The sequence below is a fragment of the Thioalkalivibrio thiocyanodenitrificans ARhD 1 genome (assembly GCF_000378965.1).
In the GTDB taxonomy this organism is placed as follows: Bacteria; Pseudomonadota; Gammaproteobacteria; order Ectothiorhodospirales; family Ectothiorhodospiraceae; genus Thioalkalivibrio_A; species Thioalkalivibrio_A thiocyanodenitrificans.
In genome coordinates, this window is record NZ_KB900536.1 from 2,619,022 (window position 1) to 2,734,364 (window position 115,343).

The 115,343-nt window shown below is 66.3% G+C and carries 97 protein-coding genes (2 of these 97 only partly in view); 67 read left to right on the top strand and 30 right to left on the bottom strand.

What is annotated here, in order from left to right; all coding sequences use genetic code 11:
- From THITHI_RS0112465 to THITHI_RS0112485, 5 genes are all read left to right on the top strand, one after another.
- A protein-coding gene (locus tag THITHI_RS0112465) for a competence/damage-inducible protein A (RefSeq protein WP_018233437.1) crosses the window boundary here: on the top strand, nt 1-604 show its 3' portion. Its footprint begins 170 nt before the window's first position; only the last 604 of its 774 coding nucleotides appear in the window; its start codon lies beyond the left edge, outside the window; its stop codon occupies nt 602-604.
- Nucleotides 605-682: 78 nt separating this feature from the next.
- A complete protein-coding gene (locus tag THITHI_RS0112470) occupies nt 683-1,171 on the top strand; it encodes a hypothetical protein (RefSeq protein WP_018233438.1) in 489 nt (162 codons plus the stop codon).
- Nucleotides 1,172-1,250: 79 nt separating this feature from the next.
- On the top strand, nt 1,251-2,822 hold the full coding sequence (locus tag THITHI_RS0112475) for a thioredoxin family protein (RefSeq protein WP_018233439.1): 1,572 nt from the start codon (nt 1,251-1,253) through the stop codon (nt 2,820-2,822).
- The gene (locus THITHI_RS0112480) at nt 2,815-3,180 is read left to right on the top strand and encodes a GIY-YIG nuclease family protein (RefSeq protein ID WP_198005606.1); all 366 of its coding nucleotides are present in this window, start codon (nt 2,815-2,817) and stop codon (nt 3,178-3,180) included. The genes THITHI_RS0112475 and THITHI_RS0112480 overlap by 8 nt, the downstream gene beginning before the upstream one ends.
- A 406-nt stretch (nt 3,181-3,586) precedes the next feature.
- Nucleotides 3,587-4,582: an IS110 family RNA-guided transposase gene (locus THITHI_RS0112485; protein ID WP_018232516.1), complete on the top strand. Its 996-nt coding sequence runs from the start codon at nt 3,587-3,589 to the stop codon at nt 4,580-4,582.
- Between the two features lie 412 nt (nt 4,583-4,994).
- Here THITHI_RS0112485 and ggt read toward each other — a convergent pair whose 3' ends face one another.
- The 4 genes from ggt to THITHI_RS0112505 form a co-directional block, all read right to left on the bottom strand.
- On the bottom strand, nt 4,995-6,638 hold the full coding sequence (ggt, locus tag THITHI_RS0112490) for a gamma-glutamyltransferase (protein ID WP_018233441.1): 1,644 nt from the start codon (nt 6,636-6,638) through the stop codon (nt 4,995-4,997).
- Between the two features lie 116 nt (nt 6,639-6,754).
- On the bottom strand, nt 6,755-7,009 hold the full coding sequence (locus THITHI_RS0112495) for a YfhL family 4Fe-4S dicluster ferredoxin (RefSeq protein ID WP_018233442.1): 255 nt from the start codon (nt 7,007-7,009) through the stop codon (nt 6,755-6,757).
- Nucleotides 7,010-7,076: 67 nt separating this feature from the next.
- Nucleotides 7,077-7,556 (bottom strand): pantetheine-phosphate adenylyltransferase, encoded by a 480-nt coding sequence (coaD, locus tag THITHI_RS0112500; RefSeq protein WP_018233443.1) that lies wholly within the window; start codon nt 7,554-7,556, stop codon nt 7,077-7,079.
- Complete coding sequence (locus THITHI_RS0112505; RefSeq protein ID WP_018233444.1) at nt 7,553-8,899, bottom strand: MFS transporter; 1,347 nt, start codon at nt 8,897-8,899, stop codon at nt 7,553-7,555. The genes coaD and THITHI_RS0112505 overlap by 4 nt, the downstream gene beginning before the upstream one ends.
- Nucleotides 8,900-9,072: 173 nt before the next feature.
- Between THITHI_RS0112505 and THITHI_RS0112510 the strand changes: the two genes are divergently transcribed.
- From THITHI_RS0112510 to THITHI_RS0112520, 3 genes are read left to right on the top strand one after another with little or no spacing between them, the layout of a single operon-like run.
- The gene (locus THITHI_RS0112510; protein WP_018233445.1) at nt 9,073-9,480 is read left to right on the top strand and encodes a DUF6627 family protein; all 408 of its coding nucleotides are present in this window, start codon (nt 9,073-9,075) and stop codon (nt 9,478-9,480) included.
- Nucleotides 9,481-9,522: 42 nt separating this feature from the next.
- On the top strand, nt 9,523-9,915 hold the full coding sequence (locus THITHI_RS0112515) for a DUF6627 family protein (protein ID WP_018233446.1): 393 nt from the start codon (nt 9,523-9,525) through the stop codon (nt 9,913-9,915).
- The gene (locus THITHI_RS0112520) at nt 9,915-10,946 is read left to right on the top strand and encodes a PA2778 family cysteine peptidase (protein WP_018233447.1); all 1,032 of its coding nucleotides are present in this window, start codon (nt 9,915-9,917) and stop codon (nt 10,944-10,946) included. The genes THITHI_RS0112515 and THITHI_RS0112520 overlap by 1 nt, the downstream gene beginning before the upstream one ends.
- Before the next feature lie 37 nt (nt 10,947-10,983).
- On the opposite strand, the gene THITHI_RS0112525 is transcribed toward THITHI_RS0112520, so the two are convergent.
- Complete coding sequence (locus THITHI_RS0112525) at nt 10,984-11,415, bottom strand: MerR family transcriptional regulator (RefSeq protein ID WP_232199418.1); 432 nt, start codon at nt 11,413-11,415, stop codon at nt 10,984-10,986.
- Between the two features lie 29 nt (nt 11,416-11,444).
- On the opposite strand from THITHI_RS0112525, the gene THITHI_RS0112530 reads away from it, so the two are divergent.
- From THITHI_RS0112530 to THITHI_RS0112565, 8 genes are all read left to right on the top strand, one after another.
- Entirely contained in the window at nt 11,445-11,660 is a 216-nt protein-coding gene (locus THITHI_RS0112530; protein ID WP_018233449.1) for a GDCCVxC domain-containing (seleno)protein, read from the top strand.
- 187 nt (nt 11,661-11,847) lie between these two features.
- The gene (locus tag THITHI_RS0112535) at nt 11,848-12,381 is read left to right on the top strand and encodes an outer membrane protein (protein WP_018233450.1); all 534 of its coding nucleotides are present in this window, start codon (nt 11,848-11,850) and stop codon (nt 12,379-12,381) included.
- Nucleotides 12,382-12,859: 478 nt separating this feature from the next.
- Entirely contained in the window at nt 12,860-15,571 is a 2,712-nt protein-coding gene (locus tag THITHI_RS0112540; RefSeq protein ID WP_018233451.1) for a cation-transporting P-type ATPase, read from the top strand.
- On the top strand, nt 15,568-18,282 hold the full coding sequence (locus THITHI_RS0112545; RefSeq protein WP_018233452.1) for a cation-transporting P-type ATPase: 2,715 nt from the start codon (nt 15,568-15,570) through the stop codon (nt 18,280-18,282). The genes THITHI_RS0112540 and THITHI_RS0112545 overlap by 4 nt, the downstream gene beginning before the upstream one ends.
- A gap of 141 nt (nt 18,283-18,423) precedes the next feature.
- Nucleotides 18,424-19,344: a pirin family protein gene (locus tag THITHI_RS0112550; protein ID WP_018233453.1), complete on the top strand. Its 921-nt coding sequence runs from the start codon at nt 18,424-18,426 to the stop codon at nt 19,342-19,344.
- A gap of 112 nt (nt 19,345-19,456) precedes the next feature.
- Nucleotides 19,457-20,425, top strand: a complete 969-nt coding sequence (locus THITHI_RS0112555) for a chromate resistance protein ChrB domain-containing protein (RefSeq protein ID WP_026186321.1) — start codon at nt 19,457-19,459, stop codon at nt 20,423-20,425.
- Complete coding sequence (gene chrA, locus THITHI_RS0112560) at nt 20,422-21,792, top strand: chromate efflux transporter (protein ID WP_018233455.1); 1,371 nt, start codon at nt 20,422-20,424, stop codon at nt 21,790-21,792. The genes THITHI_RS0112555 and chrA overlap by 4 nt, the downstream gene beginning before the upstream one ends.
- Nucleotides 21,793-21,878: 86 nt before the next feature.
- Nucleotides 21,879-22,805: an MBL fold metallo-hydrolase gene (locus tag THITHI_RS0112565; protein ID WP_018233456.1), complete on the top strand. Its 927-nt coding sequence runs from the start codon at nt 21,879-21,881 to the stop codon at nt 22,803-22,805.
- A gap of 264 nt (nt 22,806-23,069) precedes the next feature.
- Here THITHI_RS0112565 and THITHI_RS0112570 read toward each other — a convergent pair whose 3' ends face one another.
- A complete protein-coding gene (locus THITHI_RS0112570; protein ID WP_018233457.1) occupies nt 23,070-23,831 on the bottom strand; it encodes a TIGR01458 family HAD-type hydrolase in 762 nt (253 codons plus the stop codon).
- A gap of 480 nt (nt 23,832-24,311) precedes the next feature.
- Here THITHI_RS0112570 and THITHI_RS19000 point away from each other — a divergent pair, with 480 nt between their 5' ends.
- Complete coding sequence (locus THITHI_RS19000) at nt 24,312-28,706, top strand: PAS domain S-box protein (protein ID WP_018233458.1); 4,395 nt, start codon at nt 24,312-24,314, stop codon at nt 28,704-28,706.
- 61 nt (nt 28,707-28,767) lie between these two features.
- Entirely contained in the window at nt 28,768-29,970 is a 1,203-nt protein-coding gene (locus THITHI_RS0112580; protein ID WP_018233459.1) for an EAL domain-containing response regulator, read from the top strand.
- A 27-nt stretch (nt 29,971-29,997) separates the two neighbouring features.
- Here THITHI_RS0112580 and THITHI_RS0112585 read toward each other — a convergent pair whose 3' ends face one another.
- Nucleotides 29,998-31,263 (bottom strand): 6-phosphofructokinase, encoded by a 1,266-nt coding sequence (locus tag THITHI_RS0112585; RefSeq protein ID WP_018233460.1) that lies wholly within the window; start codon nt 31,261-31,263, stop codon nt 29,998-30,000.
- A gap of 301 nt (nt 31,264-31,564) precedes the next feature.
- On the opposite strand from THITHI_RS0112585, the gene THITHI_RS0112590 reads away from it, so the two are divergent.
- A complete protein-coding gene (locus THITHI_RS0112590; protein WP_018233461.1) occupies nt 31,565-32,575 on the top strand; it encodes a class 1 fructose-bisphosphatase in 1,011 nt (336 codons plus the stop codon).
- 139 nt (nt 32,576-32,714) lie between these two features.
- Here the strand turns inward: THITHI_RS0112590 and THITHI_RS0112595 are convergent, their stop codons facing one another.
- Nucleotides 32,715-33,710: an IS110 family RNA-guided transposase gene (locus THITHI_RS0112595; protein ID WP_018232516.1), complete on the bottom strand. Its 996-nt coding sequence runs from the start codon at nt 33,708-33,710 to the stop codon at nt 32,715-32,717.
- A 561-nt stretch (nt 33,711-34,271) separates the two neighbouring features.
- Here THITHI_RS0112595 and THITHI_RS0112600 point away from each other — a divergent pair.
- The 11 genes from THITHI_RS0112600 (at nt 34,272) to THITHI_RS0112640 (ending at nt 48,256) form a co-directional block, all read left to right on the top strand.
- Nucleotides 34,272-34,874, top strand: coding sequence for a TetR/AcrR family transcriptional regulator (locus THITHI_RS0112600; RefSeq protein WP_026186323.1), 603 nt, complete (start codon nt 34,272-34,274; stop codon nt 34,872-34,874).
- 82 nt (nt 34,875-34,956) lie between these two features.
- Complete coding sequence (locus THITHI_RS0112605) at nt 34,957-35,394, top strand: cytochrome c (protein ID WP_018233464.1); 438 nt, start codon at nt 34,957-34,959, stop codon at nt 35,392-35,394.
- 11 nt (nt 35,395-35,405) lie between these two features.
- Nucleotides 35,406-36,539, top strand: a complete 1,134-nt coding sequence (locus THITHI_RS0112610; RefSeq protein ID WP_018233465.1) for an efflux RND transporter periplasmic adaptor subunit — start codon at nt 35,406-35,408, stop codon at nt 36,537-36,539.
- On the top strand, nt 36,536-39,646 hold the full coding sequence (locus THITHI_RS0112615) for an efflux RND transporter permease subunit (RefSeq protein WP_018233466.1): 3,111 nt from the start codon (nt 36,536-36,538) through the stop codon (nt 39,644-39,646). The genes THITHI_RS0112610 and THITHI_RS0112615 overlap by 4 nt, the downstream gene beginning before the upstream one ends.
- Before the next feature lie 534 nt (nt 39,647-40,180).
- On the top strand, nt 40,181-40,468 hold the full coding sequence (locus THITHI_RS20270; protein ID WP_083908724.1) for a DUF3892 domain-containing protein: 288 nt from the start codon (nt 40,181-40,183) through the stop codon (nt 40,466-40,468).
- 98 nt (nt 40,469-40,566) lie between these two features.
- On the top strand, nt 40,567-40,983 hold the full coding sequence (locus THITHI_RS0112620) for a hypothetical protein (RefSeq protein WP_018233467.1): 417 nt from the start codon (nt 40,567-40,569) through the stop codon (nt 40,981-40,983).
- Nucleotides 40,984-41,133: 150 nt separating this feature from the next.
- Nucleotides 41,134-42,150 carry a RelA/SpoT domain-containing protein gene (locus tag THITHI_RS20275; protein ID WP_232199419.1) on the top strand — a complete coding sequence of 339 codons (1,017 nt, stop codon included), beginning with the start codon at nt 41,134-41,136 and terminating at the stop codon, nt 42,148-42,150.
- Between the two features lie 75 nt (nt 42,151-42,225).
- A complete protein-coding gene (locus THITHI_RS0112625; protein WP_018233468.1) occupies nt 42,226-45,456 on the top strand; it encodes a DUF3883 domain-containing protein in 3,231 nt (1,076 codons plus the stop codon).
- Nucleotides 45,457-45,531: 75 nt separating this feature from the next.
- Nucleotides 45,532-46,248 (top strand): hypothetical protein, encoded by a 717-nt coding sequence (locus tag THITHI_RS0112630; protein WP_018233469.1) that lies wholly within the window; start codon nt 45,532-45,534, stop codon nt 46,246-46,248.
- Nucleotides 46,249-46,338: 90 nt separating this feature from the next.
- Entirely contained in the window at nt 46,339-47,241 is a 903-nt protein-coding gene (locus THITHI_RS20605) for a hypothetical protein (RefSeq protein ID WP_156820540.1), read from the top strand.
- 115 nt (nt 47,242-47,356) lie between these two features.
- Nucleotides 47,357-48,256, top strand: a complete 900-nt coding sequence (locus THITHI_RS0112640) for a restriction endonuclease (protein ID WP_018233471.1) — start codon at nt 47,357-47,359, stop codon at nt 48,254-48,256.
- A gap of 525 nt (nt 48,257-48,781) precedes the next feature.
- On the opposite strand, the gene THITHI_RS19835 is transcribed toward THITHI_RS0112640, so the two are convergent.
- On the bottom strand, nt 48,782-48,997 hold the full coding sequence (locus THITHI_RS19835; protein WP_156820541.1) for a hypothetical protein: 216 nt from the start codon (nt 48,995-48,997) through the stop codon (nt 48,782-48,784).
- A 166-nt stretch (nt 48,998-49,163) separates the two neighbouring features.
- Here THITHI_RS19835 and THITHI_RS0112650 point away from each other — a divergent pair, with 166 nt between their 5' ends.
- Nucleotides 49,164-49,982 carry a class I SAM-dependent methyltransferase gene (locus tag THITHI_RS0112650; protein ID WP_033336946.1) on the top strand — a complete coding sequence of 273 codons (819 nt, stop codon included), beginning with the start codon at nt 49,164-49,166 and terminating at the stop codon, nt 49,980-49,982.
- 195 nt (nt 49,983-50,177) lie between these two features.
- Here THITHI_RS0112650 and THITHI_RS0112655 read toward each other — a convergent pair whose 3' ends face one another.
- The 3 genes from THITHI_RS0112655 to THITHI_RS0112665 all read right to left on the bottom strand — a co-directional run bounded on the left by THITHI_RS0112655 (nt 50,178) and on the right by THITHI_RS0112665 (nt 52,760).
- The gene (locus THITHI_RS0112655) at nt 50,178-50,714 is read right to left on the bottom strand and encodes a thioredoxin fold domain-containing protein (RefSeq protein WP_018233474.1); all 537 of its coding nucleotides are present in this window, start codon (nt 50,712-50,714) and stop codon (nt 50,178-50,180) included.
- A gap of 393 nt (nt 50,715-51,107) precedes the next feature.
- Nucleotides 51,108-51,788: a class I SAM-dependent methyltransferase gene (locus tag THITHI_RS19010; RefSeq protein ID WP_083908726.1), complete on the bottom strand. Its 681-nt coding sequence runs from the start codon at nt 51,786-51,788 to the stop codon at nt 51,108-51,110.
- A gap of 81 nt (nt 51,789-51,869) precedes the next feature.
- A complete protein-coding gene (locus THITHI_RS0112665) occupies nt 51,870-52,760 on the bottom strand; it encodes a LysR substrate-binding domain-containing protein (protein ID WP_018233476.1) in 891 nt (296 codons plus the stop codon).
- Nucleotides 52,761-52,857: 97 nt separating this feature from the next.
- On the opposite strand from THITHI_RS0112665, the gene metE reads away from it, so the two are divergent.
- Entirely contained in the window at nt 52,858-55,170 is a 2,313-nt protein-coding gene (gene metE, locus THITHI_RS19015; RefSeq protein WP_018233477.1) for a 5-methyltetrahydropteroyltriglutamate--homocysteine S-methyltransferase, read from the top strand.
- Between the two features lie 21 nt (nt 55,171-55,191).
- Here the strand turns inward: metE and THITHI_RS0112675 are convergent, their stop codons facing one another.
- The 3 genes from THITHI_RS0112675 to THITHI_RS0112685 all read right to left on the bottom strand — a co-directional run bounded on the left by THITHI_RS0112675 (nt 55,192) and on the right by THITHI_RS0112685 (nt 56,679).
- Entirely contained in the window at nt 55,192-55,623 is a 432-nt protein-coding gene (locus THITHI_RS0112675) for a bacteriohemerythrin (RefSeq protein ID WP_018233478.1), read from the bottom strand.
- Nucleotides 55,624-55,685: 62 nt separating this feature from the next.
- Nucleotides 55,686-56,132: a bacteriohemerythrin gene (locus THITHI_RS0112680; RefSeq protein ID WP_018233479.1), complete on the bottom strand. Its 447-nt coding sequence runs from the start codon at nt 56,130-56,132 to the stop codon at nt 55,686-55,688.
- Nucleotides 56,133-56,355: 223 nt separating this feature from the next.
- Nucleotides 56,356-56,679 carry a hypothetical protein gene (locus tag THITHI_RS0112685; RefSeq protein WP_018233480.1) on the bottom strand — a complete coding sequence of 108 codons (324 nt, stop codon included), beginning with the start codon at nt 56,677-56,679 and terminating at the stop codon, nt 56,356-56,358.
- A 382-nt stretch (nt 56,680-57,061) separates the two neighbouring features.
- Between THITHI_RS0112685 and THITHI_RS0112690 the strand changes: the two genes are divergently transcribed.
- Complete coding sequence (locus THITHI_RS0112690) at nt 57,062-57,790, top strand: class I SAM-dependent methyltransferase (protein WP_018233482.1); 729 nt, start codon at nt 57,062-57,064, stop codon at nt 57,788-57,790.
- Nucleotides 57,791-57,872: 82 nt separating this feature from the next.
- Here THITHI_RS0112690 and THITHI_RS0112695 read toward each other — a convergent pair whose 3' ends face one another.
- Nucleotides 57,873-58,196, bottom strand: a complete 324-nt coding sequence (locus THITHI_RS0112695; protein ID WP_018233483.1) for a zinc ribbon domain-containing protein — start codon at nt 58,194-58,196, stop codon at nt 57,873-57,875.
- A gap of 263 nt (nt 58,197-58,459) precedes the next feature.
- On the opposite strand from THITHI_RS0112695, the gene THITHI_RS0112700 reads away from it, so the two are divergent.
- The gene (locus THITHI_RS0112700) at nt 58,460-59,299 is read left to right on the top strand and encodes a DUF6544 family protein (protein ID WP_026186325.1); all 840 of its coding nucleotides are present in this window, start codon (nt 58,460-58,462) and stop codon (nt 59,297-59,299) included.
- Nucleotides 59,300-59,572: 273 nt separating this feature from the next.
- Here the strand turns inward: THITHI_RS0112700 and mutM are convergent, their stop codons facing one another.
- Both mutM and THITHI_RS0112710 read right to left on the bottom strand, forming a co-directional pair.
- Nucleotides 59,573-60,388 (bottom strand): bifunctional DNA-formamidopyrimidine glycosylase/DNA-(apurinic or apyrimidinic site) lyase, encoded by an 816-nt coding sequence (gene mutM / locus THITHI_RS0112705; protein ID WP_018233485.1) that lies wholly within the window; start codon nt 60,386-60,388, stop codon nt 59,573-59,575.
- Nucleotides 60,381-61,418 (bottom strand): chorismate transformation enzyme, FkbO/Hyg5 family, encoded by a 1,038-nt coding sequence (locus THITHI_RS0112710; RefSeq protein ID WP_018233486.1) that lies wholly within the window; start codon nt 61,416-61,418, stop codon nt 60,381-60,383. The genes mutM and THITHI_RS0112710 overlap by 8 nt, the downstream gene beginning before the upstream one ends.
- A gap of 357 nt (nt 61,419-61,775) precedes the next feature.
- Between THITHI_RS0112710 and THITHI_RS0112715 the strand changes: the two genes are divergently transcribed.
- Nucleotides 61,776-63,734 (top strand): hydantoinase/oxoprolinase family protein, encoded by a 1,959-nt coding sequence (locus tag THITHI_RS0112715; RefSeq protein WP_018233487.1) that lies wholly within the window; start codon nt 61,776-61,778, stop codon nt 63,732-63,734.
- Between the two features lie 580 nt (nt 63,735-64,314).
- Here the strand turns inward: THITHI_RS0112715 and rpmG are convergent.
- Both rpmG and rpmB read right to left on the bottom strand, forming a co-directional pair.
- A complete protein-coding gene (gene rpmG, locus THITHI_RS0112720) occupies nt 64,315-64,482 on the bottom strand; it encodes a 50S ribosomal protein L33 (protein ID WP_012636911.1) in 168 nt (55 codons plus the stop codon).
- A 13-nt stretch (nt 64,483-64,495) separates the two neighbouring features.
- A complete protein-coding gene (gene rpmB / locus THITHI_RS0112725) occupies nt 64,496-64,732 on the bottom strand; it encodes a 50S ribosomal protein L28 (protein ID WP_018233488.1) in 237 nt (78 codons plus the stop codon).
- 141 nt (nt 64,733-64,873) lie between these two features.
- Here rpmB and folB point away from each other — a divergent pair, with 141 nt between their 5' ends.
- Both folB and folK read left to right on the top strand, forming a co-directional pair.
- The gene (folB, locus tag THITHI_RS0112730; RefSeq protein WP_026186327.1) at nt 64,874-65,230 is read left to right on the top strand and encodes a dihydroneopterin aldolase; all 357 of its coding nucleotides are present in this window, start codon (nt 64,874-64,876) and stop codon (nt 65,228-65,230) included.
- Nucleotides 65,231-65,363: 133 nt separating this feature from the next.
- Nucleotides 65,364-65,852, top strand: coding sequence for a 2-amino-4-hydroxy-6-hydroxymethyldihydropteridine diphosphokinase (gene folK, locus THITHI_RS0112735; RefSeq protein WP_018233490.1), 489 nt, complete (start codon nt 65,364-65,366; stop codon nt 65,850-65,852).
- Nucleotides 65,853-66,398: 546 nt separating this feature from the next.
- Here folK and THITHI_RS0112740 read toward each other — a convergent pair.
- Nucleotides 66,399-67,157, bottom strand: a complete 759-nt coding sequence (locus THITHI_RS0112740) for a pteridine reductase (RefSeq protein ID WP_018233491.1) — start codon at nt 67,155-67,157, stop codon at nt 66,399-66,401.
- Between the two features lie 67 nt (nt 67,158-67,224).
- Between THITHI_RS0112740 and THITHI_RS0112745 the strand changes: the two genes are divergently transcribed.
- From THITHI_RS0112745 to THITHI_RS0112845, 20 genes are all read left to right on the top strand, one after another.
- On the top strand, nt 67,225-68,409 hold the full coding sequence (locus THITHI_RS0112745; RefSeq protein WP_018233492.1) for a class I SAM-dependent methyltransferase: 1,185 nt from the start codon (nt 67,225-67,227) through the stop codon (nt 68,407-68,409).
- 133 nt (nt 68,410-68,542) lie between these two features.
- Nucleotides 68,543-70,273 (top strand): type II secretion system ATPase GspE, encoded by a 1,731-nt coding sequence (gene gspE, locus THITHI_RS0112750; RefSeq protein ID WP_018233493.1) that lies wholly within the window; start codon nt 68,543-68,545, stop codon nt 70,271-70,273.
- A gap of 9 nt (nt 70,274-70,282) precedes the next feature.
- Nucleotides 70,283-71,479: a type II secretion system F family protein gene (locus THITHI_RS0112755; RefSeq protein WP_018233494.1), complete on the top strand. Its 1,197-nt coding sequence runs from the start codon at nt 70,283-70,285 to the stop codon at nt 71,477-71,479.
- A 195-nt stretch (nt 71,480-71,674) separates the two neighbouring features.
- Nucleotides 71,675-72,124 (top strand): type II secretion system major pseudopilin GspG, encoded by a 450-nt coding sequence (gspG, locus tag THITHI_RS0112760; RefSeq protein ID WP_018233495.1) that lies wholly within the window; start codon nt 71,675-71,677, stop codon nt 72,122-72,124.
- A 90-nt stretch (nt 72,125-72,214) separates the two neighbouring features.
- Complete coding sequence (locus THITHI_RS0112765; RefSeq protein WP_018233496.1) at nt 72,215-72,694, top strand: GspH/FimT family pseudopilin; 480 nt, start codon at nt 72,215-72,217, stop codon at nt 72,692-72,694.
- A gap of 226 nt (nt 72,695-72,920) precedes the next feature.
- Entirely contained in the window at nt 72,921-73,322 is a 402-nt protein-coding gene (locus tag THITHI_RS20825) for a type IV pilus modification PilV family protein (RefSeq protein WP_026186329.1), read from the top strand.
- Nucleotides 73,319-73,966: a prepilin-type N-terminal cleavage/methylation domain-containing protein gene (locus THITHI_RS19020; protein WP_018233498.1), complete on the top strand. Its 648-nt coding sequence runs from the start codon at nt 73,319-73,321 to the stop codon at nt 73,964-73,966. The genes THITHI_RS20825 and THITHI_RS19020 overlap by 4 nt, the downstream gene beginning before the upstream one ends.
- The gene (locus tag THITHI_RS0112780) at nt 73,963-74,862 is read left to right on the top strand and encodes a type II secretion system minor pseudopilin (protein ID WP_232199420.1); all 900 of its coding nucleotides are present in this window, start codon (nt 73,963-73,965) and stop codon (nt 74,860-74,862) included. Before THITHI_RS19020 ends, THITHI_RS0112780 begins: the two co-directional genes overlap by 4 nt.
- Before the next feature lie 226 nt (nt 74,863-75,088).
- On the top strand, nt 75,089-76,174 hold the full coding sequence (locus THITHI_RS19025) for a PilN domain-containing protein (protein ID WP_018233500.1): 1,086 nt from the start codon (nt 75,089-75,091) through the stop codon (nt 76,172-76,174).
- On the top strand, nt 76,171-76,761 hold the full coding sequence (gspM, locus tag THITHI_RS0112790) for a type II secretion system protein GspM (protein WP_018233501.1): 591 nt from the start codon (nt 76,171-76,173) through the stop codon (nt 76,759-76,761). The genes THITHI_RS19025 and gspM overlap by 4 nt, the downstream gene beginning before the upstream one ends.
- On the top strand, nt 76,758-77,330 hold the full coding sequence (locus THITHI_RS0112795) for a hypothetical protein (RefSeq protein ID WP_018233502.1): 573 nt from the start codon (nt 76,758-76,760) through the stop codon (nt 77,328-77,330). The genes gspM and THITHI_RS0112795 overlap by 4 nt, the downstream gene beginning before the upstream one ends.
- Before the next feature lie 884 nt (nt 77,331-78,214).
- A complete protein-coding gene (gspD, locus tag THITHI_RS19030) occupies nt 78,215-80,449 on the top strand; it encodes a type II secretion system secretin GspD (RefSeq protein WP_232199421.1) in 2,235 nt (744 codons plus the stop codon).
- A 251-nt stretch (nt 80,450-80,700) separates the two neighbouring features.
- The gene (locus tag THITHI_RS19035; protein WP_033336947.1) at nt 80,701-81,120 is read left to right on the top strand and encodes a nuclear transport factor 2 family protein; all 420 of its coding nucleotides are present in this window, start codon (nt 80,701-80,703) and stop codon (nt 81,118-81,120) included.
- 225 nt (nt 81,121-81,345) lie between these two features.
- Nucleotides 81,346-82,815: a hypothetical protein gene (locus tag THITHI_RS0112810; RefSeq protein WP_026186330.1), complete on the top strand. Its 1,470-nt coding sequence runs from the start codon at nt 81,346-81,348 to the stop codon at nt 82,813-82,815.
- Between the two features lie 429 nt (nt 82,816-83,244).
- Nucleotides 83,245-84,060, top strand: a complete 816-nt coding sequence (locus THITHI_RS0112815; protein WP_018233506.1) for a hypothetical protein — start codon at nt 83,245-83,247, stop codon at nt 84,058-84,060.
- Between the two features lie 322 nt (nt 84,061-84,382).
- On the top strand, nt 84,383-85,297 hold the full coding sequence (locus tag THITHI_RS0112820) for a peptidylprolyl isomerase (RefSeq protein WP_018233507.1): 915 nt from the start codon (nt 84,383-84,385) through the stop codon (nt 85,295-85,297).
- 97 nt (nt 85,298-85,394) lie between these two features.
- The gene (locus tag THITHI_RS0112825) at nt 85,395-87,200 is read left to right on the top strand and encodes a hypothetical protein (RefSeq protein ID WP_018233508.1); all 1,806 of its coding nucleotides are present in this window, start codon (nt 85,395-85,397) and stop codon (nt 87,198-87,200) included.
- Between the two features lie 30 nt (nt 87,201-87,230).
- Nucleotides 87,231-88,043 carry an ABC transporter permease gene (locus tag THITHI_RS0112830; protein WP_018233509.1) on the top strand — a complete coding sequence of 271 codons (813 nt, stop codon included), beginning with the start codon at nt 87,231-87,233 and terminating at the stop codon, nt 88,041-88,043.
- Nucleotides 88,033-89,268, top strand: a complete 1,236-nt coding sequence (locus THITHI_RS19040; RefSeq protein WP_018233510.1) for an ABC transporter ATP-binding protein — start codon at nt 88,033-88,035, stop codon at nt 89,266-89,268. The genes THITHI_RS0112830 and THITHI_RS19040 overlap by 11 nt, the downstream gene beginning before the upstream one ends.
- A 180-nt stretch (nt 89,269-89,448) precedes the next feature.
- Nucleotides 89,449-90,765, top strand: coding sequence for a sulfotransferase family protein (locus THITHI_RS0112845; protein WP_018233511.1), 1,317 nt, complete (start codon nt 89,449-89,451; stop codon nt 90,763-90,765).
- Between the two features lie 85 nt (nt 90,766-90,850).
- On the opposite strand, the gene THITHI_RS19840 is transcribed toward THITHI_RS0112845, so the two are convergent.
- Nucleotides 90,851-92,146, bottom strand: a complete 1,296-nt coding sequence (locus THITHI_RS19840; RefSeq protein ID WP_018233512.1) for a class I SAM-dependent methyltransferase — start codon at nt 92,144-92,146, stop codon at nt 90,851-90,853.
- Between the two features lie 52 nt (nt 92,147-92,198).
- On the bottom strand, nt 92,199-92,963 hold the full coding sequence (locus THITHI_RS20830; RefSeq protein WP_198005607.1) for a sulfotransferase: 765 nt from the start codon (nt 92,961-92,963) through the stop codon (nt 92,199-92,201).
- A 506-nt stretch (nt 92,964-93,469) separates the two neighbouring features.
- On the opposite strand from THITHI_RS20830, the gene THITHI_RS0112865 reads away from it, so the two are divergent.
- The gene (locus THITHI_RS0112865) at nt 93,470-94,588 is read left to right on the top strand and encodes a glycosyltransferase (protein WP_198005608.1); all 1,119 of its coding nucleotides are present in this window, start codon (nt 93,470-93,472) and stop codon (nt 94,586-94,588) included.
- Nucleotides 94,589-94,666: 78 nt separating this feature from the next.
- Here the strand turns inward: THITHI_RS0112865 and THITHI_RS0112870 are convergent, their stop codons facing one another.
- A complete protein-coding gene (locus tag THITHI_RS0112870) occupies nt 94,667-95,059 on the bottom strand; it encodes an RpnC/YadD family protein (RefSeq protein ID WP_232199422.1) in 393 nt (130 codons plus the stop codon).
- A gap of 260 nt (nt 95,060-95,319) precedes the next feature.
- Between THITHI_RS0112870 and THITHI_RS19050 the strand changes: the two genes are divergently transcribed.
- The 5 genes from THITHI_RS19050 to THITHI_RS0112895 all read left to right on the top strand — a co-directional run bounded on the left by THITHI_RS19050 (nt 95,320) and on the right by THITHI_RS0112895 (nt 103,314).
- The gene (locus THITHI_RS19050) at nt 95,320-95,640 is read left to right on the top strand and encodes a DUF3144 domain-containing protein (RefSeq protein ID WP_018233517.1); all 321 of its coding nucleotides are present in this window, start codon (nt 95,320-95,322) and stop codon (nt 95,638-95,640) included.
- Between the two features lie 185 nt (nt 95,641-95,825).
- Nucleotides 95,826-97,772 carry a glycosyltransferase gene (locus THITHI_RS0112880; protein WP_018233518.1) on the top strand — a complete coding sequence of 649 codons (1,947 nt, stop codon included), beginning with the start codon at nt 95,826-95,828 and terminating at the stop codon, nt 97,770-97,772.
- The gene (locus THITHI_RS0112885; protein WP_018233519.1) at nt 97,769-100,042 is read left to right on the top strand and encodes a glycosyltransferase family 2 protein; all 2,274 of its coding nucleotides are present in this window, start codon (nt 97,769-97,771) and stop codon (nt 100,040-100,042) included. Before THITHI_RS0112880 ends, THITHI_RS0112885 begins: the two co-directional genes overlap by 4 nt.
- A 355-nt stretch (nt 100,043-100,397) precedes the next feature.
- Nucleotides 100,398-101,351 carry a glycosyltransferase family 2 protein gene (locus tag THITHI_RS19055; protein ID WP_083908729.1) on the top strand — a complete coding sequence of 318 codons (954 nt, stop codon included), beginning with the start codon at nt 100,398-100,400 and terminating at the stop codon, nt 101,349-101,351.
- 199 nt (nt 101,352-101,550) lie between these two features.
- The gene (locus THITHI_RS0112895) at nt 101,551-103,314 is read left to right on the top strand and encodes a sulfatase-like hydrolase/transferase (protein ID WP_198005609.1); all 1,764 of its coding nucleotides are present in this window, start codon (nt 101,551-101,553) and stop codon (nt 103,312-103,314) included.
- A 48-nt stretch (nt 103,315-103,362) separates the two neighbouring features.
- Here THITHI_RS0112895 and THITHI_RS19060 read toward each other — a convergent pair whose 3' ends face one another.
- The 6 genes from THITHI_RS19060 to THITHI_RS0112925 all read right to left on the bottom strand — a co-directional run bounded on the left by THITHI_RS19060 (nt 103,363) and on the right by THITHI_RS0112925 (nt 110,971).
- Nucleotides 103,363-104,247 (bottom strand): hypothetical protein, encoded by an 885-nt coding sequence (locus THITHI_RS19060; RefSeq protein WP_018233522.1) that lies wholly within the window; start codon nt 104,245-104,247, stop codon nt 103,363-103,365.
- Nucleotides 104,248-104,259: 12 nt separating this feature from the next.
- Complete coding sequence (locus THITHI_RS0112905) at nt 104,260-104,892, bottom strand: class I SAM-dependent methyltransferase (RefSeq protein WP_018233523.1); 633 nt, start codon at nt 104,890-104,892, stop codon at nt 104,260-104,262.
- The gene (locus THITHI_RS0112910) at nt 104,889-105,869 is read right to left on the bottom strand and encodes a glycosyltransferase family 2 protein (protein WP_018233524.1); all 981 of its coding nucleotides are present in this window, start codon (nt 105,867-105,869) and stop codon (nt 104,889-104,891) included. Before THITHI_RS0112910 ends, THITHI_RS0112905 begins: the two co-directional genes overlap by 4 nt.
- A gap of 43 nt (nt 105,870-105,912) precedes the next feature.
- Nucleotides 105,913-108,486 (bottom strand): glycosyltransferase family protein, encoded by a 2,574-nt coding sequence (locus THITHI_RS0112915; RefSeq protein ID WP_018233525.1) that lies wholly within the window; start codon nt 108,484-108,486, stop codon nt 105,913-105,915.
- Nucleotides 108,483-109,724, bottom strand: a complete 1,242-nt coding sequence (locus THITHI_RS0112920; protein WP_018233526.1) for a class I SAM-dependent methyltransferase — start codon at nt 109,722-109,724, stop codon at nt 108,483-108,485. Before THITHI_RS0112920 ends, THITHI_RS0112915 begins: the two co-directional genes overlap by 4 nt.
- Before the next feature lie 194 nt (nt 109,725-109,918).
- Nucleotides 109,919-110,971: an Rpn family recombination-promoting nuclease/putative transposase gene (locus THITHI_RS0112925; RefSeq protein ID WP_018233527.1), complete on the bottom strand. Its 1,053-nt coding sequence runs from the start codon at nt 110,969-110,971 to the stop codon at nt 109,919-109,921.
- 341 nt (nt 110,972-111,312) lie between these two features.
- On the opposite strand from THITHI_RS0112925, the gene THITHI_RS0112930 reads away from it, so the two are divergent.
- The 4 genes in view from THITHI_RS0112930 to THITHI_RS19070 are tightly spaced (at most 16 nt apart) and all read left to right on the top strand, a layout consistent with a single transcriptional unit that may run on beyond the window.
- Nucleotides 111,313-112,197, top strand: a complete 885-nt coding sequence (locus THITHI_RS0112930; protein ID WP_018233528.1) for a glycosyltransferase family 2 protein — start codon at nt 111,313-111,315, stop codon at nt 112,195-112,197.
- A complete protein-coding gene (locus tag THITHI_RS0112935) occupies nt 112,194-113,048 on the top strand; it encodes an NAD-dependent epimerase/dehydratase family protein (protein WP_018233529.1) in 855 nt (284 codons plus the stop codon). The genes THITHI_RS0112930 and THITHI_RS0112935 overlap by 4 nt, the downstream gene beginning before the upstream one ends.
- Entirely contained in the window at nt 113,045-114,058 is a 1,014-nt protein-coding gene (locus THITHI_RS19065; RefSeq protein WP_018233530.1) for an MraY family glycosyltransferase, read from the top strand. The genes THITHI_RS0112935 and THITHI_RS19065 overlap by 4 nt, the downstream gene beginning before the upstream one ends.
- Before the next feature lie 16 nt (nt 114,059-114,074).
- On the top strand, nt 114,075-115,343 hold the 5' portion of the coding sequence (locus THITHI_RS19070) for a polysaccharide biosynthesis protein (RefSeq protein ID WP_018233531.1). Its footprint extends 624 nt past the window's final position; the window shows 1,269 of its 1,893 coding nt (coding positions 1-1,269); its start codon is at nt 114,075-114,077; its stop codon lies beyond the right edge, outside the window.

A 115,343-nucleotide genomic window follows, 5' to 3' on the forward strand; every position in this document is an offset into this window, starting at 1 on the left:
GTCGGCCGGTGACGCGGTGTTCAGTTTCGGCGGCATCGGCGCCACCCCGGACGACCTTACCCGGCCCTGCCTCGCCCGGGCTGCCGGGGTGGAACTCGTCTACCATCCGGAGGCGGTGGCGCTGATCGAGCAGCGCTTCGGCGAATCCGCCTATCCCAACCGCATCCGCATGGCGGAGCTTCCCCTGGGCAGCGCCCTGATCCCCAACCCCGTGAACCAGGTACCCGGTTTCAGCCTGCGCGGGCACCATTTCGTGCCCGGTTTCCCCAACATGGCATGGCCCATGGTGGAGTGGGTGCTGGACACCCACTACGCGCACCTGTCGTCGTCGGTGGCGCACATTGAGCGGCTGCTGGTCCTGCACGGGACCGCGGAGAGCGACATCATCCCGCTGATGGAAGCCCTGCTGGAATTGTTCCCGGACGTTCGCCTCTCCAGCCTGCCCAGCTCCCGCAACCGTCAGGAGATCGAACTGGGGGTTCGGGGCGTGGAGGCCCGGGTCGTCGACGCGCTCCAGTGGCTGGAGCGGGAGTTGTCCATGCGCCAGGTGCGATGGGCGCATCGCGAGGTGTCCGGCGACGGCACGACCTGCCCGCCCTCATGAGGCGTGCGGGCTCACGGATCAGGGAGGCGCGGCCATGGTGCGGCGCCTTCCCGGATCGGGAACGGAGGTCCTTGCGTCATGTCCGATGATTCCACCCGGCAGTCACGTACCGCCGAGCGCCTGGTGTGGGCCGGGTTCATGGTGTTCCTGGTGGTCGTGATGTTCATCTACATGCTGCGTGGCGCGGGGCTGGAACAGGATCTGGCGGTCGCCAACGAGGAGAACCTGCGCCTGCAGGTTCTCCTGGCCCGCTACACCGACCGGGAGGTGCAGGTGCCCGCGGACCCGGGGCTCACCAATGCCGAGGTGCGCCGGCTCCAGCGTCTCGGCTTGGCCAACCCCGCGCAGGCGCTGCGTGACGACCTGGTGGCGCAGCCGGAGCTGATCCCCCACGAGCCGGTGCTGGGCGGCCGGATGTATTTCGTGCCCGAGGGCGTGCACGTGCTCAATGGACGCTGGGTGCTTGCGGTGTTCGAGGACGGCCACATCCGCGGCCAGGCGCTGCTGCAGTACGACGTGGCCTACGGCAACATCACCTGGCAGGTGATGGACGCCTACCTGGAGTGATGTCGGGTCAGGGAAACGCCGCGAACCGTTCCCGGCCGGGCGTGCCTAAACTCAAAGGATGCGACGACACACTGTCATAGTGATCCTTGCCGTGGTCCTGGCCCTGGTGCTGGCCCTCTGGCCCTGGGTGACGCGGCACGAGGATCCGCCGGAACCGGCACCCCCCGGGCACGTGCTGGACGATTATCCCCGGGGTTCGGCCATCGACTGGCAGGACTGGGGCGCGCAGGCCCGTGAAACGGCAGCCCGGGAGGGACGGGGGTTGTTCGTGTACTTTCACGGGCAGTGGTGCACCTGGTGCCGGCAGTACCAGGACGAGACCTTGGAGCATCCGGACACGGTGGCCGCCATCGAGCGGGACTTCGTGCCGGTGCTGGTGAATCTGGACAAGCGCCGGGACCTGTTTTCCCGGCTGGGCGGCCGGGGGCTGCCGTTTACCGTGCTGATGGATGCCGGGGGCGAGCCCCTGGGGCGTTTCACGGGACACGTGGCTGCCGCGGATCTCCAGGGCCTGCTGCGCGAGGCCGCCACCCTGGTCACCACCGCGGGGGCCGTGCCCGAAGGTCTCGAGGACCTGCTGGATGCAGACCCGGCGGCCTTCCTCGCGTTTCTCGACGAGACCTACGATCCCGGAACCCGGCGCCTGAGCGGCGCGTCAGTGATCGGCACCCTGAGCAAGCGCCCGCAGCCCATGACCTATCGGCTCCTGCTCCAAGAGCCGGACTGGTCCGCGCGCATCCCCGCCATGCTGGACGTGCTGCGCGAGGACCTGTACGACCCGGTCGACGGCGGATTCTTCTTCTTCTTCGATCCCGACAACCCCAATCCCGACACTGCGGTGGAGACCTCCAAGGTGCTCGGGCTCAATGCCCTGCTGACGTGGCTGTTCGCCGATGCCTACGCGGTGCTGGGGCGGGAGGCCGACGCCGATGCCGTGCGCGGTGCGCTTGCCTATCTGGAGACCACGCTTTGGGATCCCGCCCGGGGGGTCTTCCGCAACAGCCAGTATTCGGACCCCGGGTACTACAGCCTGCCTCCCGCGCAACGGGAAGGCCGGACCCCGCCCCCGGTGGAGAAGGTGCAGTTCGCCGACGTGAGCGGCCAGGCCATCGTGGCCCTCGTGCATGCGGCCCGGGCCCTGAACGAGCCCGGGTATCTGGAATGGGCCGCCGAGGCGCTGGCGGGGCTGGACCGGTACCTGGGCCATGCGGACGGCGGCTACTATCACTTCCGGCCCGATGACGGGCCGCCGCAACTGGAGGGCTACCTGCCGGCGCAGGTGTGGCCGGCCGCCGCCTGGTGGACCTACTACGAGGCCACCGGCGACGAACAGGCGGCATCGCGCGGTGCGCAACTGCTGGCGCGCATCGCCGCGCACCGTGTCGAGGGACTGGACGGCTTCGCCGAACGTCTCGATGCGGACCTGGAGCCCTGGACGGAGTCACGCACCCACGGTGCGCTGGCCTGGCTGCTCACGGGGCCGGCGCGGCCTGCCCGGGTGCCGGAGGACGTGCTGCCCGACGGGCGCCGGGCGCAATGGATGCAGGACGCGCTCGGCCGGTTGGAGCTGATCAGCGGTGGCGATCCGGACGACATGGCGCTCGGGGTGCTGGCTTACCGCCGCTGGGCGGTGGCAGGCAGTGGTGAGTAGCAAGAAGAGGCGGGGTGTTACGTATCAGTTGCTGATCCATGTGGATGAGCCTGTGACCGTGCGGGTGGGGCGGCTGGGTGAGTGCGCGTTCGCGCCGGGGTTCTACGTGTATACGGGCAGCGCGCGCCGCGGCATGAAGGCCCGACTGACGCGGCACCTGTCCAAAGACAAGCGGCTGCACTGGCATATCGACCACCTGCTGGCGGATGCCCATGCCACCGTGGTGGACGTGCATCTGTACTTCGAGCCGGAGTGCGCGGTCAATCAGCGCACCCCGGGCACCATCCCGGCGCCCGGTTTCGGCGCCAGCGACTGCCGGGCAGGCTGTGGTGCGCATCTGAAGCGGTTGCCGCGGTGACGGGTGACCGTAGGATGGGTCAAGCGAAGCGGACCCATGCTGTGTGGTCAGTCGTAGGATGGGTCAAGCGAAGCGGACCCATGCTGTGTGGTCAGTCAAGGAGGCAGGAGTCGGGACGTGCGGGAGGGCCCGCATGGGCACGCTGCGCTTTGCCCATCCTTGTATGTTGTCCGCGTCTGGTCTGATAGGGTTTTGGGCCGGGCACCGGGGAGGCCGTCCCATCCTGGAGGCAGCGTTGGTCTGACCTCGTTCGTAGAGCGGCTCCCCGCCTCATTGCCGACTTCGAGGAGTATCCAAAAGCCAGCCAGGCTGGACTTTGCATCACAAGGTCGAAGCTGCAAGAAGTGCGAGGTCGGGGAACCGGTGTCTATTGTGACTCAACCAGCCCCCGAATGGGAAAGGACAGATGATGACTGTGGTAGGTATCGATATCTCGGCCCAATCCTTCGACCTGGTCAGCCGCCGCGATGGGCGTAACGCCAAGGCGCAGCGCTTCGAACAGAGCCCCCAGGGCCATGCCCGTGCCATCAGCCACCTCAAGGGGCTCAAGCCTGAGTGCATCGTCATGGAGGCCACCGGGGTCTATTACCTGGACCTGGCGGTCGCTCTGCATGAGGCCGATTTGCCAGTGTGTGTGATCAACCCGCGCAGCTTTCGCCACTTTGCCGAGATCCATCTCACGGGCACCAAGACCGATGCCATCGATGCCGCGCTGCTTGCCGAGTACGGCGAACGCATGACGCCCCGGCGCTGGACGCCGCCGCCGAAGCACTGCCTGGGGTTGCGCGATATTGGACGGCAAATCAATCGCTTGATACATGCCCGCACCCAGGCCAAGAACCGCCTGCACGCGCTCAGCGCCAAGACGAGCACGCCTGAGCTGCTCATCGAGGACGAGCAAGACGGCATCGCCCAGCTGGATCGGCGCATTGAACGACTCAAACAGGCAGCCCTGGAGTTGATCGCTCAGTCCGAGACACTCTCGAGCCACTTCGAGCACATAAGCACGGCCCGAGGCATGGGCCAAGCCAGCAGCGTGGCGGTGCTTGCCGAACTGTGTACCCTGCCGAGCGATCTCAAGGCCGCGCAGGTCAGCCGCCATGCCGGACTCGATGTACGGCTCACGCAGTCGGGGAGCAGTGTCAACAGCCCGGGACGCCTGAGTAAGGCCGGTAACGCCTATCTGAGGGCCGCGCTCTACATGCCCGCCATGGTGGCCATCCGCCATGAACCCAGGGCCAAGGCCTTCTATGAGGCGCTGGTGGCACGCGGGAAGAAAAAGATTCAGGCCCTGTGCGCCGTGATGCGCAAGTACCTCACCGGATTGTGGGCCTGCATCAAAACTCGAACCCCCTTCGATGCCGCGGCGCTGTTCAGCGATCAACACCTCAACAAGGCTTGACCGGGAACGGAGTATCTACGGCTGCCCCCGCTCGGCATGGGTCCGCTGCGCTTGACCCATCCTACGGCTGCCCCCCGCTCGGCATGGGTCCGCTTCGCTTGACCCATCCTACGGCTGCCCCCCCGCTCGGCATGGGTCCGCTTCGCTTGACCCATCCTACGGCTAGAGTCGACGACTCCGGATTTCAAGGGACCGGTGGCGTCAGAAGCAGGAATCCGTAGGTTGGGGTGAGCGGAGCGAACCCCAACGGGGGGTTTGACAGGGCTCGTCATGTTGGGGTTCGCTCCGCTCACCCCAACCTACGGGGCTCGGCATGGGTCCGCTGCGCTTGACCCATCCTACGGCTGCCCTCCGCTCGGCATGGGTTCGTTGCGCTTGACCGATCCTACGGTTCACGGTCAGGCGTCACTCATCATCTGCCACCTACTACCACGGCCTCGCCGATCCCCCGGGGATCGGAGGCGGCGCTCACCTCCCCGGACTCCCGATCCCAGACGACCGCGTGCATGTTGCCGAAGCGCCGTGCCTGCGGTGCGAGGGTGTGGCCCCGTGCCTCCAGGGATTCGAGGGTGGCGGCGTCAAAGGCGTCTTCCTCGAACTGGATCTCGTCGGGCAGGTACTGGTGGTGGAAGCGCGGCCGGGTGACCAGGTCTTCGGCGTCACCCCCGTCCATGAACTCCAGGGCCCCCAGCAGCACCATGGTGATGATGCGGCTGCCACCCGGCGTGCCGAGGATGGCGACACGACGGTCATCCTCCACGAAGGCGGGGGTCATGCTGGAGAGCATGCGCTTGCCCGGGGCGATGGCATTGGCCTCCGCACCCACCAGACCGTAGACGTTGGGCACCCCGGGCTTGGCGGAGAAATCATCCATCTCGTCGTTGAGAAGCACGCCGGTTCCCGGCGCCATGAAGCCCGAGCCGAACGGGTAGTTGATGGTGACCGTGGCGGCCACCCGGTTGCCCTCCGCGTCCAGCACGGAGAAGTGGCTGGTCTGCTCGCTTTCGGGCGGGGGTTCCAGCGTGACCGGCAACAGTTCGCTGGGGGTGGCCCGCTCGGGATGGATGGTGGCGCGCAGTCCCGCCGCGTAGTCGTCGCCCATGAGCCGCGCCAGCGGCATCTTTACGAAGTCGGGATCCCCCAGGTACTCCGCCCGGTCCCGGTATGCGCGGCGCATGGCCTCCACCATGAGGTGCACGCGGGTGGCGGCATCCAGATCCGCCAGTTCGTACCAGGCGAGCTGATTGAGGATGGTGACCAGGGCCACGCCGCCGGACGAGGGCGGCGAGGCGGCGGTGATGCGAAAGCCCCGGTACTCGCCGCGCACGGGTTCCCGTTCCACCACCCGGTATGCGGCCAGATCCTCCAGGGTCCAGATGCCGCCCGCCTCGCGCACACCGTCCACCAGACGGTCGGCCAGTTCGCCCCGGTAAAAGCCGTCGAAGCCCTCGCGGCCAAGACGCTCCAGCGTGTCCGCAAGATCCGGCTGACGCACGATCGTGCCCTCGGCCGGCACTTCACCGTCCTCCAGCAGCACCCGCGCCGCCTCCGGGTAGGCGTTCAGGGCCTCCAGCCGGAACGCGGCCATGCGCCGGTAGACCGGGTCCACGGGGAATCCCTCCCGGGCCAGACGTACGGCGGGCGCCAGGGCGTCGGCCAGCGGCAGGCGGCCGTAGTGTTCCGCCAGGTGCACCAGGGCCGCCGGCATACCCGGAATGCCGGCGGACAGGGGACCATCCATGGACAGACCGGGGATCACCGCGCCGTCGTCGTCCAGGTACATGTCCCTGTGGGCGGCGCTCGGTGCGGTCTCGCGCCCGTCCAGCATGGTCTGGTGTCCGTCCTCCGCGCGGTGCAGCAGGAAGAAGCCCCCACCGCCGATGCCGCCACCGTAAGGCTCCACCACGCCCTGGGCGGCGGTCACGGCAATGGCCGCATCGAAGGCATTGCCCCCCCGGGCGAGGATCTCGTGTCCCGCTTCCGTGGCCAGCGGATGGGCCGAGGCGATGGCGGCCGCGCCCGGCCGTTCGCCGGCAACCGCCGCACCGAGCAGCATCACGCTCAGCAGCAGTCCGGAGGCAGGGCCGCGACAGACCCGCGAGAATGCACCGGCCAGACGCGACAAGGGGCCCGTGGGGCCCCTTGGAACGGCGCGTCGAATGCCGGCTGTCATCATGCCTTGGCCGCCATCAGGCGTTCATACTTGGCCATGAGTTCCTCCCTGGTCTCCACCCGGTCCGGGTCGTTGGGGATGCAATCCACGGGACACACGTCCCTGCACTGGGGCTCGTCGTAATGACCGACACACTCGGTGCACAGATCGGGGTTGATCTCGTAGATCTCGTCACCCATGGAGATGGCGTCGTTCGGGCACTCGGGCTCGCACACATCGCAGTTGATGCATTCATCGGTGATCATCAGGGCCATCGAGGCATTTCCTCTTTCAAATCAATAAACTGCCAGAGCAGGGCGCAGACCGCGCATGGTGGTGATCTTATCCCATGCGCGCATTGAGCGCAGCCTTCACAGGGGCAGAGACGAAGTGTGAGACGTCCCCCCCCAGGGATGCAATTTCCCGCACCAGACTTGAGGAGACGTAGGCGTACTCCTCGGCGGGGGTCAGGAACATGGTTTCGAGATCCGGCGCCAGCCAGCGGTTCATGCCCGCCAGCTGGAACTCGTGCTCGAAATCCGACACCGCCCGCAGGCCGCGCAGGATCACCCGCCCCCCTTCCGAGGCGACGAAATCCGCCAGCAGGCCGTCGAAGCCCAGCACGTCCACCCGCTCGATGCCGTCCAGGGTCTCCCGGGCCAGCGCGATACGTTCCTCCAGGCTGAAAAACGGCGCCTTGCGGGGGTTGACTGCGACACCGACCACTACCCGATCGAACAGGCGCACGGCCCGGCGCACCAGATCGGTGTGGCCGTTGGTGATGGGATCGAAGGTCCCCGGATAGACGGCGGTGGTATTCATGTCATGTCTTCCGATTCCGGTGAAACGGGGCGTCGCGGCCGGGCCGCGGCACGGCCCCGCATCTCGTTGATGGGAATGATGGCCGCGAGCGCCAGTGCAAAGAGTAACAGACAGAACAGGATCGCCGCCTGCAGACCCACCCAGGCCTGCAGCAGGCCTATGCCCATCAGGCCCACGATGGCGGCCAGCTTGCTGGACAGGCCCCAGAAACCGAAGAACTCGGCGGCCTTGAGATGGGGCGCAAACTGGCCCACCAGGGCGCGTCCCGCCGACTGGGTGGACCCCAGGCACACGCCCGCCAGCGACCCCACCACCAGGAACACCTGCTGGGGTTCGACCGTGACGCCGTTGCGAATCGTGAACCACTCGGCGATCGCGGGCGTGGCGTAGATCAGCAGGATGGCCAGCAGCCAGAGGGTGAGGGTGATGCCGTAGGTGAGCTTGGCGCCGATGCGGTCCTGGATGAAGCCGAAACCCAGGGCGCCGGCGGCGGCGGTGAGCTGCACGACCACGAACATGACCAACCGCGTGCCCTCGTCCCAGCGCACCACCTGGGCACCGTAGATGAACGTGAACGAGATGATGATGTAGATGCCCGCCATGGCAAAGAACACCGACACCAGCAGCCAGGCCAGGTCCCGGTGGGCACTCACGGTCCTGATGCTGGCCGCCACGCGCCGTATCCCCAGCACCACGTAGCTCGAGGGGCGCACCAGCCGGCGGGGCCTTCCACGTTCCCTCAGCCAGAGGAAGGTGGGAATCGCCGTGATCAGGAAAAACCCGGCCGCGAAGGGCCCCACCCAGCGCACGCTGTCAAAGTTCTCCAGACTCACCTCGCCCAGGAACATCAGCGCGAACGCGGTGGACACCAGCCCGCCCACGTATCCCAGGGCCCAGCCGAACCCGGAGATCCAGCCGAGGGTTTCCGGCGGCCCCAGGTCCGGAAGAAAACTGGCGATGAAGGATTCGCCGATGGCGTAGCCGAAGTTGGACATGATGATCAGCCACATGCCCAGCCAGATGTAGCCCGGAGCCACGAAGTAGAGCATGGCGGTGGTGATCACCGTGAACAGGTAGCTGGCGAACAGGAAGCGCTTGCGGGCGGCGGAGAAGTCCATGATGGCCCCGCACACCGGCCCCGCGATCACCACCGCCAGGTAGCTGACCGCCAGCGCCACGCTCCAGAGCAGGTTGCCCATCCGGTAGTCCTGGTGGGCATCGCCGACGATCACCCGGGTGAACAGGTCACCGAACACTACCGTGATGATGAGCAGGGTATAGGCCTGGTTGGCGAAGTCGAACATCGCCCAGCCCAGGATCTCCTTGTTGGACGCACGCTGCATGCCCACCCCCTGTCAAACGCCCGCAAAGCGTATCACGGCGCCCGGTTCACAGGCCCTGGCGCCGTGCGGGGACAGCGTGCACCGGGCACGAATCCATGTGCTGATCGTTGACGTGCGCACCGCGGCTGCTAACAATTGCAGAGTATCCTCATTCACACGCCCCGGAGTAACGCATGAAAACCACAACAAGAGAACTCGCCAAGCGGTTCATTGCCCTGCTCTGCGTGCTGGCCCTGGTGGGCGCGAGCCTGAGCCCGGCCATAGCGGGCATGGTGGCAACCGATCAGCTGATCGCCGCGGAACAGGTGCAGGCGGATCGCGAGCGGCTCATGGCCACCCTGTCCCGGGACGACGTGAGGCAGCAACTGTCCGCCATGGGCGTGAATCCGGCACAGGCCGCCGAGCGTGTCTCGCGCATGACGGACAGCGAGGTGGCCGCGCTCAACCAGCGTCTGGATGAATTGCCCGCGGGAGCCGGGCCCAGCGTACTGGGCGTGCTGCTGGTGGTCTTCATCGTGTTCGTCATCACCGATGCCATCGGCGCCACGGACATCTTCCCCTTCATCCGGCCGGTGAACTGATCACGCGAACCGCTGAAACCATTGCCCGGAGGAGTGTCAACCATGATCAGGACCACCCTGCGTTGCCTGGCGGTGGTTGCCGCCACCCTGTGCCTGTTCGCGCTGGTCACCTCGCCCCTGCATGCCTCCATGGTCGGCACGGGAGAGGTCCTGGCGGCCGAACAGGGGCACCTGGAACGTGCGCAGCTCATGCAGACCCTTTCCCGGGAAGACATGCGCCGGCAGATGGAACGCATGGGCGTCACCCCCGAGGCGGCCGAGGAACGTGTCGCGCGCATGACCGATGCGGAGGTGGCCGCCATCAACGAGCGCCTGGCCGATCTGCCCGCCGGGGCCGGCACGCTGGAGGTGGTCCTGATCATCCTCCTGGTGCTGGTGCTGCTGGACGCCATGGGCGTGACCGACATCTTCTCCTTCGTGCGTCCCGCCCGCTGATGATCGAGGCTCCGCGGCACGCCCGCCCCCCGGCGGGCGTGCCTTTCCTGTTCCTGCTCGTGCTCCTGCCGGCCGTGCTGTGGCTCTCCGGCTGCGCCACGCCCGCCCAGACCCGGCAGCTCGTGCAGGACACGCCTGCCGGGCTGCCGGAACGGGTGGAACTTGCCCGCGTGCCCTTCTTTCCCCAGGAGGACTACCAGTGCGGGCCCGCGGCCCTCGCCACCCTGCTGGTGGACCAGGGCATCGGCGTGGGACCCGACGCCCTGGTAAGCGAGGTCTACATCCCCGAGCGCCGGGGCAGTCTGCAGACGGAGATGCTCGCCGCCGCCCGGGCCCGGGGACTCATGGCCTACCTGCTGAATCCCGAACTGGAGGATGTGCTGGCCGAGGTGGCCGCGGGCAACCCGGTGCTGGTGTTTCAGAATCTCGGGGTGCGCTTCATCCCCCGCTGGCACTACGCCGTGGTCATCGGCTATGACCTGCCGGCCCGGCAGATCGTGCTGCGCTCGGGCACCATCGAGCGTCATGTGAACAGTTTCAGCCGCTTCGAGCGGACCTGGCAGCGGGGCGGGCGCTGGGCCTTCGTCACCGTACCGCCGGACGCACCGCCCGCCACGGCCCATGCCCTGCCCTGGCTGCAGACCGCCAATGCCCTGGAAAGCACCGGCCTCATGGCGCCGGCCGCCACGGCCTACGAGACGGCCACCCGGCGGTGGCCGGAGCATCCCGTGGGCTGGATCGGGCTGGGCAACGTGCGCTACGCGGTGCAGGACATGACAGGCGCCGAACAGGCGTTCCGGGCACTCGTCGAACGCCAGCCCCGGGCACATGCCGCCTGGAACAATCTCGCCCATGTGCTCCAGGCCCGGGGTTGTGGCGATCAGGCCCGCGAGGCGGCGGCCTGTGCCGCCAGCCTGGGTCCGGACAACCCGCGTTACCGGCAGACCCGGGAGACCATGCGGGACGCTCCCGTGGAAAACCATTGCGCACCGCTTGCGTGCCCGGTGGACGTCCCGGCACAGCAACGCTGAAGCACCGGCATGAAACGGATTCGACCGCACCGACGAATCAGTCGTCTTCGCGCAGCGCTTCGATCAGCGGGCAGCCCACGGACCCGCCCGCCGCCGAACCGCAATCCGCCACCAGGGTCGACAACGCGGCCTCCATGCGCTCCAGGTCCGCCTTGCGTGCGCGTACGCCCTGCAGCTTGTGCTCTGCGATCTCGCGCGCCTCGTCACAATGGAGACCGTCTTCCAGTTGCAGGAGCTGGCCGATCTCGGCCAGGCTGAATCCCAGCCGCTGCGCCGATCTGATGAACCGCAGGCGGGCCACCTCCGCCGAGTCATAACGGCGTATGCCGCCCGGCGGCCGCTCCGGTAACCGGAGCAGGCCCTTGCGCTGATAGAACCGCACGGTCTCCACGCCCACGCCCGCTTCCCGGGCCAGCATCGAGATGGTCAGCATGCCCTTGACTCCGTACCAGGGTACGGACCTGATCATAACGCCCGATCCTAGTCGGGAGACACCCCATGGAAGCGCCCATCGACCGGTCGACCATCACCTGCCCGGCCTGTGGCCACCGCCGCACCGAACACATGCCCACCGATGCATGTCAGTGGTACTACCAGTGCGCGCACTGCCACACCCTGCTGCATCCCAAACCCGGGGACTGCTGCGTGTTCTGCTCCTACGGGGACGTTCCCTGTCCATTCGTGCAGACGCGCGGGCAGGACTCGCCTCCGTGATGCGGGACAGGGAACAGCGGCCGGGGTCGGAAAGGGCGATTGCAGGCGCCGTGCCCGGACCGCGGTGTTCAGCCCGGGATCGGGCGTCCCGCGGGGGCGGATTGGTGATCTGATCACGGACAGTCTGCCGGGGTCAGCGCACACTGGGATGCATCCGCAGTTCCATTGATCTGAAAGGAGACGCCCCATGCATCGCATCCCGATCCCCCTCGCCTGCGCCGCTGCCCTGCTGGCCGGCGGCCCCGCCATGGCCCAGCAACCCCCCGCCGATCCCGCCATCGCCGTGCTGGGCGGCGTACTGTTTCCCGATGTTCCCCGTGCCGATGACGATCTGGTCTACGGCATCGAATTGTCCGCCAACTGCCGGTTCATCCAGCCCGCCCGGGGGCGCGTGCGTCACCACCTGAGCCTCACCCGGTACAACGACAGTCCGCTCAAGATGACGAGTGCGGAACTCAACAGCCACTACACGGTGGACGTGGCGCCCGACCTTGCGCTGGGCGTCGGCCCGGGTATCGGCTATGCGCGCACCAACATCGGCAACGATGACCACGGACTCTGGTCGTTCCAGGTGGGCGGCAGCATGCACTACCGGACAGCCGGCAACCTCTTCCTGGGTCTTGAAGCCCGTTACCAGTTCACCGAGAGCGCCCGCTTCGACGGTCGCCGCCGCGACGCCGACAACATGCGCATCCTCGGCAAGGCCGGCTTTCATTTCTGACCCGGCGCCGCGCGATTACCTCCCCCCGTAGGAGCCCAGTCCCCTGGGCGATTACCCGCCCAAGCCAAACCCCTTTCGCCCGGAGGACCGGGCTCCTACACGCGTGCCTCGCCCCCCCCTGTAGGAGCCCACTCCCGTGGGCGATCCTGCCCAAGCCAAACCCCTTTCGCCCGGAGGACCGGGCTCCTACACGCGTGCCTCGACCCCCCCTGTAGGAGCCCACTCCCGTGGGCGATTCTGCCCAAACCAAACCCCTTTCGCCCGGAGGACCGGGGGGTTGCGGTTCCTCACTGGCGTCCCCGCCTTCTCCCGGTTTCCCCCTGCCGCCCGACGGCAGGGGAACCGGAACCCCGTTCGCCTGTCACTCATTGAAATCAATCCTCTCCCTGATCCCGCTCAACGGACGGCCCCGAGCGGCTTGCCCGGCGGCCACGGGTTGCCGACCATCAACAGGGAAACCAGCGCAAGGACCGATTCCATGGTTCCCCCCGCCAGCGACAGGCCCGCAAACCGGACATGGCATGCACGCGACGCGCAGGAGACGCTTTCGCACTGGCGCACCGAACGCCGGGGCCTGGGCAGTGACGAGGCGCGGGAACGCCTGGAACGGTACGGACACAATGCTCTCCCCCCGCCGGAGAAGGCAGGGCCGTTGCTGCGCTTTCTGCGCCATTTCCACAATGTGCTGATCTACATCCTGCTGGTGGCCGCGCTCGGCACCGCATTGCTGGGCCACTGGGTGGACACCGGCGTGATTCTCGCCGTGGTGCTCATCAACACCATGATCGGGTTCATCCAGGAGGGCAAGGCGGAAAAGGCCCTGGACGCCATCCGCAACATGCTCTCGCCCAAGGCGGCGGTGATGCGCGACGGCAAGCGGCGCGAGGTGCCCGCGGACGAACTGGTGCCCGGCGATATCGTCTTTCTGCAGGCCGGAGACCGGGTGCCCGCCGATCTGCGCCTTCTGGAAGTGAAGAACCTGCGCGTGGAAGAGGCGGTGCTCACCGGCGAATCGGTGCCGGTGGAAAAGGCCGTTGACCCCGTGGCCGAGGACGCGCCTCTTGGCGATCGCACCTGCATGGCCTTCTCCGGCACTCTGGTGGCCTTCGGCCGGGCGACGGGCGTGGTGGTGGGCACCGGTGCGCACACGGAGATCGGGCGCATCTCCGAGATGCTCGGCGAGGTGCAAAGCCTGCAAACGCCGCTGGTGCGCCAGATGGAGCAGTTCGGCCACTGGCTGGCGGTGGTGATCATCTTCATCTCCGCCGCCACGTTCGCATTCGGTTACTGGATACGCAGCTACCCCCTGGACGAAATGTTCCTGGCGGCGGTGAGCCTGGCGGTCTCCACCATCCCGGAAGGCCTGCCCGCCATCATGACCATCGCGCTGGCCATCGGCGTGCAGAAGATGGCGAAACGCAACGCCATCATCCGCCGCCTGCCGGCCGTGGAGACCCTGGGTTCCGTGTCCGCCATCTGCTCGGACAAGACCGGCACGCTCACGCGCAACGAGATGACCGTGCAGACCGTGGTCACCGCTGCGCAGCGCTTCGATGTCACCGGCGTGGGCTATGAACCCCGTGGCGGTTTCCTGCTGGGCGACCGCGACGTGGCCCCCGACGATCATCCGGTACTCTGGGATACCCTTCTGGCGGGACTGTTGTGCAACGACGCGGTGCTTTACGAACGGGAAGGCCAGTGGGTCATGGAAGGCGATCCCACCGAGGGCGCCCTGGTCACCGCCGCCTGCAAGGCGGGGCTCGACCCGCACCAGCAGCAGGAGCGGCTGCCGCGCACCGACGTGATCCCCTTCGAGTCGGACCACAAGTACATGGCCACCCTGCACCACGACCACGAGGGGCACGGGCGCGTGTTCCTGAAGGGGGCACCGGAGCGGGTGCTGTCCCTGTGCGAAAGCCAGCGGGAAGGCGACAGGAACGCACCCGTCGACCGGGACGCCTGGCACGGGCACATGGAGCAGATCGCGGCAAGGGGCCAGCGGCTTCTGGCGGTAGCGGTGCGCGATGCCGCGCCGGAGCAACGCGACCTCACCTACGCGCACATCGAGGAAGGCGGCTTCACGATGCTGGCCCTGCTGGGCATCATCGATCCGCCCCGGGACGAGGCCATCGCCGCCGTCAAGGAGTGCCGGGAGGCGGGTATCGGCGTGAAGATGATCACCGGCGATCACCTGATCACCGCCCGGGCCATCGGCGAGCAGTTGGGCATGGGCAACGAGATCACCGCGCTTTCCGGCCACGAACTGGAGGAGATGGACGAGGACGCCCTGGGCCGCGCTGTGCAGGAGGCGGACGTGTTCGCCCGCACCACACCCGAGCACAAACTGCGCCTGGTGCAGGCCCTGCAGGCGGACGGGCGCATCGTGGCCATGACCGGCGACGGGGTCAACGACGCGCCGGCGCTCAAGCGCGCCGACGTGGGCGTGGCCATGGGGCGGAAAGGCACCGAGGCCGCCAAGGAGGCCGCCGAGATGGTGCTGACCGACGACAACTTCGCCTCCATCGCCCACGCCGTGGAGGAAGGGCGCACCGTCTACGACAACATCCGCAAGGCCATCCTGCACACCCTGCCCACCAACGCGGGCCAGTCGCTCACCATCATGATGGCCATCCTCATGGGGCTCGCCCTGCCGCTCACGCCGGTGCAGGTGCTGTGGGTAAACATGGTGACCTCGGTGACGCTGGCCATGGCGCTGGCCTTCGAGCCGGCCGAACCGGGTGTCATGAAACGACCGCCCCGGCGCCCCGACGCACCATTGCTCTCGGGTTTCCTGCTGTGGCGCATCCCGTTTGTGGCCATCCTGCTTTGGGCCGGCACCTTCGGGCACTTCGTGTACATGGAAGAGGTCCTGGGTGTCTCCGACGAACTCGCGCGCACCGTGGCCATCAATACGCTGGTCGCCGGGCAGGCCTTCTATCTCCTGAACCTGAGGCTCATCCACCAGCCGGTGCTGATCGGCCTGGAGGTGTTCCGTTCCCGGGCCATGTGGATCGCCATCGGGGTGCTGATCGTGTTGCAGATCGCGTTCACCTTCGCGCCGGTCATGAACACCCTGTTCGGCACCACCCCGGTGCCCCTCGAGCACTGGTGGCGTATCCTGCTCTTCGGCGTGCTGTTGTTTGTCATCGTCGAGACCGAGAAGGTCGTTATCAGGAAATTCATTCAATGAACGAGCCACAGCCCGAGAGCACCCCCTGGCACAACCGGGGGACGGATGATGTCCTGCGGGAACTGGAGGTCTCCGAACAGGGGCTCGATGCCGGGCAGGTGAAGGAGCGCCTGGAACGTTTCGGCCACAACCGCCTTCCGCCGCCGGAACGGACCGGTCCGCTCAAGCGTTTCCTGCTGCAGTTCCACAACGTGCTCATCTACATTCTCATCGCCGCGGCCGCGGGCACCGCGTTCCTGCAGCACTGGGTGGACACGGGCGTGATCCTGGGCGTGGTGCTGATCAACGCCATCATCGGTTTCATCCAGGAGGGAAAGGCGGAGGAGGCCCTGGACGCCATCCGCAGCATGCTTTCCCCCAAGGCCCTGGTGCTGCGCGACGGCGAGCGGCGCACGGTGCCCGCCGAGGAACTGGTGCCGGGGGACATCGTGTTCCTGCAGGCGGGCGACAAGGTGCCTGCCGATCTGAGACTGCTGCGTGTCCACAACATGCGCATCGACGAGGCGATGCTCACCGGCGAGTCGGTGGCCGTGGACAAGCAGACCGATCCCGTGGACGAGGACGCGGACCTGGGCGACCGGGGCGGCATGGCCTTCTCCGGCACGCTGGTGGCCTTCGGCCAGGGGCGCGGCGTGGTGGTGGCCACCGGCACCGGGACCCAGATCGGCCGCATCTCCACCATGCTGGGCGAAGTCGAGCAGCTCACCACGCCGCTGCTGCGCGACATTGCCGTGTTCGGCCGCTGGCTGTCGGTGGCCATCGTGGTGCTTGCCGCCTTCACCTTTGCCTTCGGCTACTGGTTCCGGGATTACGACATCCTGGAGACCTTCCTCGCGGCGGTGAGCCTGGCGGTCGCCGCCATCCCCGAGGGTCTCCCTGCCATCATGACCATCACGCTGGCCATCGGCGTGCAGCGCATGGCCGCGCGCAATGCCATCATCCGCCGCCTGCCGGCGGTGGAGACCCTGGGCTCTGTCACCACCATCTGTTCCGACAAGACCGGCACGCTGACCCGCAACGAGATGACGGTCAAGTCCATCGTCACCGGCGAGGACATCTTCGAGGTGGGCGGCGTGGGCTACGAACCCCACGGCGGGTTTTCGCGCGACGGTCAGGACGTGGAACCGGAAGAACACCCGGTGCTGGCCGAAACCCTGCGCGGCATCCTGCTGTGCAATGACGCGGAGGTGCGTCAAAGGGACGGCGAGTGGGTGCTTGAAGGTGATCCCACGGAGGGCTCACTGGTAACGGCCGCGCTCAAGGGCGGGCTGAATCACAGGGAAACCAATGAGCTTTATCCGCGGGATGACGTGATCCCCTTCGAGTCCTCCTACAAGTTCATGGCCACCCTGCATCACCACCACGAGGGGAACCACAGCCTCGTGTATCTCAAAGGCGCGCCGGAACGGGTGCTGGCGGTGTGCAACCGGGAACGCACCGTGGACGGCGACCGTGACATCGACACGGATCGCTGGCAGCAGCACATGGACGAGATCGCCGCGAAGGGACAGCGCCTGCTGGCGCTGGCCGTTAAGGGCGTGGACGCGGACAAGCGCACCCTGGAGTTCCCCGACATCGAGGACGGCGGGCTCACGATGGTGGCATTGTGCGGCATCATCGATCCGCCCAGGGACGAGGCCATCGAGTCGGTGGCCGAATGCCAGTCGGCGGGCATCGTGGTCAAGATGATCACCGGCGATCACGGGGTGACCGCCCGGGCCATCGCCGACGAGCTGGGCATCGACACCTCGGGCGGCGTGATGGTCGGCCATGAACTGGAGAAACTCTCCGACGACGAGATGGAGCGCACCGTTCGGGAAGTGGATGTCTTTGCCCGTGCCACCCCGGAACACAAGCTGCGCCTGGTGCGTGCCATCCAGGCCAACAGGCACGTGGTGGCCATGACCGGAGACGGGGTCAACGACGCGCCGGCACTCAAGCGCGCCGACGTGGGCGTGGCCATGGGCATCAAGGGCACCGAGGCCTCCAAGGAGGCCGCGGAGATGGTGCTGGCCGATGACAACTTCGCCTCGATCGCGCATGCCGTGGAGGAAGGGCGCACCGTCTACGACAACCTGCGCAAGGCCATCCTGTTCCTGCTGCCCACCAACGGCGGCCAGGCTTTCACGATTGTCGCCGCGATCCTGCTGGGGCTCACCCTGCCGCTGACCCCGGTGCAGGTGCTGTGGGTGAACATGGTCACCGCCGTGACCCTGGCCCTGGCGCTGGCCTTCGAGCCCACCGAGCCCGGCGTCATGGAACGGCCGCCGAGACCGCCCCAGACGCCGATCCTGTCCGGCTTTCTCATCTGGCGCGTGGTGTTCGTCTCCGCCCTCCTGGTGGCCGGCACCTTCGGCCATTTCCTGTGGATGGAGCAGCAGGGGGTCGCGGTGGAGATCGCCCGCACCGTGGCCATCAACACCCTGGTGATGGGTCAGCTTTTCTATCTCTTCAACAGCCGCTACATCCTGGAGCCGGTGTTCAACCGGGCCGGGCTGCTGGGCAGCCGCGCCGTACTCATCGCCGTCGGGGTGCTCATCGTGCTGCAGGGCCTGTTCACCTACGCGCCCCCGCTGCAGTTCCTGTTCGGCACCGCCGCTCTGGGCCTCGACGACTGGGGCCGCATCCTCGTCTTCGGCATGGCGCTGTTCGTGCTGGTGGAACTGGAGAAGGCCTTTCTCAAGCGGCGTGACGTGCAGGCGCATCAGTAGGCAGTCAAAGGCAAAGGCCTTGACGCAAAGACGCAATGTCGCAAAGGGGCGCAAAGGTCGTTTTGGATTTACACTCAGAAATCCTTTGCGTTCCTTCGCGTCTTTGCGTCGAGGCCTTTCAAGACCCGTGAGGGACAGACCATGAGCATAGAAACCACCTTCGACGAAGAGCAGATTGAGCAGCCGGGCACATGTACCGCCATCGACCTCATGATCGCTCCGAAGGAGCACGATCTCGGCGGCTTTTCCGTGCGCCGGGCCCTGCCGTCCGGCAAACGGCGCATGGTCGGGCCCTGGATCTTCTTTGATCACATGGGGCCGGCCGTGTTCGAGCCGGGCAAGGGGATCGATGTCAGGCCGCATCCGCACATCAATCTCGCCACGGTGACCTACCTGTTTCAGGGTGAGATGCTGCACCGGGATTCCCTGGGCAATGAATTGGCCATCACCCCCGGCGCGATCAACCTGATGGTGGCGGGCAAAGGCATCGTGCATTCAGAGCGCCAGCGGGAGGAAGTGAAGGCCGCCGACAATGTCCTGGACGGCCTGCAGTTGTGGCTGGCCCTTCCGGAAGCCGATGAGGAGATCGATCCGGCGTTCCACCACTACGATCGCGAACAGCTCCCGTCCCTGTCCGTCGATGGCGCTGCCGTCCGCGTACTGATCGGCTCTGCCTATGGCGTGCAATCCCCCGTCAGGACGTTCGCCCGGACGCTCTACGTGGAAGCCGCCCTCAAGGCCGGGCAGAGCCTGACGCTGCCGGATGGCGTGGATGAGCGTGCGCTTTACGTGGTCAAGGGAAGGCTCAAGGCCCTGGAAAGCGTGATCGATCAATTCAGCATGGCCGTTCTGCACACGGGCCACACCGTGACGGTCCATGCGCTGGAGGACACCCGACTGGCGCTGATCGGCGGCGAGCCGCTCGGCGACCGGCACATCTGGTGGAATTTCGTCTCCAGCCGCAAGGAGCGCATCGAACAGGCCAAGGCGGACTGGAAGAACGGCGCGTTCCCCAAAGTACCGGGGGACGAGGTCGAGTTCATTCCGCTGCCGGAGAGATAGCACGGCTTCGTGATCCAGACAGCGCTTTCAGCGACCCCGGATGCGCTGCGCGCATCCGCCCCGAGACACAGGATGTTGTCACGATCATTACATCTAATGTAATGTCCGTTACATGACTTTCTTGCCGACCCGCTGGCAAATGCTGATCCTGTCCTTCCCCGGGGGCCGGGATACCAGTCGCGTGCGGCTGTGGCGCGCCCTCAAGACGCTGGGGGCGGGGACCCTGCGTGACGGGGTCTATATCCTGCCGGAACGCCCCGACCTGCACGAGACCCTGCGCGGCCTTGCGGAGGACATCCGCACCGCCGGCGGTCAGGCTCACCACCTGGTCTTTTCCGTCCCCGCCCCGGAGGAAGACCGCTACCGGAATCTGTTCGACCGCTGCGAGGAATACCAGGCCATCACGGAAGCTGCGACGGCGCTGGCCGAGCAGGTCGATGATCTGGCCGAGCCGGAGTTGCTCAAGCAACTGCGCCAGATCCGGCGTGACGCCGAGCATCTGCACCGGATCGACTACTTTCCGGGGCCGGAACGTGACGCCATGCGCGCACGGCTGGAGATCCTGGAGGCCGCGGTCCAGGCAAGACTCTCCCCCGATGAGCCTTCCCAGGCACCGGAACAATCCATCCCTCGTCTCAACGTCCGCGATTACCGGGGTCGAACCTGGGCCACGCGTGCCTCCCTTTGGGTGGATCGGGTCGCCAGCGCCTGGCTGATCAACCGGTTCATCGACCCCGAGGCCCGGTTCCTGTGGCTGGCCCGCCCTGCAGACTGCCCTGCTGACGCCCTGGGCTTCGACTTCGACGGTGCAACCTTCACTCACGTGGGCGAACGGGTCACGTTTCAGGTCCTGACGGAGGCCTTCTCCCTGGACGATGATCCCGGGCTGGTGCGTCTGGGCGAGCTGGTGCGTTTCCTGGATATCGGCGGCGCCCCGGTCGCCGAGGCTGCCGGTTTCGAGGCTGTCCTCACGGGCGCCAAGCAACGCTGCGGTGATGACGATGCCCTGCTGGCCGCAGTGTCGCCGGTCCTGGAAGACCTGCACCGCAGTTTCTCCCCCGCACAGGAACTGAACACATGAGCCGCGAGGCCGGCACCCGACCCGCCGCAACCGAAAAACCAGCGCCTGTCGGCCTGCTGGAGGCCGTCCGCTGGTGGTTGAAACTGGGCTTCATCAGCTTCGGTGGCCCCGCCGGGCAGATCAGCATCATGCACCAGGAACTGGTGGAGCGGCGGCGCTGGATCTCCGAGCACCGCTTCCTGCACGCCCTCAACTACACCATGGTGCTGCCGGGACCGGAGGCCCAGCAGCTGGCCACCTACATCGGCTGGCTCATGCACGGCACCCTGGGCGGAATCATTGCCGGCACGCTGTTCGTGCTGCCGTCGCTCTTTATCCTCATCGGACTGACGTGGATCTACCTGGCCTTCGGCGACGTTCCTGTCATTCAGGCGATCCTCTACGGCATCAAACCGGCGGTGACCGCCATCGTGGTACACGCCGCCTGGCGCATCGGCAGCCGCGCCCTGAAAAACGGTGCGCTCTGGGCCATGGCGGCGGCGGCCTTCGTCGCCATCTTTGCCCTCAACATCCCCTTCCCCTATATCGTCATCGGCGCGGGCATCATCGGCTGGATCGGCGGGCGCCTGTCGCCGGACCGTTTCAGGACGGGCGGCGGGCACGGACCGACCGCCAAGGACGGCTACGGTCCCGCGCTCATCGATGACGACACGCCGGTGCAGCCGTGGATGCGATTCCGCTGGCCCCGGGTAATGCTCTTCGCCACGATCGGCCTGCTGCTCTGGGCGGGCGTGCTGGGCGGACTCCTTGCCGTGTACGGCTGGGACGGCACGCTCACGCGCATGGGCGTGTTCTTCACCCAGGCGGCGCTGGTCACCTTCGGCGGCGCGTACGCCGTGCTGCCCTACGTCTACCAGGGCGGCGTGGAGACCTACCAGTGGCTCACGGCGCACCAGATGATCGACGGGCTGGCACTGGGTGAATCGACGCCCGGGCCGCTGATCATGATCGTCACCTTCGTGGGTTTCGTGGGCGGCTGGACTCATGCCTTCCTCGGGGCGGACCAGATGGTGATCGCCGGCGCACTCGGAGCGGTGGTGGCCACCTTCTTTACCTTCCTGCCGTCCTTCCTGTTCATCCTTGTGGGTGCGCCGGCGGTGGAGGCCACGCGCCATGAACTGCACTTCACCGCGCCGCTCACGGGTATCACCGCAGCGGTGGTGGGCGTGATCCTGAATCTCGCCGTGTTCTTCGCCTGGCACGTGCTCTGGCCGCAGGGCTTCGAAGGTGACTTCGAATGGTTTACCGCCCTGCTCGGCATTGCCGCCTTCATCGCCCTGTTCCGGTACAGGGTCGGCATCATCCCCCTGCTTATTGCCTGCGCTGCGGTCGGAGCGAGCTACCGGTTGCTTCTGCAGGGAGCGTAGCAGTGCTCGAGCCTTCAACATCAAGCCCATCGACAATTGAGGTGAGTATGACCAGACACAGTGCTTTGATGCTAAGAGCAAGCCTGATGGCCTTTCTCCTGACGACCGGCATGGCAAAGGCAGTGGCCGGGGATATCCTTCCCGAAGCCCAGCCGGTCGCACCCAACACCTGGGCGTGGATCGGTCCCTACGGGGGGCCGACACCGGAGAACCGCGGGTTTCGGATGAACCTCGGTTTCGTGGTCGGCGCAGAGGCCGTGGCGGTGATCGACTCCGGATACGGTCCGGACATGGCAGCAGAGATGCTCCACAGGATTCGCTCGCATACGGATCTGCCCGTGCGCTACGTGATCAACACCAACTCCCAGGCACACCGCTTCATGGGCAATCCGGTGTTCCGGGAGCAGGGGGCCGCCATCATTGCGGCGAAGGACGCCGTGGAACGCATGCAAAGCGACGGCACGGCATTCGCGCGGGCGATTGAACGGACACTCGAATTGCCGGCCGGCCACGTACAGGCGCCGGCGGCGCCGGACGTCCTGGTGGAGACGCACAAGACGCTGGACCTGGGCGCGGGCGTGACGCTTACGATCGAGAACGTGGGCAACACCCATACCGATGGCAGCCTCGCCGTGCATGTGGCGCCCGACAACGTGGTGTTCGCCGGCGACGTCCTCTATGGCGGGCGCCTGCTGGCCGTTCTTCCGGTGGGAAGCATGTCGGGTTGGATCGAGGCCTTCGATCGGCTGGCCTCTGAGTACGGGGATGCATTGTTCATCCCCGGACACGGCAAACCGGGATCCATCGAGGAGTTTCAGCACCCGACCCGGGATTATCTGGCATCGCTCATGGACCACATGGATGCGGCAGTGGAAGCAGGCACCGACATGCAGTCCGCCATCAACGACTTCGACGCGAGTCGATGGGAGGGGCTGGCTGACTTTGACGCCCTGGCGCCGCGCAATGCCAACATCGCCTACCAGGAGAGCGAGCGCAGGATCTTCGGATTCTGAGTGACAGGCAAACCTCCGGTGTCCCAGCCGGCATTGTTCACAGGCAAGTCAAGGGCGTAGGGCGGACAAGCGGAGCGCATCCGCCATGCCTGAGCCCGGCGTGCCGGTTATCAATTGCTTCTCTGAAAGGCGTTTTGCCACAGAGGGCACAGAGGTCACAGAGAAGAAACGAAACCAACCTTGCTCGACTTCTGGCTCGCCTTGGCGAGCAAGCTCGGATCCTGAATTTCTCTGTGCCCTCTGTGTCCTCTGTGGCTAACCGGTTCAGACAGCCAGACCATCAACCACGGCCGACAGATCATCCGCCACTCGGGACCGACCGGCTTCGATACGCCCCTCGTCGCCGGGGCGGTATTTGCCGGTCCTGACCAGACAGGCCTGCAGACCGGCGTCGAGGGCACCCTGGACATCGGCCTCCACGTCGTCGCCCACCATGAGTACCTGATCGGGTTCCAGCCCCATGTCCGAGACGGCGCCGTGGAAGAAGTCGCTCGATGGCTTGCCGAGCACCGTCCCCTGCACGTCGGCGGCATACTCCAGGGCCTTGAGGAAAGGCCCGATATCGAGACTCAGTCCGTCTGCCTCCCTGAAATAGCGGTTATTGCCCATGGCCAGCAACGGTGCGCCGCCCATGAGCAACCGGAAGGCGCGATTCAGGTTCTTGTAGGTGAAGCTGTCGCCGGCGTCTCCCAGCACAACCGCATCCGGGACATCACCGGGAAAGTCGGCGAACTCGGGCTCGAGGTCCGGATGAATGAGCAACAGAGGCGTCAGTCCGTCACGCTTGAGGGCCGCACGCACGGCGCCGGGCGCGGTGAAGATCTCGTCCTCGGCAATGGAAAACCCCATGCCCGCCATCATCAAGTGGATCTGCGCGCGGGTACGACGGGTGGTGTTGGTGATGTAGCGCACCGGCATCCCGGATCCCTGCAACCGCGCCACCGCATCCACCGCCCCGGACAGCGGCCGGTCACCCAGATACAGCACACCACTCAAATCCAGCAGGACACCACGGATCTCGTTCATGCCGTTGGCCTTCCGAGCAACGAATCAAAATCTGTCGAGACAAGGTTATGATGACGCGATGATCCTTCATTAAAAAGGTCTTTCCTTCACCTTGTCGCGCTATACGTCAAATTCCTGACGTCGATCGCCCTGGCTTCAAACGTCGGCAAGTGCTTCTCGCGCAGTCTGCAGCGGATGCAACAGGGCAACGTCCGCCATCCCACCGGATTCCGTCCAAAGCCCATGCGTCGTCGAGGCAAGGTCCTGGCGCTATGTCTATAATGGCATTGGCCGTTTTGAAAACGGATAGGATTTCGCAACACTAAAGCCCTCGGCCCCGTGACCGATCGAGGAAGTGACACGGGCAAAAAGAACAAGAAGAAAAGCTTGGGAGGACACCATGGCCCATCTCGTCTACGCGAGGACGAGTCCTTCGGCCTTTGTCGGGTCGATTGCTCCTGCCCATCCAACGTGGATGCGCCCCCTTCGGCGCAACTGACCATGTCCGCGCCGTCAAAATCGGACGCCGCGCTCGCCCAGCGGCCTCCGCCGTTCGGCTACTTGACACTCGTCCTGCTCGTCGCCATCGGCTATCTCGCGACCGCGCTTGCGGGCGGCCTGCTGGCGCTGCCGCCGGGTTACGCCTCTCCCATGTGGCCGGCGGCGGGCGTGGCGCTGGCCGCCCTACTCATGGGCGGATTGCGCTGCTGGCCGGGGGTGCTTCTGGGGGCGTTCGTATACACCCTCTGGCTGGACGTCTCCGTGGAAGGGGCCCTGTTGGCGGCGGCAATGGCCATCGCAGCCACATTGCAGGCCCTGGCCGGGGCCCTGCTGGGCAGAGGTTACCTGAACCGCCGCATCCCGCTCGCCCGGCAACGCGACGTGTTGCGGTTTCTGCTGCTGGCGGGTCCGCTCGCGAGCATCCTGGGCGCCACGCTGGGGACGGCGGCCCTGTTTGCCTTCGGAAACACCCAGCAGCCGGTCTCGCTGCCGACCCAGTGGCTGGTGATGTGGAGCGGCAGCTCGATCGGGGCGGTCCTGTTCGCCCCGCTGGTGCTGCTGGCCTGGCCGCGCATGCAGCGCATATGGAAGGACAGCACCTGGCGCGTCGGGCTGCCCCTGGCCGCCACGGCCGCGCTCCTGGCGCTGGGGCAGATGGGTCTCGAACACCTGGAAAATGCCCGGGAGCGCGCGGCGCTGGAGGATTACAAGGACGAGATGTACCGCACCGGCCTGCTGCCCGTGGCGGCCGCCTTCGAGGTGCTGACCAGCGTCGAGCGATTCTTCCTGTCCAGTGAAGAGGTGACCCGCCGGGAGTTCACCACCTTCAACTCATTCCTCGTGCGCAGACCCGGGATCGTGGGCATCGACTGGGCACCCCGCGTGCCGCGCGAACGACTGCGGGAGTTCGAGGCGATGGTGCGGGCCGAGGGTCTGGAGGACTACCGGGTCTTCGAACCCGATGGCGAAGACCGCCTGGGGCCGCCCGCTTCGCGTTCGGAGTATTTTCCGGTGCTATTCAGTGAACCACACACGGTCAATGAAGCTATCCTCGGCCTCGACCACGGTTTCGAAGGCGCGCGGCGCGTGGCGATGGAGGCGGCCCTGGGAAGAGACCACGGGGCCACAATCGCCGCGGTCCCGCTGCTGCGCACCGAGGGACACGTGATTCTCACCTTCCGCCCCGTCTACCGCCAGGGATTCGATCCCGTGAACGCCGCCGTTGCCGCGCGCCGGGAGGCCCTGGAGGGTTTCGTGGTCGGCGTGTTCGACCTGGATGTGATCTTCCGGCCCCTCGTGCGGGCGGCCGAGCTTCACGGGCTCGGCATTCGCGTCACGGACATCACACCGGGGGAGACCCCCACGATCATGGCCGACACCCTGCCGCCGGGGGTGGAACCGGGCTGGGTGCGCGACGTGGAGGTAACGGAACGGCGCTTTCGCGCGGAAATCCAGCCCCTGTCCGCGGCCGGCCTGCACGGTGTCACCGCCGGCTCGCAGTTCTATTACCTGTTCTCCCTGCTGGCCGGTTTTCTCGTCTCGTTCGCCGCCCTGGCCGCAGCCGGGCGCAATGCCGCCACCGAGGCGGAGGTCACCTCCCGCACCCTTGATCTCGACCGCGAACTCATGGCACGCAGGGCCGCGGAGAGCGCCCTGCGTGCCAGCGAAACCGATCTCCATACCACGCTCAACTCCATCGGAGACGCCGTGCTGGCCACGGACACCCTCGGCCACGTCACGCGCATGAACCCGGTGGCCGAGGAACTCACGGGCTGGTCCCTGGAGGAGGCTCGGGGACGTCCGGTGGATAAGGTCTTCGTGATCATCAATGAGCGGACGCGCAAGCCTGCCGAGATCCCCGTGGAGAGAGTGCTGCGCACGGAAAAGGTGCAGGGCCTGGCCAACCACACGGTCCTCGTCGCCCGGGACGGCACCGAACGCGCCGTCGCCGACAGCGCCGCACCCATTACCGATGACGACGGGAAGGTGCGCGGCGTGGTTCTGGTCTTTCGCGACGTGAGCCGGGCGCGTGAGGCGGAACTGGCCCTGGAGAGCAAGGAGCGGGAGCTGCACGCCATCCTCGACAACCTGCTGGAATGCGTCATCACCATCGACACGGAGGGAATCATCAAGAGCGCCAACCCGGCGCTCACGCGACTGTTCGGCTACCGGGTGGCCGAGGTTCTTGGAAAGAACATTTCCTTGCTCATGCCGGAACCTGATCGAAGTCGACACGGCGAGTATCTGGCCCGCTACCTGCGCACCGGTGAACGCCGGACCCTCGGAAGCACCCGGGAAGTGACCGGTCTGCACAAGGAGGGGCGTACGCTGCCCATGGAACTGACCACCAACGAGTTCCGGGTACAGGACGAGTTGCGTTTCATCGGCGCCCTGCGCGACATCTCGGAGCGCCGCCGGTTCATCGACGAACTCTCCCGCGCGCAGATGGACGCCGAGCAGGCCAACCGCGCCAAGTCCGCCTTCCTGGCCACCATGAGCCACGAGATCCGCACGCCTATGAACGGCATCGTCGGCATGGTGGACGTGCTGGAACACAGCCGTCTGACGCCGCATCAGGCGGAGCTGGTCAAGACGGTGCGCGAATCCGCCGCGAGCCTGCTCACGCTCATCGACGACATCCTGGACTTCTCGAAGATCGAGGCCGGCCGGCTGGAGATCGAGCACAGCCCCGTGTGCATCCCGGATCTTGTGGAGGGGCTTTGCAACTCCATGGTGTCGGTGGCCATGCGTCAGGGGGTGGACCTGCGCCTGTTCGTCTCCCCGGAGATCCCGGAGCGGGTGCTGTCGGACGACACCCGGATTCGCCAGATGCTCTACAACCTGATCGGCAACGCCATCAAGTTCTCCTCGGGCCGGGCCGAGCGGCGGGGTCTGGTCTCCGTCCGGGTCGAGGCGGCGCAGGCCGACCCGCTCAGGATCGCCTTCCGCATCCGGGACAACGGCATCGGCATGGATGAAAAGACCCAGAAAAACCTGTTCAAGCCGTTTACCCAGGCCGAGATCTCCACCACACGGCGGTTCGGAGGGACCGGCCTCGGGTTGGCGATCGTCAAGCGCCTGGTGGACACCATGAACGGCGAGATCAGCGTCACCAGCGCGCCGGATGAGGGGTCCGCGTTCACGGTCACGCTGCCCATGGAGCCGGCCCCCGAGCAGCCCGAGCGCGTCCTGCCCGACCTCGGCAGGCTCCAGTGCATGCTGGTCGAATCCCCCGGGATCGACGCCGACGGCCTGACGACCTATCTGGAGCACGCGGGAGCCACCGTGCGCCGTTTCACACGGGAGAAGGACGCCATCGATGAGGCCCGGCAGATGGACGAACCCGCCGTCCTGATCCAGTACTCCGAGACCTGCGCCGGCACCGGGAAAGGGAAGCCCGCGAAATCGCCCCAGTTGCGCCGGCTGCTGATCTGCCGGGGGCGGCGGCGCCGTGCACGGATGGCTTCGCCGGGGAGCGTGACCATCGACGGCGAGGCCATGCGCCGCCAGGCCTTCCTGCGCGCCGTGGCAGTGGCAGCAGGGCGGGCCTCGCCGGAGGTCTTTCACGATCAGGAGCCGCAGCGGCGCCCGGGTGAGCTTTCCGATCCGCCGACCGTGGAGCAGGCCCGGGCCGCACACCGGCTGATCCTGGTCGCGGAGGATGACCCGATCAACCAGAAGGTCATCCTGCAGCAGCTCCGGCTGCTGGGTTATGCGGCGGAGGTGGTGGAGAGTGGCGTCGAGGCGCTGGAGCGCTGGCACACGGGGGATCATGCGCTGATCCTCACCGACCTGCACATGCCCGAAATGGACGGGTATGCGCTGACCCGCGAGATCCGGCGCCAGGCCGCCGGCAGACACCGGATACCGATCATCGCGCTGACGGCCAACGCCCTGCGCGGAGAGGCCCACCGCGCCAGGGCGGCGGGCATGGACGAGTATCTGACCAAGCCGGTGAGCCTCGAAAAGCTTCGCGCCGCCCTGGAGAAGTGGCTTGCGCAGTCGCCGAGCGACGACGGGGACAAACCGCCCGCGGCGAAAACATCACCCGCATCCGGCGATGCACTGGACATCTCGGTGCTTGAACGACTCGTAGGCGACGACCCCGCCACGATCCGGGACTTTCTAAGGGAGTACGGCGAGACGGCCGAGCGATCCGCCGCGGCCCTGCGGGAGGCAGTGGACAAGGGGGTTCCGGGCGAAATCGCACCGGTTGCCCACAAGCTCAAGTCGTCGTCGCGTTCCGTCGGCGCGATCGCCCTCGGCGACCTTTGCGAGAAGCTGGAGCACGCCGGCAAGCGGGGCGACCTGACAGCCGTACGCCGGAACATGGAGGACTTCGAGACGCGCTTTGCGAAAGTGATCGAGGAGATTGCAGGTTTATCATCGGACTGAGCCGCACGGACGGACCGATGCACATTTTCTGGGCCGGATCTGCCGGCAGGGAGCATATGCTGTGCACATCATTGTCATCGATGACGACCCCTTCGCCCTGAAGCTGATCAGGCATCAGCTTCACGTCATCGGTTTTAACCGGGTCGAATCAACAACCAGCGCCCATGATGCCCTGGCGCGCATGACCGGCGGCGAATGCTTCGACCTGGTGATCACCGATCTGCAGATGCCCGAACTGGACGGCGTGGAGTTCGTCCGTCGGCTGACCCAAAACGGGTTCGAAGGGGGGCTCGTGCTGGTGAGCGGGGAGGACGAACGGATACTGCAGACGGCCGAACGCCTGGCCAGGGCCCATGAGTTGCACGTGCTGGGCAGCCTCCACAAGCCCATCGATCCGGAGCGCCTGCGCAAGATGCTGACCAGCCACACGCAACCGGCCGGTGACGCAAAGAGACCGGCCCGCAGGATCTACGGTCCCGAGGAGGTACTGGAAGGCATCCGCACAGGCCAGCTGGAATGCTTCTGCCAGCCCAAGGTGGCGCTCGCCTCCGGCGAGGTCAACGGCGTGGAGATGCTGGTCCGCTGGCGGCACCCCCGGGACGGGCTGGTCTTTCCGGATCAGTTCATCGCCACGGCGGAAGAGCACGGAATGATCGACGAGCTGACCCGGGTGGTGCTTCGACAGGCACTGGAGCAGGCCCGGACATGGATCGAGAGAGGCCTGCATCTGTCCGTCGCCGTAAACGTCTCCATGGAGAGTCTGAGCGATCTCCGGTTTCCGGACTTCGTCTCCCGGGAGATAAGCCGTGCCGGCGTCCCTTCGTCGGCACTCATTCTGGAGGTCACGGAAAGCAGACTGATGAAGGACGTGCGCAATGCGCTCGACATTCTCGCCAGGCTCCGGCTCAGGCGTGTGGAACTGTCCATCGACGACTTCGGCACGGGCCATTCCACCCTTGTGCAGTTGCGTGACATACCCTTCACCGAACTGAAGGTCGATCGCGGTTTTGTCCATGGTGCCTGGCGGCACGACAGCAACCTTGGCGCGATACTGGAAGCCAGCCTGGACATGGCACGCCGCCTCGGCATGCGCAGCGTCGCGGAAGGCGTGGAGAATCAGGAGGATTGGGCATTTCTCAGGAGGCGTGGCTGTGACACGGCACAGGGGTACTTTGTGGCCAGACCGATGCCCATGAACGAACTTCCGGACTGGCTGCCCGTCTGGGAGGAACGCTGCCGGGACATGGGATTATCCGGCCCATGAACGACCCGCACATCCTGATCGCAAAGATCAACCACCCTCCGGACTGAACACCGGCAGCTTCTTCTCCAACAGTTCGCCGCGGATCCGCACGTAGTTGGGCAGGCCGTTGTCGTAGGGCGGGTAGTCCTCGCCGTCGATGAGCGGGGCGAGATGCCGGCGGCACGCGGCGGTGATATGGTAGCCGTCCTCGGTGATGTAATCCCGGGGCAGGCCCTGCTCGATGTCGGCCACCTGTTCCAGAGGCACCCGGTCCACGGTCCAGAGATAGGGCTGGTCGCACAGGCGTTTGATTACGGGCATGAAGCCGGTGTGCCCTTCCACGGCAAAGCGCACGGCCATGGCGCCGGCGGCATAGGCCTGCTCCACGTCCAGGCGCGAAGCGATGTGACGCGCGGCCCGCTGAATATAGTCGGCCACCGCCCAGTGGATCTTGTGGCCGGTTTCCTCCTTGATCATGCGCGCCAGCATGGGCGCCACGCCGCCGAGCTGCGTGTAGGCGTACACATCGTGGGCCTGGGCCACGGTGAGCAGCTTGCCGTCAGGGCCCTTGAGGCCCTCGGAAGCCACCACCACACAATAGCCATGGGCCTCGATCACGGCATTCAGGCGCCTCAGGAAGTCCGCCTGGTCGAAGGGGATCTCCGCGAACAGGATCAGCATGGGCGGCGTATTCTCCGCCTGCTGGGCCAGCGCCGCGGCCGCGGCCAGCCAGCCCGCATGACGCCCCATCACCTCCATGATGAACACCTTGGTCCCGGAGCTGGCCATGGACTCCACGTCCATGCTGGCCTCGCGCACCACGGTGGCGATGAACTTGGCCGCGGAACCGAACCCGGGGCTGGTGTCGGTGCAGGCGAGATCGTTGTCGATGGTCTTGGGCACGCCGATGCTGCGGATGGGATAGTCCATCTGGTCGGCGATGCGCGCCACCTTGAGCGCGGTGTCCATGGACCCGCCGCCGCCGTTATAGAAGAAGTAGCCGATGTCGTGGGCCCGGAACACCTCCACCAGGCGCCGGTACTGCTCCGGATGGGTGTCGGGGTCGCCCAGGTCGTATCGGCAGGAACCGAAGGCGCCGCCGGGGGTATGGCGCAGGGCGGCGATGGTCGCGTCGCTCTCCCGTTCGAGATCGATCAGCTCCTCCTTGAGCACACCGAGGATGCCGTCCCGGGCCGCGAAGATGCGGCCGAAGGTACGAGGATGGCGGCGCACCGTCTGGATCACGCCGCAGGCGCTGGCGTTGATGACGGCGGTGACACCGCCGGACTGCGCATAGAGGACATTGTTGGGCATCGGTCTCCGGTATCCGTGTTGGTGGCGCGGGGTCAGGGTTCACCGCCCCCGGGTTGTCGAGGCGGAATCCGGGCCGTGGCGGGCACATGCGCACTCGTCAGGGCGTTTTGCTATGATACGCGCCCTGATTTGACGGCCGCCTTGGCGCAATGTCAGTGCTTGCCCCCTCAGGTTAACAGCTTGCGGGTCCCGGGCAAGCCGGGGTATCGCGCCACCCGTCCTGCCCCGCCGGCGTGCTACGTGCACCGCCATCGATCAGGTGAGGCACGGTTTACCTTTAACCATTAGGAAATCTGCAACCATGCATATCGGAACGACCCTGACGAACTACATCATCGAGACCCAGCGCAACTTCAAGGGCGCCACGGGTGAATTCACCGGCCTGCTCAACGACATCGCCGTGGCCTGCAAGAAGATCTCCGACCTGGTCAACAAGGGCGACCTGGTGGACATCCTGGGCAGCGCGGAATCCGAGAACGTGCAGGGCGAGACCCAGAAGAAGATGGACGTGATCTCCAACGAGATCTTCATGGAGGCCCTGCAGCACAACGGCCACGTGGCCGGGCTTGCCTCCGAAGAGGTGGACGACATCTGCCGGATGCCCGAGGATGCCCCCCGGGGCCATTACCTGGTGCTGTTCGACCCGCTGGACGGCTCATCCAACATCGACGTCAACGTCTCGGTGGGCACGATCTTCTCCATCCTCAAGGCCTCGCCGCACCCCGGGGATCCGACCACCGAGGACTTCCTGCGCCCCGGCACCGAGCAGGTGGCTGCCGGCTACTGCCTGTACGGCCCGTCCACCATGATGGTGCTGACCACCGGCCGGGGGGTGAACATGTTCACCCTGGACCGTCATTTCGGCGAGTTCCTGCTCACCCACGAGAACATCACCATCCCCGAGGACACCCAGGAGTTCGCCATCAACGCCTCCAACATGCGTTTCTGGGAGACGCCGGTGAAGCGTTACATCGACGAGTGCCTGCAGGGCAAGGAAGGCCCGCGAGGCAAGGACTTCAACATGCGCTGGGTGGCCTCCATGGTCGCCGAGGTGCACCGCATCCTGACCCGCGGAGGCATCTTCATGTACCCCATGGACGAGAAGATCAAGGCCAAGGGCCAGGGCGGCAAGCTGCGCCTCATGTACGAGGCCAACCCCATGGGCTTCATCATCGAGCAGGCGGGCGGCGCCGCCACCACGGGCCGCGAACGCATCATGGAGATCAAGCCCGGGCACATCCACCAGCGCGTGCCGGTGGTGCTGGGCTCGAAGAACGAGGTGGAGCGCGTGACGAGCTACCACAAGGAGTGACGCCCGCACGGCGTGATAGTGGACAGATCAAAGAGCCCGGCATTGCCGGGTTCTTTTCTGGTGACGGGTGACGCCTGATGCCTTCCCCGTCACTTGTCACTGCTCACTGCCCTTCTTCCCGTAGATACTCCGTTCCCGGTCAAGCCTTGTTGAGGTGTTGATCGCTGAACAGCGCCGCGGCATCGAAGGGGGTTCGAGTTTTGATGCAGGCCCACAATCCGGTGAGGTACTTGCGCATCACGGCGCACAGGGCCTGAATCTTTTTCTTCCCGCGTGCCACCAGCGCCTCATAGAAGGCCTTGGCCCTGGGTTCATGGCGGATGGCCACCATGGCGGGCATGTAGAGCGCGGCCCTCAGATAGGCGTTACCGGCCTTACTCAGGCGTCCCGGGCTGTTGACACTGCTCCCCGACTGCGTGAGCCGTACATCGAGTCCGGCATGGCGGCTGACCTGCGCGGCCTTGAGATCGCTCGGCAGGGTACACAGTTCGGCAAGCACCGCCACGCTGCTGGCTTGGCCCATGCCTCGGGCCGTGCTTATGTGCTCGAAGTGGCTCGAGAGTGTCTCGGACTGAGCGATCAACTCCAGGGCTGCCTGTTTGAGTCGTTCAATGCGCCGATCCAGCTGGGCGATGCCGTCTTGCTCGTCCTCGATGAGCAGCTCAGGCGTGCTCGTCTTGGCGCTGAGCGCGTGCAGGCGGTTCTTGGCCTGGGTGCGGGCATGTATCAAGCGATTGATTTGCCGTCCAATATCGCGCAACCCCAGGCAGTGCTTCGGCGGCGGCGTCCAGCGCCGGGGCGTCATGCGTTCGCCGTACTCGGCAAGCAGCGCGGCATCGATGGCATCGGTCTTGGTGCCCGTGAGATGGATCTCGGCAAAGTGGCGAAAGCTGCGCGGGTTGATCACACACACTGGCAAATCGGCCTCATGCAGAGCGACCGCCAGGTCCAGGTAATAGACCCCGGTGGCCTCCATGACGATGCACTCAGGCTTGAGCCCCTTGAGGTGGCTGATGGCACGGGCATGGCCCTGGGGGCTCTGTTCGAAGCGCTGCGCCTTGGCGTTACGCCCATCGCGGCGGCTGACCAGGTCGAAGGATTGGGCCGAGATATCGATACCTACCACAGTCATCATCTGTCCTTTCCCATTCGGGGGCTGGTTGAGTCACAATAGACACCGGTTCCCCGACCTCGCACTTCTTGCAGCTTCGACCTTGTGATGCAAAGTCCAGCCTGGCTGGCTTTTGGATACTCCTCGAAGTCGGCAATGAGGCGGGGAGCCGCTCTACGAACGAGGTCAGACCAACGCTGCCTCCAGGATGGGACGGCCTCCCCGGTGCCCGGCCCAAAACCCTATCAGACCAGACGCGGACAACATACAAGGATGGGTCAAGCGAAGCGGACCCATGCGGAAGAGTCGGTGACCAGTGACGGGCTCAGATGCCACCCCTCCCGGCCCTCTCACCGCTTGCCGCCTCACGCCTGACTCCGCCGTCCGCATGGGTCCGCTGCGCTTGACCCATCCTACCGGAAGAAGCCGTCCGCATGGGTCCGCTGCGCTTGACCCATCCTACCGGGAGAAGGGCAGTAACAAGTGACGGGGCGGCATCATGCCCCGTGCGTCCCCCGCCACGGCTTGACCACCACATCAACCGCATCTACTATGCAAGCAAGTACTCACTTACATCCGATGACCATTATGCGCAAATCAGGCGAGGAACGACGGGAAGAGATCATCCAGGCGGTGCTGGATCTGGCCGGCGAGCGCGGTGTCGGGCAGGTGACCGCCCAAGCTATCGCGGACCGGGTGGGCATCGCCCAGCCCACGGTCTTCCGCCACTTCAAGACCCGCGATGCCATCCTGCGCGCGGCGCTGGAGTGGATCGGCCGGAGCGTGCTCACGGTGCTCACGCCGATCTTCGCCGGATCCGGTCCGGCCGACCAGCGCCTGCGCCAGCTCCTCTCCCGCCAGTTGCATTTCATCAGCCAGCGCAAGGGGCTGCCGCGCCTGCTCTTCTCCGAGCGCCTGCACCTGGAAGACCCCGAACTCAAGGCCGTCGTGCGGCGGATCATGGAAACCTACACGGGGCGCGTCCGGTCGCTGCTGGACGAGGGCGTGGACGAGGGCCGCTTCCGCCCCGACCTGGATACCGAGGAGACGGCCCGGTTCATCGTCGCCCTCGTCCAGGGGCTGGTGATGCGCTGGTCCATCAGCGACTTCGAGTTCCCCCTGGAGGCCCAGGGCGATGCCCTGTGGCGCCTGCTGGAGCCGGCGCTGGTCGCGCGCTGGACACCCTGAGGCCTGACAGGCAACGCATCCGACCGGCCGCATCGCGCCCGGAAACATGTATCTGATATCCGTTAATCAAGGAGACAAACCGATGACCCTGTCGCACACCGTACGCCGTGCCGCACTGGCCCTTGTCACCGTCTCGTGGATCGCCGCTTCCGCCGCCCAGGAGGGGCCGACCTTCAAGGAGATCATGCAGGGGCTAGCCGAGGATATGAACCACCTCAACGCCGCCATCTTCGCCGAGGACTTCGAGGCCATCGAGCGCTACGCGTCCGCCATCGCCCATCATCCCCGGTCGTCCCCCGCGGAGCGAGCGCGCCTCATGGAGGCCGTGGGTCCCCGCGTGGAACTGTTCCAGTCCATCGACCACTCCGTGCACGGCGGTGGTGAAGAGATGGCCGACGCGGCCGGGGTCGGGGACATGGACGGCGTGCTGCGCTATCACGCCAGGGTGATGCAGGGCTGCGTGTCCTGCCACGCCGCCTTCCGTGACGAGCTCACGCAACCCGACGCACCGAAACCCTGAGACTTCCCGCCATGTCCGCCCCCGACATCCCCCGCCTGTCCTGGCCCCAGCGCCTGACCGTCACCCTCATCCTCGTACTGCTCGCCGTGTGGATCGGGCTGGCAGGCGCCGAGCGCCTCTCCGCCCGCTTCGATCCGGAACCCGCGCGCGCCGTGCCGCCGCCGGCCGTGGAGATGCTGGCCGCCTCGGCGGAGACGGCGGTGGTGGAGCGGACCTATCGCGGCACCGTGGAGGCCGAGGGGCGGGCGCGCATCTCGGCCCGCCTCACGGCCCAGATCCTCGCGATCCCCCATCGTGAAGGCGCCCTCGTGCGCCAGGGGGATGTGCTCGCCCGTCTGGATGACGAGGAACTCAAGCGCGATGCGGCGCGTCTGGAGGCCGTGGGCGACCGTCTGGAGGGGGAGCTTGCCACCGCCCGGCGTGAAGCCGCCCGCCAGGAGGATCTTTTCCGGCGAAGCCTCACGCCGGAGCGCAGCCTCGACGATGCCCGCCAGCGGGTCCACACGCTGGAGGCCCAGATCCGCGAGAACGCGGCCGCCCTGGGCCTGGTGAAAAGGCGCCTGAGCTACGCCGAGGAACGCGCTCCCTTCGACGCGCTGGTGCAGCGGGTCCACGCCAGCGAGGGCGAGCTGGCCACCACGGGCCAGCCCCTGGTGGAAGTGGTGGCACTCGACAACCTCAAGGCGGTGGTGCAGGTCCCGCAGATGGATGTCTCCCGTCTGCGCCCGGGCATGACCGTGCGCCTGGAGGTCCCGGCCCTGGGCCGGACCTGGTCCGCCCAGGTGGACCGTCTCTACCCGGCACTCGATGCGGGCAGCCGCAACGCGACACTGGCCGCGTTCTTCCCCGATGATGCGGCGGGTGTGCGCCCCGGCATGGCCCTGCAGGCGCACGTGGAGCTTGAGCAGATCGAGGGGGCCGTGCGCCTCCCGGCCCAGGCGGTGCACGGCGAGGGGTCCGAGCGCCGGGTCTACGTGCTGGAGGACGGTCGAGCGCGCGAGCGGGCGGTGCAGGTGACCGTGGCCCGGGCGGGTGAATACCTGATCACCGCCGGTCTCGAATCCGGCGAGCGGGTCATCGTCACCGCCGACCCGCGCCTCGGCGACGGTCTGCCCGTGCAGGCCGGCGAGGATCCCGGTTCATGAACTGGCCCGAGTGGGTCCTGCGCCATCGCCACACGGTGATTGCCCTGCTGGTGGGCGTCCTGGTGCTGGGCGTGCAGGCCCGATTCCAGTTGCCCGTGCAACTCTTCCCGGACACGGACCCGCCCACTGTCACCGTGATCACCGAGTATCCGGGCATGGCGGCGGCGGACGTGGATGCGGACCTCACCCGACTGCTGGAAGAGGAATTCGCGAGCCTCGACGGTGTCACGCGCATCTCCGGCACCAGCCAGGCCGGGCTGTCCGTGGTGCGGGTGGAGTTCGACTACGGCAGGCTCGCGACGCTCGCGGCCGTGGACGTGCAGAACGCCGTGGGTCGGGTGCGCCGGGACCTGCCCGACGCCATCGGCGAACCGCGGGTGCTGGAATTCTCCACCGCCGACAAGCCCATCGTCACCGTCGCGTTACGAAGCGAGAAGCTGGATCTCACGGAGGTGCGCGAACTGGCGGACAACGCCGTGCGCGAGCGCCTGGAGCGGGTGCCCGGCGTGGCCGCGGTGGACATCATCGGCGCTCATAAACGTGAACTGCACGTGGCCCTGGACCCGGACCGCGCCGAATCTCTGGGCGTGGATCTGGAGCAGGTGGTCGCCGCCCTCGACGCCTGGAACCTGGTCGCCCCCGGCGGCCGAGTGCGTCACGGGGCGCTGGAGAGCGTGATCCGTTTCGACGCACCCATCGATTCGGCCCGGGCCGCCGGGCGCATCGTGCTGCGCTCCGATGCCGCCGGGCAGGTGCGCCTGAATGATGTGGCCACGGTCAGCCTCGCGCCGGGCGAGATCCGCAACGCCTACCGCTTCGACGGCCTTCCCGCCATCGCCGTGCAGGTGCTGCGCCGGGACGACGCCAACACCGTGGAGGTGGCCGCGCGGGTACGCGACGTGCTGGAGACGCTGCGGGCCGAACATCCGGCGCTGGAGATCATCGTCGCGGACGACGACTCCGTATTCACCGAGCGGGTCATCACCGACATGACCCAGACCGTGCTCGTGGCCGTGGTGCTCACCATGGTCGTGGTGCTGCTGTTCCTGGCCGACCTGCGCCAGGCGGCGATCATTGCGCTCTCCATCCCCGCCGCCTTTCTCGCCACCTTCGCCCTCATGCAGGCGGCGGGACTCGATCTCAACATGGTCACCATGTCGGCGCTGATCCTCGCCATCGGCCTGCTGGTGGACGACGGCATCGTGATCCTTGAAAACATTCACCGTCATCTCGAAATGCCCGACGCCAGCGCGCGCAGCGCCGTGGTCAACGGCGTGGGCGAAGTCCTCGCCGCCAAGCTCGGCGGTTCGCTCACCACCCTGGGCGTGCTGGTGCCGCTCATGTTCATGGGCAGCTTCATCGGCGAACTGTTCGGCCCGCTCGCCCTGACGCTCGCCTTCGCGCTCGCCTCGTCCTTCGTCATGGCCGTGACCCTCGTGCCGCTGCTCGGCGTGTGGTGGCTCAGGCCCGGCCGCCCGCAGGCGCCGAACCGGCTCGTGGCAGGGCTGGGCCGGGCGGGCGGCGCGGTGCGCGTCTACTACCTGGCGGGCCTGGGGCTCGCCCTGCGCCGCCCGGTCACCATCCTGGTCACCTCGGTGCTGCTGCTCGCGGCCAGCCTCGGCATGCTGCGCATGGTGGGCAGCGAGATGCTGCCGCGCTTCGATTCGGGCAGTTTCCGGGTGGTGGTGGACCTGGTGCCGGGCACCACGCTTGCGGACACCGTGCGGGCCGTCGCCCGCGCCGAGGACGTGCTGGTGGGCCGCGAGCACACGCTCACGGTCAGCACCCGCGCCGGCCACGAGACGGGTGCACGCGCCATGGGCGATCGCGGCGCCATGGCGGTCAACCAGGCCGAGATCACCGTCAACCTGGTCCCGCGCACCGACCGCGATGCCGACCAGTGGCAGATCATGGATGAGGTGCGCCAGGTCCTGGAGCGCACCCCCGGCGTCATGCTCGGCGTACCGCGCGAGATGGGCGGCACGGCACGCGCGAGCACCGCAGCTCCCGTCATCGTGCGCGTCGCCGGCGAATCCCCGGCCGAGCTCGACCGCACCGCCCAGGCCCTGCTGGAACACCTGCGCGGCATCCCCGGCGTGACCGACCTCTACAAGGACTGGGCCCTGGACACCCCGGAGCTGCGCGTGCGCCTGGATCACGAGCGTGTCGCGGAACTGGGCCTCACCGGCGCCCAGGCGGCCCGTGCCGTGCACCGGGCCATGGACGGCGCGGTGGCCACCCGCTTCCGCCAGCCGCCGCTCAGGGACCTGGACGTGGTGGTGCGCTACGCCGAGGCCCACCGCCTGCACCTGGAGGACCTGGAGAACGTCACCCTCGCCACGCCCGCGGGCCCGGTCCCGCTGCGCGAGGTGGCCACGCTCGAACACGACCTCGGCCCGCGCGTGCTCACCCGCGAGGATGGGCAGCGCACGCTGGACGTGCTCGGCTATCACCTGGGCCGGCCGCTCTCCGAGGTGGTCGCCGACGTGGAGGCGCGCCTTGCCACCTTCGAGGCCCCGGCGGGCTACCAAGTGTTCCTGGTGGGCGAGCAGGCCGACTTCGACGAGGCCCGCGCCCACATGCTCCGCGCCCTGATGCTCGCGGCACTCGCGGTCTACCTCCTACTGGTGGTGCAGTTCGGAAGCTTCGTCCATCCGCTCACGGTAATGAGCGCCATCCCGCTGCAGTTCATCGGCGTGACCGCCGCGCTGCTGGTGGCCGGCAAGTACATCTCCATGCCCGCGCTCCTCGGCATCATCCTGCTCATCGGCATCGTGGTGAACAACAGCATCATCCTGCTGGACCTCACCCGCCGCCGCATGGCCGAGGGCCTGGACCTTCACGCCGCCGTCACCGAGGCCGTCGACACCCGCATGCGTCCCATCATGATGACCGCGCTCTCCACCGTCGCCGGCATGTTCCCGCTCGCGCTGGAGATGGCGGTGGGTGCGGAGCGCTTCTCGCCCATCGCCACGGTGATCATCGGCGGGATCATTGCTGCGACGGTGCTGACGCTGGTGGTGATTCCGGCGCTGTTTGTGGTGATGGAGCGGGTGCGAGCGAGACCGGGGGTGGGCCGTCAGGCTGACAACCCCGCAGCGCCGTAGGGCGGATAAGCGAAGCGCATTCGCCGGCGCATCCGCGTTGCCCGAACTTGGCTCAATCCCGGACGTTATGTAGGATTAACCCAGCATCCAGGGAGACGAGCCGCGAACATCATGCGGTATCCAAGGAAACAGCCTCTGCGCCGGTGCGCCGGCCATCGAGCGATCCTTGCTCGGCGACGGCCGGGACGGGCCGCCTCGCTTTCGAGCCACGGACGGGGTTTAGACGCGTTCGCCCTGGCCATCAGGCCAGCTCCCCAGCGGCGCGCCATCCGTATTTTGCGCTCGAAGTCCTGCCTCGCTCAGCGCCATCCCGCCACGTTCCCGGGAACCGGGGTTCGCATCATACGGCGCAAGTGCCGCATAAGCCGTTACACAGCGTATCCGCAGGATAGCGGCCGCCTTGGATGCCTGTGGCGTCTTGATCAAGATGCTGATTCCGCGTCGAAACGCGGATCTGGAGTGTTCTGTGTTGGGGTGTTACGCGGCCGTTTGGCCGTCTACTTATAGTTAAGCCTATAAACGAAGGAGAGTCACATGGCCGATAACCACCAGATTAAATGTATCAACAAGACAGACCGTCAAAGTGCTCATGAGCGAATCAGTCATGTCGGAGGAGTTAATGGCGACGGCTCGCGGTGGAAATTAACTCTAGATAGCGCTATTGAAGGGATTGAGTCTGGAAAATGGAGGTTTTATGTGAGTGTCAATGGAAAGTCGGTTTGGGTCATCGTTTCAACAAGTGCAAGTGGTAGAAAATACCTAAAAACAGAGAATGACGGCGAACAACCCAATAACCTGCTCAGCCTGCCTGAGTGCCCCTAGGCTTAACAAGCGGCTCAAATTCGCTCCGCTTCGCTGCGCCGGACGCTCACTGCGTTCGCGCCGTTTAGCCGGGCGTTATGCCTCCGGAATCTGACCTGATGCCCAAGAAGAAGCCGATCACCCAAACCGAGCTAGATATGGTCGCTCGCCTTAGCTCCGAGCGCTTTTCCGCTGACGATCTGCTGGAGATTTCCGATGCTGTCCACGATCTTCCGGAAGATCGCGGAGATTGGGAAGGAAGAATATTTTTTCTTGCCAAACGCTTCCCCGGGCAGCACTACCGTGCAATGGCAGCGGACTACCGGCTCACAGCAATGTCTGCCCTCATTGCCAAAAACACATTGCCTCTCGGAGTGTTGCCGCAAGCCCCCGACGGCTCGCACATGGTTGGCGAATCCGTCTTTGAGGCAGCCGCAATGGAACCGCTTCTCCTGCGGGAGAATGAACCATTCTTTGAGCCAGAATCCTTTCGCCGACGCGTTCTTGAACTCACCGAAACTGATGGCAAGGCATAACCCTGTGGTCCACCGGACGCTGCGCGATAAAGCCGCGCAGCTCCGGTGACCCCCACGTTCGGCAGAGTATGTGAGGGTACATTGAATCAATCTGCAAATAAGGCTTTCCCAGGGGGCTCAAAGTCGCGTGTTAATCGCGCAGGAAGCGCCGTGCGTGATGAGACCGCAGACATTGAGGACTACTTGGTTATCGAAGAGTGGCGGTCAGCTCACCGGTCGGTCTTGAATACTTTTCAGGCGATATTGCGAAACCGTACCCGTGACTCCGATATCACGGTTGCTCAGCGCCACAAGCGCAGATCAACAATCTTCGACAAATTGGTGCGTTTTCCAGAAATGCAGCTTGCTCGTATGGATGATGTGGCTGGGTGCCGGTTGATTTTTCCGGACATTGCTTCTTTAGATAAATTTCGCTCCAACTTTCATAGGGCGCGGTTTCATCACAAAAGAAAGAATGAAGCAAGAAAATATAACTACATAGAGAAGCCTAAAAGCACAGGATACCGGGGGATACATGATGTCTACTCATATGACGTCAACTCGGTGACGGGAAAGCACCTAAAAGGTCTTCTTGTTGAGATCCAGTATCGCACAGCAGTTCAGCATGCTTGGGCTACCGCCGTGGAAGTGATCGGTTTTATTACTGAAAATCAGCCTAAGTTTGAAAAAGGTGACGACCGTTACAATCATGCTATGGCGCTTGCATCAGAAATACTAGCCAGAGCACATGAAGATGAAAAGGGGCCATTCCCGGAAAAGACCGATGTCGAGGTGGTTCAAGAATTTCTTGCGCTTGATGCGGAGTTGAACCTTTTAAACATGCTGAGAGGGCTCAATACGGCGAGCGCCGAAGTCAGTGAGAATAGAAACTCTATCCTTATTTTTCATGAGTCAGGCGAACTTGAAGTGCAAACTTATCGGAGTGCCACTGAAGCATTGGCGGCCCTTTTTGAATTAGAGAAAGAACTACCTGGAACTGACGTTGTGTTGGTAAAGGCTGATACCTCGGAAGAGGTTCGGTTCGCCTTTAAAAACTACTTTTCCGATGCTCGGGATTTCATTCGCTTGGTGGAAGAAGGCTGCCAGAAGTTGTCTGGCAAGAAGCAAATACGCGCAGGGCGCCGAACAAGGCGCTCTAGTGGACGCGTCAAAAGAACGCGCCGCTAAGCGCGATCGTTAGACGCCCCAAGCGAACGTAGGCCCCCGAGATGCTCGCCATGGGATCATATACGGAACCGACTGATGCCTTCTGACTACAAAGCCATTCGCGCCGACAACGAGAGGCGCTACGGCACGGACATCGGCCGCATCGGGCCGATGCTCCTCGCTGACCGCTACGACGACCGCACCCACTTCATCTTCGAGCTTCTGCAGAATGCGGAGGACGCACTCGCGCGTCGTGACCAATGGCAGGGGGCGCGAGCCGTCTCATTCCAACTGACCGATACCCAACTCCGCTTCAGCCACTTCGGCCAGCCCTTCTGCGAGGCTGATGTTCGAGGAATTTGCGGCATCGCAGAGAGTACGAAGGCGCTGACCGCCATCGGTCGGTTCGGCATCGGCTTCAAATCCGTTTACGCCATTACGGATCGCCCAGAGGTGCACTCGGGGACGGAGGCCTTTGCCGTCGAAAGCTTCGTCTGGCCTGTTGGGGTCCAGCGTGCCTCCCGGGACGACGACGAGACTCTTTTTGTCCTCCCCTTCAAGTCGGGTGACTCGCACGCGCTTGACGATGTCTCCCGTGGTCTTCAGCGCCTCGGCACGACCGCGCTCCTCTTCCTGCGGCAGATCGAGGAGGTGCGCTGGAGGGTAAAGGGTGGGCCTCCAGGGACCTACCTCCGCGAGTCGCGGCACGTGGCTGACGGGGTTCGCCGGGTTACCGTTATCGGCCAACAACACGACGCCGACGATGTCGATGACGAATGGCTCGTCTTCTCGCAGGCCGTTGCGGCCCAGGACGGACGCCATGCCGGCTACGTCGAGATCGCCTTTTCACTTTCCAATCAGCCACCCGAGGGCGAGGCCATTCAGCGGGTAGAGCGCTCGCCGCTCGTCGTGTTCTTTCCCACGGTGGTCGAGACGCACTTTGGCTTTCTGTTGCAGGGTCCATATCGCACCACGCCGAGCCGCGACAACGTGCCCCGGAGCGACCCATGGAACCAGCATCTTGTTGAAGAGACCGGATCGCTTCTCGTGGACGCGCTTCGATGGTTGCGCGAAAACGAATTGCTCGACGCAGCGGCTCTGCGGTGTCTGCCCATTGATCCATCGAAGTTCGGCGAGGCGAGCATGTTCGCGCCGCTCTTCCAGGTGACTAAGGAAGCGTTGTCGTCGGAGCGTCTGCTGCCGCGATTCGGCGACGGCCATACACCGGCCGACCGTGCGCGGCTCGGGCGCACCCAGGAACTCCGCGATCTCTTCAGCGCCTCGCAGCTTGCCGCGCTCCTGGGAGAAGATGGGGAACTCTCTTGGCTAAGCGGCGACATAAGCCAGGATCGCGCGCCAGAGTTGCGACGGTATGTCATGCAGGAGCTGAGTGTCACAGAGATTACGCCGGAAACCATCATCCCCCGGCTCGACCAATCGTTCCTCGAAGCGCAGCCCGATGATTGGATTCTGAACCTCTACGAGTTCCTAGGCGGCCAAGCCGCCCTGCGCCGGCGGCTCGATGGCTTGCCGCTTATCCGGCTGGTGGACGGCAGCCACGTTCCACCGCGAGTCGACGGTCAGCCCCAAGCGTTCTTGCCGAGCACGATAACGACGGGATTCCCCACGGTCCGGGCATCGGTATGCGGGACGGAGTCGGCGCGCGAGTTACTTCGGTCGCTGGGACTGACGGAGCCGGACCCGGTGGACGATGTGGTCCGAAATGTTCTTCCGAAGTATCGGTCAGACAAGGTCGATATCGCAGACGACGCTTACGAGAGCGACATACGCCGCATACTTGCTGCCTTTTCGACGGATTCCAAGGATCAACGCGAAAAGCTGCTGGTAGCGCTGCGTGAAACACCGTTCGTCATGGCGGTCGATACAGGCAATGCACGCAAGTACGTTGAGCGGCCCGCTAGCGTCTATCTTTCCACCGAACGCCTGAAGGAGCTGTTCGCGGGGATTCCAGATGTGCTGCGCGTGGACGATGCGTATTCATGCCTCCGCGGCGAGGAGGTGCGGGAACTACTCGTAGCGTGTGGAGCGGTTCGATACCTCCGACCAGTCGCGGACGCGTCGCTTTCATGGGAGCAACGGCAGGAACTGCGAGAAAGAGCCGGTCACGCGGAGACTTCGAACCAGAATGATCGAATTACGGATTGGTCGCTGGTTGGTCTCCGTCATCTCCTCAGCGCGTTTCCGGGCCTGTCGTCCGAGGAGCAGGTTGCCAAGGCTTGGCGTCTTTGGGAGGAGCTCGCGAATCTCGAAGAGCGTCGTGGAAAGAGCGTCTTCACTGGTGAGTACACTTGGACGCACTACGGCACGTACCGCACAATATTCGACGCCGCTTTCATTCGGGAACTGAACGAGACTGCGTGGATTCCCGATGAAAACGGAGACCTTCATCGGCCCGAGTTCGTCCTGTTCGACACCCTCGGCTGGAAGGCAAACCCATTCCTCGAGTCCAAGATCCGTTTCAAGCCACCGATCATCGAGGCGCTTGCGAAGGAAGCAGGTATCGAGACCGGTGTGCTGGACCTACTCAAGAAGCACGGAGTCACCAGCGTCGCTGAACTCGTCGTTCGACTCGGCCTCGCCGAGGACTCGGAAGCGGGTGAGAGCGACCAAGTCTCCGAAACCGCGAAAGAGGGAGTGGAGCCAGCGGACGACACGCTTGTTACCACTCCCAGCGCCCCGAGGACGCAGGAGTCCAAGCCAGGCGGATCAGGAGATGCGGGTGGAGGCTCAGGAACAACCACCGCCGGAACCAGAGGCAGTGGAAGCGGCGGCAGAAGGGAGAGCGATGGCACCGGCGAGCGGGCGCGCACTGAACCGAAGGATGCTCCCGGTCGGAAGGAGAGAGACCAAACACCTGAGCGTACACCCGCGATGTTCATCTCCTACGTCGGAGCACATCCCGACGACGAGGAACCGGACCCCGACGGCCTAGACCAGCAGGCCCGCATGGCACTCGAAGCGAAGGCCATCGAGTTCATCTTGTCCCGCGAGCCTGAATGGCGCCGCACACCAACCCACAATCCGGGTTATGACCTCTATGTGGCCGACGAAGGCGGCAACGCGACGCGGTGGTGTGAAGTCAAGGCAATGACGGGCAGCCTGAACGATCATCCGGTGGGACTATCGCGCACTCAGTTCGACCATGCCCGGGAGCACGGCGAGGCCTATTGGCTCTACGTGGTCGAACACGCGGGCACTGACGCCGCACGCATCGTTCGCATTCAGGACCCGGCTGGCAAGGCTCGAACCTTCACGTTCGACCGCGGTTGGATCAATGTTGCAGAAGTCGATGGTTCGGGTGAGTAATTGGGCGTCTAACAACAGCATGCAGCGGACGGCGCTTCGCGCCGCCGCTGATGCTGAGCGTTAACGCAACAGAACATGTACCGGGAAGCCGTTGAGAATTTGCTTGCCGCAGCAACGGATTTGCTAGGGCTTCAAGTAGCCGCTGGGAGTGTAATTCGCGAACAGTCCAAAGAGAGGTATGGGCAGTTACTCGAATCTCATATACAAGTCGTAGGCGCAATAGGTTCTGCGGTGAAACGAAGGGACGGGGAGAGAGCCGAAATCGTTGGCGATTCGCAACAGCAGATAGTGTTGATAGCCTCATTTATCCAGGGCATTAACATCGTGGAATGCGCTATCAGTGAGGGCTACTACATCCAAGCCGCTGCGTTAATCAGGCAAGAGCTGGAGACGATCGCGGCCCTTGAGGAGTTGAAAAAAGGAACACGCGTATTACGAAGGACTCCGAACGTAGGACATGTTCCATGGGCACTCGCGACTCTCTATGGTGACCTAAGTAAGGCGGCACATGCAGCGGATCATGACGTACTTCAAGATATCCTAGCGCCAAATGCTGTGGGCTTAGCTGAAGATACAACTGGTGTGGTTATGGTTCAGCAATTCCGGGATCAATTATCGTGGCGTCTCTATGGGTTACATGTTGCATTGTTGATTCTGCTTGCCGTTCATTTGCATGAGCACCAGGAAACTGTTCATGGAGAGGGCCAGGGGCTGAACGAGATCGAAATTCAAGCGGTGCAAAATGCCCAACAAATTATGATTGATGGTGGCTGGCTTGTCCTGCAGCCCTAACAATGCCGTCAACTCGGACGCATTTTTCGTTTGCTGCGCTCACTACAAATGCGCTGGGTACGGCTGGCGTCAGGCATATCGGAGAGCATAGTGCCAGCTGCTGAATTTGAAGAACGCGAATTCGAGACGCCTCTTTATAACCAATTGCAGCAAACCAACTTGGTGTGGTCTCCCGGGCAAGTATTGGAAGGGCACATTGGGTTTGATTATGCGGCGCTGTGCTTTGATCAGAGAATTTGGGATATTCACGGCTACGACCGGCCTCTCGATGGCGTTCTCTTGGACGATTTGTTTCTAATTCGGCATTTGCGGCACTTCCGGGAGCCGCGTTCGCTGCCAAATTTTGAGATTAATCTATTCATTCAGTCGAAGCGGCCCGATCATCTCAAGAATGTAGCTCAGAAACTCAGAGAGAAAGGAATTCAGGGTCCGTACTGGCGCATCAACATCAACCCCGACCAGCAGCACATACTTGAAACGCTGGCTGCGCACGTTGGCAGCAAGGGTCTTGTCTGTTACGCCGCAGCAGCGTTCCACCGACTGAGTCAGCTGTACGGACACATTAGATCACGGAATATCGTAGAAAACTCGACATTTCCTGAGGCCCAGCAATTATCGGGGCACTCGAAGTGGAATTACTGTGAACCCGGTAACGTTGGGGTTGCGAACGTCGAGCCTGAATTCATCGAGGGCCTTCCTCTATTGAATCGGCTTGAAGCACTTTCCTCCGAGTTGGCCAATGAACCAGATGAGAAGTTCAGACGTAACCTAAAGGTATTGGCAAACAGCGTGAATGCTTGCGCGGAGGAAGCCTCCTCAGAACAGGAGGCACGCGCGGCTCTGTTCTTTCAACGCCTTTCCGCAATCTCAGTTAGCCTGGATGCCATATCCGGAGAGAACGCGGATGCTTTGCTAGATTTTCTGACGGTGCAGGCATTTTGTGTGTCCTTCGGAGTTCGTTGGTTTACGGTAGGCAGGAAACGATATGCCTAACAAATCGCTGCAGGTGACGTTTGACCCGCCGCCCATTTTTGCTGCCGCAAAACCGGCCGTCGCCTCAAACGGACCTGAGCTCAGGCGTTAGCCATACAAAGAAGGAACGCAGATCGTGGCAATTCTCAAGTTTCAAGAGATCACTCTTCCGATGCTCAAGTTGGCTGCCGACGGAGAGGTGTGGTCGCTTGCCGATGCGCGGGAGGAAATGGCGAAGCACTTCCAGCTTACGAAGGAGGAACTGGAAGAGCTTCTGCCAAGTGGGCGCCAAGCGCGTTTTTCGAATCGAGTCGCCTGGGCAAAGGTTTATCTTGAGCGGGGTGGTCTGCTTTCATCCCCCAAGCGGGCACACTTTCAAATCACCGAGCGCGGAAGGGAAGTGCTTCAAGATCCGTCGGATGAGGTTTCCATCAAATTCCTCAGCCAGTATCCCGAGTTTCAGGAATTCCGAAGCCGCTCGTCAAAGAACACCGAGGGCGAGACAGATGATGAGAATTCCGACACGCCGGAGGAGACCCTGGAATCAGCATACCTCACTATCCGTAAGAATCTGGCCTCTGAGGTGTTGGAGCGAGTGAAATCATGTACGCCGCACTTCTTTGAACATCTTGTCGTCGATCTGCTGCTGAAAATGGGCTACGGCCGCGCGGGTGGTGGCAGTGGCGAGCGTGTTGGCCAGGCGGGAGATGAAGGAATCGACGGAATCATCTCTGAAGATAGGCTTGGCTTGGAAATGGTGTATTTGCAGGCCAAACGCTGGGAAGGAACAGTGGGTAGGCCTGAGATTCAGAAATTCGTCGGGGCGCTTCATGGCAAGAGGGCGCGAAAGGGCGTTTTCATAACAACCGGCTCATTTTCTGCTGACGCAGCAGCTTACGTCCAAACTATCGACCCGAAGGTGGCACTGGTTGATGGGAAGCAGCTTGCCGAGTACATGATTGACTTTGGGCTTGGGGTGTCCCTGGCTCGTGCATACGAGGTCAAGCGGATCGACACTGATTATTTCGAGGAGTAAATGGCTAACAAAAGCGTCAACTCGGACCGGCTTCTCCGCTGCGCTCCAAAGCTGGCCGGTTACGCTAGGCGTTATCTGTCATGACTCAACGATACTGGGAAATCGCTGGATATCAGGGCACCGAGAAGATATTCGAGCGGAAGATAAAACTCGGGTGCTATACCGAAAGTCAAATGAAGCAACTGTTGAAGGCGTTGGCCGCTAAGGTTGGGTTGAATACCGATGAAATCGTCGGTGCGTATGCGAAACGGGGTACCAAGGACGCAAACGAACTATTAGAGGTCCGGCGCGACCCCAAATTCGCAACCCTAACGTGTGGTATTAACCCTCACTTTGTAGCTCGGGTAGTGAAAGAACGCTCATAGCAGGTGTATGGACTCGGGAGTTTGGATATGGGGAGGGCGGGGGCAAGTCTAGTAATATATAGTTAATGGGAGCAGCAAGACTGATCACGGAAGCCCGGGTCAGAGAGGAACCTCTTCCAGCGCGCGCCATACGTGCTCGGTGAACCGGATTCCCGCATTACTATCTATTGCTAGACTTGACCCCGTTGTCCCCGTTGTCCAGCAGCCGATCGAAGCGCTTGAGCGGTGCGCCAATGCGCTCGGCGCCGGGGAAGTGACGCGCCAGTTCCATCAAGGTCAGGCGCCGGTCGATCAGCAATGCCTCGACGGCGAGGAATAGGTTTCGGACATTGCGCCGGTCGATCCGACTGGTGACAGGCCTGAGAATCTTATGCAAGATTGATGTGGCGCATAGCGGACGTTCCTCACGGTGGCTAGACGTGAGGAACAAAAACCTGTCATGCACGCTGTTTTCATCGAGCGTAGTACGTAACCATCGGTTTGCATAAGAGTATTTCTGGGGAAACCTCAGGATCTGTCACCTTTCTGGGGAGGAAACCATCATGAATGCGACAATGCCTGATCTGGCAACTGTGAAGGAACGTATGAAGGCAACGTGGGGGGCGGGTGACTTCGGCGAGGTCGCGAAGTCGATCGAGTCGCATGCCGAAGACTTCATGTCGCGCCACGATATCGGGCCCGGCAGGCACGTGCTCGACATCGCCTGCGGCACCGGCAACCTCGCACTCCCGGCCGCCCGGGTCGGCGCCAGCGTGGTCGGCATCGACCTGGCCGGCAATCTGGTCGAGCAGGCCCGGGAAAGAGCCAAGGCCGAGGGACTCGAGATCCGTTTCGACGAAGGTGACGCGGAAGCCTTGCCCTACGCCGACGCAGGGTTCGATCTCTGCGTGAGCATGTACGGCATCATGTTCGCGCCGCGGCCGGAAGTGGCGACGACGGAGCTGTTGCGGGTATGTCGTCCCGGCGGCACGATCGCGCTGGCCAGCTGGACGCCCGAGGGGTTCATCGGGCGGATGCTGAAGGTGGTGAGCGCACATGTACCACCACCGCCCGGCGTTCCCTCGCCGCTGCTGTGGGGCCAGGCCGAGGCGGTCCGTGAACGACTCGGCGATGGCGTCTCCGCATTGGCGATGCAGCGCGTGCCGGTGTGGTTCGACTACCCGTTCCCGCCTGCCGATACCGTCGACTTCTACCGCCGTTACTACGGTCCGATCCTGCGCGTGTTTGACGCACTTTCCGACGAACACGCCGAGGCACTGGAACGCGATCTGGTCACTTTGTGGTCGGAGCACAATACGGCCGATGACGGTACGACGCGCGTCGAGGCCGAGTATCTGGAAGTAGTCGCGACCCGTGCGTGAAGGAGTTACCCGGCCATTGCCGGGCCGTTGTCTGGCTCACGCCCCCGGCAATGGTCGCGTGGCGGGGACGACGGGGTCGGACCACGGCTACCTTCTGATTCGCCTTACAAAGAGCCTCGGAATCGAGGAAGAAGATAAAAGGACACGCATCATTCTGTTGGCATCGATGGCGAGGGTCGAAAGCGATGGATCAGGTCAGTCCTTCGCCGGACTCTCGTGGAGCACATTCAGCACCTCTACGCCGGGCAGATAGCCGTACAGGACCTTCCCTTCCGGGGTCACGATCGCCGGCGTCCCCCACAAACTCAGGTCCAGGGCAATGTCGAGATGATGCACCACGGGGGTCTCGCAATCCGCGGTCTCAAGCTTCACGCCCCGCTTGGCCTCGTCCATGGCCGCCTTGCGATCCTCCCGACACCAGACCGCCTCCATCAGACGTCTGGAATCGCCATGGACCGGGAAGGCCGCGTACTTCACCCGAACGCCTTTTTCGAGATACTCATCCATCCTGAAGTGCAGCAGGCGGCAGTGGGTGCAATTGACATCCGTGAAGACGACCACGGAATGCTTCGCCTCACCCTCGGGCTCGTAGACGATCAGCTCCGAGTCGTCGATGGCGCCGACACGCTCTTTGACCTTCTCGGGGGGCGCACCCGTAGCGTGCGCCACGGCCCCAAGCCCCAGCACCCAGACAGCCAGCAGACAGACGAGGCTGTGAGCATGCGCTCGCATTGTTTTCACGGCTGGTGTCTCTCCTCGATTCATCAATTCCGGCGTAACTGCACCGAGAGGGCCATTTGTATGGCGATGAGAGGATTGTATTCCTTGGCGGTCATGCAGAGAAACGGGGAGAAGGATGTCCATCGTTCTGTCGACAACCCCGCCGGGGGCGCTTGGCCTCTGATTCGTCAATCAAATCAGGGAGTAAGGATCATTCCTATGACCAGAGCCAGAGCAGGAGAGAGGAAAGAGGGCACCCGCGGTTCTTTATCGTGCGCGAAACGGCCATAACCGGCGGTTTCGCTGTCTCGCATCAATCAGGTGGTTCGGGGCAGGGAAGGCGGAATATGTTGGGGATCCCGGGTTGACCTCCGGGAGCGCCCGGCATGCGGCGATCAATGCAGATTACAGAGCAGGCGGGGCGATGCGACGGTTCTCTCTGTGGCGATTGACCCCGAGCCGGAACACGCCCAGATTGCCGAACAGGTACCACGCCTCGTCAATGAATTGAGCGTCCATGCGGGTCAGCCACCCGCGCGCGCCGCCGTGCGCAAGAAAATCCAGGTAGTTCTGGTAATGTCCCGGATCGTGCCCATCCAGCGCCCGTTCATCCTGGCGGATCATCCAGCCCGCCACGCGGCCGGCCGGCGTGGCGCGGGGCGGGATGGTGTAGTCCATCACCACGTGCACGCCATCGGGGCGTGTCAGTCGCTGCAGCGCGCGCCACATGGCCTGCCGCTGTAACTCGGTCATCTCATGCAGGGCCAGGGCGATCACGGTGGCATCCACCGGTTCGCCCGGTTCGAGCCGTGTCACGTCGGCCTGTATCCAATGCAGGCCGGGCGCCTGTCGCCGGGCCAGTTGCAGCATGGCGGGAGAGGCATCGACTCCCAGAACCTGTAACCCGGCCGCATCCAGGTAGCGGCTCAACGTGCCGGCGCCGCAACAGGCGTCCAGCACCGTGCGTGCGCCCGCCTTCGCCACCATCTCCACGGCCTTCATTCTCGCCCGGTGCAATATCCGGTCCTGCAACCAGCCCATCCGGCGCAGCGAGTGGGCGATGGGTGCATATCGATCTTCGCTCATTCCATGCCCCGTTCAGCTCTGCGAACGGCCCGCTCACAATTAAGATTGTGTGGGTCGCCGCCCGTCACATGCCCGCAGTACTTATAGCCGGTCCCCCGTCGTCTGACCGCCCAGCAGCCCGATGCAGGCGGCCACATAGGGCAGAGACCGGTTCTGCACAGGCGTGGCCGCGTGAAGGGTGCCCTCAAGGCCCAGGGAGCTGGTGGCCACGTCGCCGGCGCGGACCACGTGTTCCACGGCCCACAGCGGCAGGGCGCTGACACCCTGGCCCAGGGCGGCCAGTTCCACCAGCATGGCGGTGGTCTCCGCGGTGCGCACCCGGCCCGGTTCGATGCGGGCGGGCCACAGCAGGCGGGTGAAGATGTCAAGCCGCTCGCGGGCCACCGGGTAGGTGAGCAGGGTCTCGCCGGCAAGGTCCGCGGCCTTCACCGTGTCCCGCCCCGCCAGGGGGTGTTCCGGGGCCATGACCAGCACCATCGGGTAGTGGAACAGCTCCACCCAGGCCAGCCCCGACGTCTCGCGACGGTCGGGGGTGAGGACCAGGTCCAGCGATCCGTCCAGCAGCCCGGGGAGCGGGTCGAGACTCGCCGAAAGGGCCACGTCCACGTCCACCCCGGGAAAGTGCCGGCGCAGCTCGCGCAGTTTCGGCAGCAGCCAGTCCAGGCAACTGTGGCATTCGCTGGCGATGCGCAGGCGACCCCGGTCCCCCTTTGCCAGCCGCTGCAGTTCCTCGAGGGTGTCGTCCACACGGGGGAGAAGCGTCTGCGCGAGCGCGAGGAGGCGGTTACCCGCCTGTGTGAAGCGCAGCGGGCGGTGTCCCCGCATCGCAAGCTGCAGGCCGAGGCGGTCCTCCAGCTCGCGGAGCTGGTGGGAGAGGGCGGACTGGGTCAGGTGCAGCCGCCGGGCGGCGGCGGTGAGGCTGCCGCTCTCATGCAGGGCCAGGAGGGTACGCAGGTGACGGATCTCAATCATGAGCGCTACTCATGGTTTATTGAAATAATATCGTTTGTGCTCATCAAGCATCCGCGACAAAGTAGGGGTCAGTCAAATCAGTCAAGGAGACCGACCCATGACCATGCTGCACGTGCCCGGCTATCCCCGCATCGGCGTGCGCCGGGAATTGAAGTTTGCCCTGGAGCGCCACTGGCGGGGGGAGATCACGGAACAGGCCCTGGAAGAGACCGGCCGCGAGTTGCGTCTGCGCCACTGGGCGCAGCAGCGCGACGCAGGCATGTCATTTGTCACCGTGGGCGACTTCGCTTTCTACGATCATGTGCTCGAAATGATCGATCTGCTCGGATGCGCCCCGGCCCGCTTCGGCTTCCGGGGCGACGAGAGTCCGCTGTCACGACAGTTCGCCATGGCGCGGGGCACACCCGCGCAGCCGGCCCTGGAGATGACCAAGTGGTTCGACACCAACTACCACTATCTGGTCCCGGAACTCTCGCCCGACACAGCTTTCACGGCCGGCCCCGAACGCCTGCTTGAGCAGGTCGGCGAGGCGAGGGGGGCGGGTCATCCGGTCAAGGCGGTGCTGGTGGGGCCGCTCACCTTCCTGTGGCTGTCAAAAATGCGGGGGCCCGACCGGCGCCTCGAACTGCTGGAGACCTTGTTGGACGCTTATCGCGACGTGCTGGGCCGGTTGGCTGAGGCCGGTGTTGCCTGGGTGCAGATGGACGAGCCGGTGTTGGCACTGGAACTGACCGAGGCATGGCGCACGGCTCTGGCGACGGCCTACCGTGCCCTGCACGGCTCGGGCCCGAAGATGCTCCTTGCCGGCTACTTCGGCGCTCTGGGTGAAAACCTGTCCCTTGCCTGCATGCTGCCGGTGCAGGGGCTGCACGTGGATGCGGTGCGTGCCCCGCAGGAACTGCTGCGGGCGGCGCAGGCACTCCCGTCCGACGCCGTGCTCTCCGCCGGCATCATCGACGGGCGCAATGTCTGGCGCGCCGATCCGGATGCCGTGCTTGCGCAGCTCGTGCCGCTGCGCGAACGGCTCGATCAACGCCTGTGGCTGTCCACGTCCTGTTCCCTGCTCCACGTGCCCCATGACCTCGGCCAGGAAACCGACCTGGACCCCGAGCTGCGAGGCTGGCTCTCGTTTGCCCGCCAGAAGCTCGACGAGTTGCGCGTGCTGGGCAGGGTACTGGATGCGGGGGAGTCGGCCGAAGCGGATGCCCTGAAAGCTGCACGCAGCGCACTGGCGGCTCGGCGCAGGAGCCCCCGTGTGTGCAATGAGCGCGTCAGGCAGCGGGTTGCCGTGCTCGATGCAGGCGCCGATCGACGCACATCGCCCTATGGTGCTCGCCAGGCGGCGCAGCGCGCCCGCCTGGAACTTCCGTGCCTGCCCACCACCACCATCGGCAGCTTCCCGCAGACCCGCGAGATCCGTGCCGCCCGGGCAGACCATCGTGCCGGACGCCTGAACCAGGTCTATTACCGGGCCTACCTGCAGACAGAGATCGCGCGCGTGATCCGCCTGCAGGAATCCCTGGGGCTCGACGTGCTGGTGCACGGCGAACCGGAGCGCAACGACATGGTGCAGTATTTCGGCGAGCAGCTCGACGGCGTTCTCATCACCCGCCACGGCTGGGTGCAGTCCTACGGCAGCCGCTGCGTCAATCCGCCGGTGATCTACGGGGACGTGTCACGGCCGGCGCCCATGACAGTAGACTGGACGACCTATGCCCAAGGCCTCACGCCCAGGCCGGTCAAGGGCATGCTCACCGGCCCTGTGACCATCCTCCAGTGGTCCTTCGTGCGCGACGATCAGCCGCGTACGGAGACCTGCCTGCAACTCGCGCTGGCCATCCGCGACGAGGCGCTGGACCTGGAGCGGGCCGGCATCGGCATCATCCAGATCGATGAGCCGGCCTTCCGGGAGGGTCTGCCGCTCGCCCGCAGCCACTGGGATGCCTACCTGGACTGGGCAGCGCGCTGCTTTCGCATCGCTGCCGGCGGCGTGCGCGACGACACCCGGATCCACACGCACATGTGCTACTCCGAGTTCAACGACATCCTGCCGGCCATCGCCGCCATGGACGCCGACGTGATCACCATCGAGACCAGCCGCTCGCACATGGAGCTGCTCAACGCCTTCGCCGAATTCCACTACCCCAACGGGATCGGCCCCGGTGTCTACGACGTGCACGCACCGCGGGTGCCTTCGGTGGAGGAGATGACGGCATTGCTGGAGAAGGCCGTCGCCGTGGTGTCCCCCGGGCGGCTGTGGGTCAATCCGGACTGCGGCCTCAAGACCCGCACCTGGCCGGAGACGCGGGCGGCCCTGGAGAACATGGTGTACGCCGCGCAGGTGATGCGGGAGCGACTGAACGCCGAGACAGGCTCGGCAAGCGGGATCCGTGAGGCGGTGATGAAGTGAGCCCGGATGCCGGACAGGTCGTCAGCGTTGAATCATGCCCTCCGGCGCATTGGCGCGCAGCCAGTCGCGCACCAGGGGGCCGTAGGCATGGTCGTCCTCGCGGATGTGATTGAGCAGCCAGCCGCGCAGGGCCTCGGCCAGCTCGCCGGCGATGTCCTGCCCATTGGAGAATGATCCCTGCAGACCCTGGATCCGCAGGCTGAAATCGCGGTGCAGTTCCTGGTGTTGCCGGGTCTCCGGATAACCAATGATCTCCAGCATCTCCTCCTCGAAAGCGAAATGCGTGAGCGTGTAATCGACCACCTGATCGAGCACCTCCTGCACCCCCTCCCGCTCATGCCCGTCTTCGACGGCCTTGTGCAGCCGGTTGATGTACTCGACGATGCGCTTGTGCTGCTTGTCGATCACCGGGATGCCCGTGTCCAGGTCCCGGGACCATTCGAAATAGGCCATGGCGCCTCCCTCCGTTCGATCGCCATATGTTCGCAACAACACCTTCGGGGTCGGACAGCCTGCTAACGCCCGAACATGCGCCCCAGAAGCCCCCCTTTCCTTGTCGTGCCGATGCCGGTGTGCTTGCGCACCGCCTCGGCGTAGTCCGCGTCGTCATGCTTGATGTGGTTGACCAGCCAGGTCTTGAGCACCGTGTGCAACTCGCGCCCGATCTCTTCGCCCTTCTGAAAGCGTTTCTTGAACTCCCCCACGCGGCGAACGAACAGCCCATGCACACGCTGGTGCGCACGCAGGAAGGGGTATCCCGCCTCCTCCATGAGTTCCTCTTCGAACGAGAAATGCGAGTAGGTGTAATCGACAAGCTGGTCGATCACCTGGCCGATCTCTTCGCGGTCACCTTTTTCGATGGCGTGATGCAGGACATTGATATAGTCGACGATGCGCTGGTGCTGGCGATCGATGACGCCGATACCCGTGTTGAGCTCATCGCTCCAGTGCATGTATGCCATGTATCACTCCCGGGACCCGGAACGTTTTTTGGGTAGGGGTGAAAGTTTAAGCATAATCCCACACAACTGCAATGGGTATTGACAGAGGAATCCGCACGGGGCACCGCCGGCATTCCCGCAGGGCGGCCGGGCCAGGGGGGCTCTGAATCGGCACCCAGACAATGGGCCGCGACCATCTCGCGGCCCGGCGGTGGGCACGGCCTGGGGCGCCGCGGACAGGCCCCTAGCTGTTGAGCTTCTCCATGTGCCGGCGAGTCAGTTCCATGAAGCGCGGCGTAAGCCCGGCGTCCTCGAAGATGGGATCTCCCATCTCGTCTTCGGAGATGACCCGCTCTCCCGGCACATAGGGCATCGCGGCTTCCAGCTCATCCAGTGCCGCGGAGAGCAGTTCGCCGATGAGCACATCCCGGTCCTTGCCCGGAAACAGCTGTTCCAGGGCCGCGATACGCGCGGCGTCACGCTCGGACAGACGCATGCAGTATTCCTCCTGCGTGACCCGGCCGCCGGTCTGTTTCGACCAGTGCTCAAGCAGCTCTTTGACCTTCATTTCGTTGTGTCTCCTCTTGGGTTTTTCCGGAGGACAGGAATCAGTCCTCTACACCATCTAGATTAGTCTGTTCCGCTTTGGTTCTGCAAAGAACGGGCGCCCTTCGGTGCCCTCTTTTGGGCGCGCTTGTCGGGTCCCGGGGCGAAGTCACGCGACGACTATGTCCGCCCCGATTTCGATGCCCTCGGTGGGCCCGTGCTGCTGCCCGGATCCGCCGTTCCCGGTGTCCCGGGGAGCGCCCTGCGGAGTCGCCACGGTCATCGAAGCGTTTGAGCCGTGTTCGTGGCCGGTCAGCGTGCGTCCACAACTCATCGCACCTCGCGTACCATGTGGCCGGCAGCCACGATCAACCGGAGGCCGGCCCGGGGGCCGGAGACACGCCATGAATCGCCCGGATTTCAGAACGAGCTACGAAAGGCATACCAGCGAACTGGTCAGGGACCGTGACACGCAAAGCGCCATGAGCCAGGCGGTGGGCGGGAACTTCGAGGCGGTCGGCAGACTGGAGTGCGCGCTGCTGCTCCAGTACGGACTGGACAGATCGGATACCGTGATCGACGTCGGATGCGGCAGCGGCCGGCTGGGTTTTCAACTGCGGAACCGACTGGACGGCAGGTACGTGGGCATCGATGTCGTCAGGGACCTGTTCGAGTATGCGCAACGGATCTGTGAACGGCCCGACTGGTCGTTCTACGAAGCGCCGGGGCTGTCGATCCCCGAGGAGAGCGGCTCGGCGGACTTCGTCTGCTTCTTCTCCGTGTTCACCCATCTCCTGCACGAAGAGTCCTACAGGTATTTGGCGGAGGCGGCCCGGGTGGTCAAGCCGAAAGGCAGGATCATCCTCTCGTTTCTGGAGTTCGCGATCCCGTCACACTGGACGGTGTTCGAGCAGGACCTGGCCGACCGGAGACCGGACAAGGTCCTGAACCAGTTCCTCAGTCGCGATGCCCTCGAAGCATGGGCCGCGCACCTGGGCCTGGAGATCGTGGATTTCCATGACGGGGACAAGCCCCACATCAGGCTCGAAGACGTCGTGCGATGGGATGACGGGCGGGAGATGTCCGGGCATGGAAGCCTGGGGCAGTCCGTTTGCGTGCTCACCCGGCCATAGTCCCCGGCATTCGACGGGTGCAGGATCCGGAGCCGCTTTCATCCGTCGCTCGAGGGAAGCGGCCGCGGCCTTTTCGATCGGCTCACCCGATCTCCCGCCAGCCCTGGTGACCGCAACTGGTGCACTGGTAGAGCGCCTCGAACCCGCCGCCCTCCGCCTCGCGGATGTGGCCCTTCTGGAAGGTAAAGCCGCGCAGCGTGCACCGCGGGCATTTCACCACATCGTCGCGGGGCGCGCGGGGTGCGGACGGCTTCGGGCCCGGCTTCTGCTCGAGCGCCTGCTCGATCTCCCGGGTCAGTTCCCCGGCCAGTTTCTTCGCGGCCTCCGCATTGCCTGCATCCGCCAACCGTGCAAGTTCGGCGATCCGCTCCCTGACGGAGTTCAGTACCGACGAGGTATCGGCCATGGGGTTCTCCTGCTGCTCGATGGCTGTTGTTTTCCCGACCGTCCCGGTGGGGCCCTCTCCACAGTGTACCTGCTTGACGGCGCCGAAGAACCGGGTCGGGGCGCAGTTTCCCGGCAGGGTGAAGCGCGGTTTGGCGCGCGTTCCTGATCGACCGGCCACGGTTCTGCCCGTCACCGTCGTCCGGGCAAAGGCAGCGCGCGCGATGCATCCGTTGGCATGACAGCCGAATGTGCTCTGCCCCGGGTTTCCGGGATACTGTGCGCATGAAGGTCCTTCTTCCGCTCCTGGCCGTCCCGGGGATTGTCGTCGCCGCGCTCCTGGTGCTGCGGGTACTGGATTGGCGCGCGGATCGGGCTGCGTGGGCGCGGCTGGCGGCCCTGCAGCCCGCGCAACCTCCGACGTACGACCCGGAATCCGTGGCGCAACTGCCGGAGCCGGCGCGGCGGTTTTTCAACTTCGCCATCACCCCGGGGACACCCCTGTTGCCGGTGGCCGAGATCGGGATGGGCGGCGAGTTCAGTCTCGGCACCCGGGAAAAGCCGAACTACCGGACGATGGAAGCGCGCCAGATCCTGGCCGCTCCCCACGGGTTCGTCTGGACGTTGCGTTTGCCGGGGCTCGTGCCGGTTTCCGGATCGGATTCGGCCGGCTGGACGCGGTTTCGCATATACGGCCTGATCCCCGTGGCGCGGTTGGGCGGCAATCCGGATCACGCCCGATCCGCCTATGGCAGGTATGTGGCCGAGTCGGTGTTCTGGACGCCGGCGGCATTGCTGCCGGGGCCGGGGATCTTCTGGGAGGAGGTGGCTGCGAACACCGCCCGCGTCACCGTGAATCATGAGGGCCTTTCACAGGCGGTGGACGTCACGGTGGACGCCGAGGGCCGACCGGTCGAGGTCTCTTTCATGCGCTGGAGCAATGCCAACCCCGACAGGGAATACCGGTTTCAGCCCTTCGGCGGAACGCTCTCGGATTTTCGCGAGGTGCAAGGGTATCGTCTGCCGTTTCGGGTGGAAGGCGGCAACATGTTCGGTACCGGCGCCTATTTCCCGTTCTTCAGGGCCGAGGTTGCCGCCATCCGTTTTCCCCGGCCCGGTGAATGATTCGGGTGTTCCCCGTATGGTTCGGGAGAACGGGGGTCTGGTTTGGGCGGGATCGCCCAGGGGACCGGGCTCCTACAGGGGAGCAAGGTCGCGTAGGAGCCCGGTCCTCCGGGCGAATGGGGCTTGGGTAGGAGAGGATCGCCCAGGGGACTGGGCTCCTACAGGGGATCAAGGCCGCGTAGGAGCCCGGTCCTCCGGGCGAAAGGGGTGGGGTCATCGCGCGGACGTCCATGGATCCTCTCGTCCGTGAGTCCGTCCGCGGGGCCGGCTCCCTCAGCGCTGGCAGGCCGGGCAGTAGAAGCTGGAGCGGTTTCCCTGGACGAGCTGCTTCACGGGCGTCTCGCAGGTCAGGCAGGCGCGCCCGGCGCGTCCGTAGACGCGCAGGTGCTGTCCGAAGTAGCCGTGGCTGCCGTCCTCGCGCACGAAGTCACGCAGCGTGGTGCCTCCCTGTTCGATGGCCTCCGTGAGCACCTGCCGGATGGTGCGCACCAGCCGCGTGCATTCGGCGCGGGTGAGCCGGCCGGCGGCGCGGCCGGGGCGGATGCCCGCGAGGAACAGCGCCTCGGATGCGTAAATGTTGCCGACGCCCACCACCACGCGGCTGTTCATCAGGTGCTGCTTGATGGCGACGCGCCGCTTGCGGGTGCTGCGAAAGAGGTACGTGTCGTCGAAGTCTTCGCCCAGGGGTTCGGGACCCAGGCGGGCGAGCAGGGGATGCCGGTGCGCATCCTCCCCGGTCCACAGCACGGCCCCGAAACGGCGCGGGTCGTGCAGGCGCAGGCAGCGGCCGGAGTCGAGTCGGATGTCCACGTGATCGTGGGGCCGAGGCGGCGTGGCGGGATCCACGAGCCGCAGGCTGCCGGACATGCCCAGATGGATGATCAGCGTGCCGTCGCCGGCCTCCACCAGCAGATACTTGGCGCGGCGCGAGACGGTGCCGATGGTCCGGTCCACAAGGCGCCCGGCCAGGTCACGCGGCACCGGCCAGCGCAGGCGCGGCTCACGCACGGTCACCGACGTGATGCGCCGGCCGGCGACGTGCGGCTCGATGCCCCGGCGCGTGGTTTCCACTTCCGGGAGTTCAGGCATACAGCCCCTCGATCTCCACCAGCAGTTCCCGGCGGCAGATGTCGCCATGCAGAAACAGCATGGCCGGATATGTCCCGATGCGCGCCCGGATCCGCTCGTGTACCGCCTCCAGATCCCGGGCGTGCTTGACGTAGACCTTGATCAGGCTGAGGTCGCCGGGCCCCGCGAGCGTGTCGAGGCCATGGCCCCGGGAGACATTGCCGATGAGCGCCTCCAGGTTGTCGATGATCTCGTCCACCTGGGCGCGCACGTCCCCCTCGTGCCGGGAGGCGTGACCGACGATGCTGGCGGTGCCGGAGATATACAGGTGCGCGCCGGACGGCCAGTCCTTGAGCGTGGCGCGCGAGAAGGTGGGGCTTCGGGGGCCGTAATCCGGGGGATACCGGTAGGCGCTCACCTGCCGCGGATTCTCGATCGGATCGCCCGCCTCCCGGGCGGCCAGCAGGTAGACGAGAAAGCCCGGGCTATCGGTGCCGATGGCGGTGGCCGCCGGCAGGGCGGCGGCATCCAGCCCAGCGGCTTCCAGGGCATCATGACGGCCGGCGCAGAAGGCCTGGTACCGGTCGAGCCCGGAATCCCCGGCGGGCGCCAGCAGGCGGTCGAAGTAGTTCCAGATGCGCAGCAGGGCCGGATAGCCCATGGACCGGTGGAAATCCAGGAGACGTGCGTAGGCCTCCCGTGCGGCGGCCGCTGCATCCGACGAGTCGGGCAGGTGGATCCGTGCGAACAGCAGGCGGTCGGTATGGGCGAAGCCGATATCATCCCGCCAGCCCCGGGTCACGGGCGCATCGGTATGCCAGAGTTCGCTGTCCGGGCCGTCGAGCAGCGCCGGCAGACCCACCTGAATGCGACGCGGATCGTCGGCGTCGCTCCCCGTCACGGGGCCGAAGGTGATCCGCGCCAGCAGGCGGTCGTCCGCCTCCGCGGTTTCGCGGGACGAGGCCAGTTGAACCTGGAACGGCGGCTGGGACATGGCGGCGGGATACACGAAACGGGACCGCCCATCATACCAGAGCGATCCGCACATCATCGGCTCGCCTGCGCCGCGCGTTACACTAGCCCGCATATCTCACCGGTCGGACACCGGCTCGGACACAATAGACTGAAACATTAATGGAATAGCTAGGAATGGCCGTAAACCTCAGCATGACAGACTGTCCCCGCCGGTGTCCTATCGCGGTTCAGACTCGTCTTCGCGCCCGTATGCTTGCTCTTCACTCAACCCATAGCTACGGCTATGGCTTTCGCTCCAGAGCGGCGCCTACGAACGAATCGCCGGGAGCGATTCGTCGCGCAAGCCCCGCAGGGGCGAGGCGCAAGGATGCGCCGAGCAACGCGAATCCTTCGCCTGCTCCCGCGATCCCGGTGAGATATGCGGGCTAGCGCCATGAAACGACTGGGCGTCGATACGGGCGGCACCTTCACCGATTTCGTGCTGTGGGATTCGGGCACGCTGCGCGTGCACAAGGTGCTGTCCACGCCGCAGGCCCCGGAGCGTGCGATCCTGCAGGGCATCCGGGAGATGGGGCTGGAGGACGAGCCGGCCCTGGCCGTGATCCACGGCTCCACGGTGGCCACCAACGCGGTGCTGGAGGGGCGCGGGGTGCGCACGGTCTACGTCACCAACCGCGGCCTCGCGGACGTGCTCACCATCGGCCGGCAGGCCCGCCGGGAACTCTACAACCTGCAGCCCGCCCCCGTGCCTGAACCGGTGCCGCCCGGAGACTGCCTGGAGACCGGGGGGCGGCTGGGCGCCGATGGCTCGGTGCTGGAAGACCTCACCCCCGCGGACCTGGAGGCGCTGGCGGACCGGGTGCGCGCGCTGGCCCCGGAATCCGTGGCCGTGAACCTGCTGTTCTCCTGGCTGGACGACCGCTTCGAGCGGGCCGTGGAAGCGGCGCTCTCCGGGTCGTGCTTCGTCTGCCGCTCCTCCGCCGTGCTGGCGGAGTACCGGGAGTACGAGCGCGGCATCGCCACCTGGCTCAATGCCTACGTGGGCCCGCTCATGCAGGGGTACCTGGACCGCCTCGCCCGTTCCCTGGGCGGCGCCCGGCTGACGGTGATGCAGAGCCACGGCGATACCATCGAGGCCGCCCACGCGGGGCACCACGGCGTCCGGCTGCTGCTCTCCGGCCCGGCGGGCGGCCTGCGGGGCGCGCGCCACCTGGCCCGGGCCGCGGGCGAGACGCGGGTGCTCAGTTTCGACATGGGCGGCACCTCCACGGACGTGGCGCTGGTGGAAGGAGACATCCGGCTCACCGGCGAAGGCCATATTGCCGGCTATCCCGTGGCGGTGCCCATGGTGGACATGCACACCATCGGCGCGGGCGGCGGTTCCCTGGCCTGGGTGGATGCGGGCGGCCTGCTGCAGGTGGGTCCGCGCTCCGCGGGCGCCCATCCCGGGCCGGCCTGCTACGGGCTGGGCGGAAAGGAACCGACGGTGACCGACGCCAACCTGGTGCTGGGACGCCTGCCGCCGGACACCCGGCTGGCGGGCGGCATGCCCGTGGACATCGCCGCCGCCCGGGCCGCCTTCGGGCCGCTGGCGGACGGGCTGGGCCTGTCCGTGGAGGCGGCGGCGCAAGGGGTGCTGCGCCTGGCCAATGAACACATGGCCGCCGCGCTCCGGGAGATCTCCCTGGCGCGGGGCCACGATCCGCGCCGGTTCACGCTGATGCCGTTCGGCGGCGCCGGGCCGCTGCATGTGTGTGAACTGGCCGCCTCGCTGGGCATGACACGGGCGCTGGTGCCGGTGCACGCGGGTGTGCTCTCCGCCCTGGGGATGCTGGCGGCGCCGCTGGGCCGTGAACTGTCCCGGACCCTGAACCTGCTCATTGATTCCGCCACCGACACCGCCGTCCGGACGGTCATGGACGACCTGGCGGCCGAGGGCCGTGCCGCGCTGCGCTCCGAGGGCGTGGCGGACCCGCGGGTCACGCGTTCCGTGGACATGCGTTACGCGGGACAGTCGGCCACCCTGAACCTGCCCTGGCGTTCCCTGGAGGACGCCGGCGCCGATTTCCACGCGGCCCACGAGGCCCGCTTCGGCCACGCCCTGGACCTGCCCGTGGAGCTGGTCAATGTGCGCTGCCGCCTCACGGCGCCCGTGCCGGAACCGGACCTGCCGCCGCCCGCGGCACGGTCCCCGGCGGCGCCCCGGGCCCGGGTCCCCGTGTACGGGGTGTCGGACCCGGTACCCGTCTATGCCCGCGAGGACCTGCCCGCCGGCCAGACCCTCGCGGGCCCCGCGCTGATCACCGAGGCGGTGTCCACCACGTGGATGGCGCCCGGGTGGGTGTGCGAGGTGGACGCGGTGGGCAATATCTTGTTGAAGGATGAAGGATGATGTAGCCACAGAGGGCACAGAAAGCAGCAGTAGGATGGGTCAAGCGAAGCGGACCCATGCTGTGCGGCCGGTCGAGGGGGCAGGAGGCGCGGGAGGGCCGCATGGGCACGCTGCGCTTTGCCCATCCTACGGTCCTGTTGGTTTTCCTCTGTGCCCTCTGTGCCCTCTGTGGCAAGAAACCAGTAAGGGTGCAGTAGGATGGGTCAAGCGAAGCGGACCCATGCTGTGCGGCCAGTCGAGGGGGCAGGAAGGCGCGGGAGGTCCGCATGGGCACGCTGCGCTTTGCCCATCCTACGGTCCTGTTGGTTTTCCTCTGTGCCCTCTGTGCCCTCCGTGGCAAGAAACCAGTAAGGGTGCAGTAGGATGGGTCAAGCGAAGCGGACCCATGCTGTGCGGCCAGTCGAGGGGGCAGGAAGGCGCGGGAGGTCCGCATGGGCACGCTGCGCTTTGCCCATCCTACGGTCCTGTTGGTTGTTTTCCGTGGCCATCAACCGGGGGGTGCCCCGTGGATCGGGTCCGGAAGGCACAAAAAAACCCGGCGGGGCCGGGTTTTCTGAGCGCGCGGTGACGGCGAAGCGGACTACTTGATCTTCGCTTCCTTGTACATCACATGCTTGCGGACGACGGGATCGTACTTTTTGATCTCCATCTTGTCCGGCATGTTGCGCTTGTTCTTGGTGGTGGTGTAGAAGTGGCCGGTTCCGGCACTGGACACCAGTTTGATCTTGTCACGAACACCTTTGGCCATGATCTATTGCTCCTCAGAACTTCTCGCCGCGGGCGCGCAGGTCGGACAGCACCGCGTCGATGCCCTTCTTGTCGATAATGCGCAGGCCCTTGCTGCTGATGCGCAGCTTCACCCAGCGGTTCTCGCTCTCCACCCAGAAGCGGTGGCTGTGCAGGTTGGGCAGGAAGCGCCGGCGCGTCTTGTTGTGCGCGTGGGAGACATTGTTGCCTGTGACGGGGCGCTTACCCGTGATCTGACACACTCGGGCCATGATGACATTACTCCGGCAATGCGGGACTGAATTCGGAAAGCGGCGAAGGATAACAAGGACCAGACACAAGATACAAGAGGCAAGATGCCGGACGAACCCGCCCACTTGTATATTGCCCCCTGTATCTTGTATCTGTGCTTCATGGATATCGTCTATATACGTGATCTGCGAATCGAGACCACCATCGGCATCTATGCCTGGGAGCAGCAGATCCGCCATCTGGTGCGCCTCGATCTGGAAATGGGCACGGACATCCGGCCCGGCGCCGAGAGTGATTCCATCGACGACGTGCTCAACTACAAGGCGGTGTCCAAGCGGATCATCGACATCGTCGAGAACAATGACCTGGCCCTGGTGGAGGCTCTGGCCGAGCGTATCGCCCGGACGATCATGGACGAGTTCCCGGTGCCCTGGCTGCGTCTCACCCTGGGCAAGGTGGGCGCGGGGCGGGGCAGCCGTGAAGTGGGGGTCACCATCGAGCGCGGCAAGCGGGACTGATCCCGGCGGGCCCCGGGCGGCCGGCATCCCGATAAAACTCCTTGAAGGGTAACTGAACCATGACATCCACCATCTGCCGGATCGCAGTGACAGGGCTGCGTCTCCGCCGCCCTTATCCGATGCCGGGTGAGCCATGACCCGGGCATACGTGAGCGTGGGCAGCAACGTGGATCGCGAGGCCAACGTGCGTGCGGCGCTCAGGGCCCTGGAGGCGCGCTTCGGCCCCCTGTCAGTCTCGCCCGTCTACGAGACGGGGACCGTGGGCTTCGAGGGGGATCCCTTTCTCAACCTGGTGGTGGGCCTGGACACGGACCTGGCCCCCGAACCCCTGGTGGACTTCCTGAAATCCGTGGAGCGCGCCCGGGGCCGCACCCCGGAGAGCAACGGTTTCAGCCCCCGCACCCTGGATCTGGACCTGATCATGTACGGCAGCCTGGTCATGGAGACGCCGTACTTCGAACTGCCCCGGGACGAGATCCTGCATCACGCCTTCGTGCTCGCCCCCCTGGCCGACCTCGCCCCGGATCTTCTCCACCCCCTGATCGGGCAAACCATGTCGGAGCTGTGGGCGGATTTCGATCTCAACGGACAGTGGTTGCGGCGGGTGGAGTTGGGGTTATGAAGGATCATGGGTTTGCCACAGAGGCAAGGCTTTGAGCAGTTGTAGGATGGGTCAAGCGAAGCGGACCCATGCTGAACGTACAGGGACCGTAGGTTGGGGTGAGCGTAGCGAACCCCAACATGGTGGAGGATTCCCGGGTCCGTGCATGTTGGGGTTCGTTCCTCACCCCAACCTACGACTGCTGTTTTTTGCCACAGGGGTCGCAGAGGTCACAGAGGAAAAGCTTTGAGCAGCGGTAGGATGGGCCAAGCGCAGCGGACCCATGCTGAACGTACAGGGACCGTAGGTTGGGGTGAGCGCGGTGAACCCCGACATGGTGGAGGATTCCCGGGCCCTTGCATGTTGGGGTTCGTTCCTCACCCCAACCTACGGCCCTGTCGCCCGCCGCCGGCTTTTCCGCATGGGCACGCTGCGTTTTGCCCATCCTACTGCCCTGTCACCCGCCGCGGCCTCTTCCGCATGGGTCCGCTTCGCTTGACCCATCCTACGGCCCTGTTGGTTTTTTTTCTCTGTGCCCTCTGTGGCAGGGGTCAGCCGCAGGCGCGGCTACTGCCCGATGGTGCGTCCGCCGTCGACGGGGATGATCTGGCCGGTGATGTAATCGGCGTCGCGGACCAGGAAGAGGGTGGTGCGGGCGATGTCGGCGGGTGAACCCTCGCGCTTGAGGGCGGTGCGCCGGATCATCTCCTCGTGGGATACGCTGTTCTCCTCGGCCTCGGGCCAGAGGATGGCGCCCGGCGCGATGCCGTTGACGCGCACCTTCGGGCCCAGTTCCCGGGCCAGGGACTGGGTGAGCATCCAGAGCCCCGCCTTGGCCACGCAATACACCGGGTAACCCTTGAGCGGGCGCATGGCGTGGATGTCCACGATATTGACGATGCATCCGCCCCGCGCGGTCAGCTCCGGGGCGAGGGCCTGGGAGAGGAACAGGGGCGCCTTGAGGTTGCTGCCCATGAGGTCGTCCCAGTGCTGTTCGGTGATGCCGCCGAGCGGCGTGGGGTAGAAGCTGCTGGCGTTGTTGACGAGCACGTCCACGCTACCGAACACCGCCCGGGCGTCGTCGGCAACCCGGGGCAGGGAGGCGGTGTCCAGCAGGTCCCCCTGCACCAGTCCCGCGGAACCCGCGCGCGCCGCGTTGAGTTCGCGGGCCAGCAATTCGGCCTCGTCGCGGGAGCTCCGGTAATGAATGACGACGTCCATGCCCGCCCGGTGCAGGTGCCGGGCAATCTCCGCGCCCACCCGGCGCGCCGCGCCGGTGATGAGCACACGTTTGCCCTCGAGCGGCTTGCCGTTAGACTGGTCCACCCTTGCCTCCATCGTGTCGTCGGGACAATGCGTCGGACTTTATCACAGCCTCGCGAGCCCACCCGCAATGCCTGACCCCCACGCCCTGCCCGAGCCGGACGCCGCCGCGCGCGAGACCGGCGAACGCCTGCTGCAATGCCTGCGCGGCGAGATCGACCGCGCCGGCGGCTTCCTGCCCTTTCGCCGCTACATGGAGCTGGCCCTGTATGCGCCGGGGCTCGGTTACTACGCGGCGGGCAGCCGCAAGCTGGGCGCCGGCGGGGACTTCACCACCGCGCCGGAGACCTCGCCGCTGTTCGCCCGATGCCTGGCGCGGCAGGTGGCCCAGGTGCTGGAGCACCTGGGCGGCGGGGACGTGCTGGAATTCGGCGCCGGTTCGGGCGTCCTGGCCGTGGACATGCTCCGGGCGCTGGAATCCCTCGACCGTCTGCCCGGGCGCTACCTGATCCTGGAACTGAGCCCCGACCTGCGGGCCCGCCAGCAGCAGGCGGTGGCGGGTCTGCCGGACGCCCTGCGCGAACGGGTGCGGTGGCTGGACGCGCTGCCGGAGGCCGGGGCGCTGCGCGGCGTGGTGCTCGCCAACGAGGTGCTGGACGCCATGCCGGTGGAGGTCTTCACATGGACCCCGGATGGTGTCCGGGAAAAGGGCGTGACATGGGACGGCCACGCCCTCGCCTGGGCCGGGCGGCCCGCCGGGCCGGAACTGGCCGCGGCCGTGCAGCGGCTCAGGTCCGAGACCGGCGGCCACTGGGCACCCGGGTACACCTCGGAGCGCAACCCGGGGCTGTCCGCCTGGGTGTCCGCCGTGTCGGACGCGCTGGACGCGGGGCTGATCCTGCTCATCGATTACGGATACCCGCGCCACGAGTACTACAGCGCGGAGCGCAGCCAGGGCACGCTCATGGGCCATTACCGCCACCGCGCGCTCACCGACCCGCTGATTCTGCCCGGGCTCGCGGACCTCACCGCCCACGTGGACTTCACCGCCGTGGCGGAGGCGGGGCTTGCCGCGGGCCTGGAGGTCGCCGGCTACACCACCCAGGCCTGGTTCCTGATCGGCGCCGGGCTGGACGCGGCCTTTCAGGAGGCCGCGAGCGAAGACCCTCGCGCACAGATCGCCCTGGCCGGGCAGGTGCGCCAGCTCACCCTGCCCGGCGAGATGGGCGAGCGCTTCCAGGCCATGGCCCTGACGCGCGGCGTGCCGGTCCCGCTGACGGGCTTTGCCGGGCGCGACCTGCGGGAACGGCTTTGACGCGCGCGGCGGGCGAACCGGGTATCGTGCCGGTATCCTTCGGTCCGCCCCGGGGTCTGCTGTATAATCCCGGGCCTTGTACGAGTGACGCGGATGCGCGCCGATGCATCCGCCTTGGAGAGACCCCGCCAACATGAGTGCCCCGCAGCCCGTATCCGACGATCCGACCGCCGTCACCGGCGTGCCGGATCAGGCGGTCGCCGACTGGCTGGTGGCCAACGGGCGCCTGCGGCAACCGGACCTGGAGCGCGCCACGCGCCTGGCCCGGACCGAGTCGCTGGGGCTGGTCGCCGTGCTCCAGCGCCTGGGCATGGTCAGTGAGCGCGACCAGGCCGAGGCGTTCTCCGCCACCACCGGCGTGCCGCTCCTGGACGCGGACGATTATCCCGATCCCGTGGAACTCCCCCAGGGCCTGTCCGCGCGTTTTCTCAAGGAGGCCGGCGCCCTGCCCCTGTACGAGGAGGACGGCTGTCTCGTCCTGGCCATGCCGGACCCCAGGGACCGCTTCGTGCAGGATGCCGTGCGCCTGGCCACCGGCCTGGACGTGCGGCCCCGGGTCGGCATTCCCGGGGACATCGCCGCGGCCCTGGAGCGGGCGTCCGCCGCCGGGCCGTCGGCGGACGGCGATGCCGCCCTGACGGTGGAGACCGGCGAGGACGTGCGCGAGGAGGACATCGAGCACCTGCGGGACATGGCCAGCGAGGCCCCCGTCATCCGCCTGGTCAATCTCATTCTCCAGAAGGCGGTGGAATCCCGGGCCTCGGATATCCACGTGGAGCCCTTCGAGGGCGCGCTCAAGGTGCGCCTGCGCATCGATGGCATCCTGCACGAGATCGACGCGCCGCCGGCCCGTTCCACGGCCGCGGTGATCTCGCGCATCAAGATCATGGCGCGGCTCAACATCGCCGAGCGGCGCCTGCCCCAGGACGGGCGCATCAAGCTGCGCATCGTCGGCAAGGAACTGGACCTGCGCGTCTCCACCGTGCCCACCCTGTACGGGGAGAGCGTGGTCATGCGTCTGCTGGACAAGGAAAGCATCACCCTGGACTTCGCCGTGCTCGGCTTCGAGGGCGAGGCCCTGGAGCGATTCCTGAAGATCCTGGACCTGCCCCACGGCATCATCCTGGTCACCGGCCCCACCGGCAGCGGCAAGAGCACCACCCTGTACACGGCCCTGTCGCGGCTCAACACCTCGGAGCGTAAGATCATCACCGTGGAAGACCCGGTGGAGTATCAACTCGACGGGGTCAACCAGATCCAGGTCAAGCCCCAGATCGGGCTGGACTTCGCCGGCGCCCTGCGCAGCATCGTGCGCCAGGACCCGGACGTGATCATGGTGGGCGAGATGCGCGACCTGGAGACCGCGCGCATCGCCGTGCAGTCGGCGCTCACCGGGCACGTGGTGCTGTCCACCCTGCACACCAACGACGCCGCCAGCACCGTCAACCGCCTGCTGGACATGGGCGTGGACGACTACCTGCTGACCTCCACGGTCAACGGCATCCTGGCCCAGCGCCTGGTGCGCAAGCTCTGCCCCCACTGCCGCGAGGAGATACCGGTGCTGCCGGAGCTGCGTGAGGAACTCCGGCTGGACCGTTACGCGCCGCCGGAGGGCGTGCGCCTGTTCAAGGCCGTCGGCTGCGACGCCTGCGCGCACACCGGTTACCGCGGGCGCCTGGCCATTCTCGAATTCCTGATCATGACGGACACGATCCGGGCGCTGGTGATGCGCCACGCGGTGTCCGGCGAGATCGACAAGGCCGCCCGCGCGGAAGGCATGCACACCATGTACGACGACGGCCTGAGCAAGACCGTCCGGGGGCTGACCACCCTGGATGAAGTGATGCGCGTCACCCAGGAGTAAGCGCCGGATATGCCTCTCTACCGCTACAAGGCGGCCACGCCGACCGGCGACACCAGCGAGGGCGAGATCTTCGCCGCCGACGAGCAGCAGGTGATCAACCAGCTCCAGGCCGCGGGGCAGATCCCGATTCGCGTGGTGCAGGGCGGCGGCGTCACCCGCCTGCGCCGCGTGGGCGTGCGCGCCCGGGACGTGCAGGTCTTCACCCAGGAGCTGGCCACCCTGCTGGGCGCCGGGCTGCCGCTGGACAAGTCGCTGCAGATCATCGTGGACCTGTCCGAGGACCCGCGCCTGGCGCGCATGACCGGCCGCGTGCTGGAACAGGTGCGCGGCGGCGCTTCCCTGTCCGAGGCGCTGGAGGCGCAGTCCGGCGTGTTCTCGCGTTTCTACGTCAGCATGGTGCGCGCCGGCGAGATGGGTGGCGCCATGGAAGTGGTGCTGCAGCGCCTGTCCGAGTACCTGGAGCGGGCCAAGGACCTGCGCGACAGCATCGTCTCCGCGCTCATCTACCCGGCGATCCTGCTGGTCGTCTCGCTGGTGTCCGTGTTCGTGCTCATGGTGTTCGTGGTGCCCCACTTCACCCAGCTCTTCGACGATGCCGGCCGCGCTCTGCCCATGCTCACCCAGGTGGTGGTGGGCTCGGCCGAGCTGCTGCGCGGATACTGGTGGGCGCTGATCGGCGCCGTGGTGCTGATCGTGCTCCTGTTGCGCCACCGCCTGGGCGATCCGGCGTTCCGGCTGCGCTGGGATGCGGGCGTGCTGCGCCTGCCCCTGGCGGGGGATCTCGTGCGCAAGCTGGAAACGGCCCGCTTCAGCCGCACCCTGGGCACCCTGCTGGGCAACGGCGTGCCGCTGCTCACCGCCATGTCCATCGTGCGCGAGACCCTGAACAACCGGGTGCTGGAGCGCGGCATGGGCGTGGCAGTGGAGGGGCTCAAGGGCGGGCAGGGCATGAGCGCGCCGCTGATGGAGGCGGACCTGTTCCCGAAGCTGGGCATGCAGATGATCCGGGTGGGTGAGGAGACCGGCCGGCTCGAGGGGATGCTCATGCAGGTGGCCGACATCTACGACCGCGAGGTCCGCGTGGCGGTGCAGCGGATGCTGTCCCTGCTGGAGCCCGTGCTCATCGTCGGCCTGGGCCTGCTCATCGCCACCATCATCGTGTCCATCCTCATTGCCATCGTCAGTGTCAATGAACTCGCCTTCTGATAGGCTGTCGTACTGTGCGGTTTCACGGGCGGAGGCGGGTCCGGCGGCTCATGGCCGCGCGATCGGGCGTTCGCCGGCGCGCCGCACGGGTGAGGGAGTCCCCGCCGGGAGACATGCATCCGCCCACCCGTTGTGCGGACCCGCCGGATGCGGCTGCGCCTTATCCGGCCTACGGACTTGAAAGGTCGATTCCATATGCGATTCCAATGCACGTTTGATCACGCCGCCGGCGCGCGCCGCACCCGGGGTTTCACCCTCATCGAGCTGCTGGTGGTCCTGGTGATCCTGGGCCTGCTGGCGGGCCTGGTGGGTCCGCAGGTGATGCGTTACCTGGGCGAGTCCAAGACCCGCACGGCGGGGCTCCAGATCCAGGATCTGAGCGCCGCCCTGGACCTGTACCGGATCGACGTGGGCACCTATCCCAGCACCGACCAGGGGCTGGACGCCCTGGTGAGCCAGCCCCACGGAGTGTCCAACTGGAACGGCCCTTACCTGCGCCGTCGGGAACTGCCCGTGGATCCCTGGGGCAATCCCTACCGTTACCGTTTTCCCGGCGAGTACGGGACCTTCGACATCTGGACCTACGGCGCCGACGGACGCCCCGGCGGCGAAGGCGAGAACCAGCCGGTCACCAGTTGGAACTGAGCGCCGGTGCACGCACGCCACGCCCCCTCGCGGTCGCCCCGGAACGCCACCGCCTGTATCCGCGGGCGCTGACCCGCTGATCGCCGGCCCATGCGCACGGTGCCCCGAACCCGTTTCCCCCGGCATCGCGCCGCCGGCTTCACGCTGCTGGAGCTGATCGTGGTGGTGGTCATCGCGGCCGCCGTGCTGGGGCTGGTGGTGCCGCGTTTCGGGGCCGTGCTGCCGGGCGTCGAGCTCAAGGGCGCGGCCCGGGACGTGGCCACCGCCCTGCGCTATGCCCGCGGGCGCGCCATCGCCACGCGCAACGAAGTGGCGGTGGTGATCGACGTGGATGCGCGCAGTTACCGGGTGGAGGGTGCCGGCGAGGAGCGCGAACACCAGTTCGCCCGCCATGTGGACGTGCGGCTGCGCACCGGGCGTTCCGAGTTGCGCGGTGACAGCGCCGGCGCCATCACCTTTTTTCCTGACGGATCCTCCACCGGCGGCCGGGTCACCCTCGGCAGCGGGGAACGCCGCTTCGTCGTGGATGTGCAGTGGTTGACGGGCAAGGTCAGCATTCTCGATGAGTAGCCGGCGCATTTTGTTCAACGGGGATGTGGTATCCCATCGAAGCGATCGCCGAGGGGACTCGGCTCCTACGGGGGGCGAGCCGCCGGGCCTCCGAACCCATCGCCCAGGGGACTGGGCTCCTACGGGGAATGCGGGGGGTGCATGGGCCGCACCTGTGGGCGATCCGCCGGGGCCCCGAACCTATCGCCCAGGGGACTGGGCTCCTACGGGACGTCCGAGGGGTCGGGTGCCTGCGCGGGCACGTTGCGGGGGGTTCTCGCTGCTGGAGGTGCTGGTGGCCTTTGCCGTGCTGGCGGTGACCCTGGGCGTGCTGTTCCAGGTGTTCTCCACCGGCCTGCGCACCGCCATGGTGGCGGAGGAATACGGCGAGGCCACCCGCATGGCCGAATCCCTGCTCACCGAGTACGCCGCCACGCGCCCGCTGCAGGCCGGCGACCACAGCGGCAGCTTCGACGGGACCCCCTATCGCTGGCAGGCGGAGATTTCCCCCATGTCCACCGGCGACATCGCCCCCGGCGCCGCCGAGCGTTTCGAGACCTACTCCATCTCCGTGCGCGTGTCCTGGTCCGGCGGCGCCGGCGACCGGCAGGTGGACCTGCACACCGTGCGCCTGGAGGCCCGGCCGTGAGGCGCGCTTGCCAGCGGGGCTTCACGCTGCTGGAGCTGATGATCGCACTGGTGCTGCTGGCGCTGATCATGACCGTGCTGCTCTCCGGCCTGCGCCTGGGCGCGAACAGTTGGGATGCCGCGGAGCACAAGGTGGCGGCGGTGGCGGAGCGCGAGATGGCCATGCGCGTGGTGGAACGGCAACTCGCCCTCGCCATGCCGGTGATGCACTCCGCCGAGGGCGAGCAGGCGCGACTCGCCTTCGAAGGCGAACCGGACTCGGTGAGCTGGGTCTCCCCCCTGCCGGCCCACCGGGGCGGAGGCGGCGTGCAGTACATGCGCCTCGCCCTGGGCGAGACGGATCGGGGCCGCGGCCTGGTGCTCACCTGGCGGCTGTTTCACCCGGACGTGATGGATGCGCCGGCTGCGCAGGTGGAGGACGCGGTGCTGCTCATGGAGGGGATTGACGGTCTGCATCTGTCGTACTTCGGCGCGCCCGATGATCCGCAGCGCCTGGAGTGGCGCGACCGATGGGATCACAGCGACAACCTGCCGGAACTGGTGCGCCTGGAACTGGAGCCCGCGGATCCGTCGGAGCCCGATCTGTTCCTGGTGGCCGAGCCTCGCCAGGGACAGGTCTACATCGAGATGAGGTTCCCGGAGTGAACGCCGGAGCCCCGGGTCTTCGCCGGCAGGCGGGCATGGCCCTGGTGCTGGTGCTGTGGGTCATCACCCTGCTTGCGGTGATCGCCGCCAGCTTCACCCTGGGCATGCGCCGCGAGGCGGGCACCATCCGCCACATGGTGGAGGTGGCCGAGGCCCGCGCAGCCGCCGAGGCGGGCGTGCGTTTCGCCATGCTGGGCCTGACGGAGAGTGACGAGGAACTGGCCTGGAAACCCGACGGCCGGCCCCGGCAGTTGCGCTTCGGAGACGCCACCCTGGTGATCCGGGTCCGTTCGGAGTCCGGACGGGTGGACATCAATCATGCACCGCCGGAACTGATCGACGGTGTGCTGCGGGCCGCCGGGATGGAAGACGGGGGCGCCCGGGCCGCTCTCGTGGACAGCATCCTGGACTGGCGGGACCCGAGCCCCCTCCGCCGGGCCGCCGGACTCTCCGAGGCGGATTACCGGGCGGCGGGGCTGGATTACGGCCCGCGCAACGAGCCGTTTCTCGGCGTGGAGGAACTGCTGCTGGTGCCGGGCATGACCCCGGATCTGTACCGGCGCATCCGGCCCATGGTGACGGTGCATTCCCGCCAGGCGGGCATCGACGCGACGTCCGCCGACCGGGACGTGCTGCTCGCGCTGCCGGGTATCGATGCCGGCGAGGTGGACGCATTCCTCGAGCGCCGCGAGGAGGCGCGGGAGCAGGATCTGCCGGATCCCGCCCTGGAGTGGGCAGGCTTGGGCGGTGGCGGCGGGTTGGCGTATAGTGTCGAGGCCGTGGCCCGGATGCCCTCGGGTCTCGAACAGGGCCTCCGCGTCGTCCTCATGCCCGAAACCGCCGCGGGCCGGGAACCCTACAGAATCGTCCACTACCGTTTGGAGGGGGGGGCTTGAACCCGCACTTCTCGCCGTTGCTTGTACCCGTTCACCGCAGGGCGGATCAGCAAAGCGCATCCGCCGGCAGGGTCGGCCGGTGCGTCTCCCGTAGGAGCCCAGTCCCCTGGGCGATGGTTTCAATGGCCCGGCCGATCGCCCCCTGTAGGAGCCGAGTCCCCTCGGCGATGGTTTCCCAGCCCCGGCAGATCGCCCACGGACCGGCCGCCCACGCGGAGGCCCGCCCATGAGCGCCTCGCCACTGTCCGCCGGGCGGCTCGGGGACCTGCGCCGGGAGGCCGGCGCCTTCCTGGCGTGGTGGCTGTCGGAACTGGCCGCCATGCTCCCGCCCGGGCTGCGCGCGCGCCTGCACCTGGTGCGCGAGCGGGTGGACCTGCGGGTCACCGACGAGGCCATCGAACTGGACCTGGTGACGGCGGAAGGCACCCGCACCGTGCGCCGGTTTCCCCCGGACGGCAGCGAGGCGGCCCTGCTGGTGGATACCCTGGCGGCGACCCGGGGCAAGGACCGGCGCCTGGTGCTGCGCCTTGCCGGGCGCGCCGTGCTGGTGCGCGAGCTGAGCATGCCCGCCGCCGTGGAGGAAAACCTCGACCAGGTGCTGCGTTACGAGATGGACCGCTACACCCCGTTCAAGGCGGACGCGGTCTATCACGGATACCAGGTGATCGGCCGGGACAGCGCCCAGGGCCGGGTGCAGGTCCGCCTCGTGGCCGTGCCGCGTACCTTCCTGGATCACTGGCTGCAGGAGTTCGGCAACTGGGGCGTGCACCCGGACCGCGTCGAGGCGGACCAGGCCCCCGGGTTGAACCTGGCCCCCGCCCGCGGCCCCGTGGCCCGGCGCAGGCTGCCCGGCGGGCGGACCCTGCTCACCGGGGCCGTGGTGGCGCTGCTGGTGGTGGCCCTGCTGCTGCCCCTGTGGAAGCTGCGCGAAGTGGTGGTACAGCTCAACCGCGAGGTGGCCCAGGTCCAGCAGGTGGCCACCCGGGCCCAGGACCTGCGCGAACAGCGCGACCAGTTGCTCGCCCACTCGCGGTTCCTGATCGAACGCAAGCAGTCCCGCCCGCCCGTGGTGGCCGTGCTCAACGAGATGGCAATGGTTCTTCCGGATGACACCTGGGTGCAGAGCCTGCAGTTCAACGGGCATCGCCTGGTGATCCAGGGCCTGTCCGGCGCCGCATCCGGGCTGATCAGTCGCATCGAGGATTCCCCCATGTTCGAATCCGTGAGCTTCGCGGCTCCGGTGACCCGTGACCGCACCACCGGCCGGGACGTCTTCCAGATCGCCCTGTCCATTCGCGAGCCCGCGTCGTGAACCTGGACCGGCTCAAGCCGCGCGAGCGACGGGTGGTGGCCCTGGGCCTTCTGCTGGCCCTGGTGCTGATCGTGATCTTTGCCCTGCTCATACCGTATGTGGCCCGTTACAACCACTACCTCACGGCCATCGACGACCAGCAGTTCCGCCTGGATCGGCTCCACGCGGCCGCCGCGCAACTGCCGGAACTGGAGGCCGAGATCGAGGCCCTGCGGGCAGAGGCCCTCGCCCGGGGTCACCTGTTCGAGCAGGGCACCCCGTCGCTGGCGGCCGCCCAGGTGCAGGAGCTGATCGGGCGGATGGTCGACACCCACGGCGGCGAGGTGCGTTCCATGCAGGTGGGCCGGCCCCTGGAGGAGCAGGGCTTCACCCGGGTGTCGGTGACGGTGCGCATGACTGCCACCAGCGAGGAACTGGCGGACCTGCTCCACGGGATCGAGACGCGCCGCCCGCTGCTGTTCGTGGACAACCTCAACGTCCGGCTGCTTCGCCTGCGCCAGCGCGCCGGACGTCGGCCCGCACAGGAGACCGGCGAGGTGGAGGTGGATTTCGACGTGCAGGCCTACATGCGCGAGGCCCGGCCATGACCGGGCTCCCCGCGCGCGTCACGCTTTCCGGCCTGCTGCTGGTCCTGGCGGCCGTGATTGCCGGGACCTGGGTGGCCATGGACCGCTGGCAGGCGCGGGTGCTCGCATCGCCGCCGGGATCCGAGCGGCCCGCGGAGAGGGCGGAGCCGGTGCTGCTGCCGGACGATTCCGGGTTCCAGGGCCCGGACGGATACCCTGCGCTGATCGAGCGGCCGTTGTTCATGAGCACTCGCCGCCCGCCGGTGGCGGAAACGGCGGATGACGCGGCGCCGGAGGCCGAGGCCGAGGCCGAGCCGGAGGCGCCGCTCCCGGAGTTGTCGGATCTGCGGCTCACCAGCGTGATTATCACGCCCGACGAACGGCACGCCTGGTTCCTGGTGAGCGGTACCGACGAGATCCTGCGCCTTTCCATGGGCGATACCCTGCGCGAGTGGCTGCTCCACCAGGTGGAGGAGACCCACGTGGTGTTCCGTGCCCGGGGCGAGGAGACGCGCCTCGAACTGCGGCCCCCGGGCCGGGGCGTGGATCTCGCGCCCGGCGAACGCGCCGCGCCCCGCGCCCGGGAGTGACGTCGGGGAATACGAACCCCGGCTCCCGGCGCCGCCGCCGGTTCGAGCGTTGTTGCAGGGTGGATCAGCGCCCTGTTTTTTTGCCACAGAGGTCACAGAGGTCACAGAGGAAAAGCCTTGGGCCGTTGTAGGATGGGTCAAGCGCAGCGGACCCATGCTGGACGAACGGCGACGCGTAACAAGTGGCGAGAGACGGGCTGACAGGTTGCTCGTCACGAGCTTCTGTCACCCGCCAAGGCCTCTTCCGCATGGGCACGCTGCGCTTTGCCCATCCTACGGCCCTGGTTGAGGCGGGAAGGGTGAGGGACCGTAGGTTGGGGTGAGCGCAGCGAACCCCAACATGGCGGAGGTCTCCGGGCCCGGGGCGTGTCGGGGTTCGTTCCTCACCCCAACCTACGACTGCTGTTTCTTGCCACAGAGGACACAGAGGTCACAGAGGAAAAACCTTGGGCAGTTGTAGGATGGGTCAAGCGCAGCGGACCCATGCTGGACGAACGGCGACGCGTAACAAGTGACGAGAGACGGGCTGACAGGTTGCTCGTCACGAGCTTCGGTCACCCGCCGAGGCCTCTTCCGCATGGGCACGCTGCGCTTTGCCCATCCTACGGCCCTGGTCGAGGCGGGAAGGGTGAGGGACCGTAGGTTGGGGTGAGCGCAGCGAACCCCAACATGGCGGAGGTCTCCCGGGGCCGGGCATGTTGGGGTTCGTTCCTCACCCCAACCTACGGCTGCTGCGGCGGGGCGGGCGCGGGGAAATGCGAAGCCCGGCTCTCGTGCATGGCGCCGCCAGTCGTTATACTTGCGCGCGAAGTACGGATTCATGTACATACCACGGGTTTGCGGACGCGTCCGAGGCCCCGGTCGAACCCCAGCAGCGAGAATCCATGAACGCACCCCCAGCAGGACGCGTACCCTCCCGGACCCGGGTTCCCCCCTTCTCTGGCATGCTCAGGACGGCCCTGGTGCTGACACTGGCATTCGCGCTCGGTGCCTGCGCCGCCCTGGACCGCCCGCGCGACGAATCCCTGTGGATCGAGATCGGCACGCCGGAGGATGAGCCGGCGCCGATCCCCACCGCCCCGGCGGACGAGCGGCTCGTGGACGCCGACGCCCGGGACACCGATGCCAAATCCGTCGAGATCTACCCCGGCACCGGCGTGTTCTTCGACGCCGAGCGTGCCGCGCGCGCCGTGCAGGTGGACCGGCGCACCGGCGACATCACCCTCAACTTCGAGGGGGCGGACCTCCAGGAAGTGGTGCACTTCATCCTCGGCAAGCTCCTGGAGGAGAACTACGTGGTGGACCCGGGGGTCTCCGGCAACGTCACCATGCAGACCTCCAGCCCCCTGCCGCGCGAGGACCTGCTGCCCACCCTGGAGAGCCTGCTGCGGCTCAACGGCGCCACCCTGGTGACCGGCGACGACGGCCTCTACCAGGTGCGGCCCCGGGAAGGCGCCCTGCGCGGTACCAGCGTGCCGCGCACCGGCCCCGGCGGCCCCGGCCTGAACGTGCGCATCGTGCCGCTGGAGTACATCGGCGTGGCGGAGATGCTCACCATCCTGGAGCCGTTCCTGACGCCAGACGCCGTGGTGCGGGTGGACCCGGCGCGCAATCTGCTGATCCTGGCCGGCTCGCGGCGTGAGTTGTCCCGCTGGCAGGAAACCATCGACATCTTCGACGTGGACTGGCTCGCGGGCATGTCCGTGGCGCTCTACACCCTCAACCACGCGGACGTGGGCGAGGTGGTCTCCGAGCTGGAGCGCGTGATCGCCATGGACAGCGGCACCCCCCTGGCCGGCCTGTTCCACATGATCCCCATCGAGCGGCTCAACGCGGTGCTGGTGGTCACGCCGCAGCCCCGTTACCTGGAGGAGGCCGAGGTCTGGGTCAAGCGCCTGGACCGGCGCCAGGACGTGCACCGCGCGCGCCTGCACGTGTACCGCATGCAGCACGGGCGGGCCGAGGAAGTCGCCGGCCTGCTCACCGACATCTACGGGGGCGAGACCCGTACCCAGGCCGCGCGCCCCGAACGCGGCCTGGCCCCCGGCGTGGAGGCGGTGGAGATCGGCAGCGACAACCCCGGCGGAGACAGCCCGGCGCCGCGCACCGGGGGCGGCGGCACCGTCACCGCCACCATGGGCGGAGGCGACAATACCCAGGAAGGTGCCCTGGAGGGCGAGGTGCGCATCATCGCCGACGACAGCAACAACGCCCTGCTCATCATGGCCTCCGAGCGCGACTACGACCTGATTCTCCAGGGGCTCAGCCAGCTCGACGTGCCCTCGCTGCAGGTGCTGGTGGATGCCACCATCATCGAGGTGTCGCTCACCGACGAGTTGCGCTACGGCCTGCAGTGGTTCTTCACCGACAGCCTCGGTGATTACAGCGGCCGGGGCATCCTCGCCGATTCCGCGAACATCTCGCGCACCTTCCCGGGTTTCAACTACTCCATCGTCGACAGCGCCGACCAGGTGCGCGCCGTGCTCAGCGCCCTGGCGCAGGACTCCCGGGTCAACGTGCTCTCCTCGCCCTCGGTGATGGTGATGGACAACCAGGAGGCCCTGATCCGCGTGGGCGACCAGGTGCCCGTGCGCGCGTCGGAGGCCACCAGTGTTGTGACGGACTCCCCGGTGACGGTCACCAATATCCAATACCGTGATACCGGCGTCAGCCTGAGAGTCACGCCGCGGGTCAATGCCGGCGGCATGGTGCAGATGGAGATCGAGCAGGAAGTGAACGACGTGTCCAGCACCACCAGCTCCAACATCGATTCCCCCACCATCCAGCAGCGGCTGATCCGCAGTTCCGTGGCCGTGCAGAGCGGCGACACCATCGTGCTCGGCGGCCTGATCCGCGAGACCGACAGCCGCGACGAAAGCGGCGTACCCGGCCTGCGCCGCCTGCCCATGGTGGGCCCGCTGTTCGGGGCCACCAGCACCTCCCTGCGGCGCACGGAACTGCTGGTCCTGATCAAGCCCCGGGTGGCCCAGGATGCCGGCGAGGCGCGCATGATAACGGAAGCGGTGCGCCGGCGCATGAAGGGCCTGGAGTCCCGTATCCGGGATGCGCAGCGCCAGCCGGCGGCGGAGTGTAGCGAAAATGCAACATCTCCGTGCTAAAAAAACAACAAAACCCCTTGACGATGGGTAATTCGGTTGTATAGTTTGCTTTCGGAAGGGTACGGTCGGTGCGCGCCGGTGGCCGGACGGACCGCCAGGACGGCGGCGCCGGTTCCGGGCAGAAGCCCGGCGGCCTTCGCGCATTGCCGGATATGCCGTTTGATTTCACTGTGAGGATGTACTGTTTGTCACGTGTCGGAAAGTTGGTATCCGGGGAACACCCGGGCATCCGGGGCCGGTTCCGTCCGGCGATGAACAGGGTGAGTTGGCGGCTCGTCTGCCTCGCATTTGTCTTGCTGCTTTTGCCGTTGGTCGGTTGCGAGTCGGAACGCGGCCTCACAGATGTTACAGATGAGGAGCGCGTCGCGGCGCGTGCGCAGGAGCGCTGGGATGCGCTGGTGGCCGGATCGTTCGACGGCGCGTATGAGTTGGAATCCCCCGCCCTGCGTGCCGCCTACTCGTCGCGGGCCTACCGGGGGCGCTTCGGCCAGCAGATGCGCTGGGCGGCGGCCGAGGTGGCCGAGGTGGACCTGGACGGGGATCGGGCGAATGTGCGGGTAATGGTGTCCTACTTCACTCTCGGGCCCGACGGACGCCCCCTCGAAAACGAGCGGCCGATCTTCGAAACCTGGGTGCGCGAGGGAGGTGAATGGTGGCATAGCAGTGATTGATGTTCTGGTTGAGTTTTTGATCTAATCAGTTTGAAAATGCAAGAAGTCGTGTGTAGTATCAGCGGGACGCGGTTTGGTCAGTACAGCGTATGTCAAGGCTACTTGGCCGGTTGTCCAATTCGTTCTAAAAACCTGAAAGGGGATTGAGTTATGAAAAGAGTTCAGAGGAACATTCCTACGACACCGTTTAAGGTCAAGCCTTTGGGTGTAGCCTTGGCGATCGCCATGGGCGCAGCCGTGACGGTGCCTACTGCTCAGGCCGTGAATTTTGCCGAAGACGGCGTCGGCGAAGTGCTGTTGTTCCCGTACTACACGGTGCGCAACGGCTTCGACACCAACATCAACATCACCAACACCTCGGACACCACGGTTGCCTTCAAGATCCGCTTCCGCGAAGGCGAGAACAGCCGGGATGCCCGTGACTTCAACGTGGTCCTGTCCCCGCGCGACGTGTGGAACGCCACGATTACCGAATCCCCCGATGGCACGCGAGCCCGCCTCGTCACGGGTGACAACTCCTGCACCGCGCCGGTACTGCCCTTGAATGTGGGTGGCGGTCGTCTTGGCGTGGATTTCACCAATCTCGATTACGTCGGTTCGAATGGTGACGGTGGCAACGAAGGCTTCGACCGTACCAAGGAAGGCTATATCGAGGTGATCCAGATGGGTCACGCCAGCGCTGGCGCCGAGGAAAACGAGGCAAGCTTTAACGGTGTCGCGTACAACGCCAAGCATATCAATGGTGTGCCGAGGGATTGCGCTGCCGTGCGCACGGCCTTCACGCCAGGCGCCCAGGGCGGTACGCTTGCCGCCACCCAGGCTGCCTTCCTGGAGCCGATCAACGTCCTCAAGGGCACGGCGACCCTGATGCAGGTCAACAGCGGAAAGGGTGCCAGCTTCGAGCCCGTCGTGCTGGCGAACTTCTTCAATCCCGCGGGTCCTGATGGCAACGGTGCCCCAGGCTCCAACCTGATGGACGAACCGGCCAGTATCAACCCGAACCTGTCCGACGTCACCCCGCAGCTCGCGCAGATCCACACGGACAACCCGGGTTTCGCGGTGACGGGTCTGTTTGATGCCGTGGACGGCGATGCGGTAAGTGCGCTGCTCTCCCGGACCAGCGTCATGAACCAGTTCAGCGTCAATCCGGCCAACAACGCGATGACCGACTGGGTGGTCACGTTCCCCACCAAGAACTTCTACGTCGACGAGCGTGAAGCGGGTGCCAACACGCTGGAGCCGTTCGCCAACGCCGGTGTCCCGACGTTCCAGGATGACGACGACGGCCAGTCCTGCGTGCCGGTCAACTTCGCCCTCTGGGATCGCGAGGAATTCTCGCCCGAGAGTCCGGACGACCTGCAGTTCTCCCCGCCGCCTCCTCCGGGTGAGGACGACACCATCTGCTACGAGACGAATGTGATCTCGTTCAATGGTGGCGGCCTGCTCGGTTCCGCGCTGGTCAGGGATTTCAACGCTCCCGGCAACAACAATATCAACTCCGGTTGGATGAAACTGAACTTCCTCAATCCGGGTGATATCGTGAGCAGCCAAGGGGACTGGGGCTCGGTCACCGGCCTTCCGGTGATCGGTATGGCCATCACCACGCTGGAGAACGGTGTGTCCGGCGACAACCTGATGAACTACGGGTTGGCCTTCGAACACGCCTACACCCGCGTGATCAGTACCCTCGACTAAATAACCGCAGATCACCGCAAACCGCTGTAAGCTTCAGGGGGCGTGAAAACGCCCCCTTTTTTTTTGGTGTTTGTCCCTTGTCAGTTGTCCGTGGTCAGTAGTTGGTCGCATTGGCGCGCCGGCGGATGCGTTGATGCTTGCTTTACCCGCGCCGATGGCTATACTGCCAGCCAGTCATGTCCATGTGCCCGACACGCTGCCGCTCCAGCGGATACCCGTGCTCGATTGGCCGACTGATGGTGTGTCGCCCGTGCCCTGCCGCGCGATACACTATGGCCACACCGTGACCAAAGGTCCTTTGGGGGATGGCAATCACAGGCTTTGGGTATTGCGCGAAATAACTTGCGCAACCCCGTGAAATATCCTACTTTTCTGTCATGGCGCGTCTCTCCTGACGCGCATTTTTCGTACCCGAGAGGTGCCCGCTGCATGAATACCGAACCCTCCGCCTTCCGCAAGCTCCTCCTGCCGGCCGTCGCCCTGGCCGCTCTGGTGCCGGTTACGGCCGCTGCCTACACCCTCGTGATCAATGAGGACGGTAACGAGGTGCAGTGCACCACCAGTGGCGACGTGGTCTTTAGCGGTAACCAGATACGCGTGAACGTGGCGTCCGGATGTTTGTCTACCGAACCTACTGAACCCACCGAACCGCCACCGGAAGAGCCGCCGGAAGAAGAGGAGCCGCCCCCGCCATCGACCGGTGGTGATGATCCCGGGACCGGTCTGTGGAAGCCGCAAAGCCATATCTATGTCTTCGATCGCAGTCGCCAGAGCAGCGACAATCACGTACCCGGTTGCATTCCTACCGAGTATCAGCAATGCCAGTGGGCTCAAGACAGCCAGTATGTATCGGTCAAGGCTGGTGAGGTCTGGTCCATGCGCATTCCGTTTTCATTGGATGCCAGTGGGAGCTACCTGAGCATGCCGTTAGCCCGCGGAGAGGCGGGCGAGAACAGTACGCTGAGCCGATTCGACGTGGCGATCACAAAGACGCCGGGCGCCTTCAATACATCCGACTCGGCTTGTCGTCGTACCAACGTAAGCACATATAGCTTTAGCTTCAAGGATGCGATCGCCGGCGCCGCTCTGTGGGGCGGATGTCCCCTGGACCGGAACACAATGTATTACTTCAATGTGCGGCCGGCAGCGGGCACGGAGTCTGCTACCCGGTGTGGCACCAATAACAACACTCATTGCCGGTTCCGCATCATCAACCGCTTCTCCACCAGCAACTTCTCCGACTAAGTTGTTGATGTCGACACCGTGATTCGAAAGGCCGGACACATGTCCGGCCTTTTTTTCCTGTGGCGCCCAGGACGCCGCGCCCTCTCCGCTGTGTGCGACGGCGCCGGAGAGCTGCCCGGCGCCTGCCATCCCGTGGCACCCCACCGCCTACCCTCATCGGCTCAAAACCGGCGGCAGGCTTTTGTTCCTGCCAGCGCGCCGATAGAATAGCAAGCGGTCAGCACCGCCACCGTTGGTTGACCTGGCTGCCCGGCCTGCCCAGGAACCTCTGACAGGTTCGCGGCATGTCAAACCTCTTTGCTCCGAGGACCCCGTCGATCCCATGCCAAGAAACATTTTCTCGCTCCTGATTCTGCTCTTGTCCACTTTCCCCGGTGTGAACGCTTCGCAATCCGTGTCGGATGCCCATGTGGTCATTGTAGGCCCCGGCGTCGAGATTACCGCGGAGCATGTGGCGCTAGAACTGCGTACCTTTGCCCCGGGGCAGCAAAGGCAGATCGTCAATGACGCCGACATGTTCCACCAGATGGTCAACACGCTTTACCGCCGTGCTCGCATGGCCGTGGAGGCCGAGGAACGTGGACTCGATGACGATCCGCTGATGCGGTACCGTATCGAGCGCGCCCGGCGCGACCTGCTGGTGGATGCCGCGCGCAACGCCTTCATTGAAACCCTGGAAATGCCGGATTTCACGGAACTGGCTCACGAGCGTTACCGCGCCAACAGGGACCAGCACAGAGTTGCCGAGCGCGTCCACGCCCGGCACATCCTGCTCTCCGTGCAGGAGGAGGACGGCAAGGCCGAGCGCGTTGCACAGGCCGACGCTCTGATGGATCGTATCCGGGCGGGAAAAGACTTTGAAGATCTCGCCCGGGAGTACTCCGACGACGCGGGCAGCAGTGGCTCCGGGGGCGACCTCGGCTTCTTCGAGCGGGGCCGCATGGTACCTGCCTTCGAGGAAGCCGCCTTCGCCCTGCGTGAGCCCGGCGAGCTGGCCGGACCCGTGGAAACCCGCTTCGGCATTCACATCATCCAGTTGGTTGAGTACCAGGACGCGCACACCCGGCCCTTCGAGGAGGTGCGCGAGGCGATCGAGGCCCGCATCCGCGCCAACTACGTGCGCTCCGAACTCACCGCGTGGACCCGCGAGGTGACCGATCCCGCCGCCGCCACCGTCGACAACGACGCCCTGGAGGGGCTGCTGGACGACGCACGCCGCCGGCTGAACACCGACTAGGCACACGGCTCGGGGCCGGCGCGCCGGCTCCCGGGAGCGCCCGGCGCCTGCGCACGCCGCCGGGACGAAGGACAGGACACACCAGGAGCCGCTACCGATGCAGGGCACCGGGATCAACTTTTCATACACGGTGCCCGGCAGCGGACAGGCGCCGCCGCCCCTGCTCATCCTGGACGGGCTTCGCCTGTCCGACGCCGGCCCGCACTCCATGCTGCTTCGAACCACGGACGGCAGCGTAGCGACGCTGCTGGCCCGCCCGCTGGCCCGGGGGCTGGAAGTCTGCCGGCGCTTCGCCACCCTGGACCAGCACGCCGACCTGCTGGCCCGCCGGCTGGGGGCGTCGGACCGCGCCGAGGTGCGCCGCTCCCTGGAGGCGCTGCACGGGCGTGGCCATTTCATCGATGCGTCCGCCTTCCTGTCGCGGCTGGACGCCGGCGCGGACGTGCCGGCGTCATCCCCGCTGCCCGTCTACGTGCGCACCTGCGGCCGCCCGGACGATCTGGTCCGGCTGCTGGATGCGCTGCACGGCGCCTGCGCCGCCGGTCAGACGGTGGCGGTGATCGACGACTCAGCCGACACGGACACGGAACGCGCCAATCAGGACGCCTGCCGGGCCGCCGCCGCGCGGGGTCTCGACGTGGGCTACGCGGGCCGCCATGGACTTGACCCGGTCCTGAGCGAGGTCGCCGGGGATGACCCGGACGACGCCGCCATCCTGCGCTGGCTGCTCGCCCCCGAGCGCGGTCCGGGGGAGGGTTCCTACGGCGCGGCACTGAACCGGGTGCTGCTGCTCTCGGCGGGCCGCCGGGCACTGCTGCTGGATGATGATGCGGCCCTGACGCCGTTGCGCCCGGCCCACGTGACCCCCGGCCCGCTGTCTCTTTCCTCGCGCCCCTACGACAACCGCTATTACCCGGCGGACCATCCCCACGACGAGTGCCGGGCATTGCCCTTGAGCGCGTTCGAGGAGCACGCCCGGTTGCTCGGGCAGGGCGTGGGCGCCGTGCTCGCCAACGAGACGCCCGAGGCGCGTCTCACGGCCCTCCGGGAAACGGAGCCCGGCCTGCCGGACCGGCTGAACGCGCATGCGGCGGTGAAGCTGTCCGTCAACGGCGTGGTGGGCGACAGCGGCGCGCCGTCCAATCTGCAGCTCTTTCTGACGGCGCCGGAGAACCTGGGCCCCGCGCTGGCCTCCGAGGCGCGCTACGAGGCGCTGGTGACCGGCCATACCGTTTGGCGCGGCAGGGCGGGCCTGAACCTCTCGCCGGTGTGCATCCTCACCCTGACCACCCTGGCGGGTGTCGACAACCGCACCCTCGTGCCGCCCGTGCTGCCCCTGGGGCGGGGCGAGGACTACCTCTTCGGCGCCGCGCTGGAGTTCCTCTATCCGGAGATGTTTGTCGCCGAACTGCCGTGGAGCCTGCTGCATTCGCCGGGTCGCGGCCGGCGCTACGACCGCGGCCTGTTCGACCGGCCGGTCACGCCCGGCGGGTCGCAGATCCTCGCCGAGGCGATCCGGGCGGAGGCGCCGCGCTGCCGGGCGCGGGCGCCGGAGGCGCGCCTCGCGCACCTCGGCGAACTGGTGTCCGGCTGGGCGCGGCTGGACGACGACGCCCTGGGTGCGATGTTCGAGGAGCTGGTCGTCGCGTCACGTTCGGCCCTGCTGGGGCGGCTGGACGAGAGTCTGCGCCGCCATGCCGATTCGCCGGAGTTCGTGCGCGCGGATCTGCGCAAACTGATCGAGCGGAACAACGACTTCCGTCCCGAAACGCTGCGCCCCGCCCGCCTCGATGATCTGCGGCTTGCCTGGGGCCGGTACGGACGCGCCCTGGCGCTGTGGCCCCGTCTCTGGGCGCGTCTGCGTGTTCAGGGTGCCGGTGATCGAGTATTATCCCGGGGCTGATTCCCTGACCCCGCTTCTCCAGGCGTGAATATGCCCCTGCCTTCCCCCGTGAATGCCGTCGCCCTCCTGTGGATCCACAGGCGCTTCGTCTGGTCGCTGACCCTGACCGGCGTGTCATCACGGTACCGTACCTCCTGGTTCGGGCTGTTCTGGCCGGTCATTCACCCCGTGCTCCTGATCGGCGTGTTCACGTTCGTGTTCGCCTACGTCATGCCGCTGCGGTGGGTGTCGGAGGAGTCCGGCGGCGTCGGCTTCCCGCTGTTCCTGTACTCCGGCTTTCTCGTGTTCACCTTCTTCGCCGACGTCGTTTCGCGCGCGCCCACGCTGGTGCTGGAGAACACCAACCTGGTCAAGAAGGTGGTCTTCCCGCTGGAGGTGCTGGCCATGGTGTCCGCCTGCACGTCGCTGCTGTTCTTCGCCGTCAACCTGGGCGTGTTCTCGGTGTTCCTGGCGCTGCTCGGGCCGGGCCTGCCGTGGTTCACCCCCGTGCTGCTGGGGCTGTTCATCCCGTTCGCCCTGTTCCTGATCGGCGTGGCCTGGTTCCTCTCCGCGCTGACCGTCTATGTGCGCGACGTGACCCACGTGATCGGCATCTTCGTTACGGCGATGATGTTCTTCTCGCCGGTGTTCTATCCGCTCTCGTCCGCGCCGGAACCGGTGCGGGCCGCCCTGTCCCTGAGCCCCCTGACCATCGTCATCGAGGGGATCCGCGCGGTGGCCTTCGACCATGTCCTGCCGGACGGCGGCGACATGCTGATCCTGTGGATCGGCTCGCTGGCGGTGTTCTACCTTGGCTACCTGTGGTTCCAGCGCGTGAAGGAGGGATTCTCGGATGTCCTCTGAGCCGGTGCTCGCGGTCGAGGGCCTGACCAAGTGCTATCCGGCCCACGATCACCCCAAGCAGCGCCTGATGCAGCTCCTGCTCGGGCGGCGCGGCCCCGCGCCGACGCCTCGCTGCGCGCTTCGCGACGTCTCGTTCTCGCTCAGGCGCGGCGAGATCCTGGGCGTTATCGGCCCCAACGGCGCGGGCAAGTCGACCCTGCTGCAGCTCATCGCGGGCACGCTGCGGCCCACTGCGGGATCGGTGCACATCAACGGCCGGGTCACCGCGCTGCTGGAACTGGGCGCGGGCGTCGATCCGGAGATGACCGGCGTCGAGAACATCTTTCTCATGGGCACCACCTACGGTCTTCCCCGCGAGGCGGTGGAGGAGCGCCTGGCGGAGATCATCCGCTTCTCGGAACTGGGCACGTTCATCGACAGCCCGGTCAAGACCTACTCCTCCGGCATGTTCGTGCGCCTGGCGTTCTCCGTGTCCACCGCCATGGAGCCGGATATCCTGATCGTCGACGAGGCGCTCTCGGTGGGCGACGTGGGTTTCCAGGCCAAGTGTCTCGACCGGCTGGAGCAGTTGATCGACGGAGGTTCCAGCATTCTGCTGGCGTCGCACGATCTGCAACTCATCAAGAACTACTGCACGGAGGCCATCTGCCTGGATCACGGAGAGATCGTCGCCAGCGGAAACCCGGAACCGGTGGTGGAGCGCTACTATTTCCTTATGCGTACCCGCAACCAGCAGGGCCAGGAAAGCCTGACCTGGTCCGCCCCCAACCCCGAGGCCGGGGTTCGTTTCGCCAGTGACCGCGGCGCCATTGAGTCAGTGGAGATCAAGCGTGCCGGCGAGAGCGTGTCGTTTCAGACGGGAGAAGAGGTGACTGTGTGCGTGCGTGGGCATTTGGAGCCGGCTCGCTGCGCCAGTCCGGCGGTTTCAGTCATGCTGCGCGATGTGCGTGGCTACAATCTCTACGGGCTGACAGCCAGCGCGGACAAGAGTCAGGTGCGTATCTCCGATTCGGGGACCTTTGAGAGCCGTTTCCGGATTCCTCTGAATTTCGCCGTCGGCCATTATTCACTCACGGTCCGGCTCGAGGATCGGCGAACCGACCGGATCATGACCCTGCTTGATAAGCGTGTCGGCATCTGTGGGTTCTCGGTGGAAGCGCCTGAGCGCACCTTCCTGGGTTCCGTGAACCTGTTTGGCCAGGTACTTGAACCCGAGAACTTCTGAGCACGTGGTGCAGCCGGCGAAAGCGGCCAGACATGGATCGGCGCACGGCGCCTGTCGCCCCCCGCGCCGGCCGGCCTGCTCGCGCCCCCGAAGCTCCGCTCCGTGTGCCGGCGGGGTGTGGCCATGAGCCGGCCCGTGGCTGTCCTGCTCCTGGGGCCGCATCGCTGCGGGACATCCTGCATGACGCAGCTGATCCATCGGGCGGGATTCCATGTGGGACGCGATGTGCTCGGGCCCCATGCCTGCAATCTCAACGGCCTGTGGGAGAACGAGGCCGTGGTCGCGTTCAACGAACGGCTCTTGTCCGCCCGTGGCTCCATGTGGTGCGACCCCGCGCCCGTTTCGCTGGAGGGCGCCCTGAATCCGGGCTCGCCCGAGCGGACGGCCCTGGCCGATCTGTTGTCTGAACAGTATCCCGCGGACAGGGATGTCGTGCTCAAGGATCCGCGCGTCTGCCGTCTGGCGCCCCTCTACACCGGGGCTCTGGAAGACCTGGGCTACCGCGTGCGTATCGTGGTCGCCCTGCGTCACCCGGGCGAAAGCGCCGAGTCCCTGTACCGGCGTGACGGGATGCCCCGGGGCGTGGGCCACGCGCTCTGGGTCGGCCACATGCTCGCTGCCCTGGATGCAACGGCCGGCCTCGATGCCACGGTCATCTCGTATGACGAGCTATTGCACGGCGGGGAGGTGCCGGTGCGCAATCTGGCCTCCTGGCTGCTCGATGACCGCACGCCCTCCGCCGACCTGATCGATGCCCTGATGGCGTGCATAGACCCCTCGCTCTACCACAGCCGTTCCGAGCGGCAGCACGGCGAAGGAGCAGGGGGGGCGATTCAGCAACTTGCCCTGCACATCCACGAGGGGCTCGTTCGCCGGGGCGGAGCGCTCCCCGAGCCCGCTGAACTGCGTGTCTGGCGGGAACGCTACGGGCGGCTGGTGGCGGAGCATGGCTGGTCGCACCGGCCCCGTCAGCTTGTGCTCCATGATGCGCCGGACCTTTCCGGATCCACATTGTCCGATGTGCTTGATTGCGTCCAGGGTTCGTCATCGACCGGGGTTGTTCTCGTGCGTGACGGTGCCGAGGACGGCTCCGTTGACCGTCGAATCGAAGATGCGGCAACGGCCGGGCACCTGGCGCTCTTCTACAATCTTTGCGATCGCGGGGAGGCCGCCAGCCTCGTGCGCGGACTCTCACTTTGCGGAGGGCGCGGCGCGCTCCTCTTGCGGCGAAGCGCGTGGCGGCGCGTCTCGTTCTGGATCGATTGGCTTGAACGGGATGGCGCGGATGCCGGGCCGGTGGTTTCCTGGTATCCCAAGGACCGTCCCCCGGGGCGGGCCGAACCCGAGGCCCTGTATGTTCCGGGTTCCGTGGCGGGTCGGACAGACCCTTGGCCGCAAGTGGCGGAGGGCGCGGATGCCCTGAACGCCCTGATCCGGGCCGTGGAGGGTGCGGGTGCTCGCGTCATCCAGATTGACACCGGTCCCGGGGATGAATGAAGTCGGGCGGGCCGGCAGGGGAGATGACATCCAGGCAGCCTGGCCGGTCGACGGCGTGAGCGGATGAACGGCCAGGGATGAGGCCTTACTTGTGGCAGATCGCCACACACCGCTCCGGGGACAGCGGGGACGGTTCAAAGGTGATTTTCGAGAACAGCGCGGTATGGTCGAGCAGTATGCGCTCGATCGCCGGCGGCGAGAACAGAAAGGTCTGATCCTGTGAGGTAAGCAGGCTGACGCCGATCAGCGGCAGGTCGGGGTCAATCGCGGACCGCTCCGGGAGGGTCGCGCGAAACTTGCTGTCCGACAGTGTCGGGAATTCCACGATGAGCCGCTTTCTGCACAAACGGGCCAGGGTGAGGAGGGCGGATACGGGCTCCTTGACATGATGGATCACGTTGAGAAAGAGCACCGTGTCGAAGGATTCCTGCAGGGGGTCGGAGAAGATGTCCCGAAGGAGAAGCTCCGTTCTCATGCCCAGGATCTCCTTGAGGATGTTCGCCCCGATGAACCGATGCGGCTTCACCTCGGTTCCGACGACCCTTGACGCGCCCCGCTTCTCCGCCTCGAAACAGAAATACCCGTCGGCGCAGCCGACATCCAGAACGGATTGTCCGCTGAGATCATCACCCAGAAACCTGAGCGCGTCCCGTCTGTCATGACCGGATGTGCTCACGCCGGGGGCGAGCGTGACCCGCTGGTACTCAAACGGATGACGCTCCGTGATCGTCCGGATTTCCTCGTCCGAGTAGCGAACCGCCGGGTGGGATGCGAGAACACCGGTCATGTCCGTGGCGCTGGCCACCGGTGCGTACTGGCGGTCGGTTGAATCAAGGATTTCGAAGTCGATCCCCTGGTCCCGCAGGAAATCGACCCACTTGTGGTGAAAGGCGTCCAGATCCACCTGGCATAGCAACGCCAGGACGCGCTCCCGCGGGTAGGGGCCGGTGTCGACCCTGAAATGCGGTTCCACGCCTTCTCTGAGCAGCGCGCGCTTGATGATCTCGGATCGGTGTGTGGCAAGCAGATAGCCCTTGATCCGGTGGCGATGCTGCAACAGCAGCGCCAGGACCGGGTCCGTGAGGGGGGCCCTGTCGATGGCCGAGAAGTCGTTCTCATTGGCCCTGAACAGGTTGTAATGGACGATGCATTCCTGTCGGAGAAGTTCATCGGCCGTGCGCGGCCCAATCTCCGGTGCGATGATCACCGGAAGGTCCCGCCACACGCCCGATCGTATTCTCGATTCGATGAACGAGGATTTGCCGGCGCTGGAGACACCCATGACCAGGTGAATAACACCCTCATCGTCCGATTGCTCCCGCGGACCTTGCCCCGTGCCCCTTCGGGCGGACAGTCGATTGATCAGATGACGCAGGTTCATGGGCGCGGTGGTCGCAGGTGTCTCGGGTGTGGATCCGGGAGGGCGGAGGGCGTCATTCCGGCATGTATCCGAAGCGCCCAAGCCCCTCGGCGCCCAGGGCTTGCAGTAGTCGCTGTTCCTCCGCGGGGCGTTGCCGCCATCGGCCAACGCCTGGATGCATTCGGGAATGCCCCAGGAGTGCGCCACCGTGCCCCGAGGGGATCGCCAGGAAATCGGCCAGCATCTCCAGGGTCCGCGTGTTCTCCGAGAGCAGGTCCTCGTAGCGCAGCCGCAGGTAACGGTCGCCCATGCGCTGCTCACCGTAGTCGGCCGTACGAAGATTGGCGGCTTGCCAGAAGGCCAGGGATTGCTGCCACTGTGGCAGTAAACGCTGCTCGTCATCGAGAAGCGCCAATCCGTGCTTCTGGAGCTGGTTCTGGTTGGCGGAATAGGCCATGTCCCGCCCGTCGCGCACCACATGGAGAAAACGCAGCCCGGCAATCGCGTTGTCGAGCAAGGGGAGCAACAGCATGCTGCGAGGTGCCTTCCAACCCCAGGGTCCATGGTGTCCCGCGGGGAGGTCGTCATGAAATGTGGCGACCACGTCGAGCAGCTCGCGCCGCATGGCCTCTTCCCGGGAGTGGCTCAGCGTACCGGCCAAGTAGTCGGTAAGCCACCGTTCGTGAAAATCGTAGAAATCGATGGCGTCCAGCGTCTGGTTCAGCCTCGAACCGAGGTGGTAGCCCGCATGCTGGCACATGAGGGCCACCAGGCGGGTTCCGGACCCGCCTGTGCCGGCAATGACCAGGGGAGGGGTGCGATAAGTTGCTCTTGTCATGTCATCTCGTTCAGCCGGCAGGTTGCCACGCGCAGGTGTGGTACACCGGCTGTCTGTAGCCCCGGCGTTGCAAACCGGAGGCTTCCGGGCGGTCCAGGCCGGGTGGTTCGCTTGTACGGGTCTGTGTGATGATGTGCGGCCGGGCCGCCCCGCCGGCCACGGCCCGATCCGGCAGCGGCAACCGCTCAATCGGGTGATCCGGCGGTGCCGTTGCCTTGCCGCGGCTATATGCACCCATGGGGCTCGCGTAACAGGCAATCGGTATTGTATCAGGCTTGTGTATGCGGCAGGGAGCGGCCATGAACACGCTGTACGCGCGTTGCGTCTCGAACCTTGACCGGCAATGAATCCAGGGCGGGATGTGCCCGGAGGGTGACTTCCGATGGCAGGCGCCAGGCCATTGCCAGGGCTTGGCATTCGCGGGTTGAACCGGAGGAAACGTCGGGATGGGACTTGGTGGATCAGGCACGGGTGAAGCCGGGCACTCCGGAGGCAGACCGGTCATCGTGCACCTCCTGCACGGCGGCGGAGGCGGGCTGGAGGCAGTCGTGCGGATTCTGGCGGATCAGCTTGGGGCCGGGTTCGAGCACCACCTGCTGTTTGCCCATGCCGGGAACTGGCGGCTTGAGGGGCCGGATGGGGGGACGGTCCCGCTGCGGTTCGGCTGGTGGAACGGGCCTGACCGCGTGGTGCGCCGCCTGGGGGCGGCGTTTGTGCATGTGCATCACCTGCCGCAGGGGCTGCCTGGCCTGGAACGTCTGCGTGTCCCCTACGGGGTGACTGTGCACGACTTCCATCCGGTCTGCCCCCGGAACCATCTTGTGCCCCCGGCGGAGGTCTATTGCGGGGCTCCGGAGGATGTCGCACTCTGCCGGCGTTGCCTGGCCGCGAAGCCGCGCCTTCGGGTCGATCCGGTCCGCTGGCGGGCGCGCCACCGGGAGTTGCTGGAAAGCGCGCGGTTCGTGGCCGTGCCGAGCCGTTACGCGGGCGAGGTCCTCGCCCGGCACTGGCCGGAGTTGCGCTGCATTCACGTGCCTCATCCGTACCACCCCGCCGGGGCCCCCGACGAGGCGCCGGCGCAACCCGACGGGCAGGGCCTCTATCCGGTCGCGGTGGTTGGCGCATTGGGCCGGGAGAAGGGCGGCGAGATGCTGGAGCGCCTGGCGGCGCGGGCCGAGGCCCGGGAACTGCCCGTGCGGTTCGTGATGCTGGGGGATACCCACCGCCTGGGCGGCCCGCAGAGTCTGTTCGGAGGACACCTGTTCGTGAACGGCAGTTACCGGCGCGAGGACCTGCCGGGCCTGCTGCGCGAGCACGGGGCCATGCTGGCGGCCTTCCCGGCCATCGGCCCGGAGACCTTTTCGCTCACGCTTTCCGAGGTCTGGGCCAGCGGCCTGCCCGCCCTGGTGCCTGACTTCGGCGCCCTGGCGGAACGCGTCCGGGACGCGGGAGCGGGCTGGACCCTGGCGGACTGGCAGGATCCGGATGCCTGGCTGGATGCCCTGATGGAACGCTTGTCCGACCCGCAGGCCCTGGCCCGCGCGGGCCGTGCCGCCCGAAATGCCGCGGCAGGTCCGGGCGAGGCGGATTACGGGGCTTTGTACCGGGAGGCGTTGGGGCTCTGACCGGTGTAGGCGAGACGGCCGCCGCGGACAGGCCCCTGCTTGGGGTGCGCCATTCGGTGGGGTGCGCCACGGGCCGTCCTATGTAAAGATCTCCTCCACCCGCCTGGCAGTCAGGATCCGTTCGGACCACACGAGCAGAGTGTTGGCATCCGCTTCCGCGATACGCGCACGGTGCACCTCGGCCGCCTCGGCCCCGAACTTGCGCTCGATCAGCCGCAGCAGGACGGCGGCCTCGCCCTCCTTGCGGCCCTTCTCGCGGCCTTCCTCAATACCGACCCTGCGGCCTTCCTCGATGCCCTGCTGTTTCCAGTCTTTGGTCCATTCCTTTACACGCTCGGCCAGCATGCTGCGTACCTCCTGAAGATCCAACACCTGCTCAAAGTCTACACCCGGCACCCGCCCAGGCAACAACACCCGCTCGATGGCACGCGCGTAGGAGCCCGCTCCCGCGGGCGATCCTGCCCAGGCCAAACCCCTTTCGCCCGGAGGACCGGGCTCCTACGCGCGTGCCTGGATCCCCTCTGTAGGAGCCCGCTCCCGCGGGCGATCCTGCCCAAACCAAAACCCTTTCGCCCGGAGGACCGGGCTCCTACAGGAATGGTTCGGCGCGGGCGTCCATGGGCCTCCGGTTTCACCTGTCACGGCAAGCCGCGCGGGGGGCGGTATACGGCCATTTTCTGTTAAAGTAGCGTCGATCCGAGTGATTTCAGTCATTACCCCTGCGAGGCGCTATGAGCGAGCAAGACAAAACACCGTCCGTGAACGAGATCTACACCCGATTCATCGACGTGGCGAATGAACTCAAGGATCAGGGGCTGGACATCAAACTGATCTCTTCGGCGCTCATGCAGGCTTCTGCCGTCTACGCCACGTATGCAGCCGCCGGGAACAACGGTTTCCTCAAGGACAGTGGCGTGCAGAAGGTGGCGGATGTGTATCGCTACGGGCTGGCGGAGTTGCAGAAGTACAAGCGCGCCTCCCTGGAGGCCCAGGGGCTCAAGCCGACGGAGAAGTCCGTCCCCATGCCTGTGCCGTCGTCCCCGGACAAGTGAGGCGGCCTGTATGATGATTCCGGCAGGCTGCCCGGCGTCGGCGGTGGAGGAGGCAAGGCACGGCGCCGGACAGGTGATGAACCCATGGCCGGTGCCGTGCGGATCTGAAGGTCCGGAACCCGCGACCCGCGCTGAGCCTCCTGCACGCTCCGTGGCTTAACCCGAGGTCCGCAAGGCGGTCTGCCATGTCCGCATCACCAGCACCCTATTCCCCCAAGGTCGATGTCATCGTGCCGGTCTACCGTGATCCGGACGCCACCCGTGCGTGTATCGAGAGCGTGCTGGACGCGCCGGTGTCCACCCCCTTCCGCCTGGTGATCGTGGATGACGCCTCGCCGGACCCGGAACTGTCCGCATGGGTGGATGGCCTGGCCGGGCGGGAAGAGGTGGTGGTGTTGCGCAACGAGCGCAACCAGGGTTTCGTGCGCAGCGTCAATCGCGGCGTGGCCCTGCACACGGACCATGACGTGGTGCTGCTCAACAGCGACACCCGTGTCTTCGGGGACTGGCTGGACCGATTGCGACAGTGCGCCTACCGCGAGCGCGATACCGGCACCGTCACGCCGCTCACCAACAACGGCACCCTGGCCGGTTATCCCCGTTTCATGGCGGAAAATCCCGTCACGGACGCCGGGCAGGCCGCGGCGCTGGACGCGCTGGCCGCCCGGGTGAATGCCGGCCTGGACGAGGTCGTTCCCACGGCGGTGGGGTTCTGCATGTATATCCGGCGCGACTGCCTGGAGCAGACCGGGTTCTTCGACGCCCGGGTGTTCGGCCGAGGCTACGGCGAGGAGAGCGAGTTCTGCATGCGCGCGTCGGAACAGGGCTGGACGCACCGCCTGTGCGGCGACGTGTACGTACAGCACCTGGGCGGCGCATCCTTCGGGGAGGAGACCGAGGCCCTGAAGGCCGCGGCGGGCGAGGCCATGGACCGCCTGTGGCCGGACTACGGGGAGCGCGTGGCGGCGTTCGTGCGTGACGATCCCGCCCGGCATCTGCGCCGCCGCCTGGACCTGGCCCGGCTCGCGGCCTCGCCCAGGGCGCGGGTGCTGTTCGTGACCCATCGCCAGGGCGGCGGCGTGGAGCGTCACTGCCGGGATCTGGCCGATTCGCTGCGCGATGACCTGGAGGTGCTGGCCCTCAAGCCGGACGACGACGGCTGGCTCCGGCTGGAGTGGCTGCGTGCCGGGGAGGAGATGGCGCTGTATTTCCATCTGCCCGGGGAGTATGACGCGCTGCGCGACACCCTGCTGCGGCTGGGCGTCTCCCGGGTGCATGTGCACCACGTGATGGAGCATCCCCTGCAGGTGCTGCGCCTGCCCGCGGACCTGGGTGTGCCCATGGACTTCACCCTGCACGACTACTACAGCATCTGCCCCCAGTACAACCTGACCGACGAACACGGCGAGTACTGCGGCGAGCCGGACAGCGAGGGCTGCGCCCGCTGCCTGGCCGTGCGTGCCGCGCCCTGGGGTTTGGACATCCATGCCTGGCGTTCCCTGTACCGGGGCCTGCTGAGCGGCGCGGGACGGGTCATCGCCCCCTCGGAGGATGTGCGCCGGCGGGTCCTCCGTTATGTGCCCGAGGCCTCCATCCGGGTGCTGCCCCACGTGGATGACAGCCCCGTCCGGCCCGTGCTGCGCCACGAGGGCGAGGCCGATGACGGCGTCATCCGGGTGCTGGTGCTGGGCGTGATCAATCCCGCCAAGGGGGTGCGGCTGCTGGAGCGCTGCGCCTGGGACGCCCGGCGGCGGAACCTGCCGCTGCGCTTCATCGTGATCGGCTCCACGGAGACCGAGATCCGGGGGCTGGATCAGTTGCCGCTGGAATTCACCGGCTCCTACCGCCCGGAGGACCTGCCGGCCCGCATCGCGAAGACTCGGGGGCAGGTGTTCTTCTTCCCGAGCAGGGCCCCGGAGACATTTTCCTACACCCTCAGCGAAGCCCTGGACACGGGCCTGCCCCTGGCGGCGCCGGATCGTGGCGCCTTTCCGGAACGCACCCGCGGGCTGGACCGGGTCTGCCTGATGGATCCCGATGCCGAACCCGGCGAGTGGAATGACCGCCTGATCCAGTTGGCGCGCATGGGCGTGTCCACCCGCCCGGTGCTGACGGAGGGCCGGGGACGATGAAGTCGGACGCCTATCGGGAGGCCTACCTGGAGGGCGTCGAGACCGGTGCGCCGGCGGACGTGCAAGGCGCGCCGCTGCCGGCCGGCGGGCTCGCCCGCGCACGCTGTCATGGCCCCGTGGCATCCGGCGGTCCGCCGATCTCACTGTGCCGGCGCACGCAGGTCCTGGACGTGCTGGCGCGTACGCTGCCCCGGTCCGTCCACGAGATGGATGCGGAATCCCTGGAGCGGTGGCTGGCCGATCGACGCGGCCTGGAGGAGCGGGTGGAGGGTCTGGATGTCGAGGTCCGTGAAACCCGCCGGGCGCTGGAAGACACGCGCCGGCTGCTGGAGGATCGCGAGCGCTTCCTGGATCGGGTGATCCAGTCCCCCAGCCTGCGAATCGGCAAGGCCGTCGTCGCCCCCCTGCGCGCCGCGCGGCCGGTGCTGGCAGGCCTGCGGCAGGTGCCCGGCCTGCTGCGGCGGGGGGAGTTCCGGGCCCTGGTCCGGATGCCGTGGATCCGTGGCGATTCCACCGGAGACGTGGATTACCGGCTGTGGGTGGAGCGCCACGGACGCCTCGGTGCCGCACGGCGGGCGGCCATGGAGCGGCGCTGGCCACAGTTGCCGCACCAGCCCCTGATCTCCGTGCTGATGCCCGTCTACAACACGGATCCGGCGCTGCTGAACGAGGCGGTGCAGTCAGTGCTGGCGCAGGTCTACACCCGCTGGGAACTGGTGGTGGCGGATGATGCCTCCACCTCGCCCGCGACGCGTGCGGCCCTCGACGGGATCGAGTCGCTGGATGCGCGGATCCGGGTGATTCGCCGCCCCGACAACGGGCATATCTCCGAGGCCTCCAACACTGCCCTGGATGCGGCCGGGGGCGAATGGGTCGGCCTGCTGGACCACGACGACCTGCTGGCGCCGGATGCCCTGTACTGGATGGTGGAGGAGATCAACGCCTATCCGGATTGTGGCTTCATCTACTCCGATGAGGACAAGATCTCGGAGACGGGGACGCGACGGGATCCGTGCTTCAAGCCGGACTGGAATCCCGACCTGCTGCGTTCCCAGAATTACATCAACCACTTCTCCCTGTACCGCGGGGACCTGCTGCGCGAGGCGGGCGGATTCCGCGCGGGATTCGAGGGGGCCCAGGATTACGACCTGGTGCTGCGCATCACCGAAGGGCTCGATGCGGCGCGGATCCGGCATGTGCCGCGGATTCTCTATCACTGGCGGGCGGTGCCCGCCAGCACCGCCAGCGCGGGCTCGGCCAAGCCGTACGCGGCGGAAGCCGCCCGGCGGGCGCTGGCGGAGCATCTGGCGCGCACCGGGGACGGGGACGCCGCCGTGCTGCCGGCCCCCGGTTTCGAGGGCGTATGGTGGCGGGTCCGCTATCCCCTCCCGGCGCATCCGCCCCGGGTCTCCGTCATCATGCCCACCCGCAACGGACTGGACCTGCTGCTGGACAGTGTGTCCGGGGTGCTGGACCGGACCGACTACCCGGACGTCGAGCTGATTATCGTCGACAACGGCAGCGACGATCCGGCCACCGTGCGGTACCTGGATTACCTGGCCGATGCCCGGGGGGTGAGGGTGATCCGGGATGACCGGCCGTTCAACTATTCCCAGCTCAACAACAGCGCCGTGGCGCACGCGAGCGGATCGGTCCTGGTGTTGATGAACAACGACATCAGGGTGATCAACCGGGACTGGCTCCGCGAGATGGTCAGCCACGTGCTGCGCCCGGAGGTGGGGCTGGTGGGTGCACGGCTGTCGTTCCCGGACGACCGGCTGCAGCACGCCGGCTGCGTGCTCGGAGTCGGCGGCGTGGCGGCACATGCCTTCCTCAACGAGCCCCGGGGCGCCCCCGGGTACTTCGGCCGCGCCGCCCTGATCCAGAACTACTCGGGGCTGACGGCCGCCTGCGTGGCGGTCCGCAAATCCGTCTTCGAGGAAGTGGGCGGACTCAACGAAACCGATCTGCGGATCGCCTTCAACGACATGGACCTGTGCCTCAGGATCCTCGACGCCGGGTACCGCAACGTGTGGACCCCCTACGCGGATCTGTATCACGTGGAGTCGGCCACCAGGGGCTACGAGAATACCCCGGAGAAGCAGGCGCGTTTCCGCAGGGAGATCCGTTACATGAGGAAACAATGGGGCGCCCGGCTGGACGGCGATCCGGCCTACAACCCCAACCTCACTCTCACCGGCGACCCCTTCGCACTGGCCGCGGAGCCGCGCTTGCCGCCGGATCCGTGGGAACGTCGGCCCGCCGGCTGACCGGGGGGCGCGGATGACCAAGGTGCCCCGGCTCACCCGCCGGTTTCCGTCTCCTTCACCCGCCCGTGGGCGCCCGGTCCCCCGGGCGATGCCGGGGCTCCGGCTGATCGCCCGTGGGAACGGGCTCCTACAGAGGTGGGAATCCCCGCGACACGTAGGAGCCCGGTCCTCCGGGCGATCTTGCGGGGCTTACGCATCGCCCGTGGGAACGGGCTCCTACGGGATGGGGACCCCTGCGACATGTAGGAGCCCGGTCCTCCGGGCGATCTTGCGGGGTGCTGGCATCGCCCGGAGGACCGGGCTCCTACGGGTGAACGGAACGGGCCGGGTGTCGCGCCGGCCGTGCGGGTGATGCATGCAGGTTAGCCTACCCGCCCGCGAAACATCCGTTGCATCGACGGACGATGCGCGCGTGGTGGCCGTGGTGGTCACCCATCATCCCGATCCGGAAGGCCTGCGCGGCATGCTCCGGGCGCTGGTGCCACAGGTGCACGGGACCTGGATCGTGGACAACGGCTCCGGCGACTGCGCACTCGAATCCCTGATGGAGGAATTTCGGCCGGAGGCCTTGCGGGTGCACAGGCTCTGCGAGAACCGGGGCATCGCCCATGCCCAGAACGAGGGCATCCGCCTGGCGGGTGGGCAGGGCGCCACCCATGTGCTGCTCATGGACCAGGACAGCGTACCCGCGCCGGACATGGTGCAACACCTGCTGCAGGCCTGCGGGACGCTGGAGCGGGTGGCGTCCGTGGGCCCGTACTACACGGATCCACGGCTGCCCGGACACACCCCCTTTTTGCAGGTGCGGGGTCTGCGCATCCGCCGCCGGCGCTGCGACGGCACCGGGCGGGTATTCGAGGTGGATCACGTGATCTCCTCGGGGTGCCTGATCCCCCTGTCCGCCATCAAGGTGGTCGGGGACATGCGCGAAGACCTGTTCATCGACGCGGTGGATATCGAATGGGGGCTCAGGGCAATGCATCACGGCCTGCGCAACTACGGGGTCTGCAAGGCGACCATGCACCACAGCCTGGGCGACGCCTCGCTGAAGATGTTCGGCCGGACCGTCTCCCGGCACTCGCCCGTGCGGCTGTACTATCAGTTCCGCAATGCCATACTGCTGTGCCGGGAGCCCCATGTCCCGCTCAACTGGAAGGTGGTGTACCTGCGCCAGATGCTGCTGCGCTACGCCTTGTACGTGTGGCGCGTCAGGCCCCTTCGGCCGCATCTGGCCATGATTCACGCGGGTGTTCGCGATGGTATCCGTGGTGTCACCGGCGCGTATCGGGACACCCTGCGCGGGGGTTGAGCGGATGAGCCTTTCGAACAATGACCAGGCCGGTTCCCCGGTGCGCGCGGGAGGCGCCGGATGGGCTGCGGCGCGTTTATCCGTGCCGCGTGGTGGTCCATTCGTTCAACGATCCCCGATCCGGGCCTGACCGATGCTGCCCGCGCGTTCTCGCAAAATCGGCCTTGCGCCATGGTCCGTAGGCGGTATCCGGTTGTTCATGGCGGTCACCTTTCTGTCCGCCCTTGGCGGGCTCGCCGCCCTGCGCACGGGCCTGATCGACCAGCGATTCGGCACGGCGATCGGATGCGAGGGGTGCCTGACCGGCGATGTCCTGCTGCACGATGTGATGTTTCTCGGGGGGATCGCCACCCTGGCCCTGCTCGGTCTGTATGCCCGGCCGGGACTGATTGCCCTGCCGTTGCGGCTCGCTGCCGTGGCCGGCATGGCCTTCTATGCACTGGACATGTTCGTGTTCGTGCAGTTCTCCACCCGGCTCCATATCGGGGACATCCTGGTATACGGCGCGCAGCCCGGCATCATTCTGCAGCATCTCCATGCCACCGGCATGCTCGGCCTGGCCGCACTTGCCGGGGCAGGCGCCTGCATGATCGCTGTCGGGGTCTTTCTCCTGCTGCCCGTTCCGACCGCCCGCCCCCGCCCCTGGGCCGCCGCTGTGCTGGTGCTCCCCCTGGTCCTGGCGGCGGTCGCCGGGGCAACGGCCTCGCCACGCTCCTACGTGCATGACTGGGCCGTCCGCAACGTGGTGGTTTCGCACCTGGTCGGCGGGGTCTCCGTGCCATACAGCGCACCGGTTGAAGCGGCCGCCCTCGCGGAACCGGCGCCGCCGGTTCGTTGCGCCCCAGGCGCATCGCATCGGGGCAGTATCGTGGTGCTGATCCTGGAGTCATGGTCGCCCTATCAGAGCCGGCTGTTCGGGGGAATGTTCGACTGGACCCCGCGCCTGGACCGGTTTGCCGCGGAGAATGCCTATTATTCGCGGATGTATGCGTCCGGATTCACCACCAATGAAGGTCTCATGAGTCTGCTTGCCGGCGTCGAGATCCTTTCTCCGGTCAAGGGATTCTTTCGTATCAGGTCGTTCGAAACCGCCTGGGGCATCGAACGCACCCTTCCCCGGGTTGTCGGCGGCAGGGGGATGCACGCCGCCTTTCTCACCTCGGGCGACCTGGCGTTCACCCGAAAGGGAGAATGGGCGAAGGACACGGGGTTCGATGATGTGGAGGGGCACGATCACCCTCACTACGACGGGCTGCCCAGACTGCACTTTCGTGCCGCGCCGGATGACGCGCTTTACCGGCGCGCGCTCGAATATCTTCAAGAACATGACGACACGCCTGTCCTGCTCGTCGTGGAATCCGTCTCGTCACATCACCCGTACATTCATCCGCGTACCGGCGAGCGTGATGAGGAGTCGGTGTTCCGTTACATGGACGAATCCGCCGCGGAGTTTCTTCGGGCACTGGAGGGGTCAGGGTTTCTTGAGCAGGGGCATGTCTTCGTGGTCAGCGACCACCGGGCGATGATTCCGTTGAGGCCCGAAGAGACCGAATCGTTCGGACGGGGAGCGGCCTCACTGATACCGGCGATCTGGGCCGGTCCGAGGGCCCCTGAGGGACGCATCGATGAGGTCTTCCATCACGCCGACCTCGTGGATACCGTGGATTGGCTGATTTCCGAGGAGTCCTGCAGCAACAGGAACAGGGCGGGCATGCTCGACCCCGATGCCTCCATGGCCGGGCAACGCTGTGTATTTCATGCGCGGGGTGACAACCGTGATCACATCGACGTGTTCTGTCCGGACGGTGGTGAAGGCACGATCCGGCTCAGCGGCGATGCAACGCGCTTCATAGATTCGTACAACCTGGACGGCACAAGGCGGGATGCGATTGTCCGGTGGCTCAACGGGTACCGCGTGCGCATGGACCGCCACCACGACGCCACGCGCCTGCCGCGGCGCTGAATCTCCATGGGCCGTTCCCGCTGACCGTGAACCGCGCGGGGACAGGCCTCAGTCGCATCCGCCGGGTTCCGCGGGGGGAGTCGCCTTCAGGTGGGCCGCCAGGTAGAAGAGCGTGTCACCGCAGACCGTGACGACGCGCGAGAGCAGGACGGCGAACACCAGTGCCGCTTCCGGGACCAGCGGCGCCATGAGCAGGATCATGACCATCTCCCGCACGCCGACGCCGGCGGGTGCGCCCGGGGTCAGCAGCCCGGCCAGCCAGGCGATCACGTAGGCGGCCACCATGAGGGGCAGCAGCGCCATGGGGGCGGCGCTCCCGGACGGGGCCACGAGCAGGTAGGTGGCGAGGAAGATCAGGCCCGAGGCGAACAGGAAGACACCGTGCCAGGCCATGGCAAGGGCCATGTCGCGGTTCACCAGCCGCCACAGCAACAGCAGGCATGCCGATGCCGACAGGATGAATGCCGCCGCGGCGGCGGCAGCCGGGATGCCCGGCCGGAGCAGCGGCAGCAGCGGAAACAGGAACAGGCAGCCGGCAAGCACCAGCAGGCCCAGTTCCCAGGCCATGGACCGGGCCAGTAGCCAGCCCGGCACCCCGTCGGCCATTCCCATGGCCTGGCGCCCGGCCAGGTGGAAGATATTGCCCGGCAGGTATTTGGCGATCTGCGAGATGCCGAACACGCGCACGGCCCAGGCCATCGGCCGTCGCTGTCCGAAACCGGTCAGCAGGTGGCGCCAGGCCAGTGCCAGAAAGAGATTGGATGCCCCGTAGACCGCGGACAGCACGGCGATCCCGGCCCATTGCGCGGTGCCCAGCCGCCCGGGCCGGATGTCTGCGCCGTAGCTCCAGAGCCGTTGCGCCACGAACGCCACGCCCGCCAGGGCGAGGATGCTTCCGGCCCAGTGCAGCGCGCGCTTCCAGCGTTGTGACATGGCCACCGGACCTTACGGTACCCGGCAGAGCAGCATGGTCCACGGCAGGGGCGCGCGCAGTTCGACGACCCGGAAATGACGTTCAACCAGGCGGATGAAATCGGACCGGGACCAGTGCTGGATATGGCCCGGGGTGTTGCCCAGGTCCTTGAGGTAGCGTCCCCGTGCCATGTTGAGCATCCGCCAGACGGGTTCCCGGGGCACGCTGAGGATGACGTGATGTTGCGCGGCGCGGCGCAGCGCCTCGAGCCCCGCCTCCGGATCCTCGATGTGTTCCAGCACCTCGCAGCACACCAGCAGGTCCGCGCCGTCCTCCTCGGCCCGCAGGTCGTAGATGCTGCGCACCGAGAAATGCTCGGGGGACACCCCCAGGCTCGCGGCGTTGGACCGGGCCAGTTCGATGACCCGGGCGGAGAAGTCGCTGCCGCGGGCCTGGAAGCCGGCCTGCCGCCAGCGGTTGACCCAGTAGCCCTCTCCGCAGCCGATCTCGTGGATGGTGGCGGGCGAGGCCTGCTGCACCAGCCCTTCCAGGGCCTCGTGGAAGCCGCGCATGAGCCGGCGGGCGACGGGATTTCGGGTGCCGTACTTGTCGCAGGTGTTGCCCACCACCACGCCCTGCTCCCGCATGCCGCGGGAGATCTTCATGGCGACCCGCCTTCGCCGCCGCGCTCCCCGTGGGAGGGCCTGTCCATCTCGATGGCGATGGCCCGGGCGCGTATGTCTTCCAGGAGCTTGCGATTGGCCGCCAGCAGATCGGCGATGAAGGCCACCAGCAGGGTCTGGAAACCCATGACGAGCAGGGCGCCCGCCAGGATCAGGGACTGGATGTGGCCGTCGCCCTGGCCGATGAAGTAATACCAGAGAAAGCGCAGGCCGATCAGGAAGCCGGCGCCGAAGAGCACCGCGCCGAGGATACCGAAGAAGCGGAACGGCCGGTAGATCACGAAGATCCGGATGATCGTGACGATGGAACGCTGGATGTAGGAAGGGATGCTCCTGACCAGCCGCGAGGGCCGCAGGTCGGCGTTCACCCCGACCGGCACCGAGGTGATCGCCATGTTCTTCTGGCCGGCCTGGATGATGGTCTCCAGCGTATAGGTGTAGTCGCTGAACACCACCAGCCGCTGCGCGGCGGCCCGGGAGACGGCGCGAAAACCGCTGGGCGCATCCGGGATGTCCGTCTGGCTGGCAACGCGCACCACCCAACTCCCGAGTTTTTGCAGCATCTTCTTGATGGGCGAGAAATGTTCGATGGTTTCGATCGGGCGCGCCCCCACCACGATGTCCGCCTCACCCGCCACGATGGGCGCCACCAGAGCCGGGATATCTCCGGCGTTGTACTGGTTGTCCGCGTCGGTATTGACGATGACGTCCGCACCCAGACGCAGGCAGGCGTCCAGACCGGTCATGAATCCCCGGGCGAGGCCCTGGTTGCGGGTGTGGCGCACCACGTGATCCACCCCGTGCTCCCGGGCGATGCGCGCCGTGTCGTCGCGGCTACCGTCATCGATCACCAGCCATTCCACGGAGTCGAAGCCGGGTACCGAACGCGGCAGCGCGGCCAGGGCGATCGGCAGGGTGCCGGCCTCGTTGTAACAGGGGATCTGGATGATCAGTTTCATGGTGTGGCGGCTGTCCTTGGCGGTCCTTCCGGGGAAGGCCGGTCTATCGTGCCCGGGCATGAGGGGCCGGGGCCTGCCACAGCAACAGCAGAAGCCCCCCCAGGCCTGCCAGGGTTGCCAGCAGACCCGGCAGAGTATACGTGGGTCGATAGTGCAACTCGACCCGGCCGGGGCCCTGGACATGCACCGCCGGCAGTACGTCCAGCAGGGTGTCCATGGACGCGGGCCGGTCATCCACGCGGGCCTCCCAGCCCGGGTAGTGACGCATGGGGAAGACGATGAGCCCCGGCGCGTCGCCCTCGTAACGGGCCGTGAGCACAGTGGCATCGATCCGGGTGGTGCGTACCTGTGTCCCGTCCCCGTCCGCCGGCGGCTGGTGCGCATCGCCGAGGTAATAGGCGCCCCGGGGCGCCCGGGGGTTCTCCAGCAGTGTGACGGCGGGTTCCAGCCGGTGCGCGGTCCAGCCGTGATCGCGGGCGGCGGGCGTCATGAGGGAGAAGCGCATGGCCGCCGGACGGGCTTCGCCGTTGACGGCCAGCCGGCGGGTGTCGGGGACCGCTTCGGCCGTGGTCCACGGGGTGACCCGGCCCCCGGCCTCCGGATTCGTCAGTGCGAGACTGAAGCTGTATCCGCCCGGCGGCAGTTCCAGGGTCCGGGGAAAGAAGAACCGCGCCCAGCGGTTGTCGCGAATCCGGTAGCGGGACACGGTGACGGTGGCAATCTCGTCTCCCCGGTCGTCATGGAGGGTGAGCCTCAGGTCGGAGGGTGCATGGGGCGCCCGGTACGTGGCCATGAGCACGGAAACACCCGACAGCCGGGTCTCCCGGTCCAGCCGGAAATGCTGGTCCAGCCGGTTCTCGGGCAGGGGCGGCGCCGGCTGATGCGCCCCCGCCGGCTGGGTGAACAGGACTTCATGGTCGTGGTGCTGCCCCTCGACCAGTGCGAAGCGCACCCCGAAGGCATTCATGAGCGGGTGCTCGAAACGGATGCTTTCCAGGGGAAAGGTCGCCGCGGTGGGCGTGCGGAAGGGGGCGTCCACCAGTTGCTCGAGCGCGCGCTTTTCCGCAGGGGTCTTGAACGTGTGGGCGAACCACTCGGGCAGCCCGTAGGCGGTCAGGGTGCCCGAGATCATGAAGGCGTTGTCGGCGATGACCCAGTCCAGCGGCCCGAGCCGTTCCCGCGCGTACGCCAGCGTGGGCGTGTCGGGATAGAACCAGGCAGCCGGAACCACCGCGTTGAACGTCCTGAACAGGCGTGACTGGTCCACGATCTGCACCACCGCCAGCCCGGCCAGCCCGGCCAGCAGGCCCGCGGCCAAGAGCGGCCTTCGGATCCGTCGTGCCTGCTCCAGCGCCGCCTGCAGGCCCAGGGCGGCCAGCAGGGCGACGGCCAGACCGGTAATCACCGTGACCCGGCTCCAGGGGTTGAAACCGAATACGGGTATGCGGCGGATCCACTCGTGGGGCGCGAGGCCGAACGCCAGGACGATCGACGCCAGGAGGATTGCGGTTCCGAACACGAACAGCAGCCGTCGCTCCGCCTGCGGCCAGCGCGTCCACAGGGCCACCGGGACCAGGGTCAGCAACAGGGCAATCCAGCCCACGTGGAACGTGAACTCGACCCGGGGCACGCCCCGGGCCCGGGGATCGACGAACAGCCGGTAGTGTTCCGTCCAGGACAGGGCCGTGCCCGCGCTGCGGTATCCCAGATCGAACAGGGACAGGAACTCCACCTGGGCCAGCAGCGGCAGGGCGCTCAGCAGGAAGCCCAGCGCCACCGCCGCGCCGGCGGCGATCCCCGCCGCGATACCCGGGCGCCAGGGCATCCCGGCCATCAGTACCGGGATCAGCAGTACGAAGGCATACAGGCCGTAGGCGGCCACGCTGGGGAAGCCGCCCAGGATCAACAGTGCCGTGGTCAGGGCGATGCCCGCCAGCCAGCCCCGCCGGCCGGTGAGCATCCAGCCCGCCCCGCACCACAGCAGCCACGGAATCCATGCGGAGGTGCTGACCTGGGGCCAGAAGAACCACGCGGCATTGAATCCGGCCAGCATGAACACCGCGCCTCCGAACAGGCTCGCCGCAGGGCCCAGGAACAGGCGCAGCAGCAGGAACACGCCCAGCCCGGCCAGCACGAGCTTGATCAGTCCGGCCGCGTAGAACCCGAGGGCGTGATCTTCGATCAGGGCAAAGGCCAGAAATGACGGGGTCAGCATGCTGTTGGAGATGAGCGGCAGGCCGGGCTTGCCGCCCGAGATGCCCGGGAGCCAGAGAGCGGGCTCCCCGTTGCGCAACTGATCCTTGGCCCCTAGCCAAGTGGGGAGCAGGGCATCCAGTACGTCGCTGCGCTCCGCATGGGTGACACGCACGCCTTCGGCGACCGTGTCCCAGCCCGGGTGGGACACCAGCAGGTCCATGGGAGCCACTGTCTCGCCGGTAAGCGGATTCGCCCCCATGGTTGCGACGGCCAGTACCAGGTACACGGCCAGGGCCATCAGCCACTGAACAGGGGTGGGCAGACGTTGCGGCGGGGATTGATCGTGCCGGGACACGGGGGCCGGCGCGGTGTTTCGCGGATTCAGCGCATCCATGACGGGGTGGCGCTTGTCCGCCGTCACTGCCGCGGCGCGCTCCCGACGCCAAGCAGGCGGGCCAGGAGGCCCCGAATTCCCCGGATGTCCGTGGAAGCCTCCCGCATGGCCGGTACCGGCAGGGTGGCGACGTAAAGCAGTGCCTTCTCTCCGGCCGCCGTGATCGCCGTGACCTCGACCTGCGCCCGGGTGTTCCCCGCCAGGTCCAGATGGAACGACCACCCTGACGGGCGCAGCCGTGCATCCCCGAACACGTGGGCCACGTCATCCCGGGGAAGCCCCGTGGGGCAGGTGTGGGGCTGTCCGTTCACCGAGATGTTCACGTGCGCCAGTGGGCCGTCATCCAGCGAGGCGGCCCAGCCCCGCAGGTAGAGTTCGCCTTCCGGGCTGACGCGGCGCTCGTCGACCCAGCCCCAGGGGCCGCGCCGGAACGCGGCCAGGCCCGAGACGTCGCTGCGCGTTACCACGTAGATGTCCTGCTCGTGGGCGAGTGCCTTGGGGATGCGGAAGCAGTTGGCTTCCCCGCCGGTGGCTGTGCGCACTGCCCGCATCACGAAGTCCTCGGAGACGTAGGCGGTGCCGTAGTGCGCGGGACCCAGCTCGGGGATCTCGCTGCCTTCCCCGTAGAGAATGCCCGGGTCCGGGAGTTCCAGGCCTTCGGGCAGCAGTGCGGCGTCGTGCACACTGAAACACAGAGCGCCGTGTTCGTTCACCAGTGCCCAGAGCCGGGCGAGCCATTGGTGGAACAACTGTTCGGGCAGGTGCGAGAAAAGGGAGGCCACCCAGATGAAGTCGAAGGTCTCACCGGGTTTGAACTGCTCCGGGTCCAGGTGAGACAGCATGCCGCGTACACCAAAGCGTTCCCGGACGTAGTCCACGGCCTCGGGCTGAATCTCGCAGGCGGTGATGTTGCGCGCGGGCATGGAGAGGCTCAGGAGCCGGATCAGGCGTCCGTAGCCGCAGGCGAAATCCAGGAACCTGAGCCCTTCGTGCGGCGGCGGATGGAACAGGTGCAGGATCTGGCGCATGGCGTTGTACTGTTGCAGCGCCACGTTGTAATACTGGCTGAGGGCCACGTGTGCGTCGCCGTGATGGCGCAGCGAGTGCAGCAGCATCTGGTCCCGGGGATGGATGTGCGCGTCCAGCCTCCCCGGGTCGCCGTGGGTCTCCGGGTCGGGCAGGTGCCGCCACAGCGCCTCCCGGAAGGGCCGGCTCTCGCAAATCCGGTTTGCCTGTTGGAGCAGGTCCTGTTCCGTCGATGTCATGGGGCTGGTGTCCGCGCCGGTGCCGCGATGAGTGGCATAGGGTACACGCTGGGGCGTACCTGACCAACGGGAAGGCGCCGGACGTCCATCCGGCCCGCAAATGATCTTGCGCGTTACTCGTTGTCTGTTGCAGGTACGGTGACGCCGCCGCCAACTTGTCCTTGCACGCGTTGTTCGGCCCGTGGGCGGACATTCTACATAAAGATTTCCTCCGCCCGCTCGGCAGTGAGGATTCGTTCGGACCAGACCAGCAGGGTATCGGCGTCCGCTTCCGCGATGGGCACACGATATGCCTCGGCCGCCTCGGCACCGAACTTGCGCTCGATCTGGCGCAGCAGGACGGCGGCCTCGCCCTCCTTGCGGCCCTCCCTGCGGCCCTCCCTGCGGCCCTCCCTGCGGCCCTCCCTGCGGCCCTCCCTGCGGCCCTTCTCGCGGCCCTCCTTGCGGCCTTCCTCGATGCCCTGCTGTTTCCAGTCTTTGGTCCATTCCTTTACACGCTCGGCCAGCATGCTGCGTACCTCCTGAAGATCCAACACCTGCTCAAAGTCTACACCCGGCACCCGCCCCGGTAACAACACCCGCTTGATCCACACCGTGAAGCTCCTGCGAAGCCCCGTCTGTCCGGGCAAACCCAGCCAGTCCACCAACCGCGAGAGCACTTGCTCGATATCCCGCGGGCTCCGGCTGTTCTCCAACGCGAACAGCGCCGAGACCAGATTGCGCAGCTCCGGCAGGGGATCGTCCCGGTAGCGGCCCTCATCAAGCAGCAGGTAACGCATCCGCGGCCGGTAGCGCTCCAGACCACCCGGGATCTCCTCGATCAGATCCGAAACCTCAACCGCCGCCCTCCAGCGCCGGGAACCGCTGTAGAGCACCACCGGTAATACCGGCGGCAGCCTTCCCGAGGGCGTCAACTGTCCACCCTTGCGCAGATCCTCGTAGAGCAGCCCCGCGTAGGTGAGCACCCGCAGCGCCATGAACGGATCGGGGCGGGACTGAAATTCCAGCAGCAGATAGATGTAGAGCCAGTGGTCGTCGCCCTGCCAACGGACCCGCCAGACCACGTCGTCCTCGCGCTCGCGCAGGTCGTCGCTGACATAGCCGTCGCCGACACGGTGCAGCGTGGAGAAATCGAGCTTCTCGACCCACGGCTCGCATACATAACCCCGGATCAGGTCGGCCACCATCTCCGGATGGCTGAACAGCAACTTGTATCCGTGGTCGTGTCCTTTGGATCTGCGGCCCATTCCATGGCCTCCTTCCGTGGCGGCGTGGCGTTGTGCCCGCAAGCATAGCGACCGGGGAGCCGTGTACTCAAGGCCGACGGATCCGCGGCGGCCACGGGTTGCCGCAACACCGTGGGCGAGGCGGCCGCGCCACGAATGGTGCGGCTCCACCCTTCGGCCCGTGGTCGGACCTCGTGCCGAAAGGGGTGAAGGTGGCCTTGTGCCAAGATGCAGCAGTGGTTCGCGACGATTCCATCCTCTGCCGGGGCGCCGGGAAAGGTACACTAGTGGCCTGTCGGACCCGTTACGATTGCCAGGACCGACAGGCGCCCAAGTCGATGAATTAAGGTCTCCAGCCCGGCATGCAAATTCCCCTTTGTTCCGTCATCGTGGTCAGTTACAACAGCGGTCCCGCCCTGCACGAATGCGTGCGCTCGGTGCTGGCGTCCTCGGTGCCGGTGCAGGTGCTGGTCTCCGACAACGGTTCCGCGGACGGCAGCCTGGAGGCGCTGGCGGCGGCGGTCGGGGACGATTCCCGGGTGACCCTGGTGGAGAACGGCGAGAATCTCGGTTTTGCCGCCGCCTGCAACCGGGTCCTGCCCCGGGCGGAAGCCCCGTGGCTGCTGTTTCTCAATCCGGACTGCGTGCTGCAGCCGGACACGCTGGCGCGCATGCTGTCCGTGCTGGATGGCATGGAGGACGTGGGCATGGCGGGCTGCCTGCTGCGCAACGATGACGGCACCGAACAGGCCGGATGCCGCCGGCGCGAACCCACGCCCGGCCGGAGTCTGCTGCGCGTGCTCCACCTGGGCGGGCTCTCGCGCCGGCTCTTGATGCCGGGGGATTTCAACATGCATCGCGAACCGCTGGCATCGGCGCCGGTGGACGTGGACGCCATCTCCGGGGCATTCATGCTGGTGCGCCGCGCGGCCCTGGAGGCGGTGGGCCCACTGGACGAGGGCTACTTCCTGCACTGCGAGGATCTGGACTGGTGCCGGCGTTTCCGTGACGCGGGGTACCGGGTGCTTTTCGTGCCCGGGGTGGAGGTGCTGCATCACAAGGGTCTCAGCAGCGGCGCGCGGCCGGTGCGGGTGGAATGGCACAAGCACCGGGGCATGATGCGCTACTACCGCAAGTTCTTCTCCGGACGTTATCCGCGTCCGCTTCTGTGGCTGGTGGCCGGCATGATCTGGTGCCGTTTCGGTGTCCTTGCCCTGTATCACACGGCCCGGCGGGCGCTGCCGTGACCCGGGCGCTGGTGACCGGCGCGGCGGGCATCGTGGGGCACTACCTGGTGCCCCGCCTGCGCGAGGCGGGTCTCGACGTTCACTGCGTCAGCAGGAGTGTCCGTGACGGCGGGGGGGTCGCATGGCACGTGACGGACCTGGCGCAGGACGGCTGGCACGAGAACCTGCCGCCGGTGGATGTGGTGCTGCACCTCGCCCCGCTCTGGCTGTTGCCGCCCGCGTTGGACGGTATCCGCGCCCTGGGCGCCGGGCGCCTGATCGCGTTCGGCTCCACGAGCCTGCATACCAAGATGGATTCTCCCAGCGCGGCCGAGCGTCGGCTGGCCGCGCGGCTGGCCGACGCGGAGGCGGCCCTGGCACGCGACGCCGGGCGCATGGCATGGACCGTCTTCCGTCCCACCATGATCTGGGGCGGCGGGCTGGACCGGAACATATCCACCATCGCCCGGTTCATCGAACGCTTCGGGTTCTTTCCCCTGGCCGGGCGGGCGCCGGGCCTGCGCCAGCCGGTGCACGCGGACGACCTGGCGCAGGCGTGCATGGCGGCGCTGGACAGGCCGGCGTCCCATGGGTGTTGCCTGGACCTGGGCGGCGGTGAAGTGCTGAGTTACCGTGACATGGTGATGCGCATCTTCGAGGCCCTGGGCCGGCCGCCGCGCCCGGTGCGTCTGCCCCCGGGACTGTTCCGTGCGCTGGTGTCCCTGGCCGGTCCCCGGACCCGGCTGGACCCGGCCATGGTGGATCGCATGGCCCGTGACATGGTCTTCGATCCGGAACCGGCGCGCCGGATCATCGGCTATGCGCCCCGGCCGTTTCATCCCTCCCGCGACGACCTGGGGGTGGGTGCGTGATCCTGCTGGCGGGGCTGACCGGTTTCGTGCTGGCGTGGGTGCTGACCGCATATCTGGCGAGACCCGATGCGCGGCTGCGCTGGATGGATCATCCGAACGCGCGGTCCCTGCATGAGCGTCCCGTGCCGCGAACCGGAGGCCTGGCGATCCTGGCCGGCATACTGGCCGGTGGACTCGTGGCGGTGTTGCTCCTGGGACCTCCTGCCCTGTCGCCATGGACAGGGCTGGCCCTGTTGCTGGTGATCCTGGCCGCGCTTTGGGATGACGTTCGGGGCCTGGGGGTGGTGCCGAGGTTGTCGGTGCAGTTCCTGGCCGCCGGCCTTGCGGCGGGAACCGGCCTGCTGCCGGGGCTGGTGTCGCTGCCCGGGTTCGAGTGGGTGTGGCCCGGCTGGGCGGCCCTGGTGCTCGGTGTGCTCTTTCTGGTGTGGATGACCAACCTCTACAACTTCATGGACGGCATGGACGGTTTTGCCGGGGGCATGACCGTCATCGGTTTCGCGTTCATGGCCTGGCTGGGGTGGCGGGCCGGGGCGCCGTTGTTCTCCGCGCTTGCTCTGTGCGTGGCGTTGTCCGCATCGGGGTTCCTGCGCTGGAATCTTCCGCCGGCAAGGATCTTCATGGGCGACACCGGCGCCTCGGCCCTGGGGTTCCTGGCGGCCGTGTTCATCCTGTGGGCGGAGCGCGACGGGGTGTTCCCCCTGTGGGCCGGGTTGCTGATCTTTTCCCCGTTCATCGTGGATGCCACGGTGACCGTGCTGCGCCGGGCGCTTGCGGGCGAGGCGGTGTGGCGCGCGCATCGCACCCACCATTATCAACGCCTGGTGGTCCTGGGCTGGGGGCATGGCAGAACCACGTTTGCCGGGTACGTGCTGATGCTCTTGGCGGGCGGTTCGACGCTGGTGATGATCGAGGCGCAAAGCACGCCGCTTCAAGTGACGGGTTTCACTATATGGCTGTTTGTTTATGCAATAATAGCCGCTTTGATTCGACGACTTGAGTTGCGTCAGTAAGGAGATTGCCTTGCCCATGCACCTGCTGCGGCTCCTGCTCAACCGATGGGCCGCGTTCTTTCATGATCTCCTGTGGGTGCCAGCCGCACTGGCGCTGGCGTTCATGTTGCGGCTGGAAGGGCAGTTTTTCGGATCGGAACCCTTCTCTGCGTTCCTCCTGATGGTGGCGGTCTGCCTGCCGGTGCAGGCGGCGGCCTATCTGTATTTCGGCCTGTATCGGGGCATCTGGCGGTTCGCCTCGATGCCCGACCTGATGCGTATCCTGCGTGCCGTGTGGGTGGGCGCCGGGTTTACCACCCTGCTGCTTTTCCTTGTGGGACGCGTCGGGGACGTGCCGCTGCCCGTGCTCGTGGCCTATCCGGTCCTGCTGACCATGGGCCTCACCGCGCCCCGGCTGTTCTACCGCTGGTTCAAGGACCACATCATGCCCCTGGGCAACCGCCGCCGCGCCCTGATCATCGGTGCCGGCCGTGCCGGGGAAATCCTGGTCCGGGACCTGCTACAGTCGCGCGAGTACCTGCCGATCGGCTTTCTTGACGATGATCCCGGGAAGCTGGGCCGCGACATGCACGGGGTGCCGGTGCTCGGCGGCGTGGACGAGCTGGACAGGCTCCTGCGGGGGCTCGAGGTGGACATCGTGCTGATCGCCATGACGCGGGCCGGGCCTGAACTCATGCGCCGGGTCGTGGATACCGCCGCGCATCATTCCGTTCCGTGCGTGACCCTGCCGTCCCTGAGTGAGCTGGCGGACGGCCAGGCCAGCGCGCTGCGCCTGCGCGAAGTGAAGCTGGAGGACCTTCTGGGCCGCGACGTGATCCGGCTGGATGACGCCGGCCTGCGTGCCTTCCTGGAGAACAAGCGCGTGCTGGTCACCGGGGCGGGCGGTTCCATCGGGTCCGAACTGTGCCGCCAGGTGGGCCGCTATCATCCCGCGTGCATCCAGATGCTGGATCATTGCGAGTACGGCCTGTACACCACCGAACAGGCGATGCATCAGCAGGCGGCCGGCGTGAACTGCGTGCCGCTGCTGGCGGACGTCACCGACGTGGTTCGCATGAAGCATATCTTTGCCAGCCACCGCCCCGATGTGGTCCTGCACGCGGCCGCGTACAAGCATGTGCCCCTCCTGGAAGGGAATACCGTGGAGGGCGTCAAGACCAATGTGCTTGGGACCCGGGTGGTTGCGGATCTTGCCGCGGAATTCGGTTGCGAGAAGTTCGTGCTGGTTTCCACCGACAAGGCGGTCAAGCCGACCAACGTCATGGGCGCCAGCAAGCGCGTGGCG

Bases quoted from the DNA above. Each gene is read 5' to 3' on its own strand.
- THITHI_RS0112470 (WP_018233438.1), top strand. From the start codon at position 683: ATGTCCGATGATTCCACCCGGCAGTCACGTACCGCCGAGCGCCTGGTG.
- THITHI_RS0112485 (WP_018232516.1), top strand. From the start codon at position 3,587: ATGATGACTGTGGTAGGTATCGATATCTCGGCCCAATCCTTCGACCTG.
- ggt (WP_018233441.1), bottom strand. From the start codon at position 6,638: ATGCTGCTCGGTGCGGCGGTTGCCGGCGAACGGCCGGGCGCGGCCGCC.
- THITHI_RS0112495 (WP_018233442.1), bottom strand. From the start codon at position 7,009: ATGGCCCTGATGATCACCGATGAATGCATCAACTGCGATGTGTGCGAG.
- coaD (WP_018233443.1), bottom strand. From the start codon at position 7,556: ATGAATACCACCGCCGTCTATCCGGGGACCTTCGATCCCATCACCAAC.
- THITHI_RS0112505 (WP_018233444.1), bottom strand. From the start codon at position 8,899: ATGCAGCGTGCGTCCAACAAGGAGATCCTGGGCTGGGCGATGTTCGAC.
- THITHI_RS0112510 (WP_018233445.1), top strand. From the start codon at position 9,073: ATGAAAACCACAACAAGAGAACTCGCCAAGCGGTTCATTGCCCTGCTC.
- THITHI_RS0112515 (WP_018233446.1), top strand. From the start codon at position 9,523: ATGATCAGGACCACCCTGCGTTGCCTGGCGGTGGTTGCCGCCACCCTG.
- THITHI_RS0112520 (WP_018233447.1), top strand. From the start codon at position 9,915: ATGATCGAGGCTCCGCGGCACGCCCGCCCCCCGGCGGGCGTGCCTTTC.
- THITHI_RS0112525 (WP_232199418.1), bottom strand. From the start codon at position 11,415: ATGATCAGGTCCGTACCCTGGTACGGAGTCAAGGGCATGCTGACCATC.
- THITHI_RS0112530 (WP_018233449.1), top strand. From the start codon at position 11,445: ATGGAAGCGCCCATCGACCGGTCGACCATCACCTGCCCGGCCTGTGGC.
- THITHI_RS0112535 (WP_018233450.1), top strand. From the start codon at position 11,848: ATGCATCGCATCCCGATCCCCCTCGCCTGCGCCGCTGCCCTGCTGGCC.
- THITHI_RS0112540 (WP_018233451.1), top strand. From the start codon at position 12,860: ATGGTTCCCCCCGCCAGCGACAGGCCCGCAAACCGGACATGGCATGCA.
- THITHI_RS0112545 (WP_018233452.1), top strand. From the start codon at position 15,568: ATGAACGAGCCACAGCCCGAGAGCACCCCCTGGCACAACCGGGGGACG.
- THITHI_RS0112550 (WP_018233453.1), top strand. From the start codon at position 18,424: ATGAGCATAGAAACCACCTTCGACGAAGAGCAGATTGAGCAGCCGGGC.
- THITHI_RS0112555 (WP_026186321.1), top strand. From the start codon at position 19,457: ATGACTTTCTTGCCGACCCGCTGGCAAATGCTGATCCTGTCCTTCCCC.
- chrA (WP_018233455.1), top strand. From the start codon at position 20,422: ATGAGCCGCGAGGCCGGCACCCGACCCGCCGCAACCGAAAAACCAGCG.
- THITHI_RS0112565 (WP_018233456.1), top strand. From the start codon at position 21,879: ATGGCCTTTCTCCTGACGACCGGCATGGCAAAGGCAGTGGCCGGGGAT.
- THITHI_RS0112570 (WP_018233457.1), bottom strand. From the start codon at position 23,831: ATGAACGAGATCCGTGGTGTCCTGCTGGATTTGAGTGGTGTGCTGTAT.
- THITHI_RS19000 (WP_018233458.1), top strand. From the start codon at position 24,312: ATGTCCGCGCCGTCAAAATCGGACGCCGCGCTCGCCCAGCGGCCTCCG.
- THITHI_RS0112585 (WP_018233460.1), bottom strand. From the start codon at position 31,263: ATGCCCAACAATGTCCTCTATGCGCAGTCCGGCGGTGTCACCGCCGTC.
- THITHI_RS0112590 (WP_018233461.1), top strand. From the start codon at position 31,565: ATGCATATCGGAACGACCCTGACGAACTACATCATCGAGACCCAGCGC.
- THITHI_RS0112595 (WP_018232516.1), bottom strand. From the start codon at position 33,710: ATGATGACTGTGGTAGGTATCGATATCTCGGCCCAATCCTTCGACCTG.
- THITHI_RS0112605 (WP_018233464.1), top strand. From the start codon at position 34,957: ATGACCCTGTCGCACACCGTACGCCGTGCCGCACTGGCCCTTGTCACC.
- THITHI_RS0112610 (WP_018233465.1), top strand. From the start codon at position 35,406: ATGTCCGCCCCCGACATCCCCCGCCTGTCCTGGCCCCAGCGCCTGACC.
- THITHI_RS0112615 (WP_018233466.1), top strand. From the start codon at position 36,536: ATGAACTGGCCCGAGTGGGTCCTGCGCCATCGCCACACGGTGATTGCC.
- THITHI_RS20270 (WP_083908724.1), top strand. From the start codon at position 40,181: ATGGCCGATAACCACCAGATTAAATGTATCAACAAGACAGACCGTCAA.
- THITHI_RS0112620 (WP_018233467.1), top strand. From the start codon at position 40,567: ATGCCCAAGAAGAAGCCGATCACCCAAACCGAGCTAGATATGGTCGCT.
- THITHI_RS0112625 (WP_018233468.1), top strand. From the start codon at position 42,226: ATGCCTTCTGACTACAAAGCCATTCGCGCCGACAACGAGAGGCGCTAC.
- THITHI_RS0112630 (WP_018233469.1), top strand. From the start codon at position 45,532: ATGTACCGGGAAGCCGTTGAGAATTTGCTTGCCGCAGCAACGGATTTG.
- THITHI_RS0112650 (WP_033336946.1), top strand. From the start codon at position 49,164: ATGAATGCGACAATGCCTGATCTGGCAACTGTGAAGGAACGTATGAAG.
- THITHI_RS0112655 (WP_018233474.1), bottom strand. From the start codon at position 50,714: ATGCGAGCGCATGCTCACAGCCTCGTCTGTCTGCTGGCTGTCTGGGTG.
- THITHI_RS19010 (WP_083908726.1), bottom strand. From the start codon at position 51,788: ATGAGCGAAGATCGATATGCACCCATCGCCCACTCGCTGCGCCGGATG.
- THITHI_RS0112665 (WP_018233476.1), bottom strand. From the start codon at position 52,760: ATGATTGAGATCCGTCACCTGCGTACCCTCCTGGCCCTGCATGAGAGC.
- metE (WP_018233477.1), top strand. From the start codon at position 52,858: ATGACCATGCTGCACGTGCCCGGCTATCCCCGCATCGGCGTGCGCCGG.
- THITHI_RS0112675 (WP_018233478.1), bottom strand. From the start codon at position 55,623: ATGGCCTATTTCGAATGGTCCCGGGACCTGGACACGGGCATCCCGGTG.
- THITHI_RS0112680 (WP_018233479.1), bottom strand. From the start codon at position 56,132: ATGGCATACATGCACTGGAGCGATGAGCTCAACACGGGTATCGGCGTC.
- THITHI_RS0112685 (WP_018233480.1), bottom strand. From the start codon at position 56,679: ATGAAGGTCAAAGAGCTGCTTGAGCACTGGTCGAAACAGACCGGCGGC.
- THITHI_RS0112690 (WP_018233482.1), top strand. From the start codon at position 57,062: ATGAATCGCCCGGATTTCAGAACGAGCTACGAAAGGCATACCAGCGAA.
- THITHI_RS0112695 (WP_018233483.1), bottom strand. From the start codon at position 58,196: ATGGCCGATACCTCGTCGGTACTGAACTCCGTCAGGGAGCGGATCGCC.
- THITHI_RS0112700 (WP_026186325.1), top strand. From the start codon at position 58,460: ATGAAGGTCCTTCTTCCGCTCCTGGCCGTCCCGGGGATTGTCGTCGCC.
- mutM (WP_018233485.1), bottom strand. From the start codon at position 60,388: ATGCCTGAACTCCCGGAAGTGGAAACCACGCGCCGGGGCATCGAGCCG.
- THITHI_RS0112710 (WP_018233486.1), bottom strand. From the start codon at position 61,418: ATGATGTGCGGATCGCTCTGGTATGATGGGCGGTCCCGTTTCGTGTAT.
- THITHI_RS0112715 (WP_018233487.1), top strand. From the start codon at position 61,776: ATGAAACGACTGGGCGTCGATACGGGCGGCACCTTCACCGATTTCGTG.
- rpmG (WP_012636911.1), bottom strand. From the start codon at position 64,482: ATGGCCAAAGGTGTTCGTGACAAGATCAAACTGGTGTCCAGTGCCGGA.
- rpmB (WP_018233488.1), bottom strand. From the start codon at position 64,732: ATGGCCCGAGTGTGTCAGATCACGGGTAAGCGCCCCGTCACAGGCAAC.
- folB (WP_026186327.1), top strand. From the start codon at position 64,874: ATGGATATCGTCTATATACGTGATCTGCGAATCGAGACCACCATCGGC.
- folK (WP_018233490.1), top strand. From the start codon at position 65,364: ATGACCCGGGCATACGTGAGCGTGGGCAGCAACGTGGATCGCGAGGCC.
- THITHI_RS0112745 (WP_018233492.1), top strand. From the start codon at position 67,225: ATGCCTGACCCCCACGCCCTGCCCGAGCCGGACGCCGCCGCGCGCGAG.
- gspE (WP_018233493.1), top strand. From the start codon at position 68,543: ATGAGTGCCCCGCAGCCCGTATCCGACGATCCGACCGCCGTCACCGGC.
- THITHI_RS0112755 (WP_018233494.1), top strand. From the start codon at position 70,283: ATGCCTCTCTACCGCTACAAGGCGGCCACGCCGACCGGCGACACCAGC.
- gspG (WP_018233495.1), top strand. From the start codon at position 71,675: ATGCGATTCCAATGCACGTTTGATCACGCCGCCGGCGCGCGCCGCACC.
- THITHI_RS0112765 (WP_018233496.1), top strand. From the start codon at position 72,215: ATGCGCACGGTGCCCCGAACCCGTTTCCCCCGGCATCGCGCCGCCGGC.
- THITHI_RS19025 (WP_018233500.1), top strand. From the start codon at position 75,089: ATGAGCGCCTCGCCACTGTCCGCCGGGCGGCTCGGGGACCTGCGCCGG.
- THITHI_RS0112795 (WP_018233502.1), top strand. From the start codon at position 76,758: ATGACCGGGCTCCCCGCGCGCGTCACGCTTTCCGGCCTGCTGCTGGTC.
- gspD (WP_232199421.1), top strand. From the start codon at position 78,215: ATGAACGCACCCCCAGCAGGACGCGTACCCTCCCGGACCCGGGTTCCC.
- THITHI_RS19035 (WP_033336947.1), top strand. From the start codon at position 80,701: ATGAACAGGGTGAGTTGGCGGCTCGTCTGCCTCGCATTTGTCTTGCTG.
- THITHI_RS0112810 (WP_026186330.1), top strand. From the start codon at position 81,346: ATGGGCGCAGCCGTGACGGTGCCTACTGCTCAGGCCGTGAATTTTGCC.
- THITHI_RS0112815 (WP_018233506.1), top strand. From the start codon at position 83,245: ATGAATACCGAACCCTCCGCCTTCCGCAAGCTCCTCCTGCCGGCCGTC.
- THITHI_RS0112820 (WP_018233507.1), top strand. From the start codon at position 84,383: ATGCCAAGAAACATTTTCTCGCTCCTGATTCTGCTCTTGTCCACTTTC.
- THITHI_RS0112825 (WP_018233508.1), top strand. From the start codon at position 85,395: ATGCAGGGCACCGGGATCAACTTTTCATACACGGTGCCCGGCAGCGGA.
- THITHI_RS0112830 (WP_018233509.1), top strand. From the start codon at position 87,231: ATGCCCCTGCCTTCCCCCGTGAATGCCGTCGCCCTCCTGTGGATCCAC.
- THITHI_RS19040 (WP_018233510.1), top strand. From the start codon at position 88,033: ATGTCCTCTGAGCCGGTGCTCGCGGTCGAGGGCCTGACCAAGTGCTAT.
- THITHI_RS0112845 (WP_018233511.1), top strand. From the start codon at position 89,449: ATGACGCAGCTGATCCATCGGGCGGGATTCCATGTGGGACGCGATGTG.
- THITHI_RS19840 (WP_018233512.1), bottom strand. From the start codon at position 92,146: ATGAACCTGCGTCATCTGATCAATCGACTGTCCGCCCGAAGGGGCACG.
- THITHI_RS20830 (WP_198005607.1), bottom strand. From the start codon at position 92,963: ATGACAAGAGCAACTTATCGCACCCCTCCCCTGGTCATTGCCGGCACA.
- THITHI_RS19050 (WP_018233517.1), top strand. From the start codon at position 95,320: ATGAGCGAGCAAGACAAAACACCGTCCGTGAACGAGATCTACACCCGA.
- THITHI_RS0112880 (WP_018233518.1), top strand. From the start codon at position 95,826: ATGTCCGCATCACCAGCACCCTATTCCCCCAAGGTCGATGTCATCGTG.
- THITHI_RS0112885 (WP_018233519.1), top strand. From the start codon at position 97,769: ATGAAGTCGGACGCCTATCGGGAGGCCTACCTGGAGGGCGTCGAGACC.
- THITHI_RS19055 (WP_083908729.1), top strand. From the start codon at position 100,398: ATGCAGGTTAGCCTACCCGCCCGCGAAACATCCGTTGCATCGACGGAC.
- THITHI_RS0112895 (WP_198005609.1), top strand. From the start codon at position 101,551: ATGGCGGTCACCTTTCTGTCCGCCCTTGGCGGGCTCGCCGCCCTGCGC.
- THITHI_RS19060 (WP_018233522.1), bottom strand. From the start codon at position 104,247: ATGTCACAACGCTGGAAGCGCGCGCTGCACTGGGCCGGAAGCATCCTC.
- THITHI_RS0112905 (WP_018233523.1), bottom strand. From the start codon at position 104,892: ATGAAGATCTCCCGCGGCATGCGGGAGCAGGGCGTGGTGGTGGGCAAC.
- THITHI_RS0112910 (WP_018233524.1), bottom strand. From the start codon at position 105,869: ATGAAACTGATCATCCAGATCCCCTGTTACAACGAGGCCGGCACCCTG.
- THITHI_RS0112920 (WP_018233526.1), bottom strand. From the start codon at position 109,724: ATGACATCGACGGAACAGGACCTGCTCCAACAGGCAAACCGGATTTGC.
- THITHI_RS0112925 (WP_018233527.1), bottom strand. From the start codon at position 110,971: ATGGGCCGCAGATCCAAAGGACACGACCACGGATACAAGTTGCTGTTC.
- THITHI_RS0112930 (WP_018233528.1), top strand. From the start codon at position 111,313: ATGCAAATTCCCCTTTGTTCCGTCATCGTGGTCAGTTACAACAGCGGT.